The sequence below is a fragment of the Streptomyces aurantiacus genome, from assembly GCF_027107535.1.
Lineage (GTDB): Bacteria > Actinomycetota > Actinomycetes > Streptomycetales > Streptomycetaceae > Streptomyces.
The window spans coordinates 7841243-7956585 of record NZ_CP114283.1 but is presented as its reverse complement, the minus strand read 5'-3'; the positions used below and the strand labels follow the sequence as shown (position 1 = coordinate 7956585).

Below are 115343 nucleotides of genomic sequence, written 5' to 3'. Positions count from 1 at the left end.
GTCTCCGCCCCGGAGGCCGTCTCGTTCCTGCTGCTGCTCGTCTGCTCGGTGCTGAAGCGCACGACGGACTTCAACGCGGTACCGGTGATGGGCATGGTCCACGGTGTCCTCTTCGTCCTGTACGTGATCTTCTGGGCCGACGCCTGGAACCGCGCCAAGTGGGACCTGAAGACCGCGGCCCTCTACTTCGTCCTCTCCGTGCTGCCGGCCGGCGGTTTCTTCGCCGAGCGCAAGCTCAAGCGTGAGGCCGAGAGCGCGGTCATCGCGTCCCGCGCCCGCAACGAGGGGATCGTCAACGCATGATCGTCGCCTTCTCCGTGACGCCCCTCGGTGTCGGTGAGGACGTGGGGGAGTACGTGGCCGACGCCGTGCGTGTCGTGCGGGAGTCCGGGCTGCCGAACCGTACCGACGCCATGTTCACGTCCATCGAGGGCGAGTGGGACGAGGTCATGGACGTCGTCGGGCGGGCCGTGGCCGCGGTGGAGGCGCGGGCCCCCCGGGTCTCCCTCGTCCTGAAGGCCGACATCCGCCCCGGCGTGACCGACGGACTCACGTCCAAGGTGGAGACGGTGGAGCGCCACCTGTCCGCCTGACCGGCGGAGCCGACAGCTCTCCCATCTCCGGTCCCACCCCTCCCGGGGGCCGGGGGCCCAAGGCCGGGCCCCCGGCCCCCGCGGCCGTGTGCATGCTGCGGGCCGGTGGGGGCCGGGTGCGCAGTTCCCCGCGCCCCTGTAGAGGCGCGTCTGACGGAGTGTGGGAGAAGCGGCGCCCCGTCCCTGCCGCGGGCGTGCCTGAGCGCACCCGACCGCCGACCCCCACCCGCCTGGACCCTCTCCGTTCGACACGCCGACCGAAAGCCACTTTTGTGTGGGTATCGGCTCGTTCGATCACTGGAGGGCACTGTGCGGCCGGAGGGCTACGACTACGACACCCACAGCCGACTTGCCGGACCGCTCACGGAGCCGTCCGGCACGGCCTACCGGGTGCAGTACACCAAGCTCCTGTCGCGCGAGCCCCACCGAATACGAGCCGTCCTGCTCATGACGCTCGCCCCGGTGCTCACGGGACTGCTCCTCGTCTACCTGGTGTGGCCCACGCACTGGGTGGCACGCGAGGGCGGCGCCCGCTGGCTGGTCGGCCTCGACATCACGATGCTCGTGGCGATCGGCCTGATCGAGCTGTTCATGGTCGTCAACGTGGCGTCCATCGCCCACGCGACGATGGTCGCCCGGGACCCGGTCCCCGTCACCCCCGAGACCGGCACCCGGGTCGCCTTCCTGACCACGTACGTCCCCGGCAAGGAACCGCTCTCCATGGTCCGCGCCACCCTCGAGGGCGCCGTCCGCGTGACCCACACGGGCCGCCTGGACGTGTGGCTCCTCGACGAAGGGGACGACCCGCAGGCCAGGGCGCTGTGCGAAGAGCTCGGCGTACGCCACTTCACCCGCCACGGCGTCCCGGAGTGGAACAGGGCCAAGGGCGTCCACAAGGCCCGTACCAAACACGGCAACTACAACGCGTGGATCGCCATGCACGGCGGCGAGTACGAGTACTTCGCCTCCGTCGACACGGACCACGTCCCGCTGCCGGAGTACCTGGAACGGATGATGGGCTACTTCCGCGACCCGGACGTCGCCTTCGTCGTCGGCCCGCAGGTGTACGGCAACTACACCGCTCCCGTCACCAAGGCGGCCGAGTCCCAGCAGTTCCTCTTCCACGCCCTGATCCAGCGGGCCGGCAACCGCTATCGCGCGCCCATGTTCGTCGGCACCAACAACGTCGTACGGATCGCGGCCGTGCGCCAGATCGGTGGCCTGTACGACTCCATCACCGAGGACATGGCCACCGGTTTCGAACTGCACCGGCACAAGAACCCGAGGACCGGTCACCACTGGCAGTCCGTCTACACCCCCGACGTACTCGCCGTCGGTGAGGGGCCCGCCTCCTGGACCGACTTCTTCACCCAGCAGATGCGCTGGTCGCGCGGCACCTACGAGACGCTGTTCAAGCAGTACTGGAAGGCGCCCTTCACCATGCCGCCCGGCAGGCTCTTCTCGTACACGCTGATGCTCGTCTACTACCCGATGACGGCCGTCAACTGGCTGCTGGGCATCCTGAGCTGCGTGCTGTTCCTGTGCTTCGGCGCGTCCGGCACCCAGGTCGCCGCCTCCATGTGGCTGATGCTCTACAGCGACGCCGCCGCCCTGCAGATCGGCCTCTACCTGTGGAACCGGCGGCACAACGTCTCCCCGCACGAACCGGAGGGCTCCGGCGGCCTCGCCGGCATGGCGATGTCGGCCCTCTCCGCGCCGATCTACCTCAAGTCCCTGGGCGCGGCCCTGATCCGCCGCCCCAGCCGCTTCGTCGTCACCCCGAAGGGCGGCGACACCAGCCCCGACCGTGTGCTGACCTTCCGCATCCACCTCTTCTGGGCGGCGGTCCTGACAGCCTCACTGACCGCGTCGTTCGTGCTCGGGCACACCCACGCGGCCATGCGCACCTGGGCGGTCCTCGCGCTCGGCATCTCCCTCGCCCCGGTGGCCGTGTGGTCCGCCACGCGGGCCAGGGAACGCAGGGCCGGCCGGCGCGTCGCGCCCGCCGTCCGGATCCCCGAGGGCGAGCCGGCCCCGGCGCTCGCGGGCAGCGCCGGCGCGGTCGCCGGCGGGACGGTCTCCAGCAGTACGACAGGAGGTAACTAGGCCATGGCCTACCGGCCCTCGAAAAAGACCCAGAAGCGGCTGCTCGGCGTCGGCGGCATCGCGCTGCTCGCCGGACTCAACGCCCCCGCCGCCATCGGCTTCGCCTCAAAGCAGTACTACGAATACAAGATCGCCCAGCCCGGCTACCAGGCGAAGTTCGGCTCCTGGAAGCAACTGGACATCCCTGAGGAGTTCCGCACCAACGCCATCCACGCGGCACTCCTGCACACCGGCAAGGTGCTGATCGTCGCGGGCTCCGGCAACGAGCAGAAGAAGTTCGACAAGGGCTCCTTCGACACCGTCCTGTGGGACCCGACGACCGACACCTTCAAGAAGATCCCCACCCCGGACGACTTCTTCTGTGCCGGACACGCCCAACTGCCCAGCGGCCGCATGCTCGTGGCCGGCGGCACGGCCCGCTACGAACTCCTCGACGGCGAGGTCGACCGGGCCGGCGGCGGCATGCGCGTGAAGAACGAGAACCCGGACAGGCCGATCGCCCTCAAGAAGGGCACCCGCTTCCGCTCGCCCTCCGGCGTCGAGTACGTCAGCCGGTTCGACGTCACCGTCCCCAAGGCCAAGCGCACCCAGGAGATCACCTACAACAGGGCCGGTGTCATGCAGCCCTGGAAGACGAAGGTCACCGCGAGCGAGGCCCGGGTCTTCGTCGAGGCCACCGAGGACGGCCCGGCCGCGGTCACGGACAAGCAGGCCCAGTACGAGATCCTCGGCCTCAAGGGCAAGGACGCGGACAACACGTACGGCATCTCCGAGAAGATCACCATGGAGAAGCAGGACTTCCAGGGGATCAGGGCCGCCTACGAGTTCGACCCGACGGCGGAGAAGTACGTCCCCGTCGAACCCATGGACAAGGCCCGCTGGTATCCGACGCTCGTCGGGCTGGAGGACGGGCGGGTGCTCGCGGTCTCCGGGCTCGACGACGTCGGTGTGATCGACCCCGGCGACAACGAGATCTACGACCCGAGGACCAAGAAGTGGACCCCGGGCCCCAAGCGCTACTTCCCCACCTATCCGGCCCTCTTCCTCACCAAGGGCGGCAAGCTCTTCTACCCGGCCTCGAACGCCGGTTACGGTCCCGCCGAGCTCGGCCGCGAACCGGGTCTGTGGGACCTGAAGACCAACACGTTCGAGAAGGTGCCCGGTCTGCGGGACCAGGACGAGACGGAGACGTCGGCCTCGCTGCTGCTGCCCCCCGCCCAGGACCAGAAGGTGATGATCCTCGGCGGCGGAGGCGTCGGCGAGTCCAAGAAGTCGACGTCGCGCACGGCCGTCGTCGACCTCAAGAAGGACAACCCCGTCTTCGAGGACGGCCCCGACCTGCCGCAGGGCACCCGCTACCTGAACAGCGTGATCATGCCGGACGACTCGGTGTTCACGTCGAACGGCGCCGAGGACTACCGCGGGCGCAGCTCCAGCAACATCCACAAGGCGCAGTTCTACGACCCGAAGTCCAACTCCTTCCGCACGGCCGCCTCGCCGAAGGTCGGCCGCAACTACCACTCCGAGGCGCTCCTGCTGCCCGACGGCCGGGTCGCCACCTTCGGCTCCGACCCGCTCTTCGACGACCAGCAGAACACCAAGCTCGGCCACTTCGAGCAGCGCATGGAGATCTACACACCGCCCGCCCTGCACAAGAACGGCAAGAGCCGCCCCGTGCTCGGGGACGGCCCGCAGGAGGTGGACGGGGAGGGCCGCGCCACCTTCGCCACCCGCCACCCGGAGCGGGTCGTGAGCGCGCGTCTGATGCGGCCCAGCGCGGTCACGCACACCACGGACGTCGAACAGCGGTCCATCGCGCTGGAGCTCACCAGGACCAAGGACTCGGTGACGGTGGACGTGCCGAAGGACCGGACCCTGGTGCCGCCCGGCTGGTACATGCTGTTCGTGACGGACGGCGACGGAACGCCGTCCGAGGCGAAGTGGATCCAGGTCAGGTGACGTGCGGAGCGGTGGCGGGCGGTGACGCCGGCTACCGCGCCGTGGAGTTGCGGGCCAGGCCCAGGGCGTAGTCCGCCCACCACTTCCCCGCCGCGGGGCCCCCGCGGCACTGCCCGTCGGACTCCCCGGGCCGCTTGATCCACAGGTACGCGTCGATGAGCGGGTCGCCGGTGTCCGTGGTGGGCGGGGTGCCGAGCGCCCGGCCCGGCGGGTTGCACCAGGCCTGGGAGGGGTCGCCGCCCAGCGGGCCGTTGCCGTTGCGGCTGGTGTCCACGACGAAGTGCTTGCCGCCGAGGGCCTCCGAGAGGCGGCGCCCGTACTGCCGGGTGGTCTCGTCCGTCTGGAAGTTGGAGACGTTGAGGGCGAAGCCGTCGGCGTTCGCGACACCGGCCCGGCCGAGGGGCTCGACGAGCTTCTCCGAGTCCTGGATCCAGGCCGGGTTGCCCGCGTCCAGGTACACCCTCGTGCCCGGCTGCTGCTTCAGTCGCACGATCGCCTCGGAGAGCAGCTGCTCGCGCTCGGCGTGGTACTCGCCGGGGGTGCAGCCGTCGACGATGTGGGCGACCGCGTCGGGCTCCAGCACGACCAGCGCGTCGCTGTCGCCGAGGGCCCCCGCGAACCGGTCGATCCAGTCCCGGTAGGCGTCGGCGTCGTACGCCCCGCCCGCCGAGTGCTGACCGCAGTCGCGGTGCGGGATGTCGTACGCGACGAACACGGCCGTACGTCCCTCCCTGGCCGCCGCCGCGGTCGCCTCCCTGATCCTCGGCTCGGGGCGGTCGGCGGGCGGCCACAGCGCGACGGGCCGGTCCGCGATGCGTCTGAGGAGCCGGGCGTCGTTCCCGCGCCCCTGCCGTTCCCACGCCCTGACCTGCCGGGCGGCCGGGCTCGCCGGGTCGATCCAGAACGGGGAACCGGCGGCGGGGCTCGCCTGGGCGCGGGTCTCACGGACGGCGGAGGTCGTGTCGACCTCGGGCGGGGACGAGCAGCCCGTCGCGAGTCCGAGCGCGGCGAGCGCCACGAGGGTACGGGTACGGGTCGGCCGGAACATCCTGCCCCCTTGGGCGAAGGTGACGGTCAGTGACGGTTTCCGGCCATCGTGACATAGCGGACCTATCGGTCATGGGTGCAACACCGTGCGCCGGCCGTCCCCCTGCCGGACCGTCAGGCTTCGCCGGACGCCAGAGCGATGCCGAGCGGTGTCCGCTCGTACAGCACCTGGTGTCCGTACCGGTGCGCCACGAGCAGGCCCGCGTCGCGCAGCGTCGACAGGTGCGCGGAGACGGACGAGGGCGCGAGGCCGAGCCGGTGCGCGAGGGCCGTGGTGGCCGCCGGTTCGTCGAGCGCGGCCAGCACGGCGGCCCGGCCGCGGCCGAGGAGCCGTACTAGGGCCTCGGGTGTACGGCCGGACGGCTCGGCCCACAGGCCGCCGATGCCACGCGCGGGATAGACCAGGGTCGGCTGCCAGGGCGGGTCGAAGCCGCTCACCACGTCCGGCCAGGAGAACACGCTGGGCATCAGCACCAGCCCGCGGCCGCCGAGTTCGCGTACGTGCTCGCCCCGCGAGTCGACCGTGAGCCGGCCCGCGTCCCAGGCGACCCGCCGGTCCAGTTCGGGCAGCAGTCCGGCGAGACCCACGGTGGCGAGGCGGCGCGAGTGGAAGGCGATGTCGGCCTCCAGGAGGGCGCGGAGCCTCGGCCAGACGGGTTCGACGAGGGTGTGCCAGGCCTTCTCCATCGTGCCCGCCAACTCCCGTACCGCACAGGCCGGTTCGGCGAGCATCGCCCGGCCGAGCGGGGACTCCGTGGCACCCGGGGTGTCCGCCAGCGAGAGCGCCATCTCGGCGCGGGCGAGCTCGGGAGCGGTGCCCCGTACGGCGGCGATCTCCTCCTCGAACGTGGCCGCGGGCCCGATCGGAGGCGGCATCAAGCAGTCCGGACTGTTCCCGCGCTGTGGCATGAGCAGCCACAGGGGCTCCAGGTCCAGCGTGGCCGCCGTGGCGCGGATGCGGCGCAGCCACGCGGAGTGGTAGCCCTGCCGCTCCGGGCGCCGCAGGGTGCGCACCGCCTCGTGGGTCTCCCACAGGGGGGACAGCGCGAAGCGGCAGTTGAGGAGGTCGTCCTCACCGAAGTGGAGGTGGAACGGCATGCACGCCTCCCGGCGGAAGATTCGTCTCCAGCCGAAACTCTATGGCGCCCGCCGCGTACGCGTGACGCTGCGACGCATGCCAGAAGAGACACAGGCCGTGACGACGGCGCCTGAGCGGTCCGCCGACGCGCGCGGCGGCGGGTACCGCGCCGTCTTCGCCGTCAGGGAGTTCCGCGCCGTCTTCGCCGCGCACGCGCTGTCCCTGCTGGGGGTCGTGGTCAGCGAGATCGCGCTCACCGTGCTCGTGTACGAACTGACGGGATCACCGCTGCTCAGCGCACTGGCCTTCGCGCTGGGCTTCCTGCCGTACCTCGTGGGCGGGACGCTGCTGTCCGGAGTGGCCGACCGCTTCCCGGCCCGGCGGGTGCTCGTCGCGTGCGACCTCGTGTGCGCCGGATGCGCGGCGCTGATGGCCCTGCCGGCCACCCCCGTCGCCGCGCTGCTCGGGCTGCGGTGCGTCATCGCGGCCGTGTCGCCGGTCTTCAGCGGCACGCGGATGGCCACGCTCACCGAGATCCTCGGGGACGGCGACCTGTTCGTGCTCGGCCGCTCCCTGCTGCGGATCGTGTCGCAGAGTGCCGTCCTGGTGGGCTTCGGCGCGGGCGGGATCCTGCTGACCTTCATGCCGCCGCGCGGGGCGCTCGGCATCACCCTGGGCACCTTCCTCGCCTCCGCGCTGCTCCTGAGGCTGGGCACCCGGCGCAGGCCCGCCCGGGCCGGGGGCGGACCGCTGATGCGGTACTCGCTCACCGGCACCCGGCAGGTCCTCGGCGACCGCCGGATCCGGGCGCTGCTGCTCCTCCTGTGGGTGCCGCCGATGTTCGTCGTCGCGCCGGAGGCCCTCGCCGCCGCGTACGCGGACGAGATCGGGGCCGGTACGGCCTGGGTGGGGCTGCTGATGTGCGCGATGCTGGTCGGGACGATCGCGGGGGAGCTGTACGCGGGCGCCGCCCTGTCGCCGGCGGCCCGCTCCCGGATCGTGCTGCCCCTCGCGGGATGCGGTCTGCTGCCGCTCCTCGTCTACCCGCTCCACCCCGGCCTCGGCTGGATCCTGCCGGCGCTGGTGCTCGCCGGGTCGGCCGGCGCGTACACCCTGGGGCTCGACCGCTGGTTCGTGGACGCGGTGCCCGAGGAGCTGCGGGGGCGCGCGATGACCGTCCACACGGCTGGCCTGATGACCATCCAGGGTGTGGGCATGGCGCTGGCCGGGGCGGCCGCGGAGTTCTGGGCGGTCAGCACGGTCGTGGGCGGGATTGGCGTGCTCGGGACGGTGTGCTGCCTGCTCCTGGCGGTGGAGGTGCGACGCACCGGAGGGGCCGTGAAAGGGGTGGGAAAGGGGGTCGGAAAGGGGGCGGGTTCCGAAACGCGAGACGGGGCTGACCACGATATGACCGGCCGGTAGGGTCTTTGCCGTGCCGAAGCCGCTCAGTCTTGCCTTCGATCCCATCGCCCGCGCCGACGAGCACTGGAAACAGCGCTGGGGGTCCGTGCCGTCCATGGGCGCGATCACCTCGATCATGCGCGCGCACCAGATCCTCCTCGCCGAGGTCGACGCGGTCGTCAAGCCGTACGGGCTGACGTTCGCCCGGTACGAGGCCCTGGTGCTGCTCACCTTCTCCAAGGCCGGTGAGCTGCCGATGTCCAAGATCGGCGAGCGGCTGATGGTGCACCCGACGTCCGTGACGAACACCGTGGACCGGCTCGTGCTGTCGGGGCTGGTCGACAAGCGGCCCAACCCCAACGACGGACGCGGCACCCTCGCCTCGATCACCGAGAAGGGCCGTGAGGCCTGCGACGCGGCCACCCGCGACCTGATGGCGATGGACTTCGGGCTCGGCGTGTACGACGCCGAGGAGTGCCGGGAGATCTTCGCGATGCTGCGGCCGCTGAGGGTCGCCGCGCACGACTTCGACGAGGAATAGCGCCGGAGGGCGCGCCCGGCCGTGCGCTGCCGCCCAGGCCCCGGGGCGCCCGAAGATCGTGCGAAACCGGTGGTTACGCTCGTAGCCATGAAAAACAGCGTGCTGACCCGCTACCGCGTCATGGCCTACGTCACCGCCGTCTGGCTGCTGGTGTTCACCGTCGCCATCATCGCCAAGTACGTCTTCGAGACGGGTGACACGATGGTGATCTCGCAGATCCACGGCGTCCTGTTCATCATCTACGTCGTCTTCGCCTTCGACCTCGGCTCCAAGGCGAAGTGGCCGTTCGGCAAGCTGCTGTGGGTACTCGCCGCCGGCTGCATCCCGGTGGCCTCCTTCTTCGTCGAGCCGAAGATCACGCGCGAGGCCAAGCCGCTGATCACGGACGGCCCGGCGTCGGCTGTCGCCAAGGCGTAGCGCGGAGGACCCGGCCGCCCGGCCCGAAAACGCCGGGCGGTCTGCCATCGACATTTACTAGGACGTCCTAGTAAATTCGGATGCATGGACGCTGATGCCATCGAGGAGGGCCGCCGACGCTGGCAGGCCCGGTACGACGCCTCACGCAAGCGCGAGGCCGACTTCACCACGCTCTCCGGGGACACCGTGGAGCCGGTGTACGGGCCGCGGCCCGGGGACACGTACGACGGGTTCGAGCGGATCGGCTGGCCCGGGGAGTACCCCTACACGCGAGGGCTCCACGCGACGGGCTACCGGGGGCGGACGTGGACCATCCGGCAGTTCGCCGGGTTCGGGAACGCCGAGCAGACCAACGAGCGCTACAAGATGATCCTCGCCAACGGCGGGGGCGGGCTCTCCGTCGCCTTCGACATGCCCACGCTCATGGGGCGCGACTCGGACGACCCGCGCTCGCTCGGCGAGGTCGGCCACTGCGGGGTCGCGATCGACTCCGCGGCCGACATGGAGGTCCTGTTCAAGGACATCCCGCTCGGTGACGTGACGACGTCGATGACGATCAGCGGGCCCGCGGTGCCGGTCTTCTGCATGTACCTGGTCGCGGCCGAGCGGCAGGGCGTGGACCCTGCCGTGCTGAACGGCACGCTCCAGACCGACATCTTCAAGGAGTACATCGCGCAGAAGGAGTGGCTCTTCCAGCCCGAGCCCCATCTGCGGCTCATCGGGGACCTGATGGAGCACTGCGCGGCGAAGATCCCCGCGTACAAGCCGCTGTCGGTCTCCGGCTACCACATCCGCGAGGCGGGCTCGACGGCCGCGCAGGAGCTGGCGTACACGCTGGCGGACGGCTTCGGGTACGTGGAGCTGGGGCTCTCGCGCGGGCTGGAGGTCGACGCCTTCGCGTCGGGCCTGAGCTTCTTCTTCGACGCGCATCTCGACTTCTTCGAGGAGATCGCCAAGTTCCGGGCGGCGCGGCGGATCTGGGCCCGCTGGATGCGGGACGTGTACGGCGCGCGGTCGGAGAAGGCGCAGTGGCTGCGCTTCCACACGCAGACGGCGGGCGTCTCGCTGACGGCCCAGCAGCCCTACAACAACGTCGTCCGTACGGCCGTCGAGGCGCTCGCCGCGGTGCTGGGCGGCACCAACTCCCTCCACACGAACGCGCTGGACGAGACGCTGGCGCTGCCGTCCGAGCAGGCCGCGGAGATCGCCCTGCGCACGCAGCAGGTGCTGATGGAGGAGACCGGCGTCGCCAACGTGGCGGACCCGCTGGGCGGTTCCTGGTACGTGGAGCAGCTGACCGACCGGATCGAGGCCGACGCCGAGCGGATCTTCGAGCAGATCAGGGAGCGGGGTCTGCGGGCCCACCCCGACGGCCGGCACCCCATCGGGCCGATCACCTCCGGCATCCTGCGCGGTATCGAGGACGGGTGGTTCACCGGCGAGATCGCCGAGTCCGCCTTCCAGTACCAGCGGTCGCTGGAGAAGGGCGACAAGCGGGTCGTGGGGGTGAACGTCCACCACGGTTCGGTCACCGGCGACCTGGAGATCCTGCGGGTCAGCCACGAGGTCGAGCGCGAGCAGGTACGGGAGCTGGGCGGGCGCCGGGCCGCCCGGGACGAGGCCGCCGTGCGGTCCTCGCTGGACGCCATGCTCGCTGCCGCGCGGGACGGGTCGAACATGATCGTGCCGATGCTGGAGGCGGTGCGGGCCGAGGCGACGCTGGGGGAGATCTGCGGCGTACTGCGGGACGAGTGGGGGGTCTACACCGAGCCGCCGGGCTTCTGAGCCGGAAATTGTGCCGCGAACCCCGTACATCGAGCGCCGGACGGGCCGAGTTCTCGGGTCCGTCCGGGGCGGCGGGGTTGTGGGCGGCCAGTTGTCAGGGGCCGGCCGCCGCGCCCGCGAGCCCCAGCAGGAGGACGCGGGTGAAGTCGTGGACCCAGGCCGGGTCCACCGGTTCCGCGCTGACGAGGGTGCGGTGCACCACCGCACCGGCCACCATGTCGAAGACGAGGTCCGCCGTGCGGGCGGCGGCCGAGGGGTCCGGCTCCTGGGGAAGCTCGCCGCGGGCCTGGGCGCGGGACCGGCCCTCCAGGACGAGCCGCTTCTGACGGTCGACGATCGACGCGCGGATCCGCTCGCGCAGGGCGTCGTCGCGGGTCGACTCGGCGACGACCGCCATCAGTCCGTTCCGCGCCTCGGGCATCGCCAGGATGGCCGCGAACTGGAGCACCACCCCTTCGATGTCCGCCGTGAGGCTGCCCCGGTCGGGCAGTTCCAGCTCGTCGAAGAGCTCCGCCACCGCGTCGACCACGAGTTCGTTCTTGCCCGCCCAGCGCCGGTAGAGCGTCGTCTTCGCGACCCCCGCGCGCATCGCCACGTCCCCCAGGGTCAGCTTGGACCAGCCCAGTTCGACGAGGGCCGTCCGGGTCGCCGCCAGGATCGCCGCGTCGGCCTCGACGCTGCGCGGGCGCCCGGTGCGGGGTGGGGGAGTGCTGCTCTGCATGGCGGCGACCATATCCGGACGTTCCGCAAAGGGGGATTGCGTGGAGAGGTGAGGGAGATCACCGGAACGGGGTTCCCCGGGCCACCCCGGCACAGTTACGCTACGACCCGTAGCGAAAGCACGGAGCGGGAGCCGTCGACCCGGCTCGTACGTGAGCGACGACCACGCGGCGCCAGGTGGGGACCCGGCGCCAACCACACGTATCAGGCCTGGCTTTCACAACGCTTTTCACACAGGCGCGCGGAGGGGGGAGGATAGGCGCATGCAGCCACGGAACATGTCCATGAGCGGAGTCGTCGACCTCGCCGCGGTGAAAGCGGCCCAGGAGGCCAAGGCGAAGGCGGAGCAGGCGCGCGCCGAAGCGGCACGGCAGGGCGGCGGGGCCGTCCCCGCGGTGTCCGCGTCGAGTCTCGTCATCGACGTCGACGAGGCGGGTTTTGAGCGGGACGTCCTGCAGCGCTCCACCGAGGTGCCGGTCGTCATCGACTTCTGGGCCGAGTGGTGCGAGCCGTGCAAGCAGCTCAGCCCGCTCCTGGAGCGCCTCGCCGCCGAGTACAGCGGCCGGTTCGTCCTCGCCAAGATCGACGTCGACGCGAATCAGATGCTGATGCAGCAGTTCGGGGTCCAGGGGATCCCGGCGGTCTTCGCGGTGGTGGCGGGCCAGGCCCTGCCGCTCTTCCAGGGCGCCGCCCCCGAGGCGCAGATCCGGGGCACCCTGGACCAGCTGGTGCAGGTGGCCGAGGAGCGCTTCGGGCTCACGGGTGTGACCGTGGACCAGGACGCCCGCCCCGGAGAGGCCGACACGGCCCCCGAGATGCCGGCCGGCCCGTACGACGCGCTGCTCGAAGCCGCCGTACGAGCCCTGGACGCGGGTGACTTGGGCGGCGCGATCCAGGCGTACAGGAACGTGCTGAGCGACGACCCGGGGAACACGGAGGCCGGGCTGGGGCTCGCCCAGGCCGAGTTGCTCCAGCGGGTGCAGGGTCTCGACCCGCAGCAGGTGCGCAAGGACGCCGCGGACCGGCCCGGTGACGTACCGGCGCAGATCGCCGCCGCCGACCTGGATCTGGTGGGCGGTCATGTCGAGGACGCCCTGGGGCGGCTCGTCGACGCCGTGGCGCGTACGGCGGGTGACGACCGGGACGCGGCGAGGGTGCGGCTGCTGGAGCTCTTCGAGGTGGTCGGCACCGACGATCCGCGGGTGACTGCCGCCCGCCGGGCGCTGGCCCGGGCCCTGTTCTGACCAGTCGCTAAACACCGGGAACCCTGGTACCCGAGTGGCGGAATGTGGCGAGAGAGCGACACTGCGGCCGCGCTTTACCAAATCTTGGTAAACGCGGCCGCTGTTACTTGGAGTAAGCCGGAGGCGATGTTCTGTCGGATTCCGTCCAAAGTTCGATCACTTTGTCACCTGCCCCGGGGCCACCCTGAGTTGTCGGCCGATACCGACGGGTCGTTGTTCGGTTATCCGGCCGTTACTAGCCAGTAACGAACCCCCTTGTGCGGGCGGCGAGAATGCACCACGATCGGCGACGCTCGGTCCATTACCCTCCCCCGACAACCACTCGGGTCAGCGGGTTGCCTTGGGTCCCCACCGAGCAGGGGCGGCGGCAGTGGCGCCGGTCCTTGGACAGGGGGGTCTTCGCCGCTCGGCGGAGCCTGTCCGGCAGGTTGTGCGTGAAGTGTTCAGGCGCGACCAGTGGTTGTCGCTCGGGGGTGATCGCCGGTGATTCGGGAGCGTTGCGCCTCCGGGTCGGGCGCTCTCCTTCCCGAGGACGTAGCACTTCTCCCATCCCTGCCCGGCTGAGCCGCCGTCTGGAGGCAGCCAGGGCCGGAGATGTACGTCCGAGAAGGAGGAAATATGGAGTCCCAGGTGCGTGGCGGGACCAGATGGAAGCGGTTCGCCGTCGTCATGGTCCCGAGTGTGGCCGCAACGGCGTGCATAGGCATCGCTCTTGCACAAGGCGCTCTCGCCGCGTCGTTCAGCGTGTCGGGTCAGTCGTTCAAGGTGACGGCTGACCGCCTCGACGGTACGGGCTTCTCGCAGTACGGAGCCATCGACCAGGGGTACACGCTCAAGGGCGAGAAGACGGCGCACCCGGTTGCGGTGTCGGCGTTCAAGAACGCCTCGATCAAGAACATGTGCCAGTCCGTTGTGACCCCGGACGTCCCGCTCATCGGTTCCGTCAGCCTGATGCTGAAGGCCGGCGGCGGTGACACGCCGGTGCAGGCCGAGAACCTGTACATCGACGTCGAAGAGCTGCAGGCCAACGCGACCTTCCGCAACATCGACATCGGTGTTGCGGCCAAGGACGCCAGCAAGGGTCCGGGAATCGCCAAGGGTGACCAGGCGAACCCCTACGGCTTCGCCCAGCAGGCCGACTCGGCCACGCTGACCGACGTGAAGCAGACGGCGTGGGCGACCACCGCCGGCACCTTCAAGCTCAGTGGCCTCAAGATGTCGCTGTCCAAGGGTGTCAAGGAGTGCTACTAAGCGCTCCCTGGGCGGGTGAGGGAGCCTGTGCTGCCTCGCCCGCCCGTCCCTACTCGTAGTACGTGAACCTCTCACAGCAACGCCGTTCCAGGGAGCTGTTTCCATGAGCGCCGAGACTCCTGCCGAGACTCCTGCCGCGCGCGGTCAAATCGTCTACTGGCGGCTGCGGTTCCGTGCCTGGCGGGGTGGCCGGCCGTTCTGGGCCGGTCTGTTCATCCTGCTCGCGGGATTCCCGATCGCGTACTTCCCGTACGCGAACCTTCAGATCGGGCATCTCACGCTGGCCATGGCGACGACCGCGGGCGCCGGTTCGCTCATCATCGGCGTGCTCCTGGGCGTTCTCGGAATCAGCCTCTGGTACCAGAAGCACGTGCGGGTCTTCGCCGGTGTGGCGGCGATCCTGCTCGGGCTTGTCTCCATTCCGGTGTCGAACCTCGGCGGCTTCCTGATCGGCTTCCTGCTGGCCCTGGTGGGCGGCGGCATGGCCGTGTCCTGGGTGCCGGGCGAGCAGTCGGCCGCCGGGCCGGCCGAGACGGACCGTGCGGACAAGGGAGGCGTTCCGGAGGCCGCGACGGCCGACGGGACGAGCGAGCCGAACGATCTGTCAGGAACGATCCCGACCAACGGGGCGAACGGGAGGCACAGTGCCGGCTGACGAGGTCCAATACGCGGACTCCGCGGGCGAGACCCGTGAGAGAACCGGGCCGCGGCACGCTGCCCCCAAGAAGCCCTTGTTCACCAGGCTCAACGTGCCCGCGGGCAAGGCGATAGCCATCGCTTCGATGCCGACCGCGATCCTCATGGGCATGGGGTTCACGCCGACGCTCGCCCAGGCCGACGACAAGCCGTCCTCGAAGAACCTGACGATCGACGAGTACAAGGACTGCGTCGAGGCGCTGGAAGCGAGCGACAAGGCCGACGAGAAGGGCAAGGACGACGAGGGCAAGGACCCCTCGGCGACGCCGTCGCCCTCCGCCTCGACGAGCGCTCCCGCGTCCGGCGACGAGGAGGGTGCCTCGGACGAGGACCCCGCGGACGACGGCTCGACGGACAACGGCTCTTCGCCGGATTCAGGTTCCGACGACAAGCCCGAGCCCAAGCCGTCCCCGTCCACGAGCGCGCCGGCCGAGTCCGCGGAGGACGGTGCGTCCACACCGACGCCCACTCCGTCCGAGACCGGCAACGTCCTGGACGACATCGGCAACGCGCTGGAGGACATCTTCACGCCCGGCGAGAAGGAGTCCGGGACTCCCACCGCGGAGCCGTCCGCCACCCCCACGCCGTCGGCCACGGAGGGCCCCTCCGACGAGGCCGGGGGCGCGAAGGACCCCGTCGAGGACACGGCCGGCAAGGCCGACGACCCGGTCGAGGACGTCACCGACACGGCGTCCGAGGCGGCCGAGGACACCGCGGACAAGGCGGAGGACGCGGCCGGCGAGGCCACCGCCTCCCCGTCGCCCAGCCCGTCCGCGAGCGCCACCACGGACCCGGACGACTGCCCGGCGGCCACGGACGACGAGAGCGGCGTCGAGAAGGGCATCCCCGCCCTGGCCGACGACCCCTGGGTGCTGGAGGCCAGCTCGCTGCTGCTCAAGGGCGCCGACTACCAGGGCATCGTCAAGGTGAAGACCGCCAACGGCACGGTCAAGGAGGTCCTGAAGTACGTGGTCTCCGACGGCACCGACATCGGCGATCTCCACCAGACCGTCGACGACAAGGACGCCGGGGTGAAGTACCACGTCCAGGCCGGCAAGGGCACGACGTCCACGATCACCGACGGCAAGACGGTCATGTACACGGAGAGCATCTCGGGCAACCTGCTCGGTCTGATCCCGGTCACGTTCGACCCGAAGCACCCGCCGCCGCTGAACATCCCGCTGATCTACTTCACCAAGGTGAAGGTCGTGCAGGCCGCCCAGTTCGGCGGAACGCTGACCGTCCCCGGGATGCACCAGTTCAACACGCCGCTCGGATAGGCCCCGAGGGCTGGTTCAGGAGCCGCACAGGGGTGTGCCCCGGCTTCCGCTCGCGCGGGGGCCGGGGCACACCCCTGTGTGGCGGGCCGGGCACGAGGCCCGGCAGCAACTCGCCGGCGACCTCCCGTGGCCGCACCGGAACGCCGAGGGCGCCCCCGCGCGGCGGGGGCGCCCTCAGTGACGCACGAGCGGTCGTACGGGCCGCACACGCCCGTACAGGCGGTTCAGCCGCCCAGGTGGTGCACGCGGACCATGTTCGTGGTGCCGGGGACGCCGGGGGGCGAGCCGGCGGTCATCACGACGATGTCGCCCTCGCTGAGGTGGTTGATCTTGTGCAGTTCGTTGTCGACCAGCTCGACCATCTCGTCCGTGCTCTTCACGAACGGCACGATGTACGACTCGACGCCCCAGCTCAGCGTGAGCTGGTTGCGGGTGCCCTCGTCCGTGGTGAAGGCCAGGATCGGCTGGGCGGCGCGGTAACGGGACAGCCGACGGGCGGTGTCGCCGGACTGGGTGAAGGCCACCAGGCCCTTGCCGCCCAGGAAGTCCGCGATCTCGCACGCGGCGCGGGCCACCGAACCACCCTGCGTACGCGGCTTCTTGCCGGGCACGAGCGGCTGCAGGCCCTTGGAGAGCAGCTCCTCCTCGGCCGCGACGACGATCTTCGACATCGTCTTCACGGTCTCGATCGGGTACGCGCCCACGCTGGACTCGGCGGACAGCATGACCGCGTCCGCGCCGTCCAGGATCGCGTTGGCGACGTCGGACGCCTCGGCGCGCGTGGGGCGGGAGTTGGTGATCATCGACTCCATCATCTGGGTCGCGACGATCACCGGCTTGGCGTTGCGCCTGCACAGCTCCACGAGGCGCTTCTGCACCATCGGGACCCGCTCCAGGGGGTACTCGACGGCCAGGTCGCCGCGGGCGACCATGACGCCGTCGAAGGCCGCCACGACGGCCTCCATGTTCTCCACCGCCTGGGGCTTCTCCACCTTGGCGATGACGGGGACCCGGCGGCCCTCCTCGTCCATGATCTTGTGCACGTCGTTCACGTCGTGGGCGTCGCGCACGAAGGAGAGCGCCACCAGGTCGCAGCCCATCTGCAGGGCGAAGCGCAGGTCGTCGACGTCCTTCTCGGACAGCGCGGGCACGTTCACCGCAGTACCGGGCAGGTTGATGCCCTTGTGGTCCGAGATCACACCGCCCTCGATGACGACCGTCTTGACCCGGGGGCCGTCGACCCCGACGCACCGCAGCTCGACGTTGCCGTCGTTGATCAGGATCTGGTCGCCCTTGGAGACGTCACCCGGCAGACCCTTGTACGTGGTGCCGCAGATCGACTTGTCGCCCGGCACGTCCTCGGTCGTGATGGTGAACTCGTCACCCCGCTCCAGCTCCACGGGGCCCTCGGCGAAGGTCTCCAGGCGGATCTTCGGGCCCTGGAGGTCGGCGAGGACCCCGATGGCGCGGCCCGTCTCCTGGGCGGCGGCCCGGACCCGGTCGTACCGGCCCTGGTGCTCGGCGTGCGAGCCGTGGCTGAAGTTGAAGCGGGCCACGTTCATGCCGGCCTCGATCAGCGAGACGAGCTGCTCGTGCGAGTCGACGGCGGGGCCCAGTGTGCAGACGATTTTGGAACGGCGCATGGGGGCGATCCTATCGGTTTGTTTCGCTTCGGAATATTCCGTCTGGCGGAAGATACAAATGGGCGGGTGTGCGCTCAGGCGTGGCCCTGACCGGCTTTTTTCCTCGGCGTTCTCATACCTGCTGTTTTGCTTCTTTTCACTGCTTCCGGGACCGGACGCGCCCGTTCAGGCGTTGCCGCCTCCGACGAGCGCGTACGTCTGGTCGGCGATCTCCAGTTCCTCGTCGGTCGGTACGACGGCCACCGCGACCCGCGCGCCCTCGGGCGAGATCAGCCGCGGCTCGGCGGACCGTACGGCGTTCAGCCCGTCGTCGACGGCGAGGCCCAGCGCCTCCAGTCCCCGGACGGCGGCCTCGCGCACCGGAGCGGCGTTCTCCCCGACCCCGGCCGTGAAGACGACCGCGTCGACCCGGCCGAGTACCGCGTAGTACGCGCCGATGTACTTCTTCAGTCGGTGTATGTAGATGTCGAAGGCGAGCTGCGCCTGTGCGGCGTCCTCGCCGCCCTCGTCGATGCGGCGGCGGATCTCCCGCATGTCGTTGTCGCCGCACAGGCCGATCAGACCGCTCTTCTTGTTGAGAAGAGTGTCGATCTCGTCCATGGACATCCCGCCAACGCGCGCCAAATGGAAAATGACCGCGGGATCCATGTCTCCGGAGCGTGTACCCATCACGAGCCCTTCCAAGGGAGTCAGTCCCATGGAGGTGTCCACGCACCGGCCCTTCTCGACCGCCGACGCCGAGGCGCCGTTGCCCAGGTGCAGCACGATGACGTTCACGTCCTGCGGGGCGCGGCCGAGAAGGCGGGCCGTCTCGCGGGACACGTACGCGTGCGAGGTGCCGTGGAAGCCGTACCGGCGGATGCGGTGCTCGTCGGCGGTCCGCACGTCGATCGCGTAGCGGGCGGCGGCCTCCGGCATCGTCGTGTGGAACGCCGTGTCGAAGACCGCGACCTGGGGCAGGTCCGGGCGCAGTGCCCGAGCGGTACGGATCCCGGTGAGGTTGGCCGGGTTGTGCAGGGGCGCCACCGGGATCAGGCGCTCGATCTCGGCGAGGACCGCGTCGTCGACGACGGTCGGCTCGGTGAAGGACCGGCCGCCGTGCACGACGCGATGGCCGATCGCGGCCAGCTCGGGGGAGTCCAGGCCGAGCCCGTCCCGGGACAGTTCCTCCGCGACGGCCCGCAGCGCCGCCTCGTGGTCGTCGATCCGGCCGGTCCTCTCGCGGGCCGCGCCCCCCGCGGCCAGCGGGGAGTGCTTCAGCCGGGAGGCTCCCTCGCCGATGCGCTCGACGAGGCCGGCGGCCAGCCGGCTGCCGTCGCTCATGTCGAGCAGCTGGTACTTCAGCGACGAGGAGCCGGAGTTCAGGACGAGGACACGAGTGGCGCTCACTGGACGGAAGCCTTCGGGGTCGGGGACGGTTCCTTGGACGCGGGCACGGCCGAGGGCCGCGCCTGGGCCTGGATCGCGGTGATGGCGACGGTGTTCACGATGTCCCCGACGAGCGCGCCGCGGGACAGGTCGTTGACCGGCTTGCGCAGGCCCTGGAGGACCGGTCCGACGGCGATGGCGCCGGCGGAGCGCTGCACGGCCTTGTACGTGTTGTTGCCGGTGTTGAGGTCCGGGAAGATCAGCACCGACGCCTGCCCGGCGACCTCCGACCCCGGCAGCTTGGTCGCGGCGACGGACGGCTCGACGGCCGCGTCGTACTGGATCGGACCCTCGATCCGCAGATCGTCACGGCGGGCGCGGACCAGCTCGGTGGCCGTGCGCACCTTGTCGACGTCCGCCCCCGAACCGGAGGTGCCGGTCGAGTAGGAGAGCATCGCGATCCGCGGCTCGACCCCGAACTGCGCGGCGGTGGCGGCCGACTGGACGGCGATGTCGGCCAGCTGCTCGGCGTTCGGGTCGGGATTGACCGCGCAGTCGCCGTACACGAGGACCTTGTCGGCGAGGCACATGAAGAACACCGAGGAGACGATGGATGCCTCCGGCTTGGTCTTGATGATCTCGAAGGCCGGGCGGATGGTGGCCGCCGTGGAGTGCACGGATCCCGAGACCATGCCGTCGGCGAGCCCTTCCTGGACCATCAGCGTGCCGAAGTAGTTCACGTCCGCGACGACGTCGTACGCGAGCTCGACGGACACGCCCCGGTGGGCCCGCAGCTCGGCGTACCGCTCCGCGAACCGGTGGCGCAGCTCCGAGGTCTGCGGGTCGATCAGCTGGGCACTGCCGAGGTCGATGCCCAGGTCGGCCGCCTTCTTGCGGATCTGGTCGACGGGGCCGAGCAGGGTCAGGTCGCAGACTCCCCGGCGCAGCAGCACCTCGGCGGCGTGCAGGACGCGCGCCTCGGTGCCCTCGGGCAGCACGACACGGCGCATGTCGGAGCGGGCCTGCTCCAGGAGCTTGTGCTCGAACATCATCGGCGTGACGCGGCCGCTGCTGGGCGCCGAGACGCGCTTGAGCAGGTCGCCGGTGTCCACGTACCGCTCGAAGAGCCCGAGCGCGGTCTCCGCCTTGCGGGGCGTGGCCGCGTTCAACTTGCCTTCCATGGCGAAGAGTTCGGACGCCGTGAGGAAGGAGCCGGTCTCGACCGCGATCACCGGGGTGCCCGGGGCGAGGCGGGCGGCCAGGGTGAGGACGAGGTCGCTGGGGCGTTCGTTCAGGGTGAGTACGACGCCCGCGATGGGCGGGGTGCCGGCGCTGTGCGCGGCCAGGGCGCCCACCACGAGGTCGGCGCGGTCGCCGGGGGTGACGACCATGCAGCCCGGGGTCAGCGCGCCCAGGAAGTTCGGCAGCATGGCGCCGCCGAAGACGAAGTTCAGCGCGTCGCGCGCGAGCCCCGCGTCGTCGCCGAGCAGCACCTTGCCGCCGAGGGCGTGGGTGATCTGGGCGACCGTCGGCGCGGAGAGCGCGGGCTCGTCCGGCAGCACGTAACAGGGCACCGGCAGGCGGTTGTCGAGCAGCTCGTGCAGGCCCGCGCGGTCGGCGGGGGCCACCCGGTTCACCACCATCGCGAGCACGTCGCAGCCGAGTCCGTCGTAGGCGCGGAACGCGTTGCGGGTCTCCGCGAGCACCGACTCCGAGGTCTGCTTGCGGCCGCCCACGACGGGGACCACGGCGGCGCCGAACTCGTTCGCCAGGCGGGCGTTGAGTGCCAGCTCGTCCGGGAACTGCGTGTCCGCGTAGTCCGTACCGAGGACGAGGACGACGTCGTAGTCGCGGGCCACCCGCAGGAAGCGGTCGACGAGCTGCGAGACCAGCTCGTCGGTGCCCTGCTCGGCCTGGAGCGCGGACGCCTCGTGGTAGTCCATGCCGTAGACCGTCGCCGGGTCCTGCGCCAGGCGGTAGCGGGCACGCAGCAACTCGAAGAGACGGTCGGGCCCGTCGTGGACGAGAGGCCGGAACACCCCCACCCGGTCGACCTGGCGGGTCAGGAGCTCCATGACTCCCAGCTCGATGACCTGGCGGCCGTCACCGCGGTCGATCCCGGTCACGTACACGCTGCGCGTCACGCGTGCTCTCCGTTTCCTCCGATATCGGTAAAAAGGCAGCCGTCATCGTCGGCTGAGCCCTCTTGACAATACCTCCGGGCCTGGTTAAGGCGCCCGTCAGTCCGGGGGCGGACGGCCTCTTCGGAGCGGGTGAGCAGGGGCTCCGGGGGGCGTGCGGGCGGTCAAAGGGGGCGCGCGGGGCACGGACAGCGGCCCCCTGCAGCCCGTGAAACAATCGGACTGGCTCTCAGGGACCACAGGAAACACAGCCCAAACAGCGAGCAGGAGACACAGCACGATGCGTATCGGAGTTCTCACCGCAGGCGGCGACTGTCCGGGGCTGAACGCAGTGATCCGGTCGGTCGTGCACCGGGCAGTCACCAACTACGACGACGAGGTCATCGGTTTCGAGGACGGCTACGCGGGACTGCTCGACGGCCGCCACCGCACCCTCGACCTGGACGCCGTCAGCGGCATCCTCGCCCGTGGCGGCACCATTCTCGGCTCCTCCCGTCTCCAGCGCGACCGCCTGCGCGAGGCCTGCGAGAACGCGCAGGACATGGCTCGTGAGTTCGGTATCGACGTACTGATCCCGATCGGCGGCGAGGGCACACTGACGGCGGCACGGATGCTGTCGGACGCGGGCCTGCCGGTGGTCGGGGTCCCCAAGACGATCGACAACGACATCTCGTCGACGGACCGCACGTTCGGTTTCGACACCGCTGTCGGGGTCGCCACGGAGGCGATGGACCGACTCAAGACGACCGCCGAGTCCCACCAGCGGGTGATGGTCGTCGAGGTCATGGGCCGCCACGCCGGCTGGATCGCCCTGGAGTCCGGCATGGCGGCCGGCGCCCACGGCATCTGCCTGCCCGAGCGGGCCTTCGACCCGGCCGACCTGGTCAAGATGGTCGAGGAGCGCTTCGCGCGGGGCAAGAAGTTCGCCGTCATCTGTGTGGCCGAGGGCGCCCACCCCGCCGAGGGCTCCATGGACTACGGCCACGGCGACATCGACCAGTTCGGCCACGAGCGCTTCCAGGGCATCGGAGCGGCGCTGGCGTACGAACTGGAGCGCCGCCTCGGCAAGGAGGCCAAACCGGTCATCCTCGGCCACATCCAGCGAGGCGGCACGCCGACCGCGTACGACCGGGTGCTGGCGACGCGCTTCGGCTGGCACGCGGTCGAGGCCGCACACCGGGGCGAGTTCGGCCGGATGACGGCACTGCGTGGCACGGACGTGGTCATGGTGCCGCTCGCCGAGGCGGTCACCGAGCTGAAGACCGTGCCGAAGGACCGGATGGACGAGGCGGAGTCCGTCTTCTAGCGCCGCGGCACCAGGGACTCCTGCGGGCCCGCGGCGCCGGCCTCAGCGGGCCGGGCCCGGGCCGGCCCGCGCCTCAGCGGCCCGGGCGGGGCTCAGTAGGCGCTGTCGCGCCGGACCGTCCACCAGAAACGGTCGACGATCCGGTCCAGGAAGTCCCGGCCCGCGTCGTCGGCGTCGGCGACCGCCGCACCGGCGCCCCAGGTCAGCGTCGCCACCATCCGACCCTGGTACTCGGCGTGCAGTGCCCGCAGTGTGTGGCCCACGAGCCGGCGCTCCATCGGCAGCAGCTTGCCCACCGGGCGGACGTACGCCTGCCAGCGCGTCGTCACCGCGCTGCGCAGCATCTCCGCCAGCTTCGACTCTCGCCCTGTGACCGTGACGAGGTCCGCCAGCGAGAGGTCGAGCACCTCGGCGAGCGCCGACGCCTGCCGCTCGCTGCCGCGCCACTCGTCGGCCTCCTCCATCCGTACGTACGCGAGGAGTTCGAGTCCCACGGCGCGCGCGACGTCCTCGGCCGCGAGGCCCCGGGCCGCGCGGTGCTCGCGCAACGTCCGGGGCGCGCCGATGAGATCACCCGGAGAACACCACAACACGCCTGCGAGCGCGGTGAGTTCACCGTGGCTGGGAGTGGCCAGGCGCCGCTCCCAGGCGGCGACCAGATCGGGCGTCACATGGGGCAGTCCGAACGAGGTCCGCATCCCGTAGGCGACGTGCTCGGGCCCCATGCCGAGGGCGTCGCGGAGCTTACGGGCGGCCGAGGCGTCGAAGGGCGGGGTGGGCTGATGGTCCGACGGTTGGTGCACGCGCACAACGTACGGGTGGCGGACTGCGGTGACTACGGTCTGTTCGGCCAGGATCACGGATTGTGCGAACCTACGGTTTCGGATGCCTGTCCGGGTCTGTTCGGGGTGGCTGGAGATCATCCGGCGGGCGGCCGGCGCGGGCGATCACGAGGGACGGCGAAGGGCCCGTACGGGCGGGCCGGAAGGTGGGTCCGCAGTTGGCAAGCGCCGTGAGCAGGATCGACGGGCATATTCACGAGCGGCTGCCGGGCGCCGGACTTCCGGCATCCGACGACCTTGGGCGCGCACGGGGCGCCGCGGGTGTCGCCCGTGTGGGCGGACATCGAAGACGAGTACGGCATGGTCGACACGTCGGCCGGCCGTGTGAAGGGGGAAAACCCGCGGCGCAATCCTTGCGCTCCGCTCTCCCGGCACGACGCCCGCGTCGGCCGGTCCGTCGCCCGGTCCGCCTCCACCCCTCGACGGACCGCACGCCCCGGCCGGCCGTGACCGGGGGCTCCTATCCCTTCACGGCCCCGCCCAGGGCGAAGCCCCCGCCCAGCCGCCGGGCCACCAGTACGTACAGCAGGATCACCGGTGTCGAGTAGATGATCGAGAAGGCCGCCAGCTGCCCGTAGACCACCGTCCCGCGGTTTCCGAAGAAGTCGTTGATGCTGACCGACGCCGGCATCTGGTCCGGTGTGAGCAGCAGCATGAACGGGACGAAGAAGTTCCCCCACATCATCACGAACGCGAAGACGGTCACCACCGCGACGCCCGGCCCCATCAGCGGCAGCACGATGCGCAGCAGCGACTGGAACGACGAGGCGCCGTCCGTCCAGGCCGCCTCCTCCAGCTCCTTCGGCACCCCGTCCATGAAGTTCTTCATCAGCCAGATGGCGAACGGCAGTTGGGACGCGGTGAAGAAGAAGATCGTGCCCCGCATCGTGTCGATCAGGTTCACCTGGACGAACAGCGCGTACACCGGAACCATGATCGCCGTGATCGGCAGGCTCGTCGCGAACAGGATCGTCAGAAGGAACGGCCTGTTCAGGCGTGAGCGGAAACGGGAGAGCGGATACGCGGCGAGGGCCGCGCAGACCACCGTCAGCAGCGTCGCGCTGCCGCACAGGATCAGGCTGTTGAGCAGGGGAGTGAAGGTGATCTCCGGCTTCAGGACCGCGTCGAAGTTGTCGAGGGTGACACCGTCGGGCAGCTTCACCTTCAGTCCGGCGCGTGGGTCCAGGGCGGACAGGACCACCCAGGCCAGCGGGAGGACGAAGGCCGCCGCCACGAACAGAAGGCCCGCGTCCGCGGCGTGACGGCGGGTGTCGCGACGGGAGTTGAGGGTCCGGCGCGCGGCCATCTCAGACCTCCGTCCGCAGCAGGCGCATGTAGACGAGCGAGAACAGGGAGCCCACCACCAGCAGCAGCAGGGCGACCGCCGTGCCGTAGCCGATCATGCTCTTCTGGAAGGCCTGTTCGTACATGAAGAGAGGGAGGGTCTGGCTGCGGTTTCCCGGGCCGCCCCGCGTCATGACCCAGATCAGGCCGAAGACCGAGAGGGTCTGGAGGGTGTTGAGCATCAGGTTCGTGCCGATGGAACGGCGGATCATCGGGAGCGTGATGTGCCACATGCGGCGCCAGCCGCCCGCGCCGTCCACCTCCGCGGCCTCCGTGATCTCCTTCGGGATCTCGTTCAGGGCGGCCGAGTAGACCAGCATCGAGAAGGCCGTACCCCGCCAGACGTTCGCGAACGACACCGCCAGGATCGGGAGCGTGAACAGCCAGTTCTGGGACGGCAGATGGAGCCAGTCGAGGACGGCGTTCAGGGTGCCCTCGCGGCGGAAGAACGCGTAGAGGAGGAAGCCGGCCACCACCTCCGGGAGCACCCACGCCGTGATGACGATTCCCCCCACGACCGTACGCACCGGCTTCGACGCCCGCTGCATCAGGGACGCCAGCGCGAGCCCCAGCGTGTTCTGGCCGACCAGCGACGACAGCACCGTGAACACCAGCGTCAGCCACACGGCGTTGAGGAACGCCTCGTCGCGGAAGGCGGTACGGAAGTTGTCGAAGCCCGTGAAGGACGACTCGGCCTGACCGGTGAGCTGGAGGTCGGTGAAGGCGATGTAGGCGCAGTACGCGATGGGACCGGCGAGGAACAGGATCAGCAGGACGAGGGCGGGGGCGACGGGAAGGGCCCGGGAGAGGGCGCGCAGCGGGCTGGAGCGGCTGACCGCTGCGACACCCGCTCCCCGCCCGCCGAGGCCAGGTTCCCGCCGGGTGACGCTCACCCGGCGCTCACTTCTTGATGATCTGGTTGTCCGTCGCCGTCTTCAGTTCCTCGTCGTAGCGGCTCGCCGCCTCCTCGACCGAGCTGTCACCCGTCGTCACACCCTCCATCGCCTCCTGGATGGCCGTGGAGACCCTCGGGTACGCGGGATACGCAGGGCGGTAGTGCGTGTTCGACACCAGCTCCGTGAAGAACTCGATGCCGGGCTGCGCCTGCACGTACGCCGGGTCCTCGGCCACGTCCGTGCGCACCGCGATACCGGAGTTGGCGATGTACCACTTCTGCGCGTTCTCCTTCGTCTGCATCGTCTTGATGAAGTCGAACGCCAGGTCCGGGTTGGCCGCCTTGCTCGGGATCGCCCAGGTCCAGCCGCCCGACATGCTCACCTTCCCGGGCGCCTGGCCGTCCTGCGTCGGCATGTACGCGAGACCCAGCTTCTCGGACCACTCGGGCCACTCGTGGCCGCTGCCCTCCAGCCAGTCCTGCGGGAGCCAGGAGCCGTCCAGGTTGATGCCGAGCCTGCCCTCGGGGAGGAGCTCACCGCGCACCCTGGTCGCGAAGTTGGGGTCGAGGGCGTCCGAGACGTCCGGGCCGAGCTTCTCCTCGAAGACGGTCTCGACGAACTCGAGCGAATCCCTGAAACCCTCGCTCCCGGTGATCCACTTCTCGGACTCCGTGTCGTACAGGGGGCTTTCGGTGGCGCCGGTGGCCGTCCCGTACAGGAGCATCTCGAAGCCCTGCATGGTGGCCGCCTCACCCGCGGGCTTGCCCGTGTAGACGTTCATGGGGATGACGCCGGGGACCTTCTGCTTGATCGTCCGGGCCGCCGTGAGGACGTCGTCCCAGGTCTTCGGCTGCCAGTCCGCCGGCAGACCGGCCCTCTTGAAGATGCCCTTGTCGAACCAGAGGCCCCGGGTGTCCGTGCCGTCCGGCACGCCGTACGTCTTCCCGTCCTGCGCCTTCGCCGCCGACTTCGCCGTGTCGATGAACTGGTTCCAGTCCTCCCACTCGTCGAGGTACGGGTCCAGGGGCTTGAGATACCCGCTCGTGATGTCGGAGTTGATGAGGAAGGTGTCCTCGTAGACCAGGTCGGGGGCCGTCTTCGGGGAGCGGAGCATCTGCTGCAGCTTCGTGTAGTACTCCGAGTCCGGGGCCTTGATCGGCACCAGCTCGACCTTCTTGCCCGGGTTGGCCTTCTCGAACTGCTCCTTGACGTCGGCGAGATACGTGTCCATGACACGGATCGAGTTGTCCGTCGACTGTTTGTAGGAGATCTTCACGGTGTCCGGATCGCTGCCGGACTCGCTGCCGCAGGCGCTGAGCACGGTGGCCGAGAGCACGGTCGCGAGAAGAAGGGGAACGGCGGTGGGGCGCACGGACAGGACCTCCTGCTGGCCGACGCCTTCGGCGTCGGGGTTCGGCTGCCCCGAGAACCTAAGAGGAGTGGTCGGCTCAGGTCAATGACCTTGCGCAGATGGCCGGTTACGGCCAGTGTCGGTGAACACCCGGCGTGCGGCTATCCCTTGACCCAGCGGTACTGCAGCTCCGGCCGTCCCACCTGCCCGTACTGGGGACTGCGGCCGGCCCTCCCGGCGTCCACCAGGTGCTCCAGATACCGCCGGGCCGTGATCCGCGAGATGCCCACCGCCTCGGCCACCCCCGTCGCGGTCAGCCCCTCCTCGGAGTCCCGCAGCGCGTGCGTGACCTTCTCCAGGGTGGGCGAGCTCAGGCCTTTGGGCAGGGCCGCAGGGCCGGGGGCCCGGAGCGTGGCCAGGGCACGGTCGACCTCGTCCTGGCCGCTGGCCTCGCCGGCCGCGGCGTGGAACTCGGCGTAGCGGACGAGCCGGTCCCGGAGGGTCGCGAAGGTGAACGGCTTGAGCACGTACTGCACGACCCCCAGCGACACACCCTCCCGCACGACCGTGAGGTCGCGCGCCGACGTCACCGCGATGACGTCCGCGTGATGGCCGGCCGCCCGCAGCGAGCGGGCCAGCTGCAGGCCGTGGACGTCCGGCAGGTGCAGGTCGAGCAGGAGGAGGTCCACGGGCATGCGGTCCAGCGCGCGTCTGGCCTCCGCGCCGGTGTGCGCCTTGCCGACCGCGGTGAACCCGGGCACCCGCCCCACGTACAGGACATGCGCGTCCGCCGCGACGGGGTCGTCCTCGACGACGAGGACGCGGATGTCCTGGGGCGGGGAAGGCGTGTTCATACGGTGCCTCCGTGTGGCGTCGGCGCGGGCTCGGAGTCGGACCCGGGCACACTGCCGGGCTCGGTCTCGGGACCGGGCTCGCGTGCCGGTCCGTGCCCGCCCGCCGACCGGGGTTCGCGCGCCGGTCCGGAGCCGGGTGCGGGGTCCAGAGCGGAGTCGGGTCCGGCGTGGACCTTAGTCCTTTCCCGCGCCGCGGGCGGCAGCGGCAGCCGTACTTCGAAGGACGCCCCGCCCCCGGGGGCCTGAGCCACGGTCAGCGTGCCGTCGTGACGGGCCACCGCCTGCCGTACGAGGGCCAGGCCGAGCCCCCGTCCACCGGGCCCCGAGGGCTTCGTGGACCACCCGCGCTGGAAGACCATCTCCGAGTGGGCCGGATCCACCCCCGCACCCGTGTCGGTGACCCGCAGGACGAGGCCCCGCGCGTCCGCGAGCGCGGTGACGGTCACCCGGGCGCCGACCGAGCCCTGCGCCGCGTCCACCGCGTTGTCGATCAGATTGCCCAGGACCGTCACCAGGTCACGTGCGGCGAGCGACTCCGGGAGCAGGCCGTCGTCGATGCTGCTGTCCTCGGAGACCACCAGTTCGACGCCCCGCTCGTTCGCCTGGGCGGTCTTGCCCAGGAGCAGCGCGGCGAGGACGGGCTCGCTGACCGCCGCGACCACCTGGTCGGTGAGCGCCTGGGCCAGCTCCAGCTCGGCCGTGGCGAAGTCGACGGCCTCCTGCGCCCGGCCCAGCTCGATCAGGGAGACGACCGTGTGCAGACGGTTCGCGGCCTCGTGCGCCTGCGAACGCAGTGCCGTGGTGAATCCGCGCTCCGAGTCCAGCTCACCCATCAGGGACTGGAGCTCCGTGACATCACGCAGGGTCACGACCGTGCCCCGGCGCTCACCGCCCGACACCGGCGAGGTGTTCACCACCAGGACGCGCGACTCGGTGAGGTGCACCTCGTCCACGCGCGGCTCGCCGGACAGCAGCGCCCCCGTCAGCGGCGTCGGCAGGCCCACCTCCGCCACCGAGCGGCCCACCACGTCGTCGGTCACGTCGAGCAGCTCGCGCCCGCCGTCGTTGATCAGCGCCACCCGGAACTGCCCGTCCAGCATCAGCAGCCCTTCGCGCACCGCGTGCAGGGCGGCCTCGTGGTAGTCGTGCATCCGGCTGAGCTCCGCCGCGTTCATCCCGTGCGTGGAGCGGCGCAGCCGGGCGTTGATGACGTACGTGCCGACAGCGCCCAGGGCCAGAGCGGCGGCCGCGACCCCGAACAGGGCCTTGACCTGGCCCTCGACCCGCTGGCTTATCTCGTCGACCTTGATCCCCGCACTGACCAGGCCGACGATGCGGTCGTCGTCGTATATCGGCGTCACGGCCCGCATGGACGCGCCGAGCGTGCCGGTGTACGTCTCGGTGAAGGGATCGCCGAGGAGCGCGCGCCTGGTGTTGCCGAGGAAGTGCTTGCCGATCAGCTCCTTGTTGGGGTGCGTCCAGCGGATGCCCTCGGGGTTCATGATCGTGACGAAGTCGACCTGGGCGTCGCGCTGCACCGCCTGCGCGTAGGGCTGCAGCGTCTTCGTCGGGTCCGCGGTGCGGATGGCCTCCCGTACGGAGGGGGAGTCCGCGACCGAGCGGGCCACCCCCATGGCCTGGCGGCCCGCCGCGTCCTCGGCCTGGCTGCGGTCGCTGACGTACGTGAAGAGCGCGCACCCCGCGACCACGACCGCGACGAGCACGGCCTGCATGGCGAAGAGCTGACCGGCCAGGCTGCGAGGTCGGGGGGCACGGGGGAGGCGCATGCAAACAGTGTGCCCCTGCAGATAAGTACGAACTAAATGAACGGAAGGGTGACGGCCCTCACAGGGCGGGAGATAGTCACCGACAACCCCCGGACGTGAGCCGCACGCCGGATGATGCCGACGACGTCGTCAAGGAGGGCAGCCGTGACCAGCAAAACCGATACGGCACCTGCCGCTCCCGCTGCCAAGCGGGACCGCACCCACTACCTGTACATCGCGGTGATTGTCGCCGTGGCCGCCGGAATCGCCGTGGGTCTGATCGCCCCCGACTTCGCCGTCGAGCTGAAGCCGATCGGTACCGGCTTCGTGAACCTGATCAAGATGATGATCTCCCCGATCATCTTCTGCACGATCGTGCTGGGCATCGGCTCGGTACGCAAGGCCGCCAAGGTCGGCGCGGTAGGTGGCATCGCGCTCGGCTACTTCGTGGCCATGTCGTTCGTCGCGCTGGCCATCGGCCTCGTCGTCGGCAACATCCTGGAGCCCGGTACGGGTCTCGCCGTGACCGACGCGGTCAAGGACGCGGGTCAGGGCCAGGTCACCGAGGCGAAGAACACCGAGGAGTTCCTGCTCGGGATCATCCCGACCACGATCGTCTCCGCGTTCACCGGCGGAGAGGTGCTGCAGACGCTGCTCATCGCGCTGCTCGCCGGGTTCGCACTGCAGGCCATGGGTTCGTCCGGCACGCCGATCCTGCGGGGCGTCGAGCACATCCAGCGCCTCGTCTTCCGCATCCTCGCGATGGTGATGTGGGCGGCGCCCATCGGAGCGTTCGGCGCCATCGCGGCGGTCACCGGTTCGGCCGGTGTGGACGCTCTGAAGAGCCTCGCCGTGCTGATGCTCGGCTTCTACGTCACCTGTTTCCTCTTCGTCTTCATCGTGCTCGGCGCGATGCTGCGGCTCGTCGCGGGCCTGAACATCTTCACGCTGTTCAAGTACCTGGGCCGTGAGTTCCTGCTGATCCTGTCCACCTCCTCCTCCGAGTCCGCCCTGCCGCGGCTCATCGCGAAGATGGAGCACCTGGGCGTCAGCAAGCCGGTCGTCGGCATCACCGTTCCGACCGGTTACTCCTTCAACCTCGACGGCACCATGATCTACATGACCATGGCCTCGCTGTTCATCGCCGACGCCATGGGTACGCCGATGTCGGTCGGCGAGCAGATTCCGCTGCTGCTCTTCCTGCTGGTCGCCTCGAAGGGCGCGGCCGGCGTGACCGGAGCGGGGCTCGCCACCCTGGCGGGTGGGCTCGCCTCCCACAAGCCCGCGCTGGTGGACGGCATCGGCCTGATCGTCGGCATCGACCGGTTCATGAGCGAGGCGCGCGCCCTGACGAACTTCGCGGGCAACGCCGTGGCGACCGTGCTGATCGGCACGTGGACGAAGGAGATCGACAAGCAGCGGGTCGACGAGGTGCTCGCCGGGCAGTTGCCGTTCGACGAGACGACGCTGCTGGACGACGGACACGGCGGGCACGACGACTCGGACTCCGCGTCGGTGGAGCTGCCGCAGCAGCCCGGCGGCGACAAGGCCCTCGCGAAGGCCTAGCCGCCCCGGTGGGCGGGGCCCGGAAAGTCCCGGGACCCGCCCCTCAGAACCCCGGGCGGCTGGGTGTTCCCCCGTCGCTCAGCCGCCCGGACCACACCCCCTCCCCGGCCACCGGCAGACGCCCAGGTTTTCCCCGACCTGGCCGCCTGCCGGTGGCTTTTCCCCGTTCCGACGGACGGGGCCCACTCTTCAGGGGCGCGGGGAACTGCGCGCCCCACCCCGACCGACCCGAGGTCAAGATCCCGCCGACGTCACCCCGGGTCGGATCGAGGCCACCTGCTCGCTTACCTCCAGCTCAGTATCTGAGTAAAAAGTGGGCTCTTGTGGGGAGTTGGGCCCACCCAGAGCATGGTCCCCATGACAAGTGACCTTGAGAAGACCCCCGTCGCGGTCCTGGGCCTCGGAGCCATGGGACACGCCCTCGCCACCGCCTTCCTGACGGCCGGCCACCCCACCACCGTATGGAACCGCTCCGCGGCCAAGGCGGACGGACTCGTCACCCGGGGCGCGGCCCGGGCCACGAGCGCGGCCGAGGCGGTACGTGCGGCCGAGCTGGTCGTGGTCTGCGTGGTCGACTACGACGCGGCCGAGACGGTCCTCGACGCCGTCGCCGACGAACTGCCCGGCCGCGTCCTGGTCAATCTCACCTCGGACACCCCTCTCCGCTCCCGCGCCACCGCCGCCTGGGCGGCCGAGCGCGGTCTCGACTACCTCGACGGCTCGATCATGGTGCCGGTCCCGATGGTCGGGCATCCCGAGGCGCTGATCTTCTACAGCGGTCCGCGGGCCGCGTACGACAGGTTCGAGCCGGTGCTGAAGGCGCTGGGCGGCAAGCCCGCCCACCTCGGCGAGGACCACGGGCTCGCCGCCGTCTACGACCTGGCCCTGCTCGACTACTTCTACTCCTCGATCTCCGGCCTGCTGCACGCGTTCGCGCTGGCCGGCGCCGACGGGGTGCGCGCGGCCGAGCTGCTGCCGTATCTGGACACCATCACCGGCATCCTGCCGCCCCTCGCCGTCGAGGCCGCCCGGGACGTCGACGCGGGCAGCCACCCCGGCGACGAGGCCAACCTCGGCATGATGGCGACCGGCGTCGGCCACGTCCTGGAGTGGGCCGAGCACCGCGGGCTCGACGTGAGCACCCTCCGCCCGGTCAAGGAGGCCTACGACAAGGCCGTCGCCCACGGCCACGCCGCCGACAGCTGGACGCGCACGATCGAGTTCCTGCGCGGCGACCGGGCGGCGCAGACCGTCTGACCCGTCCGCGGCTTCGGGTCGGCCCCCGGCTGCGGGTCCGGCCCCCGGCGCACGGGGTCAGGCGTGCGTGACGGGAGCGGGGTCCGTCGCCGCGTCCAGGCGCTCCATCTCCTCCCGGGTCAGATCCAGGTCGGCCGCGCCCGCCGAGTCCCGGATCGTGCTGGGGCGGCTGGCACCCGGGATGGGCACGATGACGGGTGAGCGTGCCAACAGCCAGGCCAGGCACAGCTGTTGGGGGCTGATTCCCCGGTCGCGGGCCACCGCGTGGAAGGCGTCCGCGATGCCCGTGCCGGCGCCGTCGGATGGCGTGTGTCTGTCCAGCGCGCTGCGTGAGATCCCGCCCAGCGGACTCCACGGCAGGAAGGCGATGCCCAGTGCGGTGCAGAGCCGCAGTTCGGGGTCGCTGTCGCGCACGGCGGGGGAGTACTGGTTCTGGACGGAGACCAGCCGGTCGCCGAGGAGGGCGTGGGCGCGGCGGATCTGGTCGGTGGTGGTGTTGGAGACGCCCGCGTAGCGGATCTTGCCCTCGTCGAGCAGCTCGCGCAGGGCGCCCACCGATTCCTCGAAGGGGACGGCCGGGTCGGGCTTGTGCAACTGGTACAGGCCGATCGCCTCCGTGCCGAGCCGCCGGAGCGAGGCCTCCGCCGCCGCCTTCAGGTGCCGGGGCGAGGCCGTCACCGTCCAGCTGCCGTCGGCGGGCCGGCCGCGGCCGCCCTTCGTGGCCACGAGGACGTCGGCCGCGCCGGAGCCGCGGGCCGCGAGGGCGCGGGCCACGAGGCGTTCGTTGTGGCCGGGCTCGTCGCCCGGCAGATGGTACGAGTCCGCGGTGTCCAGCAGGGTGACGCCCGCGTCCAGGGCGGCGTGCACCGTGGCCAGCGCCCGCGCCTCGTCGGGCCGGCCCTCGACGGACAGCGGCATGGCGCCGAGTCCGACGGCACTGGTCCGCAGGTCGCCGAGTGTGCGGTGGCGCATGTCAGCCGGCCGCCTTTGCGACGGTCTCGGCCACGGCGCGGGGGAGCCAGTCGCGTGCCCGGCCGAAGGAGAAGCCGAGGTGCGTGGCCCGCGCGTTGTCCATCCCGTACGAGCGGGAGAAGGAGAGGGGCGAGAAGGGCCCGATGTCCACGCCGCGGAACACGGCCTTTCCGTCCGGGAGGTACGCGGTCACCGCCTCGCACAGGTCCTCGGTGGTGAGCGGTCCGTGGGACGCGGCGTTCACGGGCCCGGTGAACTCCGCGGCGACCGTCCACGCGAGGAAGTCGGCGATCTCCTCGACGTGGATGTAGGTGGCCGGGTGGTTCACCGCCGGTACGGAGATCGGCTCGCCGGTGCGGATCCGCTCGGCGTAGTGGCCGAGCCGCCCCGTGAAGTCGTCGTCGCCCCCCAGCACATGGGCCACCCGCACGGCCACGTAGGGGAACGGCGGATCCGCCGCGAGGACGGCCTCGGCCTGTCGCTTGCCCTCGCCGTAGTGGGCGTCGAGGAACTGCGGGTCGTCCCAGGGCAGTTCGGTGTCGACCGGGACCGTACGCGGGTCGACGGCGTCCTCGCGCACCGGCTGGGCCGAGTCCTCGTACTCGTACACCTCGACCGTGGACGTCATGACGTACCGCCGGGTGCGTCCCGCGAAGACCCGGCGGGCGATCCGCGCCTGGACGGGGGTGTAGCAGACCTGGTCGACGACGACGTCGAAGGTGCGTGCACCGAGTGCCCGCTCCAGGGACTTCTCGTCATCGCGGTCGGCGATCAGGTGAATTGCCCCCGGGGGAGGCGCGGACGAGCCGCGATTGACGACCGTGACCCGGTCTCCGGCCATAAGCAGACGGTCGATCAACCGCTTGCCGAAATAGCGGTTACCGCCTATGACACACACCTCGCGCACGGTGTTCCTCCCGTAATCCCATTCATGGTGGCCCGGTCCTGCGGTCATAATTCTCGTGGCGTACGAGTGAGGTCTGAAGGGGGAGACATGGGAGATCCGGTCGCGGCACCGAAAGAACCACGGCATCTGCGGGCCGCCGCCCACGAAACGTCGGCGGGCTTCGATTCGCTGGACCGGCAGATCCTGGAGCTGCTGCAGAGCGACGGCCGGATCAGGCTCAGTGAGCTGGGCCGCCGGGTCCGGCTGTCCCCGGCGGCCGTCGCCGAGCGCGTCCGCCGCCTGGAGCAGGCCGGTGCCGTCACCGGCTACGGCGCCCACGTCTCACCCGCCCGGCTCGGCTACGGCATCCAGGCCTTCATCCGGGTCGATCCGCACGGCGGCTACACCCTGAAGCACCCGAGGACGCTGGAGCTCCTCGCCCGTCCCGAGGTCACCGAGGCCCATCACGTCGTCGGTGAGGACTGCTGGATCCTCAAGGTCGCGGTCGAGGACACCGTCCACCTGGAGGACGTCCTGGAGCAGACCTCGGCGCTCGGCCGCACGACGACCTCGATCGTCCTGTCGTCGCCGGTGGAGCGCAAACCGCTGCTGCCGCCCGTCACGCGCTGACGCGTGGGCCCGCGCTGTTTGCCTTGACGTCGGCGTCAAGGACTACCGTCGCGGCATGCGAATCGGCGAGCTCGCGGAGCGGGCCGGGACCACCACGAGGACGCTCAGGTACTACGAGTCACGGGGGCTGCTGCCCGCGCGGCGCGGGGGCAACGGGTACCGGACGTACGACGAGGACGACCTGAGGCTGCTGCGGCAGATCAGGACGCTGCAGGACTTCGGGTTCGACCTGGAGGAGACGCGGCCCTTCGTGGAGTGTCTGCGGGCCGGACATCCGGAGGGCGACGCCTGCCCGGCCTCGCTCGCCGTGTACCGCCGCAAGCTGGGTGAACTCGACACGCTGATCGACGAGTTGCGGTCGGTGCGCGCGCAGGTCGGCGAGCAGCTGGCGCGGGCCGAGCGGGCGATGGACGAGCTGGCGGCCGAGGCGGCGGTTCCGGGCGGTCCGGAACCCGCGTGTGCGGTGTTTCCCCGGGGGACGGCTCCCGGGGACCCGGCGGAGAAGACAGGAAGGCGGACGCGGTGATCAAGGCGGCAGGTGTGGCCGAGGTGACGGACGCGGACTTCGAGGCGGAGGTGATCGGGGCGGAGCTGCCCGTACTGGTGGAGTTCACCGCGGACTGGTGTCCCCCGTGCCGGCAGATGGCGCCGGTGCTGAGCGCCGTCGCCCGCGAGGAGGGCGACCGGCTCAAGGTGGTGCAGCTGGACGTGGACACGAACCCGCTGACCACGAACGCGTACGGGGTGCTGTCGATGCCCACCCTCATGGTGTTCCGCGACGGGCAGCCGGTGAAGTCGATGGTGGGCGCCCGGGCCAAGCGGCGGCTCCTGGAGGAGCTGGCGGACGTGCTCTGACCTTCCCGGTAACCACGGCACGCAAAGAAATCCCCCGCAGGGAATTGCCTGCGGGGGATTTCTTTGCGTATATTGAATGGTTCGCGACTTCAGGAAATCAAGTCGCGGAGAAGTTCAGTGAGCACAGTATATCCGGGCGGGAGCGGAATTGTCAAACAGGGCCTCAAACACAGACTCAACCACTGGATTTCCGGACGATGAATTGTGCCGTGAGCAGGAATTCATCGACGGCCTGTACGCGCGCGTCGACGCGCTGCGCGGCGGCACCGAGGCCTCGGTGACGGACGCTCTCGCGCAGGGCAGCACCCCCATGCAGGCCCGCCTCGAACGGGACGTCCTCGTCGCCGAACGCTCCGGCCTGCTCGCCGCCCTCAACGCGGTCGACGGCTCGCTCTGCTTCGGCCGGATCGACCTCTCCGCCGAGCCCTCGGACCCGTCCGGGCGGGAAGAGCTCCCCACCGGATCCACCCATCACATCGGCCGCATCGGCATCCGCGCCGACGACGCCGAACACACCCCGGTCCTGATCGACTGGCGGGCCCCGGTCGCCCGGCCCTTCTACCTCGCCACCGGCCACACCCCCATGGGCCTGCGCCGCCGCCGGCACATCACCACCGAGGGCCGTACCGTGACGGCCCTGCACGACGAGATCCTCGACCTGGGCGACCAGCGGCGCACCGGCCACGAGGATCCGACCGGGGACGCCGTGCTGCTCTCCGCCCTCAACTCCGCGCGCACCGGCCGCATGAGCGACATCGTGCAGACCATCCAGGCCGAACAGGACCGCATCATCCGCGCCCCGCACCGCGGGATCCTGGTGGTGGAGGGCGGCCCGGGCACCGGCAAGACGGCGGTGGCGCTGCACCGGGCGGCGTACCTCCTCTACGAGCACCGGGAACTGCTCGCCAAGCGGGCCGTCCTGATCGTCGGCCCGAACCCCGCCTTCCTCGGCTACATCGGCGAGGTCCTGCCCTCGCTCGGCGAGACGGGTGTCCTGCTCGCGACCGTCGGTGAGCTGTACCCCGGCGTACGGGCGAGCGCGTCCGACACCCCCGAGGCCGCCGCGGTGAAGGGCCGCGCCGGCATGGCCGACGTCCTCGCCGCCGTCGTGCGCGACCGCCAGAGCCTGCCCGACCCGGTGATCACCATCGAGCACGACCGGGACGTCCTGATGCTCGACGCCGGTCTCGTGGGCGTCGCCCGTGAGCGCACCCGGGAGCTGGACCTGCCGCACAACGTGGCCCGCGAGCACTTCGAGGGCCATATCCTCAACACCCTCACCGACATGCTCGCCGAGCGGATCGGCACGGACCCCTTCGACGGGACGAACCTGCTCGACCCCAGCGACATCACCCAGATCCGCGACGACCTCGCCGAGAACCGCGAAGTCTGGTCCGCCATCGACCGGCTGTGGCCCCGCGTCACCCCGCGGCGGCTGGTCGCGGACTTCCTCGCCGCACCCGACGCGTACCTCCCCGAGGCCGACGCGGACGCCGTGCGCCGTCCGGTGACACGGGCCTGGACCACCGCCGACGTCCCGCTCCTCGACGAGGCCGCCGAACTCCTCGGCGAGGACGACCGGGTGGCGCGGGCGGCCGCCGAGCACGAGCGGGACCGGCAGGTCGCCTACGCGCAGGGCGTGCTGGACGTCTCCTACGCGTCGAGGACGTACGAGTTCGAGGACATCGACGAGGAGGACGCCGAGGTCCTGTCGGCACACGACATCATCGACGCCGAACGGATGGCCGAGCGCCACGAGGAGGACGACCACCGCAGCGCCGCCGAACGGGCCGCCGCCGACCGCACCTGGGCGTTCGGGCACATCATCGTCGACGAGGCGCAGGAACTGTCGCCGATGGCGTGGCGGCTGCTGATGCGCCGCAGCCCCACGCGGTCGATGACGCTCGTCGGCGATCCGGCCCAGACCGCCGAGGCGGCGGGCGTCGGCTCCTGGTCGGACATCCTCCGCCCCTACGTCGAGGACCGCTGGGAGCACACCCGTCTCGCGGTCAACTACCGCACCCCGTCCGAGATCATGGACGTGGCCGCGGCCGTCCCGCGCGCCGAGCACGCGGACTTCGAACCGCCGAGTTCGGTGCGCTCGACGGGCGTACGCCCCTGGGTGCGCGAGAGCTCCGACCTGCCCGGTGCCGTGGAGAAGGCCGTCGTGGAGCTGACCCCCGCCGAGGGGCGGCTCGCGGTGATCGCGCCGCGCGATCTGCACGGGGCGCTGGCCGCACGGCTCGACGGCATCGTGGCGGGCGAGCAGCCCGATCTGACGCGCGCGGTCGTGCTGCTGGATCCCCGGCAGGCCAAGGGGCTGGAGTTCGACGCGGTGCTGGTCGTCGAGCCGGGCCGCTTCGGGACCAGCGACCTCTATGTGGCCCTGACCCGGGCCACGCAGTCGTTGGGCATCGTGCACGCGGAACCACTGCCGAAGCCGTTGGCGACGGCGCTGACGGAGACCGTCTAGGCCGTCCCTGCCGGGGGCTGCGCCCTCGGACCCCCTGTCGCGCTCGCGCGCTCGTCCTCGAACGCCGGGCGGGCTGACTCATCAGCCCGCCCGGCGTCGAGGGGCGCAAAGCCCTAAGCCGGCCGCAGCCACACCGTCGACAGCGGTGGCAGCGTGACGCGGATGCTCGCGGGGTGTCCGTGCCACGCCGTGTCGTCCGGCTTGAGGGGACCGGCGTTGCCGACGTCACTCCCGCCGTACCGCCCCGCATCCGTGTTCAGCACCTCGTGCCACGCGCTCACGTCGTCCGGCACCCCGAGCCGGTACTCGTGCCGCACCACCGGCGAGAAGTTGGAGACGGCCAGCAGCGGCGACCCGTCGGCCGCGTGCCGGAGGAAGGCGAGGACGTTGTCCTCCGCGGCGTCCCCGGCCACCCAGCCGAACCCGGCGGGATCGGTGTCGAGCTCCCAGAGCGCCGGAGCCTGCCGGTACACGGTGTTGAGGTCCCGGACCAGATCCCGCACACCCCGGTGGTCGGCCTCGGCCCCGTACGACGGGTCGAGAAGCCACCAGTCCGGGCCGTGCGCCTCCGACCACTCCGCGCCCTGCGCGAACTCCTGCCCCATGAAGAGGAGCTGCTTGCCGGGGTGCGCCCACATGAAGCCCAGGTACGCCCGTTGGGTGGCCCGCTGCTGCCACCAGTCGCCCGGCATCTTCGACACCAGCGACCGCTTCCCGTGCACGACCTCGTCGTGCGAGATCGGCAGCACGTAGTTCTCGCTGTACGCGTACACCATCGAGAACGTCATCTCGTGATGGTGGTACCTGCGGTGGACCGGCTCGTGGGAGACGTATCCCAGGGAGTCGTGCATCCAGCCCATGTTCCACTTCAGGCCGAAGCCCAGCCCGCCGAAGCCGCCCGGCCCGATGTGGTGGGTGGCACGGGTGACCCCGTCCCACGCCGTCGACTCCTCGGCGATCGTGACGACACCGGGCTCGCGCCGGTAGAGGGTGGCGTTCATCTCCTGGAGGAAGGCGACCGCGTCGAGGTTCTCCCGGCCGCCGTGGACGTTGGGCGTCCACTGGCCGGCCTCGCGCGAGTAGTCGAGGTACAGCATGGAGGCGACGGCGTCGACCCGCAGCCCGTCGATGTGGAACTCCTCGCACCAGTAGACGGCGTTGGCGACGAGGAAGTTGCGCACCTCCCGGCGCCCGTAGTCGAACTCGAGGGTTCCCCAGTCGGGGTGCGCGGCCCGCAGCGGGTCCTCGTGCTCGTACAGCGGCCGTCCGTCGAACTCGGCCAGTGCCCACTCGTCCCGGGGGAAGTGCGCGGGCACCCAGTCCATGATCACGCCGATGCCGGCCCGGTGCAGTGCGTCGACGAGGTACTTGAAGTCGTCGGGGCTGCCGAGGCGGGCGGTGGGCGCGTAGAAGCCGGTGACCTGGTAGCCCCAGGAGCCGCCGAAGGGGTGCTCGGCGACCGGCATCAGCTCGACGTGCGTGAAGCCCAGGTCGGCGACGTACCGGGGCAGCTGGTCCGCGAGTTGACGGTATGTCAGGCCCGGTCGCCAGGACGCCAGATGGAGTTCGTACACGGAGAACGGCGCCTCGTGCGCGGGCCGGTCGGCCCGTCGCTCCATCCACTCCTCGTCCTGCCACTCGTGACGCGAGGTGTGGATGACGGAGGACGTGGCGGGCGGGACCTCCGTGCGTCGCGCCATCGGGTCGGCGCGCAGCGTCTTCGTCCCGTCGGGCCGGGTGATCTCGAACTTGTAGAGCTCTCCCTCGCCGACACCGGGAGCGAACAGCTCCCACACCCCGGAGGAGCCCAGCGACCGCATCGGGAACGCGGTCGCGTCCCAGAAGTTGAAGGTGCCGGCGACCCGCACACCGCGGGCGTTCGGCGCCCAGACGGAGAAGCGCGTGCCGGTGACGCCCTGGTGCTCCATCGGCTCCGCGCCGAGGACCGTCCACAGCTGCTCGTGCCGTCCCTCGCCGAACAGGTGCAGGTCGAGATCGCCGAGCGTGGGGAGGAACCGGTACGCGTCCTCGGTGTCCTGCACCGCTCCTTCGTACTCCACCGTCAGCCGGTACTCCGGCACCTCCCGCAGCGGCAGCACGGCGGAGAAGAACCCGTCCCCGTCGTCGTGGAGCTCGGCGCGCAGCCCTTCGGCGACGACGGTCACGCAGAGCGCGTACGGCCGCAGCACCCGGAAGACCACTCCGTCGGCCACGGAGTGGGCTCCGAGTACGGAGTGCGGGTCATGGTGCGCGCCCCCGAGCAGCCGCTCCCGGTCCCCCCGGTCCAGCACGGCCAGGGACCGCACATCGCCCACAGGCTCCACCGCCGGAACCGCCTCCGCGGCCGGAACCGCCTCCGCGGCCGGAACCGGCTCCGCGACGAGAGCCGGCTCCGTGTCCCCGACCGGCTCCGGGAGGCCGCCGGGGCCCGCGACCGGAGAGGGGCCCGCGTCCGGCGCGGACTCCCGCGGTGGCGCGGACTTCGGGAGCGGCACCGGGGCCGGCCCCACGAGCGGAGAGTGGCCCTCGTCCGGCGCGGGCCCCGCGGTCGTGGCCCGCGCCTCCTCCGCGGGCTCGGCCTGCGCCTTGTCGGCGGCCTTGCCTGTGGCCTTGGCCTTCGCGCTCTTCGGCTTCTTGGCGGGCGGGTTCGGGCGGGGCGTCACGGGCGGAGCCTCCTCGGCGGGGGTGAGAGGTCGGACGGGGCGGGTCAGGTCGCTTCGGAAAGAGCCAGACGGCGGACCGCCGCCATCGGTACGGGCAGCCAGTCCGGCCGGTGCCGCGCCTCGTACACGACTTCGTAGACCGCCTTGTCGGTCTCGTACGCGCGGAGCAGCACCGGATCCGTACGCGGATCACGGCCGGCGGTCTCGGCATAACCGGAGCAGTACGCGGCCCGGCACATGTCGGCCCAGCCTGCGGCCGGCCCCGCGCCGTCGGAGCCGGCGGCCTGCGAGAGCGAGTGCGCCGCGTAGTCGAAGGAACGGAGCATGCCGGCCACGTCCCGCGCGATCGGCTGGGGCATGCGCCGCTCCGCGAGCGGCTTCGAGGGCTCACCCTCGAAGTCGATCAGCGACCAGTGTCCGGACGGCGACCGCAGACACTGCCCGAGGTGCAGGTCCCCGTGGATCCGCTGGGCCGTCCACGTCTCGCCCCCGCCCGCCAGATCGGCGAGCGCGTCGAACGCGGAACGCAGACCGGGCGCGTACGGCCGCAGCGTGGGCACCGCCTGCACGGCCGCCTCCAGCCGCTCGGTCATACCGTCCACGAGCAGTTCCATCTGCCCGCGTCCCATGGTCACCGTGGGCAGTGCCCGGGCCAGCGCCGTGTGCACCTCGGCCGTGGCCCGCCCGAGAGCCCGCGCCTCACCGCTGAAGTCCTCGCCCTTGGCGAGCCCGCGCAGCGCGAGGTCCCAGCCGTCCGTGGCGCCCTGGACGAAGGGCTGCAGGACCCCCAGTACGTACGGGTCGCCGGCCAGGTCCGCGTGCATCCATCCCACGGGCGCCGGAACCTGGTCACAGCCCTCGCGGGACAGCGCCAGCGGCAGCTCCAGATCGGGGTTGACCCCCGGCACGATCCGCCGCAGGAGCTTCAGGATGAACGTATCTCCGTAGACGATCGAGGAGTTGGACTGCTCGGCCGTGATCAGGCGCGGCACCAGGTCACCGCGGATCTCGTGACGCGTGTCCCGCTCGAAGCGCAGCTCGCCGACGCGGGCCCGCTCCCGCACGGCCTCCAGGAGGACATCGGCGGGCCGTGGATCGTGCAGCGCCTCGTACACGGTCCGCCCGGCCAGCGGACCCTGCGCCGGACGGCCGATCAGCGCGGGCGCCAGCCGTGGTGGCAGCGTCTCGCGCACGCCGAGCAACAGCTGGTAGCAGTCGGCGGGATGCGCGGGGGCACGCTGCGTGGGTACGAGCGGCTGGTGCGCCTGTACGAGCAGATGGAGCACCCCCAGCGTGGAGTCCAGCGGCAGCACTTCCGTCGCCGAGACCAGGGAGAACCCGGTGACGGGCCGGCCCTTTCCCGCGAACCACCGCTGCCGTGGCAACCACTCGCGAAGCAGTGGGTCGAGGGACGCAAGGAGGCCGGGGCTTGTCGAAGCGGAGTGCACGGAGCGGGTGACGGCTTCCGACATGGCGTCGCGTCCTTTCCCCGGAGTCGGGGTGTTACTGATGCGTGCCCAGGGCGGGGCGGCGGAAACCGCCCCGCCGTCCGTTGTACGCGCCGTTCTACACGGCGTCCCTGCGCAGTCGGAACCAGTAGAAGCCGTGGCCTGCGAGGGTGAGGAGGTAGGGGAGGTCGCCGATGGCGGGGAAGCGGACGCCGCCGATGAGTTCGACGGGGTGGCGGCCGTTGAAGGTCTGGAGGTCGAGTTCGGTGGGCTGGGCGAAGCGGGAGAAGTTGTGGACGCACAGGACGAGGTCGTCGCCGTGTTCGCGGAGGAAGGCGATGACGGCGGGGTTGGAGGAGGGGAGTTCGGTGTAGGAGCCGAGGCCGAAGGCGGGGTTCTGTTTGCGGATTTCGATCATGCGTCGGGTCCAGTGGAGCAGTGAGCTGGGGTTGCTCATGGAGGCTTCGACGTTGGTGACCTGGTAGCCGTGGACGGGGTCCATGATCGTGGGGAGGAAGAGGCGTCCGGGGTCGCAGGAGGAGAAGCCTGCGTTGCGGTCGGGGGTCCATTGCATGGGGGTGCGGACGGCGTCGCGGTCGCCGAGCCAGATGTTGTCGCCCATGCCGATTTCGTCGCCGTAGTAGAGGATCGGTGACCCTGGCAGTGACAGCAGCAGTGCGGTGAAGAGTTCGATCTGGTTGCGGTCGTTGTCGAGGAGGGTGGCGAGGCGGCGGCGGATGCCGATGTTGGCGCGCATGCGGGGGTCTTTGGCGTATTCGGCGTACATGTAGTCGCGTTCTTCGTCGGTGACCATTTCGAGGGTGAGTTCGTCGTGGTTGCGGAGGAAGATGCCCCATTGGCAGCCGGAGGGGATGGCGGGGGTTTTCGCGAGGATTTCGGAGACGGGGTAGCGGGATTCGCGGCGGACGGCCATGAAGATGCGTGGCATGACGGGGAAGTGGAAGGCCATGTGGCATTCGTCGCCGCCGGTGGTGTAGTCGCCGAAGTAGTCGACGACGTCTTCGGGCCATTGGTTGGCTTCGGCGAGGAGGACGGTGTCGGGGTAGTGGGCGTCGATTTCGGCGCGGACGCGTTTGAGGACGTGGTGGGTGGCGGGGAGGTTTTCGCAGTCGGTGCCTTCTTCGGCGAAGAGGTAGGGGACGGCGTCGAGGCGGAAGCCGTCGATGCCGAGGTCGAGCCAGAAGCGGAGGGCGGAGACGATTTCTTCCTGGACGGCGGGGTTTTCGAAGTTGAGGTCGGGTTGGTGGGAGAAGAAGCGGTGCCAGTAGTACTGCTTGCGGATGGGGTCGAAGGTCCAGTTGGAGGCTTCGGTGTCGACGAAGATGATGCGGGCGTCGGGGTATTGCTTGTCGTCGTCGGCCCACATGTAGTAGTCGCCGTAGGGGCCTTGGGGGTCGTTGCGTGAGGCTTGGAACCAGGGGTGCTGGTCGCTGGTGTGGTTCATGACGAAGTCGATGATGACGCGCATGCCGCGTTGGTGGGCGGCGTCGACGAATTCGACGAAGTCGGCGAGGTCGCCGAATTCGGGGAGGACGGCGGTGTAGTCGGAGACGTCGTAGCCGCCGTCTTTGAGGGGGGATTTGAAGAAGGGGGGGAGCCAGAGGCAGTCGACGCCGAGCCATTGGAGGTAGTCGAGTTTGGCGGTGAGGCCTTTGAGGTCGCCGATGCCGTCGCCGTTGCTGTCCTGGAAGGAGCGGACGAGGACTTCGTAGAAGACGGCGCGTTTGAACCATTCGGGGTCCCGGTCTTTGGCGGGGGTGTCTTCGAATGTGTCCGGGACGGGCTCGTTGACGATCATGTGGGTGACCCTCCGGTGGGCGGTGAGGACGGTCGCAGGACGGTGGTGACGTGCGCGGGCCGCTGTCCGGGCGTGAGGCGTACGTAGTTGGTCCTGCCCCAGTGGTAGATCTCGCCGGTGAGCTCGTCGCGCACCGGCACCGACTCGTGCCAGTCGAGGCCCAGTCGTGGCATGTCCAACGAGATGGTGGCTTCCTGGGTGTGGTGAGGGTCGAGGTTCACGACCACCAGAACCGTGTTCGATCCACGTGCGTCCGTGACGGACTTCGAATACGCGAGGACCGCCTCCTTGTCCGTCTCGTGGAAATGCAGGTCGCGCAGTTGCCGAAGGGCGGGGCTGCGACGCCTGATCGCGTTGAGTTCGGCGATCAGGGGGGCGATGCTACGACCCTCCTGTTCCGCCGACTCCCAGTCCCGCGGACGTAGTTGGTATTTCTCGGAGTGCAGGTATTCTTCGCTCCCCTCGCGCACCGGAACGTTCTCGCACAGCTCGAATCCGCTGTAGACACCCCAGGTCGGTGAGAGCGTCGCCGCCAGCACCGCGCGCAGCTCGAAGGCCGCCCGGCCGCCGTGCTGGAGGAATTCGTGCAGGATGTCGGGGGTGTTGACGAAGAAGTTGGGCCGCATATAGGCGGCCGCCTCACCGGAGAGTTCGGTGAGGTACTCGGTCAGCTCCTCCCTGGTGTTGCGCCAGGTGAAGTACGTGTACGACTGCTGGAATCCGATCGCACCGAGCGTGTGCATCATCGCCGGGCGGGTGAAGGCCTCGGCCAGGAAGATCACATCGGGATCGGTACGGTTGATGTCCGCGATCACCTGCTCCCAGAAGATGACCGGTTTCGTATGCGGGTTGTCGACGCGGAAGATCCGTACGCCGTGACTCATCCAGAACCGAAGGACGCGAAGCGTCTCCTTGATCAGGCCCGGCATGTCCTTGTCGAAGGCGATCGGATAGATGTCCTGGTACTTCTTCGGCGGGTTCTCCGCGTACGCGATCGTCCCGTCGGGGCGGTGGTGGAACCACTCCGGGTGTTTCTCCACCCACGGGTGGTCCGGTGAGCACTGGAGCGCGAAGTCGAGAGCGATCTCCAGGTCCAGCTCGGCGGCCCGGCGGACGAATTCGTCGAAGTCGTCGATCGTGCCGAGATCGGGATGGACGGCGTCGTGCCCGCCCTCCGGCGAACCGATCGCCCACGGAACCCCGACGTCGTACGGGCCCGGGTTCAGCGTGTTGTCCGGTCCCTTGCGGAAGGTCGTGCCGATGGGGTGGACCGGCGGCAGGTACACCACGTCGAAGCCCATCGCGGCGATGGCCGGCAGCCGTCGCGCCGCGGTCCGGAACGTGCCGCTGACCGGCGGCTTGCCCGGCTCGACCAGCGCGCCCTCCGACCGCGGGAAGAACTCGTACCAGGAGCCGTACAGCGCCCGCTCCCGCTCCACCAGCAGGGGGAGCGGGTCGGACGACGAGACCGGCTCGCGCAGGGGATGGCGCGCGAGGACGTGGTCCACGCCGGGAGTGAGCGCGGCGGCCAGGCGGGCCGCGGCGGGTCGGGCGGTGTCGCGCAGGGCGTCCGCGGCGGCCAGGACCGCGTCCCGGCGCCCCTTGCTCTTCGGCACTCCGGCCGCGGCGCGCTCGTACAGCAACGCGCCCTCCTCCAGGACGAGTTCGGTGTCCATGCCCGCCGGGATCTTGATCTGGGCGTGATGGCGCCAGGTGCTGACCGGGTCGCCCCAGGCCTCCACGGTGTAGGTCCAGTTCCCCGGCTCCGGTACGGAGACGGTGGCGCCCCAGCGGTCCGTGCCGGGGGCGAGTTCGCGCAGGGGTGTCCAGGGGCCGGTGCGGCCCTCGGAGTCGCGCAGGACGACGTTCGCGGCGACCGCGTCGTGCCCCTCGCGGAACACCGTCGCGGAGATCTCGAAGGACTCTCCCACCACGGCCTTCGCGGGACGGCGGCCGCCCGCGACGAGGGGGCGCACGTCCAGGACGGGGATGCGGCCGATCACGGGGGCGCTCGCCGGGACGAAGGAGGCGGGCGCGGCGGGGGTGGCGCGCGCGGCCGGCGGTTTGGCCGACTTCGGAGACTTCGGCGACTTCGCGGGCTTCGGCGGCTTGGCCGGGTCCGCCGCCCCGGACGGGTCCGCCGCCCCGGCCGGGTCCGCCGCCCCGGACGGGTCCGCCGTCCTGGCGGTCCTGGCCTTCGGCGGCTGTGGCCGGTCGGCTTTCTCCCCCGGGGCGGGGGGTGGGGTGGTGCCGGTCGTCGGGGGTTGTGACGGCTGGTGGTGCATGGCGGGCATGACCGCTCCTGTCCGCGTCAACGTGGGTGGGCGGATGAGGGTGTGGGGAGGTGGGTCCTGCAGTGCGTTACCGGTGGAGCCTTCCCACCCTTTTCGGGTAGGCAATCCGGCACTTTGTTAACTACTCGCGCGTATGTCTACACACAAGACCGGCCTCGCCCGATGAGAATCCGTCACTGATCTGTCAAGAATCTGCCAAGGATTCCCGGGACTGGGCCGGTCGGTGAATGCGCAATTACTTAGGGTCTGTTGACCTGCAACAGCTTGTCCGGTGAACCGGGGCCCTCATTGGACATCTTCCCGGTTTCCGCCCGCTTAACGAGAGCCTTGCCCACCTCGGCCGGGGTCGCCGAGGAATGGCCGGCAAGATACAGCGCGGCCGCGCCCGCCGCATGAGGCGACGCCATCGAGGTACCCGAGTAGGTCGACCTCCCGGTGTCGCTCGCGTTCGAGGTGGAAGTGACGTCCACGCCCGGAGCGAAGAGGTCCAGCCGCGCGCCCCAATTGGAGAAGTCCGCCCTGGTGTCCTTCTTGTCGCCCGCTCCGACCGTGATCGCCTCCTTGACACGGGCCGGTGAGTAGCGGCTCGCGGGGAGGCCGTCGTTGCCCGCCGCGAGCGTGTAGGCGACGCCGGACGCGATGGAGTTGCGCACGGCGGCGTCCAGTTGCGGGTCGGCGAGACCGCCGAGGCTCATGTTGGCGACGGCCGGTTTCCTGGCGTGCCGGGTCACCCAGTCGATGCCCGCGATGACCTGCGACAGCGTGCCTGCCCCGTCGTCGTCGAGCACGCGGACGGCGACGATCCGCGCCTGCTTCGCGACGCCGTACCGCGTGCCCGCGATCGTGCCCGCGACATGCGTGCCGTGGCCCTGGCCGTCCTGGGCGGTGGCGTCGTCGTCGACGAAGTCCCAGCCGGAGCGCGCCCGGCCGCCGAAGTCCTTGTGCGTGACGCGTACGCCGGTGTCGATGACGTACGCCGTCACGCCCCGCCCCGCAGGACCGGTCCAGGTGTACCCGCCGTCCAGAGGCAGGTTCCGCTGGTCGATGCGGTCGAGCCCCCACGGCGGATCCGGCTGCCGGCGCTCGACGGCCACCGCGGCGTCCCGCGAGACCGAGACCACCCGTGGATCGGCGGCGAGACGTCTGGCCTGCCGCTCGTCGGCCCGCACCGCGTACCCGTTGAGCGCGGTGCCGTAGGTGTGGCTGATTTCCGCTCCGTACCCGGTGGCGACGGCCCGGCCCGCCTCCGACGGAGCCCTCGTCCCCCCTGCGAGGGTCACGATGTAGCTGCCACTGACCGCGCCGGCTCCGCCACTGCCGGATATCCGCCCCTCGGGGGCGGCGTGGGCGGGCAGGGCGAGAGCCGACAGCACGCCGGCCGTCATGACCGCCGTCAGGCCTCCCGCCCGGCGCGGCCGCCGCGTGCGCGTCACTGCCATGGTGTGGGTTCCCCTCCTCGACTCGGCGTGCCCCGGCCGTTGTCGCCCCCGCCCCGTGAGGGTTCTGGCAGGCCTCGCAGGGCCCCTGGAAGGGCCGTGGAAGCGCCGCGCCGGATCGCCACTCGGCAGCCTCTCGTGCGGTGTGAAGTGCCACAAGGCCGCATGATGGGGTGGAATCGGCCATATCCCCCGTGCGTGCACATGGGGCACGCGGGGGGCGCGGGAACCGCGCGACCGGCCGAGGACCGCCCGCAGTCGTGGTGCCGCACGTCCCGCGGAGCACTTCGCGCCGTAGTTGCGAAGGCACCCTCGCCGCTACCGTCGTGGGTGACGAAGGGCGCACACCGACGTGTGCCCCTCGGGGTCCTGCCGTCGGGCTCCCGTCGTCCGCCCGGCGGGCGGCACGGAATCCCGGTGGTGGAACCAGTCCTGGTACGCCGCCCTGGTCCGTCCATCCGTGAAGGTGGAAGCTCGTGAAGGCCATCCGCAGATTCACCGTGCGTCCCGTACTCCCCGAAGCCCTTCACCCACTCAGCGATCTGGCGCGCAATCTGCGCTGGTCCTGGCATGCCGAGACCCGTGACCTCTTCCAGTCCGTGGACCCCGAGCGCTGGGCCGCCTCCGGCTGCGACCCCGTACGCCTCCTCGGCAGCGTGTCGCACGGACGGCTGGCCGAACTCGCGGAGGACCGGGACTTCCTCCACAGGCTGTCCACGGCCGCCGACGATCTGAACGACTACGTGACGGGAGACCGCTGGTACCAGTCCCAGACGTCCGAACTCCCCGCCGCCGTCGCCTACTTCTCACCCGAGTTCGGCATCACGGCCGCGCTGCCGCAGTACTCAGGAGGCCTCGGCATCCTCGCCGGGGACCATCTCAAGGCGGCCAGCGACCTCGGCGCGCCCCTGATCGGCGTCGGACTCCTCTACCGGCACGGCTACTTCCGCCAGTCCCTGTCCCGGGACGGCTGGCAGCAGGAGCACTATCCGGTCCTGGACCCGAACGAACTGCCCCTCTCCCTGCTCCGCGAACCGGACGGCACCCCCTCCCAGGTGTCCCTGGCGCTCCCCGGCGGCACGGCCCTGCATGCACGCGTCTGGCTGGCCCAGGTCGGCCGCGTCCCGCTGCTGCTGCTCGACTCCGACGTCGAGGAGAACGACCTCGGCGAGCGCGGTGTCACCGACCGGCTGTACGGCGGCGGCAGCGAGCACCGGCTGCTCCAGGAGATGCTCCTCGGCATCGGCGGGGTGCGTGCCGTCCGTACGTACTGCCGTCTGACGGGCCACGCCCGGCCCGAGGTGTTCCACACGAACGAGGGACACGCGGGATTCCTCGGCCTGGAACGCATCCACGAACTGTCGTACGAGGGACTCGACTTCGACGCGGCACTGGAGGCGGTCAGGGCCGGGACCGTCTTCACGACCCACACCCCCGTGCCCGCCGGGATCGACCGCTTCGACCGGGAGCTGGTGGCCCGCCACTTCGGCCCCGACGCGGAACTCCCGCGCATCGACGTCGAACGCGTTCTGCGCCTGGGGATGGAGACGTACCCGGGCGGTGAGCCGAACCTCTTCAACATGGCGGTGATGGGCCTGCGCCTCGGCCAGCGGGCCAACGGGGTCTCCCTGCTGCACGGGCACGTCAGCCGGGAGATGTTCTCCGGACTCTGGCCGGGCTTCGACCCGGACGAGGTGCCGATCACCTCCGTCACGAACGGCGTGCACGCGCCCACCTGGGTGGCGCCCGAGGTGTTCCGGCTCGGTGCCCGCCAGATCGGCGTGCAGCGCACCCAGGACGCCATGACGGTCGGCGGCTCCGACCGCTGGGACGCCGTCGCCGACATTCCCGACCAGGACATCTGGGATCTGCGGCGCGTCCTGCGCGAAAAGCTGGTCACGGAGGTACGGGAGCGGCTGTACGCGTCCTGGCGGCAGCGTGGCGCGGGGACCGCCGAACTGGGCTGGATCGACGGCGTGCTGGACCCGGACGTCCTGACGATCGGCTTCGCGCGCCGCGTCCCCTCGTACAAGCGGCTGACGCTGATGCTGCGGGACAGGGACCGGCTCATGGACCTGTTGCTGCATCCCGAGCGGCCCATCCAGATCGTGGTGGCGGGCAAGGCCCATCCCGCCGACGACGGCGGAAAACGCCTGGTCCAGGAGCTGGTGCGGTTCGCCGACGACCCGCGCGTACGCCACCGCATCGTCTTCCTCCCCGACTACGGCATGGCGATGGCGCAGAAGCTGTACCCGGGCTGCGACATCTGGCTCAACAACCCGCTGCGCCCGCTGGAGGCGTGCGGGACGTCCGGGATGAAGGCGGCACTGAACGGCTGCCTCAACCTCTCGGTCCTGGACGGCTGGTGGGACGAGTGGTTCCAGCCCGACTTCGGCTGGGCGATCCCCACGGCGGACGGCGCGGCGGTCGATGACGACCGCCGCGACGAACTGGAGGCGACCGCCCTCTACGACCTCCTGGAACAGCGTGTGGCCCCGCGCTTCTACGAGCACGGCCAGGAGGGCCTGCCCGACCGCTGGATCGAGATGGTCCGCCAGACCCTGACCCACCTGGGCCCGAAGGTCCTGGCGGGCCGCATGGTCCGCGAGTACGTGGAGCGCCTCTACACGCCGGCGGCCCTCGCCCACCGCGCCATGGACCGGTCCTCCGCCGGGGAGCTGGCGGAGTGGAAGGCGCGGGTGCGGGCGGCCTGGCCGCACGTCACGGTCGACCACGTCGAGACGACGGCCGCGACCACGACGGCCGAACTCGGCTCGACACTCTCCCTGCGGGTCCGCGTGGGCCTGGGCGACCTGGTCCCGGACGACGTCGAGGTCCAGGCGGTCTCGGGCCGCGTCGACCTGGAGGACCGCATCACGGACGGGTCGGCCGTGCCGCTGAAGCCGGTGGGAGGCCCGGACCTGGAGGGCCGCTGGCTGTACGAGGGCCCCCTGTCCCTGGACCGCACCGGCTCCTTCGGCTACACGGTCCGCATCCTGCCGGCCCACCGCCTGCTGGCGTCGGGAGCGGAACTGGGGCTGGTGGCGGTGCCTTCGGAGGAACTGGTGGAGGGGGCGGGGGTTTTGATGCGGTGACGTGCCGTGCCCGGCGGGGCCGCTTCTCTTCCTACGCCTCGTCGTCCCCCGCGCACATCCTCCGCAACACCACCCCGCACCTGCGCGCATAGGCATGCTGCAAGCCCCGCGTCGCGGCCCCGCCCGCCTTCGCGTACCACTTCGCCGGGCGGCTGAAGGCGGTCACGGTCAGCCAGACCGTGCCGTCGCCCGTGCGGTCGACCACGAAGGCCTCCTCGCCGGACTCCGGGTGGCCGGGCAGGGTGCCGTAGGCCCAGCCGGCGCGGCGGGGTTCGTCGAGCGTCCAGACGATGCGGCAGGGGGCCTGCAACGGGCCAAGGCCGACGGTCACGTCCACGCCGGGGGCCGCCTGCGGGGCGTCCGTGGTGATCTTGACGCCCACCGCTCTGTGGAGTTCCCAGGTCAGGACCGCCTGGGAGGCGGACGTGAAGACCTCGTGGCCCTCACCTATGCGGCTGCGGACGTGCAGGGGGTGGAAGCCGGGTGGGCACCGGCCGTCGCGGGTCGCACCCACGTCCTCGTACGTGAAGGGCATGGGACCCAAGAGTAGGGCGGTACCCGGGAATGCCTTCGTCCCGGGTACCGCCCACGCTCAACTGTCCGGTCGTCAGTTCACGTTCACGGCGGCCCAGGCCGCCGCGACCGCCTTGTACTCCGTGCTCGCCGTGCCGCCGTACAGCGCCGACGCCGCGTTCAGCGTCGCCGTGCGGGCGCCCGCGTACTTCGTCGTGGACGTCATGTACTCGGTGAGCGCCTTGTACCAGATCTTGACGGCCTTGTCGCGGCCGATGCCGGTGACCGTCGACCCGTTGGACGTCGGGGAGTTGTAGCTGACCCCGTTGATCGTCTTGGCGCCGCTGCCCTCCGAGAGGAGGTAGAAGAAGTGGTTCGCCGGGCCCGAGGAGTAGTGGACGTCGATGCCGCCCAGACTGGAGGACCAGCTGTCCTTGGACGAGCCGTCCTTGCTCGGCTTGTCCATGTAGCGCAGCGGGGTGCCGTTGCCGTTGATGTTGATCTTCTCGCCGATGAGGTAGTCGCCGACGTCGGACGAGTTGGCCGCGTAGAACTCGACCGCCGCGCCGAAGATGTCGGAGGTGGCCTCGTTCAGGCCGCCCGACTCACCGCTGTAGACCAGGCCCGCCGTGTTCGAGGTGACGCCGTGGGTCATTTCGTGGCCCGCCACGTCGATGGAGGTGAGCGGCTTGGTGTTGCCCGAGCCGTCGCCATACGTCATGCAGAAGCAGCTGTCGCTCCAGAAGGCGTTGACGTACGCGTTCCCGTAGTGGACGCGGGAGTAGGCGGCCTTGCCGTCGTTCCTGATGCCGCTGCGGCCGAGCACGTTCTTGTAGAAGTCCCAGGTGACCTGGGCGCCGTAGTGCGCGTCGACGGCGGCGGTCTGGGTGTTGGACGCGGCGCCCGTGCCCCAGGTGTCGTCGGCGTCGGTGAAGAGGGTGCCGGTGCCGGACGTGCCCCGGTTGAGGTTGTACGTCTTGTGGGCGCCCCGGCCGGTGTCGTTCAGCTGGTACGTCGAGCCCGAGAGCGAGGTGCCGATGGTGACCTTGCCGGCGTACTGGCTGTTGCCGGTGCCGGTCTGGATCGCCTCCCACTCGTACAGCTTCTTGCCCGTCTCGGCGTCGGTGACGACGTGCAGCTGCTGCGGGGTGCCGTCGTGCTGGAAGCCGCCCACGACCGTCTCGTAGGCGAGGGCGGGCTTGCCGCTCGCCGCCCAGACGACCTTGCGGGGTGCCTTGTCGGCGGCCGACTTCTTGCTGCCCTCGGCCTTCGCGGCCTTCACGGCCTGCTTCTCGGCGGTGGACCTGGCGATGTCCGGGGTGACGTCGGAGACCTTGATGGCGGCCTTCGTCGCCCTGGTGACGCTCTCGGTCTCGCCGGCCTTGGTCTCGTGGACGACCAGGTCGCCGCCGAGGACCGGGAGTCCGGCGTAGGTGCGCTCGTAGCGGGTGTGGACCGTGCCGTCGGCGTCCTTGACGACGTCTCTGACGACCAGCTTCTCCTTGGCGCCGAGACCTATCTCGTCGGCGGTCTCCGTGGTCGCGGCGTCGGCCTTCTTGATGAGGCTCGTACGGGCCGCCGCCGACAGCTGGACCGGCGAGGCGGCGAGGGCCGTCCCGCTGGATCTGTCGGCCGGGGACTGGGCGGAGGCGCCGGTGGTCAGTCCGGTGGTGAGGAGGGCTCCGGCCGCGACGGCGGTGGCGATGGCCAGAGTGGTGCGCTTGCGACGCGCGTAGAGGGGGGTCACACATGCTCCTTCGTGGGGGGTGACCGACCGGTATGGGGGACCGGTCGGGCGGTGGTGAAGTTGCGGTGCGGGTGCTGTGCGAGGTGAACAGTGCCAGTTAGGTCGCGTACATGTCAGCGGGGCGAATAAAGGTTGGCCGGAAATCGTCCGGTGCCCGAAGATCCGCGTACGCATTGCGGACTTGATCAGCAGTAAAGGCCCGGTCATGGAACCGGAAGGCGGCGGCAAGGTCACGGCAATGGAGAAGTAAAGAGGGTGCCGCCCAGGGGAGTCGGAGCCCCGGGGCGGCACCCTCTTCGTACGGGATCCGCGGCTACGTCTGCGGGAAGGTGATCTTCCAGCCGTTGATCCTGCCGACGTCCTGCGCCGCCTGGTCCTGCACCTTCAACTGCCACGTGCCGTTGGCGACTTCGGAGGACGCGTTGACCGTGTACGGCTCGTTGACGTCGTCCGCCGAGTCCGAGGAGCTGAAGGGCTTGAGGCGGTAGCTCGAGCCGTCCGGCGCCACCAGGTCGACGACCAGGTCACCACGCCAGGTGTGCGTGATGTCCGGCGTCACGATCAGGTTCGCCGGCGCGTTGCCTGCCTGGCCGGAGACGGTGATCGACGAGGTGACGGCGGCTCCGTTGTCCGGAATCGACACCGCGGTGTTGTTCTCGAACGACGTGCCGCCGCCCCCGCCGCCGCCGGGCCGGGCACCGACGTTGATGCCGGCCCAGGCGCTTTGCACCGCCGTGTACTCGGCGCTCGTGGTGCCGTACAGCTCACCCGTGACCGCGAGCGTGCCGGTGCGGGCCGCCGCGTAGTTGGTCGTGGAGGTGAACTTGGTGGTGAGCGCCTTGAACCAGATCAGCGCGGCCTTCTCGCGGCCGATGCCCGTGACCGGCAGACCGTCGGAGGTCGGCGAGTCGTAGGAGACCCCGTTGATCGTCTTGGCGCCGCTGCCCTCGCTGAGCAGGTAGAAGAAGTGGTTCGCCGGGCCCGACGAGTAGTGGACGTCGATCGAGCCGATGCCCGAGTACCAACTGTCCTTGGAGTCGCCGTCCTTGCTCGGCTTGTCCATGTAGCGCAGCGGGGTGCCGTCGCCGTTGATGTCGATCTTCTCGCCGACCATGTAGTCGCCGACGTCCTGCGCGTTGTCGGCGTGGAACTCCACCGCCGCCGCGAAGATGTCGGAGGTCGCCTCGTTCAGCCCGCCCGACTCGCCGCTGTAGTTGAGGCCCGCGGTGTTGGAGGTGACGCCGTGGGTCATCTCGTGCGCGGCCACGTCGATCGACGTGAGCGGCTTGGCGTTGCCCGAGCCGTCGCCGTACGTCATGCAGAAGCAGGAGTCCTGCCAGAAGGCGTTGACGTAGTTGTTGCCGTAGTGGACGCGGGAGTACGCGCCGACGCCGTCACCGCGGATTCCGTTGCGGCCCTGGACGTTCTTGTAGTAGTCCCAGGTCAGCGCCGCCCCGAAGTGGGCGTCCGCGCCCGCCGTCTCCAGGTTGGACGCCGCGCCGTTGCCCCACACGTCGTCCGCGCCCGAGAAGAGGGTGCCGGTGCCCGACGTGCCGCGGTTCAGGTTGTTCGTGCGGTGGTTGCCGCGCGCCGTGTCCGAGAGGGTGAAGTTCGACCCGGACTGGGCGGTGCCGAGGGTCACCGAGCCGCTGTACTGGGTGTTGCCGGTGCCGGTCTCGACGCCCTGGTACTCGTACAGCTTCTTGCCGGTGGCCGCGTCGGTGATGACGTGCAGTTCGTTCGGGGTGCCGTCGTGCTGCAACCCGCCGACGACCGTCTCGTAGGCGAGGGCGGGCGTGCCGTCGGCCGCCCAGATCACCTTGCGTGCGCGGTCCGCCTCGGTCTTCTTCGAGCCCTCCGCCGCGGCGGCCTTCAGCGCCTGCTTCTCGGCGGTGGCGGGCTTGACCGCGGCGCTGGTGGTGAGGTCCTTGAGCTGGGCCTTCACCGCGCGCGTGACCGCTTCGGTCTTTCCGGACCGGTCCGTGTCGACGACCAGGTCGCCGCCGAGGACCGGGAGTCCGGCGTAGGTGCGCTCGTAGCGGGTGTGGACCGTGCCGTCGGCGTCCTTGATGACGTCACGGACGACGAGCTTCTCCTTGGCGCCCAGGCCGAGCCGCTTCGCCGTGTCCGTCCTCGCGGAGTCGGCGTCGCGGATCAGCGCCGCGCGCTGGGCGGGGGAGAGCTTGACGGCCAGGGCGCCCTTGTCGAGCTTGCCGGGCGCGGGCCGGGTGTCGGCGGTCGCGGCGCCCGACTGGACGGCCGCGGCGAGCAGGGCGGCGACGGCGACGAGCGCGCCGGCCGCGGCCTTGCGCCGGGTGGAGCGGGAGGTGAACGCGGTGGGGGAAGCGCCTGCGCTGGGAGTGGTGCCTGTGGTGTGGGAGGTGCGTCTGTGGGAGGTGCGTCTCAACACGGACTCCTTCTGCGTGGCCACGGAACGCATGGCCAGGGGGGACCGGACGGTCGGGAGCCGCCCGGGCAGAACAAGGCGGAACGCAGAACCACTTGCGGGCAGAGCCACTTGCGTGGGGCACGTGCGGGCGTGCGTGGGGGGTGCGGCCACGCCACAGCGACGCATGTGGGGTTGCTGTGGAGCGGTCGTGGGAAGAGTGGCAGGAGATCGGCCCTCCTGTCAGGTGCGCATCAAGAAGTTGGCCGGAAAGGGTTCGTTGTCCGGGTGGTCATGTTCGGTATACGAACCCGTTGCCGAAGAGGGCCACCGCGACGGCATCCGGAGGGCGGCGCGGGCCGGGGGCGGCCCTTCAGGAAGGGCCCGTCCGCTCGCCGTGCCACGAGTGCCAGAGGGACGCGTACGCACCGCCGGCCGCCACGAGGGCGTCGTGGGTGCCCAGCTCGGTCAGACGGCCGTCCTCCATCACGGCCACCCGGTCCGCGTCGTGCGCGGTGTGCAGGCGGTGCGCGATGGCGATGACGGTGCGTCCTTCGAGCACGGCGGCCAGCGCGCGCTCCGTGTGACGTGCGGTCGCCGGGTCGAGGAGCGCGGTGGCCTCGTCGAGGATCAGGGTGTGCGGGTCGGCCAGTACGACCCGGGCCAGCGCCAGTTGCTGCGCGCGGGAGCCGTCCGTCACCGGCGCCTCTCCCGGCCGGGCGCCGCCCGCCACCGGGTGCGGGCCACCGCGGCCCAGCTCCGTGTCGAGCCCGTCCGGCAGTTCCCGGACCCAGTCGTCGGCGCCGACCGCCACCAGAGCCGCCCACAACTCGGCGTCACCGGCGGTCGGTTCGGCGATCAGCAGATTGTCCCGGACCGTACCCAGGAACACGTGGTGCTCCTGCGTGACGAGGACGACCTGCCGCCGCAGCTGCTCCGGATCCAGGTCGGCGATCGGCACTCCGCCGACCGTCACCGTGCCGGAGCGCGGTGCGTCGATGCCCGCGAGCAGGCGGCTCAGAGTCGTCTTCCCGGCGCCCGAGGGTCCGACGACGGCCAGCCGCTCCCCGGGCCGCACGGTCAGGTCGACCCCGCGCAGCACCTCGCCGCCGCGGTCGTACGCGTAGCGCACCCGCCGCATGTCGATCCGGTCGTCCACCGGGGCGGGAGAACCCGACGGCAGGGCCCGCGGGGCCCGGCCGAGGCCCTCCACCCGCGCGAACGAGGCGCCGCTGCTCTGCAGTTGCTCCACCCGCATCAGGACCGTGTCGAGCGGCGACTCCAGCTGGCGCAGGTACAGGGCCGCCGCGACCACCGCACCCAGACTCATCGCGCCCCGCGCGTGCAGGGCCCCGCCGACCATCAGCACGACGGCCACGGGAAGGACGTACGAGACCTCCACGGTCAGGAAGAACACGGACCGCAGGTACAGCGTGTGCATGCGGGTGCGGCGGGACGTCTCCAGGGCGTCCCGGCTCTCGGCGACGCGCCGGCGCTGCAGACCGAAGGCCTCGACCGTGCGCGCGCCGGAGGCGGTGGCCGAGACGATCTCGGCGACCTCCGAGGTGGCGGCGCCCTCGGCGAGGTAACCGGCGCGGGCCCGGCGCAGATACCACCGCAGGGAGAACCAGATACCGGCCTGGGCGAGCACCGCGCAGCAGCCCAGCAGCGGATCGAGCACGAAGACCGCGCCGACGAGGAACAGCGCCTGCACCGAGGAGACCAGCAGCTCGGGTCCGGCGTCACGCAGGGTCGTACCCACCGCGGCGACGTCGGCGGTGCCACGGGCCGTGAGGTCGCCGGTGCCCGCCCGCTCCACCACGGAGGCGGGCAGCGCCAGCGTCCGGTCCACGAACTCCTCACGCACCCGCGCCAGCGTCCGCTCGCCGAAGCGGTGCCCCACGAGCCGGGCGGCCCGCGCCAGCAGCAGCTGGGCCACCGCGCACACCAGGATGACGAGCGCCAGCCGGTCCACGACGGCGACACCGGCACCGGCCCGGACCTCGTCGACGATGCGGCCGAGCAGCCACGGACCGACCAGACCGGCCGCGGCCGCCAGCGCGTTCAGGACGAGCACGACGGCGAAGGCGCGGCCGTCCGCACGGATCAGCCGGGCGGCGGCCGCGCGCACGCCGGCCGGCTCGGCCACCGGCAACTGCGTGCTCATCGGACGGCCTCCTCGGCGTCGAACTCCTCGCTGTCCGCGTCGCGGGCCACCAGCGCGCGGTACCCCGGCTCCCCGTCGAGGAGTTCGCGATGGCCGCCGACGGCCGCGACCTTGCCGTCGACCAGGTAGTACACCGTGTCCACCTGGTCGAGCACGAGCGGCGACGTGCTGGTGACCAGGGTCGTACGGCCGGAGCGCTCGGCCCGCAGCCGGGCGGCGACCGCGGCCTCGGTGTGCGCGTCGAGCGCCGAGGTGGGCTCGACCGCGAGCAGCACCTCGGGGTCGGCGAGCAGGGCCCGCGCGAGGCGTACGCGCTGCCGCTGCCCGCCGGAGAGGCTGCGGCCCTGCCCGTCGACGGCCGAGTCGAGCCCGTCGGGCAGCCCGAGCACGATGTCCTCCGCGACGGCCGCGTGCACGGCCCGGGCGACGGCGCTCTCGTCGCGGTCCCGGCGGCCGGAGAGCAGGTCGCGCAGGGTGCCCGCGAACAGGTCGGCCTCGTTGTCCGCGACCAGGATGCGCTCCCGCACCTGCGGCAGGGCGATCGCGTCGAGGCGTACGCCGCCCCAGGTCGCCTCCGACGCCGTGTACCGGCCGAGCCGGTCGACCACGGCGGCGGACTCCGCCGGACGGGCGCCGACCAGCGCGGTCAGCGTCCCCGGCGCCAGCCGGACACCGGACCGCGGATCGTGCAGCACCGACGGCTCCGCCGGGGCGTCCAGCGCACGGCCGCCCGTCGTCAGGGGCTCCAGGGCCAGGAAGCGTACGACGCGCCGGGCGGCCACCACGCCCCGGCTGATCTGGTGGCCGCACTCCACGAAGAAGGCCACCGGTCCCACCAGGACCGCGGCATAGCCGTACACGGCCACCAGCTCGCCGACGGTGAGCGAGCCCTCGGCGGCGAGCCGGGCCGCCAGCCAGGTCACGACGGCCAGGAACACCGTCGGCAGCCCGACGCCCAGGGCCTGGATCCAGCTGGTCACCGACCCGACCCGGTATCCCTGCGCCCGCAGCCGCTGCGAGTCCCGGCGGAACGCGTCGGCGAACAGGCCCTTGCCGCCGAGGCCGTTGAGGACGCGCAGACCGCCGGCGAGGTCCCCGATCCGCGCGGTCAGCACGCCCTGCCGCTCGCGGTACTCCGACTCCGTGCCCCGCAGCCGCCCCAGCAGCGGACCGACGAGCACGACGATCACCGGCACTCCGAGCAGGACCACCGCGGCCAGCTGCGGCGAGACCGACAGCAGCAGTCCCGCCACCACCACATAGGCGGCTACCGCACCGACGCCGGGCCCGACGACGGTCAGGGACTGGCTGATCGTCAGCACGTCACCCACGCCGATCGTGACGACCTCGCCGCTCGCGGTCTGCCGGGACAGCCCGGCGCCCAGCCGGGTCGCCTGTCCCACCACGGCCTTCACCGTACGGAAGTTGGCGTCCATCCGGACCTTGGTCATCGTGCGGTGGCGCAGGACCCCCACCACGGAGTTGAACACGCCGAGACCCAGCAGCGCGGCCGACCAGCCGGTCAGCGCGGCCAGGTCGCCCGGCTCGAGACCGTCGTCGATCGCACGGGCCAGCAGATACGGCGTCAGCGCCATGAGCACCAGCCACACCGTGGCCAGCAGCGCGCCCGCCGCCGACCGGCCCGGCTGGCTGGCGACCAGCCACCAGAGGTAGCGGGCGCCGCCACGGCAGTCGGGCGTCCCCGGATCCCCGTACGCGACCTCGTTCTCGCGGCTCGTCCGCTCCCGGCTCACTCGGCGTGTCCTTGGACGAGGCTGTCCCGCCACGCCCGGTGCAGGTCCGCGAACCGGCCCGTGTCCGCGATCAGCCGCTCGGGACTGCCGTCCTCGACGATGCGGCCGTGTTCCATGACGAGGACCCGGTCGGCGATCTCGACCGTCGACAGACGGTGGGCGATGACCACCGCGGTACGCCCGCGCAGGACCGTGAGCATGGCGCGCTGGACGGCCCGTTCGCCCGGCACGTCCAGGGAGCTGGTCGCCTCGTCGAGGATGAGGACCGCCGGGTCGGCGAGCAACGCCCGTGCGAACGCGACGAGTTGCCGCTGCCCGGCGGAGATGCGTCCGCCCCTCTTGCGTACGTCCGTGTCGTAGCCGTCCGGCAGGGCGCCGATGAAGTCATGGGCGCCGATGGCCTTCGCGGCCCGCTCGATGTCCTCGCGGGAGGCGTCGGGGCGGCCGATGGCGATGTTCTCGGCGACCGTGCCGGAGAACAGGAAGGCCTCCTGCGTCACCATGACGACACCGCGGCGCAGTTCGGGCACCGGGAGCTCGCGCAGATCCACGCCGTCCAGGGCGACCCGGCCCTCCGTGGGGTCGTAGAAACGGGCCAGGAGCTTGGCCAGTGTCGACTTGCCCGCGCCCGTCGTGCCGACCACGGCGACGGTCTGGCCCGCCGGGAGCGTCAGCGAGAAGGCCGGGAGGACCTCGCCGCCCGTGCGGTAGGCGAAGCGGACGTCGTCGAAGACGACCTCGCGGCCCGGGTGTTCGGACTTCGGCGCGGGAAGGGTGCGGGGCCGCGCGGGCTCCGGCACCGTGGGCACCTGGGCCAGCAGGCCCGCGATCTTCTCCAGCGAGGCGGCCGCCGACTGGTACGAGTTGAGGAACATGCCGAGCCGGTCGATCGGGTCGTACAGGCGGCGCAGGTACAGCACCGCGGCGGCCAGCACGCCCAGCGCCAGTGAGCCGGAGGCCACCCGGTGGGCGCCCCACAGCACGATCCCCGCGACCGCCGTGTTGGCGACCAGACGGGAGCCGATGACATAGCGGGCCATCTCCAGGATGGCGTCGCCGTTGATGCGTTCGTGACGGCTGTTGAGCGCGCCGAAGTCCGCGTCGTTGACGGCCTCGCGGCGGAAGGCGCGGACCGGCCTGATGCCGTTCATCGTCTCCGCGAACTTCACGATGACGGCGGCGATGGCGGTCGAGCGGAGGCCGAAGATCCGCCCGGCGCGGCGCTGGTAGAGCCGGATGAGCAGGTACAGCGGCACGAACGACGCGACCGCGACCGCGCCCAGGCCGAGGTCCAGCCAGAGCAGCATCGCCGAGATGTAGACGAACGACAGGATGACGGTGATGAGCTCCTGGAGGCCCTCGCTGAGCAGTTCGCGCAGCGACTCGACGTCCGTCGTGGAACGCGAGATGAGCCGGCCCGAGGTGTAGCGCTCGTGGAAGTCGACGCTGAGCGCCTGCGCGTGGCGGAAGATCCTGCCGCGCAGGTCGAGCAGGACGTCCTGGTTGACGCGGGCGGACGCGAGGACGAAGCCGTACTGGAGGGCGCCGGCCGCCACCGAGCACAGCGCGTAGGCGACGGCCACCGCGATCAGCGGGCCGTGGTCGTCGTCGCGCAGGGCCGGTACGGCGCGGTCGATGGCATACGCCACGAGGAGCGGGCCCGCCTGCACCGCCGCCTGCTGGAGCAGGAGGAGGACCGCCGCGAGGACCACGCGGGCCTTCAGCGGCGAGAGCAGGGACCGCAGGAGGGTGGCCGTCGCACGCGGAGGCGCGGGGAGCGCGTCACGGTCGAAGGGGTCGCCGTCCTCGACCGGCGACGGCCGCGCCCCGCCCCGCCCGCCGCTCCGGTCGTTCTCGTCGTGGTCGTCCGTCGGCGCGGTGGTCGTGGGCGCCGTCATCGCGCCTCCCTCTCGGTGGTCTCCGTGCTTCCCGACATCAGCCAGGCGTACTCCGCGCTCGTACGCAGCAGTTCGTGATGGGTGCCGACGGCTGTGACGCGGCCACCGGAGAGCAGGGCCACGCGGTCGGCGAGCAGCACCGTGGACGGGCGGTGGGCCACGACCAGGGCGGTCGTCCCGGCCAGGACGCGGCGCAGGGCCGCTTCGACGAGGGCCTCCGTGTGGACGTCCAGGGCGGAGAGCGGATCGTCCAGGACGAGGAAGCGGGGGTTGCCGACGACAGCTCTCGCCAGGGCGAGCCGCTGGCGCTGGCCGCCGGAGAGGCTGAGGCCCTGCTCGCCGACCTGGGTGTCCGTCCCGTGGGGGAGCGCGTGGGCGAAGTCCGCCTGGGCGACGGCCAGGGCGCGGTGCAGGTCGGCCTCGCCCGCGGTGTCCGGGGCGCCCATCAGAACGTTGTCGCCGACCCCGGCGGAGAAGAGCGTGGGCTCTTCGAAGGCGACGGCCACGAGGGCGCGCAGGGACTGCCTGGGCATCGCGGTGATGTCCATGCCGTCCAGGGTGATCCGGCCCGCCGTGACCTCGTGCAGCCGGGGGACGAGCGCGGTGAGGGTCGTCTTCCCGGAACCCGTCCCGCCCACCAGGGCCATGGTCTCGCCCGGCCGGATGTGCAGGTCGATCCCGTCGAGGACGGGAACGCTGTCCGGGGGCGCGTCGGGGTAACGGAACCGGACCCCGTGAAAGCGGAGCCCGCCGGATCCGGTGGCCCCGTCGCCGTCGCCGTCGCCGTCGCCGTCGCCGTCGCCGACGCCCTCGGCCGTCGGTGAGGCGCCGGTGCGCGAGGCGGAGGCGAGCGGCGCACCGGTGTGCACGGCGGCCCGGGGCACGACGGCCGCCCCGAGGTCGGGCTTCGCGCCGGACGCCGACCCAGCGCCGGACGCCGACTTTGCGCCGGACTCCGGGTTCTTGCTGGGCTGCGGCTTCGCGCCGGACTCCGGGTTCGCGCCGGTCGACGGCTCGGCGTCCGGCTCCCGGTGCATACCGGTCGGCGGCTCGATGTCCGGCTCCCGGCCGGTCTGCGGCTCGGTGTCCCGCTTCTGGTCCGCGCCGGTCGGCGGCTCAGCTCCCGGCGGCCGCAAGCCGCCGGACGACGGCTCCGCGCCGGACCGCGGCGGTGCCTCGGACCGCGGCGGTGCCTCGGACTCCGGCTTCGCGTCCATCACCTCGAAGTAGCGCTCCGTGGCTGTCGCCGCTTCCTGGCTCATCGCCAGCAGGAAACCGATCGACTCGACGGGCCACCGCAGGGCGAGCGCCGTGGACAGGAACGCGACCAGCGTGCCGGCCGACAGGTCACCGTCGGCCACCTGCACCGTCCCGAGCACGAGGGCCGCGCCGACGGCGAGTTCGGGCAGGGTCGTGATGGCGGCGAAGATGCCCGCGAGCAGCCGCGCCTTGGCGAGTTCCGTACCGCGCAGCGTCCGGGAGAGCTCGCGGAAGGCGAGGGCCTGACTGCGATGGCGCCCGAACCCCTTGATGATCCGGATGCCGAGCACGCTCTCCTCGACGAGCGTCGTCAGGTCGCCGACCTGGTCCTGGGCCCGCCGGGCCACCTGCGAGTACCGCTTCTCGAAGAGCCAGCAGACGACCATCACGGGCAGCGCGGGCGCGAGCAGCACGAGTCCCAGCGTCCACTCCTGGGCCAGCATGATGAGGACGCCCACGAGAATCGTCACCGAGTTGACCAGCAGGAACGTCAGCGGGAACGCGAGGAACATCCGCAGCAGCATCAGGTCGGTCGTGCCCCGCGACAGCAACTGCCCGGAGGCCCAGCGGTCGTGGAACGCGATGGGCAGCCGCTGCAGATGCCGGTACAGGTCCGCCCGCATCGCCGCCTCGACCCCGGCCAGCGGCCGGGCCACCAGCCAGCGCCGCAGCCCGAAGAGCAAGGCCTCCACGATCCCGAGCAGCAGCAGGTACAGCGCCCCGAGCCACACGCCGCCGGTGCTCCGGTCGGCCACCGGGCCGTCCACGATCCACTTCAGGACGAGCGGGATGACCAGCCCCGTACAGGAGGCGACGACCGCGACGACGGCCGCCGTGAGCAGCCGTCCGCGCACGGGTCTCACGTACGGCCACAGGCGCAGCAGCGCGCGTACGGTGGAACGGCTCCTGGTGGGCTCGGTCTTGTGGGCTTCCTCGGTGGGCGCGGGTGTAGTCGGCATCAGCAGCGAGCCTACGGATCGGCACCGACATCGCCCACCGAGTTTTGGCCGGGTCCGGATCCGTCGCTGGTCCTACGACCTGCGTGTTCGAGGAGTCGTACAGCCGGGACCGCAAGGTGCACGGGCGCCGTCGGCAGTCGTCGGGGAGCCCGGGATCTTCGGCGTCCTCGACCCGTCCGGCGCGGGCAGGACCACCACAGTTCGACTCCCCGACGCGGTCCGGGCGACGCTCCCGCGCATCGCCCAGGACGCGCCGCCCCGTCACCGCACCCGCAGCAGCAGGACCGCCCGTGCCGGCACCGTGACCGTTCCCCCCGCCCGGTGCACCACCCCGGGCGGAGCGCCCTGCTCCTCCCGCGACGTGTCGACGACGACCTCGTACGCCTCGGCCCACGGCGGGCCCGGCAGGACGAAGTCCGCGGGCCGGTCGCCCGCGTGCAGCACCGCGAGGAAGCTGTCGTCCGTCACGGGCACACCCCGCGCGTCCCGCCCGGGGATGTCCCGGCCGGACAGGTACATCCCCAGCGTCCCCGCGGGCGCGTACCAGTCCCGTTCCGTCATCTCGGTGCCGCGTGCGGTGAACCACGCCAGGTCCCGCAGTCCGTCGGCCGAATGGGACCGGCCGGAGAAGAAGGCGCGCCGCCGGAGCACGGGGTGGGCGTGGCGCAGCGCGATCAGACGGGACGTCAGGTCGAACAGGGCCCGCCAGCCGGGGTCGTCCAGCAGGCTCCAGTCGAGCCAGCTGATCTCGTTGTCCTGGCAGTACGCGTTGTTGTTGCCGCCCTGGGTCCGCCCCAGTTCGTCGCCCGCGACCAGCATCGGGACGCCCGTGGAGAGCAGCAGGGTGGTGAGGAGGTTGCGCAGCTGGCGGCGCCGCAGACCGTGTACCCGGGCGTCCTCGGTCTCGCCCTCCGCCCCGCAGTTCCACGCCCGGTTGTCGTCGGTGCCGTCCCGGTTCCCCTCGCCGTTGGCCTCGTTGTGCTTGCGCTCGTACGACACCAGGTCCCGCAGGGTGAACCCGTCGTGCGCGGTCACGAAGTTCACCGACGCGTACGGCCGCCGCCCGCCCCACGCGTACAGGTCGCTCGACCCGGACAGCCGGTACCCGAGGTCCCGCACGTCCGGCAGCGCGCCCCGCCAGAAGTCCCGTACGGCGTTGCGGTAGCGGTCGTTCCACTCGGTCCACAGGGGAGGGAAGGCCCCCACCTGGTAGCCGCCGGAACCGACGTCCCACGGCTCCGCGATCAGCTTCACGCGGCGCAGCACCGGATCCTGCGCGATGACGGCGAGGAACGGGGACAGCATGTCGACGTCGTGCATGGACCTGGCCAGCGCGGCAGCCAGGTCGAACCGGAAGCCGTCGACGCCCATCTCCGTCACCCAGTAGCGGAGCGAGTCCGTGATCAGGCGCAGCACGTGCGGCTGGACGACGTGCAGGGTGTTCCCGCAGCCCGTGTAGTCCGCGTACCGCCGGGCGTCGTTCTGCAGCCGGTAGTAGCCGCGGTTGTCGATCCCGCGCAGCGACAGCGTCGGGCCCAGCTCGCCCGCCTCCGCCGTGTGGTTGTAGACCACGTCGAGGATGACCTCGATCCCGGCGGCGTGCAGCGCGCGCACCATGCGCTTGAACTCGCCGACCTGCTGGCCGTTGGTCCCGGAGGCCGCGTATCCGGCGTGCGGGGCGAAGTAGCCGATGGAGTTGTAGCCCCAGTAGTTCTTCATGCCCCGGCGCAGCAGATGGTCCTCGTGCGCGAACTGGTGCACCGGCAGCAGCTCGACGGCCGTCACCCCGAGCGCCACGAGGTGCTCGATCGCCGCCGGGTGCGCCAGCCCGGCGTACGTGCCCCGCAGCTCCTCGGGGATCCCCGGGTGCAGCTTCGTGAACCCCCGGACGTGCAGTTCGTAGATGACGGAGTCCGCCCACGGCGTCTTCGGGCGGCGGTCGTCCGTCCACTCGTCGTCGGGTGTGTCGTCGTGCACGACGACACCCTTGGGGACGTACGGCGCCGAGTCCCGGTCGTCGCGCACGGTGTCGGCGACCTGCTGCTGGGGCCAGTCCCGCACATGCCCGTACACCTGCGGCGGCAGGCTGCCGTACTCGTCCTGTCCGGCGCCGTCCACGGCACGGGCGTACGGATCGAGGAGCAGCTTCGCGGGGTTCCAGCGAGCCCCCGTCCACGGATCCCAGCGGCCGTGCACCCGGAAGCCGTACCGCTGTCCGGGCCGTACGCCGGGCACGAAGCCGTGCCAGATCTCGTGGGTCAGTTCGGTCAGCGGGACCCGGATCTCGGTGTCCCCGCCGTCTCCGCGGCCCTCGCCGTCCTCCGTGCCGAAGAGACAGAGCTCGACCGACTCGGCCCCGCCCGCCCAGAGCGCGAAGTTGGTGCCCGAGACGCCGTCGGGCCCGGTCCTGAAGCGCGCCCCGAGCGGGGTCGGCGTGCCCGGCCAGACGGAGACGCCCGGCTCCGTACGCGCCGTGCCGTTCAGCACGGGGCCGGGCTGGACGGGTCCGGGCTGCACAGGCAGCCCACGGCCGGGGACGAGCCCCTCCCGCACTGCCTCCTGATCGGCTGCGCTCGACACCTGACGCCCTCCCGCGGCTCGGTCGGAGCGGCACGAGGAGGGCCGCGGCGTCCCGGCCGCGGCTCCCTGTCGTGTCGTCCTCCCCACTGTTCTGCCCAGAGCCGGGCTCGCACTCACGTCTCCCGAGGCGGGGGCTGACCGGCCCCGGCAGGCGGGCCACACCACCTCACCCGTCACGGCGGGCCGCGGCACCACCCCACTTCCCCGGGGCCGCCTCGGTCGTTGGGCCCCACGTGATGCACGCACAGAGGCGCGCGCGGCGCGCAGGGGCCGCGCTGGCCGCCGTACTGACATGGGCGGGCCTGCTCGCCGGAGCCGCGGGATGCACCTCGCACGGCACGGACGGGATGCTCGGCAAGCCCCGGTCGGCCGAGGACACCATCCGCGTCTCGCCGGACGACGGGAGCCGGGGCGTACGCCCCGAGGAGGGGCTGAGGGTGCGGGTGCCGGCCGGGCGCCTGGAGTCGGTGAAGGTCGTGAAGTCGCAGGACGCGCAGGACTCCCCGGTGCCCGGCCGGATCGTCGGGGACGGCACGACCTGGAAGCCCGACGACCCGAGGCTCGCGCTGGCCGCCAAGTACGCGGTGGACGCGGTCGCGCTCGACGGCCACGGCCGGCGGGTGGCCCGGCACGTGACGTTCACGACGTACGTCCCCGACGAGCGGTTCATCGGCTACGTCGTGCCGGAGAACCGCTCGACCGTCGGCACCGGGATGATCGTGTCGCTGGAGTTCAACCGCCGGATCCGCGACCGGGCGGCGGTCGAGCGCGCGATCCGCGTGACGTCCGTGCCGAAGGCGGAGATCGCCCCGCACTGGTTCGGCCGGAACCGGCTGGACTTCCGCCCCGAGACGTACTGGAAGCCGGGCACGAAGGTCACCGTCGAGCTGCGGCTGCGGGACGTCGAGGCGGCTCCGGGCGTGTACGGGCTGCAGTACCGGACGTTCTCCTTCACGGTCGGCCGCAGTCAGGTCAGCGTCGTCGACGCGGCGGCCCACACCATGGAGGTACGCCGCGACGGAGCGCTCCTGTCCACCGTGCCGATCACCGCGGGCGCCCCCACGAGCACGACGTACAACGGGAAGATGGTCGTCACCGAGATGCTGGAGGTGACCCGGATGAACGGGGCCACCGTCGGTTTCAAACGGGCCGACGGCAAGGGCGAGTACGACATCCCGGACGTGCCGCACGCGATGCGCCTCACCTCCTCCGGGACCTTCCTGCACGGCAACTACTGGGCGCAGGGCGTGTTCGGCACCGCCAACGTCAGCCACGGCTGTGTGGGCCTGCGCGACGTGAAGGGCGGCAGCTCCGCGACCCCGGCGGGCTGGTTCTTCGACCGCAGCCTCGTCGGTGACGTCGTCGAGGTGGTCAACAGCGACGACAAGAAGGTCGCTCCCGACAACGGCCTCGGCGGGTGGAACATGGACTGGAAGGCGTGGAAAGCGGGCTCCGCGGTGAAGTAGACCGACATAGGGGTACGCACAGGGAGGGATCCGGTGGCGCGGCCGGCACCGTGAGTTGGGACGGAACGGTGACATTCCCGGGAGGCCATCACGCCTGGCAGTGTGATTAATTAGCGCGATGCGCGGCGTGGGACGCGCGGTAGTGCGGGCCTGACCAGGCCGTGCGAGGGGAGAACGAACTTGAACGGGCGACCGATATCGGGGGCGTCGGTTGGCGCGCGGACACGAAGCGGCAAGGGGGCCCTGGCACTTCTGCTCGGGGTGCTGCTGCTCTTCGTGGCCGCCTGCGGCGGGGGAGGGGACTCGGACTCCGGGTCCGGCGAGGGGAAGGGCAAGGGCGAGGATTCGAGCCGGACGGACACCAAGGTCTCGCAGGCGGTCGTCACCATAGCCCCGAAGAACGGCACGGACGCCGTGAAGACCAGCGGCGCGCTGAAGGTGACGGCCGCCAAGGGCAAGCTGACCGAGGTCAAGGTCGAGGACACCAAGGGCAACCCGGTCGAGGGGAAGATCACCGACGGGGGCGCGACCTGGACGCCCGCCACGCATCTCGCGGCGTCCACCAAGTACAAGGTCCACGCGGTGGCCAAGGACTCCGACGGCCGGCAGGCCGCTGAGGAGTCCGCCTTCACCACGCTGACCCCGAAGAACACCTTCGTGGGCATCTTCACGCCGGAGGACGGTTCCAAGGTCGGCGTCGGCATGCCCTTCTCGGTCCGCTTCACCCGGGGCATCACGCACCCCGAGGACATCGAGAAGGCGATCGACATCAAGACCGAGCCCGCGGTCGACGTCGAGGGCCACTGGTTCGGCAACGACCGCCTCGACTTCCGCCCGGAGAAGTACTGGAAGCCCGGCACGAAGGTCACCGTCACCCTCAACCTCGACGGGGTCGAGGGGCGGCCGGGTGTCTACGGCGAGCAGGCCAAGACCGTGAAGTTCACGATCGGCCGCAGCCAGGTCTCCACCGTCGACGTCAAGACCAAGAAGATGACGGTCAAGCGCGACGGCAAGGTCATCAAGACCATCCCGGTGACCACGGGCAAGCCCGGCTACGAGACCTGGAACGGCCAGATGGTCATCAGCGAGCGCCTCAGGGTGACCCGCATGAACGGCGAGACGGTCGGCTACGGCGGCGAGTACGACATCAAGGACGTGCCGGACGCGATGCGCCTGACCACGTCGGGCACCTTCCTGCACGGCAACTACTGGGCCGGCGGCGCCTTCGGCAACTACAACGCCAGCCACGGCTGCATCGGCCTGCGCGACCAGCGCGGCGGCGGTGACCGGGGTGCGCCGGCAGCATGGTTCTTCGACCGCTCGATCATCGGTGACGTGGTCGTCGTGAAGAACTCCAACGACCGGATCGTGGAGCCGGACAACGGACTCAACGGCTGGAACATGTCGTGGGAGAAGTGGACGGCGTGATCGCCCGGGGGCGCTGACTCCGCCCCCACGGCCTGCGGGTCCCCGGTTTCCCGGGCCTTCAGGTCCTCAGGACCCGTACGGCCCCGGTGTGCCGCTCTGTGACGGAGCACACCGGGGCCGTTGTCGTTAGTCACCGTTAACCTGCCCTCATGACTGTGCATCTCGAAGTCGCCGAAGGTGTCGGCACGATCCGCCTCGACCGTCCGCCGATGAACGCGCTGGACGTCGCCACCCAGGACCGCCTCAAGGAGCTCGCCGAGGAGGCCACGCGCCGCGAGGACGTGCGCGCGGTGATTCTCTACGGCGGCGAGAAGGTGTTCGCGGCCGGCGCGGACATCAAGGAGATGCAGGCCATGGACCATGCGGCGATGGTCGTACGCTCCAGGGCCCTGCAGGACTCCTTCACCGCCGTGACCCGCATCCCCAAGCCGGTCGTCGCCGCCGTGACCGGTTACGCGCTGGGCGGGGGCTGCGAGCTGGCGCTCTGCGCCGACTTCCGCATCGCCGCGGACAACGCGAAGCTGGGCCAGCCGGAGATCCTCCTCGGCCTGATCCCGGGCGCGGGCGGCACCCAGCGCCTGTCCCGTCTCATCGGCCCTTCCCGGGCGAAGGACCTCATCTTCACCGGCCGCATGGTCAAGGCCGACGAGGCGCTGTCCCTCGGCCTGGTGGACCGCGTCGTACCGGCCGCCGACGTGTACGCCGAGGCGCACGCGTGGGCCGCGAAACTCGCGCAGGGACCGGCGCTCGCGCTGCGCGCGGCCAAGGAGTGCGTCGACGCGGGTCTGGAGACGGACATCGAGACCGGGCTCACCGTCGAACGGAACTGGTTCGCCGGTCTGTTCGCCACGGAGGACCGGGAGCGCGGGATGCGGAGCTTCGTCGAGGAGGGCCCGGGCAAGGCGAAGTTCCTCTGACGAGGGACGGCCCGGTCGGGTGACGGAGGCCTTCCGCCTCCCTCGGAAAGGCCCTGCCGTGCCGCGAAACTCACACATCAAGTTCCGCTGATCCACTTGCAGTTGACGCGATGTCTTACCCGCGTCCCCCGAAGGGGCGGTTTGTCCGAGCCTTAAGTCAGCCTTAAGGGTTCCTTGTCGGGGAACGCGGGCGATTGCCCTCGCAGGGGCTGTCTGTGCAGGTCAGGTGGGCTGTACGGACTGCCGAACTGCCCCTGGCATATGCTTTTCGAATTCAGCGGAATGAATGCCTCCGGGGGGCGTATTCCTCCGGAACGCCCCCGGAACGCCCCCTGGGCGGCCATGATGGGGTCATGGCGGGGCTGGAGGGTATCGAACAGCCGCGGCGGCACGGGAGTGCGACCGCGGCACGCTGGTCGCCTGCTGTCGAGGACGAACACGCGCTGAAGGCGCTGGAGTTGTTCGGCAATCCGACCGAGGCGGAGGTACCCCTGCCGTCGCGGCCGGAGTCGGCCGCGACCGCGCGCCGGCTCGCCCAGGTCGTGGTGCTGCGCCACTGGGGACTCTCACCGAAGATGACCGAGGACGCGGTCCTGCTGGTCTCGGAGCTGGTGGGCAACGCCGTGCGTCACACGGGCGCCCGGGTCTTCGGCCTCCGTATGAGACGCAGGCGGGGCTGGATCCGGGTCGAGGTCCGCGACCCCTCCCGCGGCCTCCCCTGCCTCATGCCGGTCCAGGAGACGGACGTCAGCGGCCGGGGCCTCTTCCTCGTCGACAAGCTCTCCGACCGCTGGGGCGTCGACCTCCTCCCGCGCGGCAAGACGACATGGTTCGAGATGCGCGTCGCGGACCGTTAGGGGCCACCCCGGCATCCTCCGCCGAGGCAACGCCCGTCGGCGGACACGCCGCCGTACGAGTGAGGGTCCACGGCCCGCCTCCGCGGAACCGGGATCGTGCCCCGCATGATCACAACTCCCCTGCGGCGACGGGCCGCTGCCGTCGTCCTGTCCCTCTCGGCCGTCTTCGCGACCTCCGCCGCGACGCTCCCCACCGGGACGGCCGCGAAGGCCCCCGCCTTCGTGGCGAAGGCCGCCGCCCCGGCCTGCCCCCAGTTCGCCGACCGCGTCCACGCCGCCGCGGACCGCCGGGTGGAGGTCGAGCGCATCACACCCGAACCCGCCTGGCGCACGTCCTGCGGCACCCTCTACCGCAGCGACGGCCGCGGCCCCTCGACCGTCTTCGAGCAGGGCTTCCATCCGAAGGACGTCATCGACGGCCAGTACGACATCGAGCAGTACGTTCTGGTCAACCAGCCCTCGCCGTACGTATCCACGAGCTACGACCACGATCTCTACAAGACGTGGTGGAAGAGCGGCTTCAACTACTACATCGACGCGCCGGGCGGCGTGGACGTCAACAAGACCATCGGTGACACCCACAAATGGGCCGACCAGGTCGAGGTCGCCTTCCCCGGCGGTATCGCGCGGCAGTACATCATCGGCGTCTGCCCGGTCGACAAGAAGACCAAAACGGAGATCATGAGCGACTGCGAGAGCAACCCGCACTACGAGCCCTGGCACTGAGCGGGCTCCCCGGGGCCGGTCACCGGGCGCAGAGCAGTGCCTCCGCTCCCACCGCGCGGTAGCCGGCCGCCAGGAACGCCCGCAGACTGCGGGCGTTCCCCGGTGCGAGCTGGGCCCAGACCGGCTCGCCGCCGGACAACCGCCGCGCCGCCCCGGCGAGTTCCCGGCCGAGCCCCCGGTGCCGTGCCCCCTCGTCCACCTCGACCGCGACCTCCAGCCGCCCCGCGACCCCTCGGCCGAGGACGAGCACACCGCCGTCCGCGGCCCACACACGCACGTCGTCGCGGTGCTCACGGGCCCGTACCACCCGGTGGTGGTCCCGGCCGGTGACCTCCACCAGCGCGAGGGACGGTCCGCCCGGGAGCGGGGCGGCGACCGCCAGCAGGTCGATCGTGTCGTTCGTACGGCCCGTACGGTCCATGAAGGCCGTGAGGAACCGGGCGTTCATCGCCGCGGCGAGTGCGTCGCAGCCGGCCTGATCCAGAGTCCCGCGCACCCAGTCGGGGTCCTCGTCCGTGAAGACGACGGAGTGCGCGGTGAAGGCGAGGACACCGGCGTCACGGTGGGAGTGCTGGCGCACCACGGTGAGGGAGCCGTCCGCCGGCGGGAAGACGCCACGGGCCGCCGCGTCGAGAATGGTCCGCAGGCTCTCGGACACGCGACCACTCCTCCGCCTCGAGTTACGCCTTGAGTCTCCACCCGCTGGAAGGCCCAGACTCCCAGAAATGATCGACGACGGCACCGGACTCTTCACCATCGGCGAGCTGGCCCGGGCCACCGGGCTGACCGTACGCACCATCCGTTACTGGTCGGACGTGGACGCCCTGCCGCCCGTGACCCGCTCCGAGGGCGGCTACCGGCTGTACGACGCCGCGTCCGTGGCCCGCCTCGAACTCATCCGTACGCTGCGGGAGCTGGGCCTGGGCCTGGACGACGTACGCCGGGTGCTGGCGGGCGGGACGACGGTCGCGGAGGTGGCGGCGACCCATGTGGCGGCCCTGGACGCCCAGATCAGGTCGCTGAAGGTGACCCGGGCGGTGCTGTCGACCGTGGCGCGACGCGGCTCGACCGCGGAGGAGATGACCCTGATGAACAAACTGGCGCGACTGTCGGCGACCGAGCGCAAGCACATCATCGACCACTTCATGGAGGAGACCTTCCAGGGACTCGACACCGCGGACCCCGACATCCGCACCCGGATGCGGTTCGCCGTCGCCGACCTGCCCGAGGACCCCACCCCCGAGCAGGTGGACGCCTGGGTGGAACTGGCCGAGCTGATGCGGAACCCGGATTTCCGTCGGCGTATGCGCAGGACGGTCGAGTTCAACGCGGCGGACCGCGGGCCGGAGGTGCCCGCCGGGACGTCCCTGTGGTTCATGAGCCGCCTGGTGCAGCTCGCGGGCGAGGCATTGGAACAGGGCGTCGCCCCGGAGTCGCCCCGCGCCGCGGAGGTGCTGGACGGGCTCCTGGGCAACGCCGACCGGGCCGCCGTTCTGGAACGCATGGAGTCCGCGACGCACGTGGAGCTCGCGCGCTTCCGGGAGCTGACGGCGCTCGTCCGCGGAACGGGGCCCCTGCCCGCGCACGCCGAGGAGTTCGCCTGGGTGGTCGCCGCGCTCCGCGCCCGGCCGGAACGTTAATCTGACCTCGTCAGATAGGCACCAAGAAGGGGCGGGTCCGGTGGCGGACATCGAGGAAGCACGCAAGGCGTTCGAGCGCATCGACGTGGACGGGGACGGCTACATCACCGCCGCCGAGTTCAAGAAGGCTCTGGCCCAGGGCGGGGACTGGAACGTCACCGAGTCGGTGGCCGAGGCCGTCATCGCCGCCCGGGACCTCAACGGGGACAAGCTGCTCTCGTTCGACGAGTTCTGGTCCCAGGTCAACAGGTGACGTGAGTGACAGGGGCGCCCGCCGGTCCACGGGGGCGCCCCTTCGTCGTGTCCGCCCTCCGGGCGTGGCCCGGAATAGCCCGATCCGTCCGGAGGTTGTCACTCCGCACAGGAGTCATCCACCCCCGGAAAGGGCGAGTCGGACATGAGGATCGGCATCATCGGAGCAGGCAACATCGGCGGCAACCTCACCCGGCGGCTCACCGCCCTGGGCCACGACGTGTACGTCGCCAACTCCCGGGGCCCGCAGACACTCACCGAGCTGGCGCGGGAGACCGGAGCGACCCCGGTCACCGTGGAGGAGGCCCCGCGGGACGCCGAGATCGTCGTCGTCACGATCCCCCTGAAGGCGGTCCCCGACCTGCCGTCCGGGCTGCTGGACAAGGCGGCCGACGGGGTGACCGTCATCGACACCGGCAACTACTACCCCAAGCAGCGGGACGGCAGGATCGCCGAGATCCTCGACGAGGGCCTGACGGAGAGCCGCTGGACGGCCCGGCAGCTCGGCCACACCGTCGTCAAGGCGTTCAACGGCACGTTCGCCCAGGACATCCTGGACCGTCACCGCCCGGCCGGCGCCGCCGACCGCGTCGCCCTCCCGGTGGCCGGCGACGACGCGACCGCCAAGCAGGCCGTACGCGACCTCATCGACGAACTCGGCTTCGACACCGTGGACGCGGGCGGCCTCGACGACTCCTGGCGCCAGCAGCCCGGCACGCCCGTCTACGGTCTGCGGGAAGGCGTCGAGGGAGTGACGAAGGCGCTGGCCGAGGCGTCACCGGAGCGTACGGCGGACTTCAGGGCGTAGGGCTGCCGCTCAGACGATCTTCAGGGGCAGGTGCGGCCCCGCCGGCAGATCGACCTCGACGGGGTCGCCGGGCCGCACCACCCCGCCCGTGACGACCACGCTCATGATCCCGGCCCTGAACCGGGGCTTGCCGTCCCCGTCCCGGCCCACGACCTGCTTCATGAGCCCCTTCTGGAAGCCGTCGATCTGGGCGCAGGGATTCCGCAGGCCGGTGACCTGCACCACGGCCTCGTCACCGAGCCGCAGCAGGGTCCCGCCGGGCAGCCCCAGCAGGTCGAGGCCCCGGGTGGTGACGTTCTCCCCTAGCTCGCCGGCCGCGACCTCGAAGCCCGCCTCGCGCACCTCGTCGAACAGTTCCTCGTGGATCAGGTGCACCTGCCGCAGATTCGGCTGCGAGGGGTCCTTCGCCATCCGGAACCGGTGCTTCACCGTCGTCCCGGCGTGCACGTCCCCCTCGACCCCGAGTCCGGCGAGGAGCGTGATGCTCCCGCGGTTCGGCTTGGTGAACGCATACGTCCCGTTGCTGCTGACCGCAGCGACACTCCCACCCATGCGGGGCAGTCTACGGGGTCGCCCATTCCCGCAGGTCGGCGATGGTGTCGAAGCGTGCGACGTTCTTGTCCAGCGGGTCGTCGGTGTGCTGGTGGAAGCGCCACGTCGCCTGGATGCGGGGCTTGCCCGCGGTGACGTAGTCGGCGATCCACAGACCGTCACCGGCGTACGAGGTGTCGTCGACGTTCAGCCAGAAGTTCCGGTTGCAATACAGCACCACCCGGTTGTTCGGCCGGAGTTCCTTCACCTTGCGGATGAAGCGGTCCTTCTCGGCGTTGCTCGCGTGGGTGCCGTCGCTCGTCGTCTCCCAGTCGACGGCGAGGATGTCGCCCGCCCTCTCCGGGGCCTTGCCGACGAAGTACTCGGCCTGGGCCGTGAGGTTGCCCGGCCAGAGGAAGTGGTAGAAGCCGACCACGCAGCCGGCGTCGCGGGCCCTCTTCGCCTGCGCGCCCAGCTTCGGGTTGACGTACGTCCGGCCCTCCGTCGCCTTGACGAAGACGAAGGACAGGCCTTCGGTGCTGTACGAGGACGACTGGTAGGAGCTCACGTCGATGCCGCGCAGCATGGTGGTTCCTCCGTGCGGTGGGGGGATGGGGCTGATGGTGCGTGTGGGGTCAACTCCCCCTGCTCCTGCCCCTCTTCGCCCGTCCCACCCTCAGCACTCGATGATGTTCACCGCCAGGCCGCCCCGGGCCGTCTCCTTGTACTTGACGCTCATGTCGGCGCCCGTCTCCTTCATCGTCTTGATGACCTTGTCGAGGGAGACCTTGTGGGAGCCGTCGCCGCGCATGGCCATCCTCGCCGCCGTCACGGCCTTGACCGCGGCCATGCCGTTGCGCTCGATGCAGGGGATCTGGACGAGGCCGCCGACCGGGTCGCAGGTGAGGCCGAGGTTGTGCTCCATGCCGATCTCCGCGGCGTTCTCGACCTGCTCGGGGCTGCCGCCGAGGACCTCGGCGAGGGCGCCGGCGGCCATCGAGCAGGCGGAGCCGACCTCGCCCTGGCAGCCGACCTCGGCGCCCGAGATGGAGGCGTTCTCCTTGAAGAGCATGCCGATGGCGCCGGCCGCGAGCAGGAAGCGGACCACCCCGTCCTCATCCGCGCCGGGCACGAAGTTGATGTAGTAGTGCAGGACCGCCGGGATGATGCCCGCGGCGCCGTTCGTGGGGGCCGTCACGACGCGGCCGCCCGCCGCGTTCTCCTCGTTCACCGCCATCGCGTACAGCGTGATCCACTCCATGGCGTGGGCCAACGGGTCGCCCTCGGCGCGCAGTTGGCGGGCGGACATGGCCGCGCGGCGGCGGACCCGGAGGCCGCCGGGCAGGATGCCCTCGCGGGACATGCCACGGGTGACGCACGCCTGCATCACCCGCCAGATGGCGAGGAGCCCTTCGCGGATCTCCTCCTCGGTGCGCCAGGCCCGCTCGTTCTCCAGCATCAGGGCGGAGATGGACAGGCCCGTCTCCTTCGTCAGCCGAAGCAGCTCGTCGCCCGTACGGAAGGGGTACTTCAGAACCGTGTCGTCCAGCTTGATGCGGTCCGCGCCCACCGCGTCCTCGTCGACGACGAAACCGCCGCCCACCGAGTAGTACGTCTTCGACAGCAGTTCGGCGCCCGAGGCGTCGTACGCCCACAGCGTCATGCCGTTCGCGTGGTACGGCAGGGTCTTGCGGCGGTGCAGCACCAGGTCGTCGTCGAAGGAGAAGCCGACCTCGTGCTCGCCGAGCAGGGCGATGCGGCCCGACGCCTTGATCTTCTCGACCCGGTCGTCGGCCCCCTCGACGTCCACCGTGCGGGGCGAGGCGCCCTCCAGACCGAGCAGCACCGCCTTCGGCGTCCCGTGGCCGTGTCCGGTCGCGCCCAGCGAGCCGTACAGCTCGGCGCGTACCGAGGCCGCCGAGGACAGGACGTCCTCGGTGCGCAGGCGGCGGGCGAACATCCGGGCCGCACGCATCGGGCCGACGGTGTGGGAGCTGGACGGGCCGATGCCGATCGAGAACAGGTCGAAGACCGAGATGGCCACGGTGACTCCTCAAAACGGGGTGAAGCGGGTGGAACAGGGGTGGGGCGGGTGGGCCGGTGAAGGCCCGGGGGCGCGAGGCGCCGTGGCGGGGCGGTGGTGGGTGACGGGCGGCCGGGGTACCGCGCACACCTCCCAGTGTGCGCGGTACCCCCGTGAAGCGGGACTACTTGCCCAGACCGGGGTACAGCGGGTGCTTGTCCGCCAGTGCGGTCACCCGGGCCTTGAGCGCCGCCGCGTCGTAGGACGGCTTGAGGGTCTCGGCGATGACGTCCGCGACCTCGGTGAAGTCCTCGGCCGTGAAGCCGCGGGTCGCCAGGGCCGGGGTGCCGATCCGCAGGCCCGACGTCACCATCGGCGGCCGCGGGTCGTTGGGGACGGCGTTGCGGTTGACCGTGATGCCGACCTCGTGGAGGCGGTCCTCGGCCTGCTGCCCGTCCAGCTCGGACTCGCGCAGGTCCACCAGGATCAGGTGGACGTCCGTACCGCCCGACAGGACGTTGACACCGGCCTCGCGGGCGTCCGGCGCGGTGAGGCGCTCGGCGAGGATGCGGGCACCCTCGACCGTACGGACCTGGCGCTCCTTGAAGTCCTCCGAGGCGGCGACCTTGAAGGAGACCGCCTTGGCCGCGATCACGTGCTCCAGGGGACCGCCCTGGAAGCCCGGGAAGACGGACGAGTTCAGCTTCTTCGCGAAGGCCTTCTTGGCGAGGATGATCCCGCCGCGGGGGCCGCCGAGCGTCTTGTGGGTGGTGGAGGTGACGACGTCCGCGTGCTCCACCGGGTTCGGGTGGAGGCCGGCCGCGACCAGGCCCGCGAAGTGCGCCATGTCGACCCACAGGTAGGCCTCGACCTCGTCCGCGATCCGGCGGAACTCGGCGAAGTCCAGCTGCCGCGGGTACGCCGACCAGCCCGCGATGATCACCTTCGGGCGGTGCTCCTTGGCGAGCCGCTCGACCTCGGCCATGTCGACCAGGCCGGCGTCGTCCACGTGGTACGCGACCACGTTGAACTGCTTGCCGGAGAAGTTCAGCCGCATCCCGTGGGTCAGGTGGCCGCCGTGGGCCAGGTCGAGACCGAGGATGGTGTCGCCGGGCTGGGCCAGCGCGAACAGCGCGGCCTGGTTGGCGGAGGCGCCCGAGTGCGGCTGCACGTTGGCGTACTCGGCGCCGAACAGCTCCTTGACCCGGTCGATCGCGATCTGCTCGGCGACGTCGACGTGCTCGCAGCCGCCGTAGTAGCGGCGGCCCGGGTAGCCCTCGGCGTACTTGTTGGTGAGGACCGAGCCCTGGGCCTCCATGACCGCGACCGGAGCGAAGTTCTCCGAGGCGATCATCTCGAGGGTGGACTGCTGGCGGTCCAGCTCGGCGTCGACGGCGGCGGCGACGTCCGGGTCGAGCTCATGGAGGGACTGGTTCAGAAGCGACATCGGTCAGGAGTCCTTAGCTGCCGGAGAATTCGGTGTACTCGTCCGCGGAGAGCAGGTCCTTCGGCTCCTGCGAGGTGCGCACCTTGAACAGCCAGCCGCCCTCGAACGGGGCGGTGTTCACCAGCGCGGGGTCGTCCACGACGTCCTGGTTGATCTCGGTGATCTCGCCGGTGACGGGCGAGTACAGGTCGCTGACCGACTTGGTCGACTCCAGCTCACCGCAGGTCTCGCCCGCGGTCACCGTGGCACCGACCTCCGGGAGCTGGACGTACACGACATCGCCGAGCGCGTTGGCCGCGTGCTCCGTGATACCGACCGTCGAGACGCCGTCCTCGGCGCCCGACAGCCACTCGTGCTCCTTGCTGTAGCGCAGCTGCTGGGGATTGCTCATGGCCTGAATTCTCCTGTACGCCGGGGAGTGCTGATGCAGGGGGACTGGGGGTGGCCGGGCGGATGTGCCCGGGGTCACTTCTGATGCTGTCGAGCGGCGCTGTCGCGCCGTGTCACCTGGGGAGTGCGCGGGCCGATGCCGTGCGGGGCGCCCGGACCGGGTGCCTCACTTCCGGAGCCCGCGCACCAGTGTCACTTCTGGCGCTTGTAGAACGGCAGCGCCACGACCTCGTACGGTTCGTGGCTGCCCCGGATGTCCACGCCGACACCGGTCGTGCCGGGTGCGGAGTGCTCCGCGTCGACGTACGCCATCGCGACCGGCCTGCCGAGCGTCGGGGACGGCGCACCGGAGGTGACCTCGCCGACGACCCTGCCGTCGGCGACGACCGGGTAGCCGGCGCGGGGGACACGGCGGCCCTCGGCCAGCAGGCCGACGAGGACGCGCGGAGGCTGCGACTCGGCCCGGGCGGCGGCCGCGGACAGTGCCTCGCGCCCGACGAAGTCGCCCTGCTTCTCGAACTTCACGACCCGGCCGAGGCCCGCGTCGAAGGGCGTGAGCGAGGTGCTCAGCTCGTGCCCGTACAGCGGCATGCCCGCCTCCAGGCGCAGGGTGTCCCGGCAGGAGAGCCCGCAGGGGGCGAGCCCGGCCGGGGAGCCCGCGTCGGTCAGCGCCTGCCACAGCTTCTCGGCGTCGGCCGGGGCGACGAACAGCTCGAAGCCGTCCTCGCCGGTGTAGCCGGTGCGCGCGATCAGGGCCGGAACACCGGCGACCGTGCCGGGCAGGCCCGCGTAGTACTTCAGACCGTCCAGGTCGGCGTCGGTCAGGGACTTCAGGATGCCGGGGGACTCCGGGCCCTGGACGGCGAGCAGGGCGTAGGCGTCCCGGTCGTCGCGCACCTCGGCGTCGAAGCCCTCCGCGCGCTCCTGAACGGCGTCCAGGACCACCTGGGCGTTGGAGGCGTTGGCCACGATCATGTACTCGGTGTCGGCGAGACGGTAGACGATCAGGTCGTCGAGGATGCCGCCGTCGGCCCGGCAGATCATCGTGTAGCGGGCGCGGCCCACCTTCACGCCCCCGATGTTGCCGACCAGCGCGAAGTCCAGGAGAGCGGCCGCCTGGGGGCCGGTGACGGTGATCTCGCCCATGTGGGAGAGGTCGAAGAGGCCGGCCCGGGTGCGTACGGCGAGGTGCTCGTCGCGCTCGGAGCCGTACCGCAGGGGCATGTCCCAGCCGGCGAAGTCGGTCATCGTCGCGCCGAGCGAGCGATGCAGGGCATCGAGCGCGGTCCGGCGCGGCTGAACGGGGGCGTTGCTGCTCATCGGTGGGGCTCCCAAGGCATGACGGCGAGGTCGTTCCTCCCCATCTGTCATCGGAACCTGAGAGGTTCGCCGTGAACACCGGTGAACGTGGTGGTCACTGACTTGCACCTTGGGTGGAGCCGACGCCCTGACGGTCAGGGGGCGGCCCGCTTTTCAGATGTGCCTCGCCCGCGCGGTAACGGGGCCTGAGAGATTCAAGGGAGGGACTTGCTCCTTCGGCGCCCGGGCACTCGTACACCTGCGTGTACACGTACCCGGAACTCTCCCGCGCGGATTCAAGCGGCCGGTATGCAGTTGGCGGGCACATCATTGCACGCATCGGACCGGGGCGGCAGGGGCCTCGGCCGGGGGGGGGCGGACGGGCCCGTACCGGGCCGGACAGTGTCCGGACAGGGTCCACGGGCGTTCACAGTGATCTGTGACGGGGCTGTGGCAGGACGAGAACAGAAATGAGGGGACCGGCGCATTACCTTCTCTTTACACTCGACGGGGATGGGTCTCCCGACCCCATGGGGAGGACGATCAGGGTGAACAGGATCACGGCGTACGCGACCAGTACGGGCATCGCGCTGCCCAAGCAGCCCACCGCACCGGCCGGGGAGGCGTGCGACCCGCTTCCGGCGCCCGTCGTCCGTGATCTGCGGGAGCGCGCGGGTCACAGCCCTCACGGTCTGCGGTTCGGAGCGGCCGACCTGGTCGTCGTCACGGGCCTGCCGGGCAGCGGCAAGTCGACCCTGATGCGCCGGGCGGTGACCGGCCGCCGCATCGACTCCCAGGACACCCGCGACCGGTGGGACGGCAGGCTGGCGCGTTTCCTTCCGTACGCGGTCTACCGCCCCCTCGTGCGCGCCGCGCACTACGCGGGCCTGCGCGGGGCTCTGCGCTCCGGCGAGGGCGTCGTGGTGCACGACTGCGGTACGCAGGCCTGGGTGCGCAACTGGCTCGCCCGGGACGCCCGGCGCCGGGGCGGCACCCTGCACCTGCTGCTGCTCGACGTCGATCCCGGCACGGCCCTGGACGGCCAGCGCGAGCGCGGCCGGGGTGTCTCGAGGTACGCGTTCGCGCGGCACCGCGGCGCCGTCGCCAGGCTGCTGCGTTCCGTCGAGAAGGGCGACCTCCCGGAGGGCTGCGGCTCCGCGGTCCTCGTCGACCGTGCCGCGGCGGACGTGCTGCGGCGCATCGACTTCGGCGACTGAGCGCCCCTCCCGGCCGGCGGATTCCGGCTTCCACGGGTCTCGGACGCGGTGAACGGGCCGGCGGGCGCGTAATCTCGTCAACCGCAGAAGGCGGTTCGAGCAGGCGGTAGAGATGGACTTCCCGGCACAGGACATTCCGGCGCAGGATTTTCCCACACAGGACTTTCCGGCACGGGCGCACCCGCATCCCCATGCCGGCTGGCCCGGCAACGAGGTGGAGGAGGTGCTCGCCGCCTCCCTCGGGCTTCCCCCGTCGCCCTCGACGGGCGCCCGGATCGTGGAGGCCGTCGGGCGCGCCTTCCTCTGGGTGCCGCTGCCGGAGGGCGGCGGCCCGCACAGCGGCCCGCTCGACCTGCCCACGATGGAGCTCGGCGGGCAGGCGTACGTGCCGGTCTTCACCTCGGACCAGCAGTTCCGCCAGGTCGTCGGCGACCACATGGCGTACACCGTCGCGCCCGCCGTGGAGTTCGCGCGCGGCCTGCCGCCCCAGGTGGGCATCGTGCTGAACCCGGACGGCACGGTCGGTGTGCCGCTGCCCCCGGCGGCCGTGGCCGAGCTGTGCCGGACCGGGCGGACCCAGCTGGACGGGACCGCGAGCGGCGGCCGGGTCCGGCTGTTCCAGCCCGACTGGCAGGACGATCCGGTGGACTTCCTGGCCGCGGCCTCGGCGGAGTTCGCCGCGACCGGCGTCGTGCTGAGCGCCCGCCGCTGTCTGGCGAGCATCGAGGGCGGCGACCCCGTGATGTTCGTCGGCATCGAGGCGGTCCACTGGGACGAGAGCGCGCGCACGCTTCCGCTGGACGCCCTCGGCCGGGCGCTGGGACGCGTTCCCCTGGCACACCCGGTGAGCCTCGTCTTCCTCGACGTGGCCCAGGACCCGGTGGGCGACTGGCTGCGGGCACAGGTCCGCCCCTTCTACACCCGCACCTTCTGAGTCGCGCTCACAGGGGCGCGGGGAACGGCGCGCTCAACCACACCCGACCCGGGCGGTGAACAACAGAAAGCCCCGAGCTCTCAACACCAAACCCGGCGGAGCGCAACGGTGCTGTCGGGATCGCCACTTAAGCTGGTTTCATGGCTCGGTCGGGGTGGTGTCGTGTTCAAGCGAGCACAGTGCCCCGCCGAACGGACCCGTATGTCAGGGATGTCGCGAAGGGGCGGTAGAAGGTGAGCGCGTCGGGCACGGCCGCGGCCGGGCAGGTCGAGCACATGCTGCGCCAAGTGACGCCCGGGCGTTACGACGCCTACGAGGCGCTCCTTCGCGCGCTCGCGACCCCGTCGTCCGGCCAGGTCTGGATGCTGCTCTGGCACGGCCAGGCGGGCTCGCCCGACGCCCAGTACGGGAACATGCAGGTGGACGGCTTCGGTTACGCCCCCTGTGTGACCTCCGCGCAGGAGCTCTCGGCCAGCGGCTGGAACCGTTCGTACGAGGTGGTCGACGGGCTCGACGTCGCCCGGACCCTCTACCCCGACCACTACGGCCTCTGGCTGAACCCGCATGCGCCGGGCGGCGGCGTCGGTATCCCCTGGCTGGATCTGCGCCGTATCGCCACCGGTCTGGAGCGGCAGCCCGCGGGCCCGCTGAGACTGTCCGAGCCGGGCATCGAGATCCCGCAGTTCTACGCCCTGCTCACGCAGAACGCGCACCGGACCACCGCCGTCCGCTCGCTGCGCCGCGCCTGGGTGCAGCCCTCGCTCGGGGCGCCGTATCTCGCCATCGGGCTCGACGTGTACGACACCAGCCCGCCCGCCGTGGACTCGGTGCGGGCGATGATGCAGCAGTCCATCGGCGCGGTGCCGGACGGCCTGCCGGTGTCGACCGTCGCCATGTCGGACGAGTACGACCCGGTGGCTCTGTGGCTGCGGGCGCACGCCCGGCCGTTCTACGACCGGGAGGCGCACGCGGCGCCGGTCCAGGCTCCGGCGGCCGGCGGGTACGGGTTCCCCGGCGCGTACTGAGATGATCGGGGTGGACCGCGTCCACCTCGTGGAGTTCCTCCTCGCATTCCCACACCGCCTCCGGGCGGAATGTCCCGATCTACGCGGGTAAATGGGATGCAAGGCCCGTTCCGCACCAAATGTCATGCGTCCGACCCCCGTTACCCGGCGTTCGGATAACGGAACCCCCCAGACAGCATCACGTTTGCGCATCCATTCACCGTCAGGTCTGGCTACAGATCGCTGAGGCGTTGAAGACTCCCGGTCCAGGGGGTTTTCGCCCCTGTGTACGACGGACTGATCACGCCGCTACAGCGGCAAGCGTGGGCCGGCTACCGCCGGTTGAGAGGGGTCCCTGCCACGATGACGGCACCATTGCACGAGCCGACGGCCGAAGCCGCCCCGAGTGCGGCCGAGGAGGCGGCGCTCGCCGCGGGCTCCGCCGAGGCGAAGGCGGTACAGGGGCGTTCCCTCGGCCGCATCGCCTGGGAGCGCCTGAAGCGGGACAAGCTCGCCCTGACGGGCGGTGTCGTCGTACTCGTGCTGATCCTGATCGCGCTGTTCGCTCCCGTGATCACGAGTCTGGTCGGCCAGGACCCCGAGACCCACCACGAGGACCTGATCGACCCGCTCTTCTCGACTCCCACCGGGTCCTTCGGCGGCATCAGCGGGGACCACCTCTTCGGTGTCGAACCGGTCAGCGGCCGCGACATCTTCGCCCGGATCGTCTACGGCGCCCGGGTGTCGCTCCTGGTCGGCTTCCTGTCGGCGTTGGTCGCGGTGGTGCTCGGCACCGTCCTCGGCGTACTCGCCGGCTACTTCGGCGGCTGGCTGGACGCCGTCATCAGCCGGGTGATGGACGGCCTGCTGGCCTTCCCGCAGCTGCTCTTCATCATCGCGCTGGTCTCGGTCATGCCGAACGAGATGCTGGGCCTGACCGGCACGGGCGTGCGCCTGTTCGTCATGATCCTGGTGATCGGCTTCTTCGGCTGGCCCTATGTCGGACGTGTGGTGCGCGGCCAGACGCTGTCCATGCGCGAGCGCGAGTACGTCGAGGCCGCGCGCAGCCTCGGGGCGGGCCGCTTCTACATCCTGTTCAAGGAACTGCTGCCCAACCTGGTCGCGCCGATCATCGTCTACACGACGATGATGATCCCGACCAACATCCTGACCGAGGCGGCGCTGAGCTTCCTGGGCGTGGGCGTCAAGCCGCCCTCCGCCTCGTGGGGGCAGATGCTCTCCTCCGCGATCGACTACTACGACTCGGATCCGATGTACATGGTCATCCCGGGTGTAGCGATCTTCATCACCGTGCTCTCCTTCAACCTCTTCGGCGACGGCGTACGCGATGCGCTCGACCCGAAGGGTTCCCGCTGAACTGCCGTACCCCCAGGGCCCCGTCATCTGTCGACGGGCCGCTACACACACGGAGGATCCGAGTGATTACCCAACGCACCACAGGGCGGCGTAAGCAGGCTGCGGCCGCCGCAGCCGTGGTCGCTGCACTGCTGTCCACGGCGGCGTGCGGCGGCGGCGGCAACGACGACGACGGCGGCTCGAAGAACGGCGCGGCCGGCTTCAACGCGGCGAACAACAAGGTCGCGCAGGCCTCCCTCGCCAAGAAGGGCGGCACGCTGAAGTTCGCGGGCGTCCAGGACGCCGACTCGTGGGACACCACGCGTGGCTACTACGGCTTCGCCTGGAACTTCATGCGGTACTACAGCCGCACGCTGGTGACCGGCAACGCCGAGCCCGGTGCCAAGGGCGCCGAGCTCTCCCCGGACCTCGCCACCAGCACGGCGAAGATCAGCGACGACGGCAAGACGTACACCTACACACTGCGTGACGGGGTGACCTGGGAGGACGGCAAGCCGATCACCTCCAAGGACGTCAAGTACGGCATCGAGCGTCAGTGGGCGCAGGACGTGCTGTCCGGCGGTCCGGTCTACCTGAAGGACGTCCTCGACCCCAAGGGCGAGTACAAGGGCCCGTACAAGGACAAGTCCGCGGACAAGCTGGGTCTGAAGGCGATCGAGACGCCGGACGACAAGACCATCGTCTTCAAGCTGCCGCAGGCCAACTCGGACTTCGAGGACATGCTGGCGCTGGCCTCCTCCTCGCCGGTCCGCCAGGACAAGGACACCAAGTCCAAGTACGGCCTGAAGCCGTTCTCGTCCGGCCCGTACAAGTTCGAGTCGTACACGCCGAACAAGTCGCTGACCCTGGTCCGCAACCCGGAGTGGAAGGCGTCCTCGGACAAGATCCGCAAGGCGTACCCGGACAAGATCACGCTGACCCTGTTCACCAACGCCAATGACATGGACCAGCGTCTGATCAACGGCGACTACGACCTGGACATCAACCAGACCGGCATGTCCCCGCAGGGCCGCACCACCGCCCTGAAGCAGCACAAGGGCAACCTGGACAACCCGGTCTCCGGCTACGTCCGCTACGCGGTCTTCCCGCAGAGCGTCAAGCCGTTCGACAACGAGCACTGCCGCAAGGCCGTGATCTACGGCGCCGACCACGAGTCGCTGCAGACCGCGCGCGGTGGCCCGGTGGCCGGTGGTGACATCGGCACCAACATGCTGCCGCCGTCCGTCCCGGGCGCCGAGGGCCAGAAGTACGACCCGTACGAGTCGGCCACGACGAACAAGAAGGGCAACGTCGCCAAGGCCAAGGAAGAGCTGAAGGCCTGCGGCCAGCCGAACGGCTTCAAGACCACCATCGCGGTCCGCAACAACAAGCCGGTCGAGGTCGCCACCGCCGAGTCCCTCCAGGCCTCGCTGAAGAAGGTCGGCATCACCGCCGAGATCGACCAGTACGACGGCGCGCAGACCAGCGGCATCATCGGCAGCCCCGCGAACGTCAAGAAGAAGAACTACGGCATCATCATCATGGGCTGGGGTCCGGACTTCCCGACCGTCCAGGGCTTCGGTCTGCCGCTGTGGAGCGGCAAGTACATCCTTGAGAGCGGCAACAACAACTTCGCCCTGATCAAGGACAAGACGATCGACGGCCTCTTCGACGACTACGTCAAGGAGCTCGACGAGGCGAAGAAGGTCGAGCTCTCCACGGAGATCAACCACAAGGTCATGGAGGGCGGCTACTACCTGCCCTTCGTCTTCGAGAAGTTCGTCAACTGGCGTGGCAGCAACCTCGCGAACGTCTACACGACCGACAACTACAGCGGTCAGTACGACTTCGTGAACCTGGCTCTGAAGAAGTAATCCCGACCGGCGCACCCGCCATACGGCACGAAAGGCAGGTGAAGGCCGGCGCGGCGTGACCCGCGGGCCACCTGGGGGCACCTCCCACGCCTTTAAGGCAGTGGGGGAAAGACCTCCGGTGGCCCGCGGCCCCGCCGTCGGGCCGAGAGCAGTGCTCGCTTACCTCATCAGGCGGCTCTTCGCCGCCGCAGTGATGCTGGTGGTCATCATTCTGGTGGTCTTCTGCATCTTCTTCCTCGTCCCCCGCTGGGCGGGCGTGGACCCGGCCACGATGTTCGTGGGCAAGCAGGCCGACCCCGCGGCGATCGAGGCCGTACGGCAGAAGCTCGGGCTGGGCGAGCCGATCTTCGTCCAGGTCTGGGAGTTCTTCAAGGGCATCTTCGTCGGGCGCACCTACGCGTCGGGCGGCGACGTCACGAACTGCGCGGCCCCGTGCTTCGGTTACTCGTTCCGCAACGAGCAGGCCATCTGGCCCGTACTCACCGACCGCTTCCCAGTGACCCTGGCTCTCGCGCTCGGTGCCGCGGTCCTGTGGCTGATCTTCGGTGTCGCGGCGGGTGTGCTCTCCGCGCTCAAGCGCGGCTCCCTGTGGGACCGCGGTGCGATGATCGTCGCCCTCAGCGGTGTCTCGCTCCCGATCTACTTCACCGGTCTGCTGTCACTGGCGGTCTTCAGTTACGGCCTCGGATGGATCGACGGCCAGTACGTCCCGCTGGAGGAGAGCTTCAGCGGCTGGCTCGGGGGCATGATCCTGCCCTGGGTCACCCTGGCCTTCCTCTACGCGGCCATGTACGCCCGGATCACCCGCGCCACCATGCTGGAGATCCTGGGTGAGGACTACATCCGCACGGCCCGTGCCAAGGGCCTGCGCGAGCCGGTCGTCATCGGCAAGCACGCCATGCGTTCGACCATGACGCCGATCCTGACCATGTTCGGCATGGACCTGGGTGCCCTGATCGGCGGCGCGATCCTCACCGAGACCACCTTCAGCCTGCCGGGCCTCGGCCAGGCCGTGCTGACGGCGATCAACACCAAGGACCTGCCGATCATCCTGGGCGTCACGCTGATCACCTCGCTCGCCGTGATCTTCGCCAACCTGGTCGTCGACCTCCTGTACGCCGTGATCGACCCCCGTGTGAGGCTGTCATGACCGAACTCAGCAAGACCGGAGCGGCCATGACCGAGCCCGTCAAGGACTCGCCCGCCCCCTCCGCCTTCCTGGAAGTCCGCGACCTGAAGGTCCACTTCCCGACCGACGACGGCCTGGTCAAGTCCGTCGACGGGCTCAGCTTCACGCTGGAGAAGGGCAAGACCCTCGGCATCGTGGGCGAGTCGGGCTCGGGCAAGTCGGTGACCTCGCTCGGCATCATGGGTCTGCACACCGCCGGTCAGTACGGCAAGCGCAAGGCGCAGATCTCCGGCGAGATCTGGCTCGACGGCACGGAACTGCTCTCCGCCGACCCGGACTACGTGCGCAAGCTGCGTGGCCGCGAGATGGCGATGATCTTCCAGGACCCGCTGTCGGCGCTGCACCCGTACTACACGATCGGTCAGCAGATCGTGGAGGCCTACCGGATCCACCACAAGGTCGACAAGAAGGTGGCCCGCAGGCGGGCCGTCGAGATGCTCGACCGGGTCGGCATCCCCCAGCCGGACAAGCGGGTCGACAACTACCCGCACGAGTTCTCCGGCGGTATGCGCCAGCGCGCGATGATCGCGATGTCGCTGGTCAACAACCCCGAACTGCTGATCGCGGACGAGCCGACGACCGCCCTGGACGTGACCGTCCAGGCGCAGATCCTCGACCTCATCCGTGACCTGCAGAAGGAGTTCGGCTCCGCGGTCATCATCATCACCCACGACCTGGGCGTCGTCGCCGAACTGTCCGACGACATCCTGGTGATGTACGGCGGCCGCTGCATCGAGCGGGGCCCCGCCGAGAAGGTCTTCTACGAGCCGAGGCACCCGTACACCTGGGGTCTGCTGGGTTCGATGCCGCGCCTCGACCGTGAGCAGACCGAGCGGCTGATCCCGGTCAAGGGTTCACCGCCCTCGCTGATCAACATCCCGTCCGGCTGCGCCTTCAACCCGCGCTGCCCGTACGCGGACGTCCCCAAGGACAACGTCACCCGCACGGTCCGCCCCGAGCTGTCCGAGGTGGGCAGCCAGCACTGGGCCGCGTGTCACATGACGCAGGAGCAGCGGGAACGGATCTGGACCGAAGAGATTGCGCCGAAGCTGTGAGTGACAACGCAGAGGACAAAGCAGTGGCCATCCCTGCACAGAGCGACGGCTCGGCCTCGGGTGCGGTCCTCACCAAGGACGCCGCCCCCGGCGAGACGATCCTCAAGGTGACCGGGCTACAGAAGCACTTCCCGATCCGCAAGGGACTGCTCCAGCGGCAGGCCGGCGCGGTGCGGGCGGTCGACGGCATCGACTTCGAGGTCAGGTCCGGCGAGACCCTGGGCGTCGTGGGCGAGTCCGGCTGCGGCAAGTCGACGATGGGCCGGCTGATCACCCGGCTGCTCGAACCGACCGCGGGCACCGTGGAGTTCGAGGGCAAGGACATCACGCACCTCGGGGTGGGCGCGATGCGCCCGATGCGCCGCGACGTCCAGATGATCTTCCAGGACCCCTACTCGTCGCTGAACCCGCGCCACACCATCGGCACGATCATCAGCGCCCCCTTCAAGCTCCAGGGCGTCACGCCCGAGGGCGGTGTCAAGAAGGAGGTCCAGCGGCTGCTGTCGGTGGTCGGTCTCAACCCCGAGCACTACAACCGCTACCCGCACGAGTTCTCCGGCGGCCAGCGCCAGCGCATCGGCATCGCCCGCGCGCTCGCGCTCAACCCGAAGCTGGTCGTGGCGGACGAGCCGGTCTCCGCGCTCGACGTGTCGATCCAGGCGCAGGTGGTGAACCTGCTGGACGACCTCCAGCAGGAGCTCGGCCTCACGTACGTGATCATCGCGCACGACCTGTCCGTCGTACGCCATGTCTCGGACCGTATCGCCGTGATGTACCTCGGCAAGATCGTGGAGCTGGCGGACCGTGAGTCGCTGTACAAGGCGCCGATGCACCCGTACACCAAGGCGCTGATGTCGGCCGTGCCGATCCCGGACCCCCGGCGCAGGTCGGCCAAGAGCGACCGGATCCTGCTCAAGGGTGACGTTCCCTCGCCGATCTCGCCGCCGAGCGGGTGCCGCTTCCACACGCGGTGCTGGAAGGCCACGCAGATCTGCACGACCACCGAGCCGCCGATGCTCGAGCTGAAGCCCGGTCAGCAGGTGGCCTGCCACCACCCGGAGAACTTCGAGGACCAGGCCCCGCAGGACACGGTGCTGCTGACCGTCGCGAAGGAGGCGGCGGAGCTGGTGGCCGACGAGGTGCTCGCGGAGTCCGCGGAGACGTCGGCGGCCGTCGCGGCGGAGGTCGCGGATTCGGCCACCGTCACGGAGGCTCCCGCCGAGACCGCTCCCGAAGCCGACGCTTCCGAAGGCGACACTCCCGCCAAGGAGAAGTAGGCCACTGAGAAGTGAGCAGCACTGAGCCCCTGCCTTGCAACGCAAGGCGGGGGCTCAGTGCTGGGTGAGAATGTGCAGGTGCTCCAGCAACTCTTCACTCCCTCCGTTCAGCACACGCTCGAACTGATCGGCATCTTCGTCTTCGCGATCTCCGGGGCGCTGCTGGCCGTGCGCAAGAACTTCGACGTCTTCGGCATCGCCGTCCTCGCCGAGGTCACCGCGCTGGGTGGCGGACTGTTCCGGGACCTGGTCATCGGGGCCGTGCCGCCGGCCGCCTTCACGGACCTGGGGTACTTCCTCACACCCCTGCTCGCCACCCTTCTCGTGTTCTTCCTCCATCCGGAGGTGGAGCGGATCCAGCTCGGGGTGAACGTCTTCGACGCGGCCGGGCTCGGCCTTTTCTGCGTCGCGGGCACGACGAAGGCGTACGAGTACGGGCTGGGCCTCACCGCCTCCGCGACCCTCGGACTGGCGACGGCCGTCGGCGGCGGTGTGCTGCGGGACGTCCTCGCCAACGAGGTGCCCTCGCTGCTGCGCTGGGACCGCGACCTGTACGCCGTGCCCGCCATGGTCGGTGCCACGATGGTCGCCCTGTGCATCCGCTACGACGTGCTGACGCCCTACACGTCCGCGCTCGCCGTCGTCACCGCTTTCGCGCTGCGGCTGCTCGCGATGCGCTACCACTGGCGCGCGCCCCGGGCGTGGCACCGGCGCTCGACGGCGGTCGAGGTGCCGGACTGAGGGCCCCCGCTCCCGCGTCCGCTGTCGGCGTTCATGTGACAGAAACAGGGAAAGCTACCGCTTAGTAATTTCCTGTTGTAGCGTTCAGGCATGCCAGAAGCAGCTTCCCTGCACGCGACACGGGCCAGGATCGGCGACAGCGAGTTCGACCGCGACACCGCGGTCACCCGACGCGAACCCGGCGTCTACGACATCGACCTGTCCGCCGGGTGGACCATCATCAGCGCCGTCAACGGCGGCTACCTCCTCGCCGTCCTCGGCCGCGCGCTCGCGGACGCCCTGCCGCACTCCGACCCGTTCACGATCTCGGCGCACTACCTGACGGCGTCCCAGCCGGGCCCGGCGGTCGTCCGCACCGACGTCGTCCGCACCGGCCGCACCCTCTCCACCGGCCAGGCGTCCCTGTTCCAGTACGACGACGAGGGCCGCGAGACCGAGCGGATCCGTGTACTCGCCTCGTACGGAGACCTCGACAGCCTGCCCGACGACGTCCGTACGACCGCGAAGCCGCCCGCCATCGCCCCGATCGACCAGTGCTTCGGGCCCGCGGACAGCCCCGCGCCCGTCCCCGGCAGCTCCGCCATCACCGACCGGCTGATGCTCAAGCTCGACCCCGCCACGCTCGGCTGGGCCCTCGGGGCGCCGTCCGGCAAGGGCGAGATGCGGGCCTGGTTCGGCCTCGCCGACGGCCGCGACGCGGATCCCCTCTCGCTGCTCCTCGCGGTGGACGCGCTGCCGCCGACCGCCTTCGAGATCGGCCTGACCGGCTGGGTGCCCACCGTCGAGCTGACCGTCCACGTGCGCTGCCGCCCGGCGCCGGGCCCCCTCCGGGTCGCCATCACCACCCGCAACCTCGCCGGCGGCTTCCTGGAGGAGGACGCCGAGGTCTGGGACAGCGCGGACCGGCTCGTCGCACAGTCGCGCCAACTGGCCCGGGTGCGCCTCGGCTGACGACGCCTGGGCGGAGCGTCCGCGGTGTGTGGGGAACCGGGCGCGGGTGGCGGCCCTCGTCACGGAGCTGTACCAGCAGGGGAGTTGAACGGAGCCCGTAAAAGCGCAGGTCGGCGGCGGTTTGTAACGCCGCACCGCGCCCTGGCCACAGGTGGCGCACAGTGCGCGCCCATGCGGCACCCAAGGACCGTTGGTTGCATGCGCCTCTCAGAACCGGCTCATACAACGGGAGTTGCCCTCATGAAGCGTGTACGTCACGTCCCGGCCGTCGCCCTGCTGGCCCTCTCGCCGCTCCTGCTGACGGCCTGCGGCTCGGGCGACTCCTCGTCCTCGGGCAGCGGCAGCGGCAGCGGAACTTCGGGACAGCAGAGTTGCCAGGCTCCCTCGGGAATGCCGAGCGGCGCGCCCTCGGGAGCGCCGTCCGGCGGCCCGACGGGGGAGGTCCGGTCTGGCGCGCCTTCCGGAAAGCCGTCGGGTGCGCCCAGCGGCGGCCCCGGCGGGCAGGGGGGCGGCCAGGGCGGCGGCTGCGGCCCAGGCGGCGCCCAGGGCCAGAACCAGAACGGGAACCAGGGGCAGCAGACGCAGGGCTGACCTGCCCGCGCCAGGTCGGGCGCAGGAGAGGGCGAAGGGTGCGTACGGGGCGGTCCCCGTACGCACCCTTCGCGCGTGCCCGCCGACGTGCCCGGTGGATGCGGGCGTGGGGGTGAGTCGTGCGGCCGGAGGGCGTCAGCCCAGCCAGTGGCGGCGGCCGATGCTGATCAGGCGCATCCGGCGCACGGCCACCCGGGCCACCCGGTCCTCCTCCTCGGGAGCCGCCTCCAGGAAGGTGCTGGCGGTCATCAGCATCTGGTCGACGTACAGCCCGGCGAGCATCCGCAGATCGTCGTCGGTCCAGCCGGCCGACTCCGGCTGCCTGGCCAGTTCGGCCGTCACCTCGTCGGTGAAGCGGTCCATCTGCTCCGCGATCGCGGCCCGGACCTTCTGCACACCGCCGTTGCGCTCGCGGGCGATGAACCGGATGTGCGCCGGGTGCTCGCGTACGTGACCGGCGATCAGGGTGACGGCCCGGTCTATGCGTTCGTCGCTGTCGCCGGACGCGGACACCGTGCCGGAGATCATCGGATGCAGGCTGCCCAGCGCCTCCTCGACCAGGGCGACGCCCAGATCCGCGGTCGAGTGGAAATGCCGGTAGAACGCGGTCGGGGCGACGCCGACGGCCCGGGTGACCTCGCGCAGGCCCAGGCTGCTGAGGCTCTGCTCCTCCAGCAGGCCCAACGCGGCGTCCAGGAACGCCTGTCGGGTCTTCTGTTTCTGGGCCTGCCGGACGCCGAGACTGTGACTCATGCCATGCAGTTAACAACTGTTCTCTGTGATTGGAAAGTCGCCTGACAGGCTAGACTCTGGAGTCAGTGAACAACTGTAACCACAAGCGTTCACCGAATCGTCGGCTCCCTGAAACATCCGGGGACACCCGGACCGGGCACGGCGACTCGCCGGACTTCCACGGGAGGCATCTCATGCTGTTCCTCGTCGCAGCGCTGCTGCTGCTGGGCGTCGTGCTGGGCACCGTGGCCCACGCACCTCTGTCCTTCACCCTCGTCGCCGCCGCGGTCATCGGCGTCTGGCTGGCCGTCTTCGCGGTCCGCGAGCGCCACGGCCGACGGCGCCGGACCTCCAGCTGAACCGACCGCAACCTCCACCCGTCCCCGTACGACTGCCTGCTGGGAGCAGACACATGGAACTCACCACCGCCGCGCCGCGGCCCCGGAGCGCCGCCCGTGACGCCGACGGCATGGCCGTCGCGTCCTTCATCCTCGGCCTCGTCGGCCTGCTCGCGCTGAACATCTTCCTCGGCCCCGTCTCCATCGCACTCGCCTCCGTGGCCCTCTACCGGGGCACCACCCGCCGCGGGCGCGCCTTCCTCGGCCTCGGCCTGGGCGTCGCCGACCTCCTGGTCCTGGCCGCCTTCATGTCGGCGGACAGCACCCTGTCCTGGAGCTTCTGACGGCGGCGCCGCCACCGGAGCGGCCCCCTCGCGGCGAAGAAGCCGCCGGCAACCGCCGTGCGGCGGGCTGTCGTTCCGCGGACCGACGAGGCTCCGCCCCGGCGGACCCAGGAGCGGGGAAGGTGTGCGCGGCCATGTCCGGTCCCGGGTGCATGCCCGGCGGACCGGGCAGGGGCGCCGGCGGAGGCCCGAGGCCGTACACCCCCCGCCCGACCGGCCCGGCAGACGGCGGGCCATAGAATCGGGCCACCATGGCATACCTCGACCACGCCGCGACCACCCCCATGCTTCCGGAGGCGGCCCTGGCGATGACCGCCCAGTTCGCCGTCACCGGCAACGCCTCCTCCCTCCACGCCGCCGGCCGCCGCGCCCGCCGGGCGGTCGAGGAGGCCCGCGAGACCCTGGCGGACGCCCTGGGCGCCCGCCCCAGCGAGGTGGTTTTCACCTCCGGCGGCACCGAGGCCGACAACCTCGCGGTGAAGGGCCTGTACTGGTCCCGCCGCGACGCCGACCCCGCCCGCACCCGCGTCCTCGCCAGCCCCGTCGAACACCACGCCGTCCTCGACGCCGTCCACTGGTTGGGCGAGCACGAGGGCGCCACCATCGAGTACCTCCCCGTCGACCGGTACGGCCGCGTCCACCCCGACGCCCTGCGCGAGGCCGTCGCCCGCAACCCCGACGACGTCGCCCTCGCGACCGTCATGTGGGCGAACAACGAGATCGGCACGGTCATGCCGGTTCGTGAACTCGCCGACGTGGCAGGGGAGTTCGACATCCCGCTGCACGCCGACGCGGTCCAGGCCTTCGGTCAGATCCCGGTCGACTTCGGCGCCTCGGGACTCGCCGCGATGACTGTCTCCGGGCACAAGATCGGCGGCCCGTACGGCATCGGGGCGCTGCTGCTCGGCCGGGAGTACAGCCCCGTACCGGTCCTGCACGGCGGTGGCCAGGAGCGCCACGTGCGCTCCGGAACCCTCGACGTGCCCGCCGTCGCCGCGTTCGCCGTGGCGGGCCGGACCGCCGCCGAGCAGCGCGAGTGGTTCGCCCGCGAGATCGGCTCGCTGCGCGACGACCTGGTCGACGCGGTACGCGCGGCCGTGCCCGACGCGATCCTCGGCGGCGACCCGTCGGAAGGGGGCCGACTTCCCGCGAACGCCCACTTCACCTTCCCGGGCTGCGAGGGCGACTCCCTGCTCCTGCTGCTCGACGCCCAGGGCATCGAGTGCTCCACGGGCTCCGCGTGCACGGCGGGCGTGGCCCAGCCCAGCCACGTGCTTCTCGCCACCGGCACCGACCCCGACCTGGCCCGCGGCACCCTCCGCTTCTCCCTCGGCCACACCTCGACGGAGACGGACGTCGAGGCGGTCGCGAAGGCGATCGGCCCGGCGGTGGAACGGGCTCGGTCGGCGGGTCTGAGCTGACGGCTCCGCCGGTTCGCTTCGCTCGGGTGGCGTGCGTGGCTGCTGTCGTGTGTGGCCGCGGGCCGGTGGGGGCCAATCGCGCGGTTCCCCGCGCCCCTCGCAGGGCGTGACCTCGGCCGGCTATGCGCCGGCCGTCGGTGTGGCTGTCGCTGCCTGCTTCGCAGCCTTGCGGACGAGCGGTATGTAGCGGTCCCAGTCCCAGTGCGGTCCGGGATCGGTGTGGTCCGTGCCCGGGACCTCGACGTGGCCGATGATGTGCTGCCGGTCGATCGGGAGGTCGTACCGGGCGCAGATCCGGGCCGTCAGACGGGCGGACGCCTCGTACATCGCGTCCGTGAAGTCCTGGGGCCGGTCCACGAAGCCCTCGTGCTCGATGCCCACGCTGCGTTCGTTGAACTCGCGGTTGCCCGCGTGGAAGGCCACGTCCAGCTCGCGGATCATCTGGGTGATGCGGCCGTCCTGGCGGACGATGTAGTGCGTGGCGGCGCCGTGGGCGGGGTCCTGGAAGACCTTCACCGCGCTGTTGTAACTGCCCTGCGTGACATGGATGATCACGCGGTCTATGCCGAAGTCGTCGGGACGGTCGGCCCTTCGCCAGTTCCCCGAGGACGCCGCCACCCAGCGCGCACCCCGGAAGTCGACCTCGCCCTCCTTGCGCGGCTTCTCCACGCTCGGCAGCCGCCACCACAGGCGCCCCAGCTCGTCCCGGGCCAGCACGGCGGTGCCCACGGCGGCCGCGGCGCCGCCGATGAGCAGGCCGCGGCGCCCGATGCGCCGGTCCGAGTCGTTCGTCGAGTCGCCCATGTGATCGTGAACGGATACTCGCGGGCTCCGGTTCCCGGCGACCCGTACCCTTGAAGGGTTATGACTGAGACCACGCAGCGCCCCCGCCCCCTCCGAGTACTGGCCGCCATGTCCGGCGGTGTGGACTCCGCCGTCGCCGCCGCCCGCGCCGCGGAGGCCGGGCACGACGTGACCGGTGTCCACCTCGCCCTCTCGGCGAACCCGCAGTCGTTCCGCACGGGCGCGCGTGGCTGTTGCACCATCGAGGACTCGCGGGACGCCCGCCGCGCCGCGGACGTCATCGGCATCCCGTTCTACGTGTGGGACCTCGCCGAGCGGTTCCGCGAGGACGTGGTCGAGGACTTCGTCGCCGAGTACGAGGCCGGCCGCACCCCGAACCCCTGCCTGCGCTGCAACGAGAAGATCAAGTTCGCGGCCCTGCTCGACAAGGCCCTCGCCCTCGGCTTCGACGCGGTCTGCACGGGCCACTACGCCAAGGTCCTGGTGAACGAGGACGGCACGCGCGAGCTGCACCGCGCCTCCGACATGGCCAAGGACCAGTCGTACGTCCTCGGCGTCCTGGACGACCGCCAGCTCGCGCACGCGCTGTTCCCCCTCGGCGACACGGTCACCACGAAGGACGAGATCCGCGCGGAGGCCGAGCGGCGGGGCCTGGCCGTCGCCAAGAAGCCCGACTCGCACGACATCTGCTTCATCGCCGACGGCGACACCCAGGGCTTCCTGTCGAAGCGTCTCGGCAAGGCGGAGGGCGACATCGTCGACGAGTCCGGCGCGGTCCTCGGCAGCCACGAGGGCGCGTACGGCTTCACGATCGGCCAGCGCAAGGGCCTGCGCATCGGGACCCCGGCCGCCGACGGCAAGCCGCGGTACGTCCTCGACATCTCGCCGGTGAACAACACCGTGACGGTGGGCCCGGCCGACGCCCTGGACGTGAGCGGGCTGACAGCCGTCAAGCCCCGCTGGTGCGGCGCGGCCCCGACCGCCCCCGGCACGTACACCGCCCAGCTCCGCGCCCACGGCGGCGAGACGACGGTCACCGCCGAGCTCGTCGACGGCGAGCTCCGGGTGCGCTTCGCCGAGTCGGTCCGCGGCGTCGCCCCCGGCCAGGCGATCGTCCTCTACGACGACACCCGCGTGGTGGGCTCGGCGACGATCGCGACGACCACCCGGGCTGCGGCCGCAACGGTCTGAACCCGCCGACGGCCCGGGCGCGGGGCCCGGACCGGCCGACGGTTCAGACGACCTCCACCTCGTAGAAGCACAGGTGGTCCTTGATCTCCGCGACCTCCTGCTTCGGGTCGGGGTACGTCCAGACGAGATCGGGGGCGTCCGGCAGCGACCAGTAGGACGCGTCACCCTTGAACGGACAGTGGGTGTGGGTCTGCGACGGCGTCAGCAGGTCGAGGCGTACGTCCTCCACGGGGAGGTAGTAGCGCACGGGCAGGCCCGTCTCGCGCAGCAGCAGAGGGCGTGTGCTCTCCGCGAGCACCTGCCCTCCGTGGACGACGCGGACGTGCTCGGTGCCCTGCTCGACGGTGATGCGGTGGCCTGCGGTCACGGCTTCTGGGCCTCCTCGGGTAGCGGTCTCGCCCGGTACAGCGCAGGCTGCTGTCGTGTTCTTCCCCGGCTTCGGGGCCCGTTTTCGGGCCCTCACCCCGTCGTACTCCCCACTGGCATCTCTCCGCCGGAGGTCCTCATGGGCGCCACGAGCCTGACCCGCGACCGCGGGAGCCTCACCCACCGAGCGCGCTACGCCCTGCGGAACCCGGGGAAAGTGCCCGCCCACGCGCGCAGGGCCGCGCGGGACGCCTGGCTGCGGCTCCGGTACGGCCACGACCACATCGCCTACTACCGGGCCGTGATGGCCTCCGACGCCGCCCGCTGCACCGAGGCGGCGGTGGGCCACAACCCGTCCCCCGACCGGTGGGCGCAGATCGGCCGGATGCAGTTCGACTACCTGGTGCGGCACGGACTGAGGCCGGAGCACCGGATGCTGGAGATCGGCTGCGGGAACCTGCGCGCCGGACGGCTGTTCATCGACCACCTGGACAGCGGCAACTACTACGGGATCGACATCTCGCCCGACATCCTCATCGCCGCCCAGGACACCCTCGTACGGGAAGGGCTCCAGGCCAAGCTGCCCCATCTGACGCTGACCGACGACCTGACGTTCGCGTTCCTGCCGGACGCCCACTTCGACGTGGTGCACGCGCACAGCGTGTTCTCGCACTCGCCGGCGCACGTCATCGACGAGTGCCTCGCCCACGTCGGCCGGATCCTGGCACCCGGCGGCTTCTTCGACTTCACCTTCGACCGGACCGAGGGCACCGAACACCAGGTCCTGCACGAGGACTTCTACTACCGCACGGAGACCCTCGCCGGACTCGCCGCCCGGCACGGCCTGTCGGCCCGCTTCCTCGACGACTGGGAGGCACTCCCGCACCGGCAGTCCAAGCTGCGCGTCACCGCCGCTCCCGAGCGGGCCCGTGAGGCCGGATCCGTCTCGTGAGGCCCGCGCGGGCCCGTAGCGTGGAGCCATGAGAATCTGTGTCTTCCTCTCCGCCGCCGACCTCGACGAGCGCTACACCCGGCCCGCCCGCGAGTTCGCCGAACTGCTCGGCAAGGGCGGGCACACCCTCGTGTGGGGCGGTTCGGACGTCGGACTCATGAAGGTGGTAGCCGACGGCGTCCAGGAGGCGGGCGGACGGCTGGTGGGCGTCTCCGTCGAGTTCCTCGTCGCCAAGGCGCGGACGGGCGCGGACGAGATGGTGGTCGCCCGGGACCTCGCCGAGCGCAAGGCCCTGCTCCTGGAGCGCGCCGACGCCGTCGTCATCATGGTCGGCGGTACGGGCACCCTCGACGAGGCGACCGAGATCCTCGAGCTGAAGAAGCACGGGCACACGGACAAGCCGGTCGTCCTGCTCAACACGGCGGGGTTCTACGACGGCCTAAAGGAGCAGTTCCGGCGCATGGACGCCGAGGGTTTCCTGCCGAAGCCCCTCACGGACCTGGTCTTCTTCGCCGAGGAGCCGGTGGGGGCGCTGGCCTACCTGGAGGAGAGCCAGGGCACGCAGTGAGCCGGGGGCGGTCGGGCACCGGCCGCAGGGCCCGGCGGGGGCGGGACACGCGCGTGCGAGCATGGCGGGCATGGCTACTCATGTGATCACCGGGGCCGGCTCCGGCATCGGCGCGGCCGTCGCCCGCCGCCTCCACGCGCGCGGGGACGATCTCGTGCTGCACGCGCGCGACGCGGGCCGCGCGAAGGAGCTGGCCGCCGAGTTCCCCGGGGCTCGCACCCTCGTCGGCGACCTCGCGGAACCGGACCGGCTCTCCTGGGCGTTCTCCCACCAGACGCTGCCCGACCGGGTGGACTCGCTCCTGCATGTCGCGGGCGTCATCGACCTCGGCCGGGTCGGCGACCTGACCCCGAAGACCTGGCGCCACCAGCTCGACGTCAACCTGATCTCGCCCGCCGAGCTGACCCGCCACTTCCTGCCCCAACTCCGGGTCGCCCAGGGCCATGTGATCTTCGTCAACTCCGGTTCCGGTCTCAAGGCCGGCCACGAGTGGTCCGCGTACGCCGCGTCCAAGCACGGCCTGAAGGCCCTCGCCGACTCCCTGCGCCACGAGGAGCACGCGAACGGCGTCCGCGTCACCTCCGTCTACCCCGGCCGCACCGCGAGCCCCATGCAGGCCAAGGTCCACCAGCAGGAGGGCAAGGAGTACGACGCCTCGCAGTGGATCGACCCGGAGTCCGTCGCGACGACCATCGTGATGGCCCTGGACCTGCCGAGGGACGCCGAGGTCAACGACCTGACGGTGCGCCCGGGCCGCTGACCGGCCAGGGCGCCGGGCCGTCGGCCGGGCGTGGCACCGGCCCGCCGGTTCCGTAGGCTTCCCGGGTGAGCGAAAAAAGCAAGTTCAGGCCCGGCCCCGCGACCGGGATCGGGTCGATGCCGGGCGGCGACGCCCGGGAGGCCGCGAAGACCGTCGCCGGGACCTTCGACGGCCCGGAGACGGGCATGCCGTTCCTCGCGGAACTGCCCGCCCGCGGACCCGGCGCCGACATGATCGGCCGGACCGCCGGAATGCTGGCCGAGCTGTACGCGCGCGTGGAGCCCAGCGGCTGGCGCCTCGGTGACCGGCCGGGCCGCGACACCAAACGGGCCAGGTCCTGGCTCGGCGAGGACCTCGACGCTCTGGAGGAGTTCACCCAGGGCTACACGGGACCGGTGAAGGTACAGGCGGTGGGCCCCTGGACCCTCGCGGCAGCGCTGGAGCTGCGCAACGGCGAGGTGGCCCTCTCCGACGCCGGAGCCTGCCGGGACCTCGCCGGGTCGCTCGCCGAGGGCCTGCGCGAGCACCTGGCCGACGTACGGCGCCGCATCCCCGGCGCCGAGATCGTCCTGCAGCTCGACGAACCCTCACTCATGGGCGTACTGCGCGGCCAGGTGAGGTCCGCGAGCGGCTACCGCACCCACCGGGCCGTGGACCGGCAGCTCGTCGAGGCCACCCTGCGGGACGTCATCGGAGTGCAGGGCTCCGGCCCCGCCGTCGTCCACTCGTGCGCCCCCGACGTTCCGTTCGCGCTGCTGCGCAGGGCCGGAGCGACCGCCGTCTCCTTCGACTTCGCACTCCTCACCGAGCGTGACGACGACACGATCGGGGAAGCGGTGGAAGGGGGGACCAAGCTCTTCGCCGGTGTCGCCCCGGGCACGGACGGCCCGTTGTCGGACCCTGCCGGTAGCGTCATGGGTGTCAGGACGCTGTGGCGCAGGCTGGGGCTGAGTCCGGGGCTTCTCACGGACGCGCTCACCCTCACCCCGTCGTGCGGACTCGCGGGCGCCTCCCCCGAGTACGCGCGCAAAGCGCTCGCCCACTGCGTCCGGGCGGCGAGATCCCTCGCGGACAACCCAGAGTAACGGGAGGACGACACGGTGGCCGGCGACAAGGACGCACAGATGGCCTCGGCGGCGGGGCCCGTGCCCAGCGAGGCACGGGAGAAGCACGCGCAGCTCGCCGAGCAGATCGAGGAGCACCGCTTCCGGTACTACAAGAATGACGCGCCCATCGTCAGCGACGCGGAATTCGACACACTCCTGCGCGCCCTGGAGGCCCTGGAGGACGAGTATCCCGAGCTGCGGACCCCGGACTCGCCGACCCAGAAGGTGTCGGGGGCGGACGCGGTCGACTTCACGACGTTCTCGGCCGTACAGCACCGCGAGCGCATGCTCTCCCTGGACAACGCCTTCGACGACGAGGAGCTGGCCGCCTGGGCCGACCGCGTCGCCAAGGAGGTCGGCACGTCCGCGTACCACTTCCTGTGCGAGCTGAAGGTCGACGGCCTCGCGGTCAACCTCACCTACGAGCAAGGGCGTCTCACCCGCGCCGCGACCCGCGGCGACGGCCGCACGGGCGAGGACATCACGCCCAACGTCCGGACCATCGCGGAGATCCCCGACCGCCTCCGGGGCGAGCGCGTCCCCGACCTCGTGGAGATCCGCGGCGAGGTCTACTTTCCGATGGAGAAGTTCGAGGAGCTCAACGCCCGTCTGGTGGAGGCGGGCGACAAGCCCTTCGCCAACCCGCGCAACGCGGCGGCGGGTTCGCTGCGTCAGAAGGACTCCCGCGTCACGGCGACCCGCCCGCTGCACATGGTCGTGCACGGCATCGGCGCGCGAGGGGGCTTCGACATCGACTGCCTCTCGCACGCGTACGGCCTGCTGCGCGAGTGGGGCCTGCCGACGACCCGCTACGCGAAGGTCGTCGAAGGCCTCGACGGGGTGAGGGAGTTCATCGCCTTCTACGGCGAGAACCGCCACTCCGTGGAGCACGAGATCGACGGCGTCGTCGTCAAGCTCGACGAGATCCCCCTCCAGGGCCGCCTCGGCTCGACCTCCCGCGCCCCCCGCTGGGCCATCGCGTGGAAGTACGCGCCGGAGGAGGTCAACACCAAGCTGGTCAACATCCGCGTGGGTGTGGGCCGCACGGGCCGCGTCACTCCGTACGCGCAGGTGGAGCCCGTCACGGTGGCGGGCTCCGAGGTCGAGTTCGCGACGCTGCACAACCAGGACGTGGTCAAGGCCAAGGGCGTCCTCATCGGTGACACCGTGGTGCTGCGCAAGGCCGGTGACGTCATCCCGGAGATCCTCGGGCCGGTCGTCGACCTGCGCGACGGCAGCGAGCGGGAGTTCGTGATGCCCGCAGAGTGCCCCGAGTGCGGCACGGCGCTGGCGCCCGCCAAGGAGGGCGACATCGACCTGCGCTGCCCGAACGGGCAGACCTGCCCGGCCCAGTTGCGCGAGCGCCTCTTCTATCTCGGCGGCCGCAAGTCCCTGGACATCGAGAGCTTCGGCTACGTGGCCGCCGCCGCGCTCACCAAGCCGCTGGAACCGGCTGAGCCGCCCCTGAGGGACGAGGGAGACCTCTTCGACCTCACCATCGAGCGGCTGCTGCCCATCAAGGCGTACGTCCTCGACCAGGACAGCGGCCTGCCCAAGCGGGACCCGAAGACGGGCGAGGAGAAGATCGTCACGGTCTTCGCCAACCAGGAGGGTGCGCCGAGGAAGAACGCCCTCGCGATGCTGGAGAACATCGCGGCGGCCAAGGAGCGGCCGCTGGCCCGGATCATCACCGGCCTGTCCATCCGGCACGTGGGTCCGGTCGCGGCCGAGGCACTGGCCCGTGAGTTCCGCTCGATCGACCGGATCGAGCAGGCCACCGAGGAGGAACTCGCCGCCGTCGAGGGCGTCGGACCCACCATCGCCGCCTCTCTGAAGCAGTGGTTCGCGGTGGACTGGCACCAGGAGATCCTCCGCAAGTGGAAGGCCGCGGGCGTCCGCATGGAGGAGGAGGGCTCCGGCGAGGACGAGGGGCCCCGCCCGCTCGAAGGGCTCACCGTCGTCGTCACCGGCACTCTGGAACGTCACACACGCGACGGAGCGAAAGAGGCACTGCAGAGCCGGGGAGCGAAAGTGACCGGTTCGGTTTCGAAGAAGACGGCTTTTGTTGTCGTTGGTGAAAATCCTGGATCGAAGTACGACAAGGCGATGCAACTCAAAGTGCCGGTTCTGAACGAGGACGGCTTCGCCGTTCTTCTCGAACAAGGACCGGAGGCGGCGGCCGAAGTCGCGCTTCCGATCGAGGAGTAGCGGTTGAAGACCACCCGTTCGGCGCATACCAGATGCATACGGGTGGCCGGGTCGCATTCGGGCAACCGTGGACGACCGCTGCCCGTAGAAGCCTTCTGCGGCCTACTGTTGAGGTGTGCGCCTGCCGTGCCCAGCTGCGGTCGGGGCAGCCTCCTGCTCCTCAGGAGCCGGGGGAAGGGTTTTCAGACGCGGTGCCGCTGAGGGATTTGTCGGGCATCGGACCGCGTGGCGTGGGCACCGCCGGCTGTGAGAGGGACGGGAATGGAACCGACCGAGAGCGCCTCCCCGGACTCACGGCTGCGCCCACGCTGGATGACCGGCGTGCGGCGGTGGGGTCACCCCTTGCTCCAGCGAAGCCGGGAGTTCACAGCGGGTCTCGGGGTCGCCGGGCCCCCGGTGCGACCGGGCCCGCCGGGATACGCCGTCGGACAGCGGAGCACGATGCACGGGCAGGGCCCCGGCCGTCCCACCGCCGCCTCCGGATCCCACTCCCGGATGCCGGGCCAGGAGGCCGACCAGCAGTCCTGGCCCGCGCTGCCCGCGGCGGTCGTCACGGCCGCCGCCTTCGTGCTGGGCGCGGGGTTCTACCGGGCCTTCACCGGGCACCACGCCCTCTTCCCGTCGGGGTCCGTCGGCTGGGCGCTGGCCGTCCTGGTCGGCATCATCGTCGGCCACCTCGTCGCGCTCGGCCGTTCCCGCTGGTGGGGCGGCACCGGTTCAGGAGCGGCCCTCACGCTGGCCGTCCTGCTGCTGTACGGCTGGGTGCCGGCCGGAATGGTCAGCCTCACCGTCGTCGTCCTCGTCGGCATAGCCCGCCGCCACCGCTGGCGCCAGGGTGTCCTGCACGGCGCCGTGGACATGCTGGGCATCGGCGCCGGGGCGCTGGTACTGGCCGCGTTCGGCCGGGTGCCGTCCGTCGAGACGCCCTGGAAGCCGGAGACCTGGACCCTCTACACCGCGCCTTCGGTGGTGTTGGTGGCCGGGGCGTATCTCGGGGTCACCCGCGCGCTGCTCTGGTACCTCCATGCGCCGCGTACCGCCGGACTGCCGACCGTGGCCCGTACCGCCCTGGCCAGACAGGGGCTGGTGGCCGTCGCGCTGCTCGGCATCGCCCCGCTGATCTGCGTCGTCGCCATCGCACTCCCCGCGCTCCTGCCGCTCTTCTCCGTCCCCCTCATCGCTCTCGACTCCACGCTCTGGATAGCGCGCGCCCGGGCCGAGGAGCAACTGCGTGACCCCCTCACCGGGCTGCCCAACCGGCAGTGGCTTCTCGAACGGACCTGGCGGGCGCTGGACGATGCCGAGCGAATCGGTGCACGTTCGGCGCTGATGCTGATCGACCTCGACCGCTTCAGGGCCGTGAATGACACGCTCGGGCATCTCGCCGGGGACCGGCTGCTGTTGCAGATAGCGGACCGGCTGCGGGTCGCACTGCCGCGCGGGGCGGAGGCCGCGCGGCTCGGCGGGGACGAGTTCGCCGTGTTACTGCCGATCGTCGACTCGACGACGTCCGCGACGCGGGTCGCCCGCAATCTCGTGACGATGCTGGGATCACCGCTCGACCTGGACGGGCTGACGCTCGTCCTGGAGGCCAGCGCGGGGCTCGCGGTCTTCCCCGACCACGCACTCGACGCGGAGGGGCTGCTGCGGCGGGCGGACGTCGCGATGTACCAGGCGAAGAGGGACCGCACGGGGGTGGAGGTCTACGAGTCCAAGCGGGACTCCAACACCCCTGACCGGCTCGGGCTGCTGGGGGATCTGCGGCGGGCGCTCGACACGGGCGACGTCGAACTGCACTACCAGCCGAAGGTGCGCTTCGACGGGCAGGTGGCCGGGTTGGAGGCGCTCGTGCGGTGGGTGCATCCCGAGCGCGGGAAGGTACCGCCGGACGAGTTCATAGCCATCGCCGAGTCGTCCGGTCTGATGCCGCATCTGACCGAGTACGTGCTGGAGAAGGCGCTCGCGCAGGTGGCGAGCTGGCGGGCCCGTGGACTGCGGGTCCCGGTCGCCGTCAACGTGTCACCGCGGGACGTGCACACGCCCGGGTTCGCCGGATCGGTGGCCGCGCGGCTGGCCCGGCACGGGGTTCCCGCGGGGGCGCTTCAGCTGGAGATAACGGAACACGTGCTGCTGGAGGACCCGCAGCGGGCCGCGGACACCCTGGCCGGGCTGACCGCACACGGCGTGAAGATGTCGCTCGACGACTTCGGGACCGGGTACTCGTCGCTGGTGCATCTGCGGCGGCTGCCCGTGAGCGAGCTGAAGATCGACCGGTCCTTCGTGGCCCGGCTCGCGGTGGACACCGAGGACGCCGAGATCGTCCGGTGCACCATCGATCTCGCCCATTCGCTCGGGCTGGTGGTCGTCGCCGAGGGTGTCGAGGACGACGAGACGTGGGAGCGGCTGCGGGACCTCGGGTGCGACGCGGTTCAGGGGTGGCTCGTGGCCGCGGCGATGCCTCCGGAGGAGGCCACCGCGTGGCTGCTCGCCCGGGGCGCGCGGGGGTGGCAGCGGCCCGCCGCGGCGCTGCCCGCGGCGTTGCCCGCGGCGGCTGACGAGTAGGCGGGTGCGGGTCGGTGGGTCTTGCTTCTTTTCCCACCCGCTCCACTCGTGACCGGCGCCTGACAGGCGAAGGTCTGCCGCGGGGGTTCCCACCGCCGGCGGCTCCCGGTCCGTCGTACGCCTGCGCCCGCTGAGCCCGCGCCGCCCGCGCACGACTCCCGCGGCTCTCCGTTCGTGCTGCGGGCGCCCCCCCGCTGACGGGCGCGGCTGCCCGCGGCTCTCCGCCCGTCCTGCGGCGCCGCCGCCCGATGGCCGGGCTCCGTCGCCCCGGTTGCTCCCTGCGCGGCGTCCGGCCGGCGCCCCGTCGGCCGGGGCGCCGGCCTTCTCCCGTGCCGGTGGTGCGGTCCTCGTGTGTGCCGGGCCGGGTGGTGCGGGGAAACCGGTGTACGGGGATCGGCGTGCGACCCATAGGATTGGGCCAAACCACACTCACTCACCCCTGAGGATCGCTGCATGCCTGGCATCACGCGCGAGGAGGTCGCCCACCTCGCCCGGCTGGCGCGTCTGGAGCTGAAGGGCGAAGAGCTCGACCACTTCGCCGGCCAGCTCGACGACATCATCGGCGCGGTCGCCCGCGTCAGCGAGGTCGCCGACCAAGACGTACCGCCGACCTCCCACCCGCTGCCGCTGACGAACGTCATGCGCGCGGACGAGGTCCGTCCGTCGCTCACCCCCGAGCAGGCGCTCTCCAGCGCCCCGGCCCAGGAGCAGCAGCGTTTCAAGGTGCCGCAGATCCTGGGGGAGGACTAATCACCATGACGGACAGCAACGTCAACATCATCAGGCTCACCGCCGCGGAGATCGCCGCCGGAATCGCCGCCGGTGAGCTCACGGCCGTCGAGGTCACCGAGGCCCACCTCGCGCGCATCGAGGCCGTCGACGAGAAGGTGCACGCCTTCCTGCACGTCGACCGGGAAGGGGCGCTCGCCCAGGCCCGCGCCGTCGACGAGAAGCGGGCGAGGGGCGAGAAGCTCGGCCCGCTCGCCGGTGTACCCCTGGCGCTCAAGGACATCTTCACCACCGAGGGCATTCCGACGACCGTCGGTTCGAAGATCCTCGAAGGCTGGATCCCGCCCTACGACGCGACGCTCACCAAGCGGCTCAAGGCCGCCGACGTCGTGATCCTCGGCAAGACCAACATGGACGAGTTCGCCATGGGGTCCAGCACCGAGAACAGCGCGTACGGGCCCACCGGCAACCCCTGGGACCTGACGAGGATCCCCGGCGGCTCCGGCGGCGGTTCGTCCGCCGCCCTCGCCTCCTTCCAGGCGCCCCTCGCCATCGGCACCGACACCGGCGGGTCCATTCGCCAGCCCGCCGCCGTCACCGGCACGGTCGGCGTGAAGCCGACGTACGGCGCGGTCTCGCGGTACGGCATGGTGGCGTTCTCGTCGTCCCTCGACCAGGGCGGCCCCTGCGCCCGTACGGTCCTGGACGCCGCGCTCCTCCACGAGGTCATCGCCGGCCACGACCCCCTCGACTCCACCTCCATCGACGCGCCCGTACCGGCCGTCGTCGAGGCCGCCCGCAACGGCAGCGTGGCGGGCATGCGCGTCGGCGTCGTGAAGCAGTTCCGCGGCGAGGGCTACCAGGCCGGTGTCGTGCAGCGCTTCGACGAGTCGGTCGAGCTCCTCAGGGAGCTGGGCGCCGAGATCGTCGAACTGGACTGCCCGTCCTTCGACCTGGCCCTGTCGGCGTACTACCTCATCGCCCCGTCCGAGTGCTCGAGCAACCTCGCCCGGTTCGACGGCCTGCGCTACGGCCTGCGCGTCGGCGACGACGGCACCCGCTCCGCCGAGGACGTCACCGCCCTCACCCGTGAGGCGGGCTTCGGCGACGAGGTCAAGCGCCGCATCATGCTCGGCACGTACGCCCTCAGCTCGGGCTACTACGACGCGTACTACGGCAGCGCCCAGAAGGTCCGTACGCTCATCACGCGTGACTTCGAGAAGGCGTTCGAGCAGGTCGACGTGATCGTCTCCCCGACGACGCCGACCACCGCCTTCCCGATCGGCGAGCGCGCCGACGACCCGATGGCGATGTACCTCGCGGACCTGTGCACCATCCCCACGAACCTCGCGGGCAACGCCGCGATGTCACTGCCCTGCGGCCTCGCGCCCGAGGACAACCTGCCCGTCGGCCTGCAGATCATCGCGCCGGCCCTGAAGGACGACCGCCTTTACAAGGTCGGTGCTGCTGTCGAGGCCGCGTTCGTGGAACGCTGGGGCCACCCGCTGATCGAGGAGGCTCCGTCGCTGTGAGTGCCATGGGCAAGAAGGCAAAGAACTTCAAGAAGTCGAAGACCGGGCTGTACGTGTCGCTCGGCAGTACCGCTTTCGGCGTGATCAGTGTCGCCAAGCAGGCCAAGCTGGCCCGCAGCGACGGGGACATGCTGAGGCTCGTCGACGCCGCCGTATCCGCCGCCGCCATCGTCACCGGCCTCGCCATCCTCTACCGGGAGCTCAAGCGCCTGGGCGACGAAGACGTCCTGCTGGGCTGAGAGGGAATGTTTCACCGTGACTGCCACGACTGACCTGGTGTCGTACGAGGACGCGCTGGCGTCCTACGACCCCGTCATGGGCCTCGAGGTCCATGTCGAACTCGGCACCAGGACCAAGATGTTCTGCGGGTGCTCCACCGAGCTGGGTGCCGAGCCCAACTCGCAGACCTGCCCGACCTGCCTCGGCATGCCCGGCGCACTGCCGGCCGTCAACGCGATCGGCGTCGAGTCCGCCATCAAGATCGGTCTCGCGCTGCACTGCGAGATCGCCGAGTGGTGCCGCTTCGCCCGGAAGAACTACTTCTATCCGGACATGCCGAAGAACTTCCAGACCTCCCAGTACGACGAGCCGATCGCCTTCAACGGCTATCTGGACGTCCAGCTGGAGGACGGCGAGGTCTTCCGCGTGGAGATCGAGCGCGCCCACATGGAGGAGGACACCGGGAAGTCGCTGCACGTCGGCGGCGCCACGGGCCGTATCCACGGCGCCTCGCACTCGCTGCTCGACTACAACCGCGCCGGTATCCCGCTCATCGAGATCGTCACCAAGCCGATCGAGGGTGCGGGCGAGCGCGCTCCCGAGGTCGCCAAGGCGTACGTCGCCGAGCTGCGCGAGCTCATCAAGGCGCTCGGTGTGTCCGAGGCCCGCATGGAGATGGGCCAGATGCGCTGCGACGTGAACCTGTCGCTGCGCCCGCACGGCCGGGAGAAGTTCGGCACGCGCAGCGAGACGAAGAACGTCAACTCGCTGCGTTCCGTCGAGCGTGCGGCCCGCTTCGAGATCCAGCGGCACGCGGCCGTCCTCAACGACGGCGGAACGATCATCCAGGAGACCCGTCACTTCCACGAGGACACGGGCTCCACGACCTCGGGCCGGGTGAAGGAGGAGGCGGAGGACTACCGCTACTTCCCCGAGCCGGACCTCGTCCCGGTCGCCCCGTCCCGCGAGTGGGTCGAGGAACTGCGCGCGGGCCTGCCCGAGCAGCCGCTGGCGCGCCGCAACCGGCTGCGCGAGGAGTGGGGCGTCAGCGCCCACGACATGCAGTCGATGCTCAACGCCGGTGCCATCGACCTGATCGTCGCCACCATCGCGGCGGGCGCCGACGCGGCCTCCGCGCGCAAGCGGTGGATGGGTGAACTGTCGCGCACGGCCAACGAGTCGGGGGTCTCCCTGGACGCGCTGGCCATCACGCCCGAGCAGGTCGCGCGGGTGACCGCCCTGGTCGACGAGGGCTCCCTCAACGACAAGCTGGCCCGCCAGGTCATCGAGGGTGTCCTCAAGGGCGAGGGCACACCCGACGAGGTCGTCGAGAAGCGCGGTCTGAAGGTCGTCTCCGACGAGGGCGCCCTGACGGCCGCCGTCGACGAGGCCATCGCGGGCAACCCTGGCGTCGCGGACAAGATCCGCGCCGGCAAGGTGGCCGCCGCGGGCGCTCTCGTGGGCGCCGTCATGAAGGCCACGCGGGGTCAGGCCGACGCGGCCCGCGTCAAGGAACTGATCCTGGAGAAGCTCGGCGCCGAGGGCTAGCCCACGGTTCCCCCTGCTCTCCTGCCTGAAGGGGCGGTGCACCTGTGGTCAGGTGCACCGCCCCTTCGGCGTTCCGCCACAAGCGCGGCCGCATGTCGGCCGCGGGCCGGACGGGGGCGGCCGCGCAGTTCCCCGCGCCCCTGAACCGGTGACGGGGTCACGGGGTGACGGTTGCCCGGCCCACGGCGGCCACCTGGCGCAGGGCCGGCCCGTCCGGCCCCGGGGTCACGGGCGATGCCTCGGCAGGCGTGCCGCCATCGGCAGGGCCGACAGCATCAGGGCCGCCCCGCACAGGAGCGTCGTACGGAAGCCGTCCGTCGCCGTCAGGAGCAGGGCCGCCAGGGCCGTGCCGACCGACGCGGCCATCTGGAGGACGATGCCGAGCGCCGTGCTGCCGGCGGCGACCTCGGCGTCCGCGAGGCCGCGCGTGGCGGAGGCCATCACCGGCATGCTGGTCATGCCGACGCCGGTGCCCATGACGGCGAGGGAGGCGACCAGGCGCCAGTACGGCGTGTCCGGACCGGCCTGTACGGCGAAGGCGAGGAAGCCCGTGACGGCGACCAGGACACCGGGTACGACGATCGCGCGCGTCGCGACCCGGTCCGAGACCCGGCTGGAGATCTGCATCACCGTGCCGCTGAAGAGGAACTGAGGAGCCATCAGCAGCCCGGCCTCCGTGGCGGACAGGCCGCGCTCCTGCTGCCAGTACAGCGGTACGAGGATCATCGAGCCGAAGTACGCGGCCGAGAACGGCATCATCGTCGCCACCGCCCGGCCGACCGGCGCCCCGCGCAGCAGTCGCAGATCGAGCAGGGGGTGGTCCACCCGGAGGGACCGTACGGCGAAGGCCGTCACCAGTGCCGCACCGGCGACGAGCGGGACGACGACCCCCACCGAGTCCAGGCCGCCGCGCTCGCCGCCCAGCGTCAGCCCGTACAGCAGGGCCGCGAGGCCGGGGGAGAGCGTCAGCAGTCCGGCCAGGTCCAGCGGGCGGCGGGTCCGCTCGTCGTCGCCGCGCAGCACGCGTGCCCCGAGCAGCAGGGTGAGGGCGCCGACGGGGACGTTGACGAAGAAGATCCAGCGCCAGGACAGCGAGTCGGTGAGGAAGCCGCCCAGGACCGGACCCGTCATCGGACCGACGAGGACGGGAATCCCGAGGATGCCCATCATCGTGCCCTTGCGCTCGGGCGGGGCGGCGCGCAGGACCACCGTCATCGCGACGGGCACGATCATGCCGCCGCCGAGCCCCTGCACCACCCGGAACGCGATCAGTGAGCCGGCGTCCCAGGCGAGGCCGGTGAGCGCCGAGCCGAGCGTGAAGAGCGCGACGGCGGTGAGGAAGACCCGCTTGGCGCCGTGACGGCCCACCGCCCACGCGGTGACGGGGATGACGGTGGCGAGCGCCAGTGAGTAGCCGGTCACCGTCCACTGGACGACGGACAGGGGTGCGTCGAAGGCGCGCGACAGGCGGTCCAGGGCCACGTTGACGATGGTCAGATCGAGCACCGTCATGAAGGACCCGAGGACCACGACGCCCGCGAGGGCCAGGACGTCCCGGGGGATGGCGGGCAGGGGCGGAGCGCCCTTCTCCCCGCTGCCCCCGGTCCGCGTCGGCAGGGTGGCGCTCATCGTGCCCCGTACGGGGATGAGGTGACTGAGTCGGTCATGACGAGAAAGTACAACGGTGATGGCAATAAATGCAACGGTCGTTGTAATGGCCTTGATCCGGATACCGTGACGGGCGACAGGAAGGGGCAGGCGCGTGAGGCAAGGGCTCGCGGAGAAGCGGCAGGCGATCGTGCGGGGAGCCCGCCGTGTCTTCGGGCGCGACGGCTACACCCGCGCCGCCGTCGACTCCATCGCCGAGGAGGCCGGGGTCTCCTCCCGCACGATCTACAACCACTTCCCGGAGGGAAAGGCGCAGCTCTTCCGGGTCGTCGTCGTGGAGGGGTCGGAGGAGGTCGTACGGGCCCTCCATGACGCCGTCGACCGGCGGCTCCACAAGGTCACGGACCTGGAGGCCGACCTCGTGGCGTTCGCGCACGCCTGGACGTCGCCGATGCACCTGTATCCCGACCACTTCGCCGTCGTACGGCAGCTGCGGGCCGAGGTCGGCCACATCCCCCAGGAGTTCCTGGACGCGTGGCGTGCCTCCGGCCCCGACCGCGCCCTGGAGGAGGTGGCGGTCCGCTTCCGTGAGCTGTCCGAGGAAGGGCTCCTCGACGCCCCCGACCCGCGGCGGGCCGCCACGCACTTCCTCCAGCTGGCCGTCGGTGAGCTCAGTGACCGCACCTATCAGGGGGCCGTACCCGTCACGGACGAGGAGCGCGACGAGCTGATCGCGTCCGGGGTCCGGGCGTTCCTGCGGGGTTATGAACGGCGCTGAGGCCGCTCGCGTACTCCATGTCGGTCGATCGGGGGATGGGCCGACGCCGATGCGCGTCACTCCTGGCGTGCCTGCGGACGCCGGGAGGGGCGACAGAGTTCATCGGATTGTCGTGTGAACCTCCTCGCACTCTTGTGAGTAAACCCACGAATGAGGCCAACGATCATTTTCGGCTGCAAGAGTGACAACGCATCGGTCATGCGTTCTTTGCGGGCAGTTCCCGATAAAGATCCACAAAATACCCAGGGAGCTCGTCCGTGGCAGCCCTCGCACGTTGGTGTGTGCAGCACCGCCTCGTCGCCGTACTGCTCTGGCTCCTCGCCTTCGGAGGGACCACCGCCGCCGCCTCCGTGACCGGCGCCGCGTACTCGAACGACTACCAGGTGCCGGGCACCGAGTCGGGCAGTGCCGCCCGGCTCCTCCAGGACAACTTCCCCGGCCTCGGTGGCGACAGCGACACCGTCGTCTGGCACTCCGGCCCCGGCACGGTCCGCGCCGCCGACGTCGAGCAGACCATGACCCGCACCCTCGACAAGATCGCCGCCCTGCCCGGGGTGGCCGCGGTCGTCAGCCCCTACGGGGACCAGGGAGCCGGCCGGATCAGCGGCGACGGACGCACCGCCTACGCCACGGTCACCTTCGCCGACCCGGCCGAGGACATCGACCAGGGCGAGGCCGGCGCGGTCGTCGACACCGCGAAGGCCGCCGAGGCCGACGGACTGCGCGTCGAGCTGGGCGGCCAGGCGGTCGCCCTCACCGAGTCCTCCGGCGGGCACATCGCCGAGATCGTCGGCGTGGCCGTCGCCGCCGTGGTCCTCTTCCTCGCCTTCGGCTCCCTCGCCGCCTCGCTGCTGCCCATCGCCACCGCCCTGGTGAGCGTCGGCACCGCGTACGCGGGGATCGTGCTGCTCGGCCACGCGATGACCGTCGCCGACTTCGCGCCGATGCTCGGCATGCTGATCGGCCTCGGTGTCGGCATCGACTACGCGCTGTTCATCGTGACCAGGCACCGCCGCGGCCTGAAACGCGGTCTCCCGGTCGAGGAGGCCGCACGGAACGCGGTCGCCACCACCGGCCGCGCGGTCGTCTTCGCGGGCGCCACCGTCTGTATCGCCCTGCTCGGCATGCTCATACTGCGGCTCAGCTTCCTCAACGGCGTCGCGATCGCCGCCTCCCTCACCGTGGTCCTCACCGTCGCGGCCTCCGTGACCCTGCTGCCCGCGCTGCTCTCCCTCATCGGCATGCGCGCCCTGAGCCGCCGCGAACGCCGCCGGCTGGACGAGCACGGGCCCCAGCCGGAGATCCCCACCGGGCTCGCCGCCCGCTGGTCCGCCTTCGTCGAGCGGCACCCCAAACTCCTCGGCGGCGTCGCCCTCGCCGTCATGGCACTGCTCGCCCTGCCGACGTTCTCACTGCACCTGGGCACCTCCGACCAGGGCAACAACCCGGAGACGGCCACCACGCGGCAGGCGTACGACCTGCTCGCGGACGGCTTCGGACCGGGCCTCAACGGGCCGCTGACCCTTGTCACGCCCGTCTCCGGCGGCCAGGACCGGCTCGCCCTGGACAACCTCGACGCCACGCTCCGGAGCACCGAGGGCGTCCGCGCCGCGACCCCGGTGACGTACGACAACGACGGAGACACCGCCTATCTCACCGTCGTACCGGAGTCCTCGCCGCAGTCCCAGCGGACCAGCGAACTCGTCGACCGGCTGCGCACCGAGGTGCTGCCGCGGGCCGAGACCGGGACCACGCTCGACCTGCGGGTCGGCGGCATGACCGCCGGATACGACGACTTCGCCGACGTCATCGTCGGCAAACTGCCCCTCTTCGTGGGCGTGGTGATCGGCCTCGGCTGCATCCTGCTGCTGCTCGCCTTCCGGTCCATCGGCATCCCTCTGAAGGCCGCCGCGATGAACGTCGCGGCCGTCGCCGCCGCCTTCGGAGTCGTCGTCGCGATCTTCCAGTGGGGCTGGGGCAGCGAACTGCTGGGCCTCGGCCGGGCGGGCCCCATCGAGCCCTTCCTGCCCGTGATCATGGTCTCCGTGCTCTTCGGGCTCTCCATGGACTACCAGGTGTTCCTGGTCAGCAGGATGTACGAGGAGTGGCTGGAGACCGGCGACAACCGCAGGGCCGTCCGCGTGGGCCTCGCGGAGACCAGCAGGGTGATCAACTCCGCCGCCGTCATCATGATCTCGGTCTTCCTGGCCTTCGTGCTCAGCGGCGACCGCGTCATCGCGATGTTCGGCATAGCGCTCGCCGCCGCCGTCGCCCTCGACGCGTTCGTGCTGCGTACGCTCCTGGTGCCCGCCCTCATGCACATGCTGGGCGGCGCCAACTGGTGGCTGCCCGGCTGGCTCGACCGGCGCCTGCCGCGCCTGAGCATCGAGCCGCCGGAAATCCGTACCGCCGACGCCGGCCCGCGTGCGAGGATCCCGGGGGCGCGTGGCGACGCGCTCGCGGACGTACTCGTGAAGGAGCGACAACAGGATGTACGCGATATCCCTGGGTGACGACGGCGCCGAACTCAGGCCCCTGGAGCCGTGGCACGCGCAGGAGTTCCTCGCCCATCTGGACCGCGGCCGCGAGTTCGTCCAGCAGTACATCCCCTTCGGGTCACGCGCCACGGACACCGAGTCCGCCCGGGAGCTGCTCCAGGCGTACGCCGACAAGAAGGCCGCCGACACGGGCAGCCTGCACGGGGTGTGGCTGGACGGGAAGCTCGTCGGCGGAGTGCTCTTCCGGGTCTTCGACGCCGAGAACAACACCTGTGAGGTCGGCTGCTGGCTGGAGCCCGCTGCGGCCGGCCGCGGGCTGATCACGCGCGCGGTGGGCGTCCTCATCGACTGGGCGGTCGACGAACGCGGCATCCACCGGGTGGAGTGGCACGCCGCCTCCGGGAACGAGCCCAGCCTGAACGTGGCGCGACGGCTCGGCATGAGCCGTGACGGCGTCCTCAGGGAGAGCTACCCGTACCGGGGCGTACGGCAGGACACCGAGGTGTGGTCGGTGCTGGCGGGGGAGTGGCGGGCCGCACGCGCGCGGGGGAAGTGACGGCGCGGGCGCGTCCCCGGCGGCGGCCGGCGAGGCGATGTGACGACCGCCGCGTGACGATCCCGGGATCTTAAAGAAATTCTCAGACAGCGTCCGTACGGTGCGGAGCATGGGAACCAAGACAGAGACCGAGGCCGGAACCGAGACCGGCACCGAGGCACAGCGCGACGACGAGGCCGTGAAGCTCGGCAAGAGCGACGGAACGGCAGCGATCGGGAAGGTCGAGGAGACCGACGCCGCGCCGGATGACGACCGGGCCGACG

The 115343-nt window shown here is 70.9% G+C and carries 94 protein-coding genes, 1 pseudogene and 2 riboswitches (2 of these 97 running past the window's edge); of the genes and pseudogenes, 57 read left to right on the top strand and 38 right to left on the bottom strand.

Translation table 11 applies throughout. The features are described 5' to 3' along the window. The 4 genes from O1Q96_RS37025 to glxA all read left to right on the top strand — a co-directional run. Window positions 1-303, top strand: partial view of a DUF3817 domain-containing protein gene (locus O1Q96_RS37025; protein WP_269252279.1) — the 3' portion only. 42 nt of this gene lie to the left of the window's left edge; only the last 303 of its 345 coding nucleotides appear in the window; its start codon lies off the left edge, out of view; it ends in the stop codon at window positions 301-303. After that, window positions 300-593 (top strand): MTH1187 family thiamine-binding protein, encoded by a 294-nt coding sequence (locus O1Q96_RS37020; protein ID WP_217456791.1) that lies wholly within the window; start codon window positions 300-302, stop codon window positions 591-593. Before O1Q96_RS37025 ends, O1Q96_RS37020 begins: the two co-directional genes overlap by 4 nt. A 309-nt stretch (window positions 594-902) precedes the next feature. Continuing rightward, window positions 903-2699 (top strand): glycosyltransferase family 2 protein, encoded by a 1797-nt coding sequence (locus tag O1Q96_RS37015; RefSeq protein ID WP_269252278.1) that lies wholly within the window; start codon window positions 903-905, stop codon window positions 2697-2699. Window positions 2700-2702: 3 nt separating this feature from the next. Then, window positions 2703-4658 carry a radical copper oxidase GlxA gene (gene glxA / locus O1Q96_RS37010; RefSeq protein ID WP_269252277.1) on the top strand — a complete coding sequence of 652 codons (1956 nt, stop codon included), beginning with the start codon at window positions 2703-2705 and terminating at the stop codon, window positions 4656-4658. A gap of 31 nt (window positions 4659-4689) precedes the next feature. Here glxA and O1Q96_RS37005 read toward each other — a convergent pair whose 3' ends face one another. Both O1Q96_RS37005 and O1Q96_RS37000 read right to left on the bottom strand, forming a co-directional pair. After that, window positions 4690-5706 carry a glycoside hydrolase family 6 protein gene (locus O1Q96_RS37005; RefSeq protein WP_269252276.1) on the bottom strand — a complete coding sequence of 339 codons (1017 nt, stop codon included), beginning with the start codon at window positions 5704-5706 and terminating at the stop codon, window positions 4690-4692. A 113-nt stretch (window positions 5707-5819) separates the two neighbouring features. Next, window positions 5820-6803: an ArsR/SmtB family transcription factor gene (locus O1Q96_RS37000; protein WP_269252275.1), complete on the bottom strand. Its 984-nt coding sequence runs from the start codon at window positions 6801-6803 to the stop codon at window positions 5820-5822. A gap of 76 nt (window positions 6804-6879) precedes the next feature. Here O1Q96_RS37000 and O1Q96_RS36995 point away from each other — a divergent pair, with 76 nt between their 5' ends. The 4 genes from O1Q96_RS36995 to icmA all read left to right on the top strand — a co-directional run bounded on the left by O1Q96_RS36995 (window position 6880) and on the right by icmA (window position 10927). Further along, window positions 6880-8205 (top strand): MFS transporter, encoded by a 1326-nt coding sequence (locus O1Q96_RS36995; protein WP_269252274.1) that lies wholly within the window; start codon window positions 6880-6882, stop codon window positions 8203-8205. Window positions 8206-8215: 10 nt separating this feature from the next. Then, a complete protein-coding gene (locus O1Q96_RS36990) occupies window positions 8216-8725 on the top strand; it encodes a MarR family winged helix-turn-helix transcriptional regulator (protein ID WP_217456785.1) in 510 nt (169 codons plus the stop codon). 87 nt (window positions 8726-8812) lie between these two features. Then, complete coding sequence (locus tag O1Q96_RS36985) at window positions 8813-9142, top strand: DUF3817 domain-containing protein (protein ID WP_269252273.1); 330 nt, start codon at window positions 8813-8815, stop codon at window positions 9140-9142. A gap of 84 nt (window positions 9143-9226) precedes the next feature. Next, on the top strand, window positions 9227-10927 hold the full coding sequence (gene icmA / locus O1Q96_RS36980) for a coenzyme B12-dependent isobutyryl-CoA mutase large subunit (RefSeq protein WP_269252272.1): 1701 nt from the start codon (window positions 9227-9229) through the stop codon (window positions 10925-10927). 94 nt (window positions 10928-11021) lie between these two features. On the opposite strand, the gene O1Q96_RS36975 is transcribed toward icmA, so the two are convergent. Further along, entirely contained in the window at window positions 11022-11648 is a 627-nt protein-coding gene (locus O1Q96_RS36975) for a TetR/AcrR family transcriptional regulator (RefSeq protein WP_269252271.1), read from the bottom strand. A gap of 262 nt (window positions 11649-11910) precedes the next feature. On the opposite strand from O1Q96_RS36975, the gene O1Q96_RS36970 reads away from it, so the two are divergent. The 4 genes from O1Q96_RS36970 to O1Q96_RS36955 all read left to right on the top strand — a co-directional run bounded on the left by O1Q96_RS36970 (window position 11911) and on the right by O1Q96_RS36955 (window position 16118). Then, on the top strand, window positions 11911-12891 hold the full coding sequence (locus O1Q96_RS36970; protein ID WP_269252270.1) for a tetratricopeptide repeat protein: 981 nt from the start codon (window positions 11911-11913) through the stop codon (window positions 12889-12891). Between the two features lie 618 nt (window positions 12892-13509). Continuing rightward, complete coding sequence (locus tag O1Q96_RS36965; RefSeq protein WP_269252269.1) at window positions 13510-14142, top strand: DUF6230 family protein; 633 nt, start codon at window positions 13510-13512, stop codon at window positions 14140-14142. Window positions 14143-14245: 103 nt separating this feature from the next. After that, a complete protein-coding gene (locus tag O1Q96_RS36960; protein ID WP_269252268.1) occupies window positions 14246-14797 on the top strand; it encodes a DUF6114 domain-containing protein in 552 nt (183 codons plus the stop codon). Then, window positions 14787-16118, top strand: a complete 1332-nt coding sequence (locus O1Q96_RS36955) for a hypothetical protein (protein WP_419587011.1) — start codon at window positions 14787-14789, stop codon at window positions 16116-16118. The genes O1Q96_RS36960 and O1Q96_RS36955 overlap by 11 nt, the downstream gene beginning before the upstream one ends. A 224-nt stretch (window positions 16119-16342) precedes the next feature. Here the strand turns inward: O1Q96_RS36955 and pyk are convergent, their stop codons facing one another. From pyk to pta, 3 genes are all read right to left on the bottom strand, one after another. Then, on the bottom strand, window positions 16343-17761 hold the full coding sequence (gene pyk, locus O1Q96_RS36950; RefSeq protein WP_269252267.1) for a pyruvate kinase: 1419 nt from the start codon (window positions 17759-17761) through the stop codon (window positions 16343-16345). Between the two features lie 165 nt (window positions 17762-17926). Next, window positions 17927-19150, bottom strand: coding sequence for an acetate kinase (locus tag O1Q96_RS36945; RefSeq protein ID WP_269252266.1), 1224 nt, complete (start codon window positions 19148-19150; stop codon window positions 17927-17929). Then, window positions 19147-21273 carry a phosphate acetyltransferase gene (gene pta, locus O1Q96_RS36940; RefSeq protein ID WP_269252265.1) on the bottom strand — a complete coding sequence of 709 codons (2127 nt, stop codon included), beginning with the start codon at window positions 21271-21273 and terminating at the stop codon, window positions 19147-19149. The genes O1Q96_RS36945 and pta overlap by 4 nt, the downstream gene beginning before the upstream one ends. 277 nt (window positions 21274-21550) lie before the next feature. Between pta and O1Q96_RS36935 the strand changes: the two genes are divergently transcribed. After that, window positions 21551-22576, top strand: a complete 1026-nt coding sequence (locus tag O1Q96_RS36935) for an ATP-dependent 6-phosphofructokinase (RefSeq protein ID WP_217456774.1) — start codon at window positions 21551-21553, stop codon at window positions 22574-22576. Window positions 22577-22668: 92 nt separating this feature from the next. Here O1Q96_RS36935 and O1Q96_RS36930 read toward each other — a convergent pair whose 3' ends face one another. The 6 genes from O1Q96_RS36930 to O1Q96_RS36905 form a co-directional block, all read right to left on the bottom strand. Further along, window positions 22669-23385 (bottom strand): helix-turn-helix domain-containing protein, encoded by a 717-nt coding sequence (locus O1Q96_RS36930; protein ID WP_269252264.1) that lies wholly within the window; start codon window positions 23383-23385, stop codon window positions 22669-22671. Between the two features lie 493 nt (window positions 23386-23878). Continuing rightward, a complete protein-coding gene (locus O1Q96_RS36925) occupies window positions 23879-24724 on the bottom strand; it encodes a carbohydrate ABC transporter permease (protein WP_269252263.1) in 846 nt (281 codons plus the stop codon). A gap of 1 nt (window position 24725) precedes the next feature. Then, a complete protein-coding gene (locus O1Q96_RS36920) occupies window positions 24726-25580 on the bottom strand; it encodes a carbohydrate ABC transporter permease (RefSeq protein ID WP_217456844.1) in 855 nt (284 codons plus the stop codon). 82 nt (window positions 25581-25662) lie between these two features. Beyond that, the gene (locus O1Q96_RS36915; protein ID WP_419587088.1) at window positions 25663-27036 is read right to left on the bottom strand and encodes an ABC transporter substrate-binding protein; all 1374 of its coding nucleotides are present in this window, start codon (window positions 27034-27036) and stop codon (window positions 25663-25665) included. Between the two features lie 134 nt (window positions 27037-27170). Further along, on the bottom strand, window positions 27171-27863 hold the full coding sequence (locus O1Q96_RS36910) for a response regulator (RefSeq protein WP_269252261.1): 693 nt from the start codon (window positions 27861-27863) through the stop codon (window positions 27171-27173). Continuing rightward, the gene (locus tag O1Q96_RS36905; RefSeq protein WP_269252260.1) at window positions 27860-29650 is read right to left on the bottom strand and encodes a sensor histidine kinase; all 1791 of its coding nucleotides are present in this window, start codon (window positions 29648-29650) and stop codon (window positions 27860-27862) included. Before O1Q96_RS36905 ends, O1Q96_RS36910 begins: the two co-directional genes overlap by 4 nt. Before the next feature lie 144 nt (window positions 29651-29794). On the opposite strand from O1Q96_RS36905, the gene O1Q96_RS36900 reads away from it, so the two are divergent. Both O1Q96_RS36900 and O1Q96_RS36895 read left to right on the top strand, forming a co-directional pair. Next, complete coding sequence (locus O1Q96_RS36900; RefSeq protein WP_269252259.1) at window positions 29795-31195, top strand: cation:dicarboxylate symporter family transporter; 1401 nt, start codon at window positions 29795-29797, stop codon at window positions 31193-31195. A gap of 357 nt (window positions 31196-31552) precedes the next feature. Continuing rightward, window positions 31553-32452 (top strand): NAD(P)-dependent oxidoreductase, encoded by a 900-nt coding sequence (locus O1Q96_RS36895; RefSeq protein ID WP_331276085.1) that lies wholly within the window; start codon window positions 31553-31555, stop codon window positions 32450-32452. Window positions 32453-32509: 57 nt separating this feature from the next. On the opposite strand, the gene O1Q96_RS36890 is transcribed toward O1Q96_RS36895, so the two are convergent. Then, window positions 32510-33424, bottom strand: a complete 915-nt coding sequence (locus O1Q96_RS36890; RefSeq protein WP_269252257.1) for an aldo/keto reductase — start codon at window positions 33422-33424, stop codon at window positions 32510-32512. 1 nt (window position 33425) lies between these two features. Beyond that, a complete protein-coding gene (locus O1Q96_RS36885) occupies window positions 33426-34331 on the bottom strand; it encodes an NAD-dependent epimerase/dehydratase family protein (protein ID WP_269252256.1) in 906 nt (301 codons plus the stop codon). Window positions 34332-34418: 87 nt separating this feature from the next. Between O1Q96_RS36885 and O1Q96_RS36880 the strand changes: the two genes are divergently transcribed. The 4 genes from O1Q96_RS36880 to O1Q96_RS36865 all read left to right on the top strand — a co-directional run bounded on the left by O1Q96_RS36880 (window position 34419) and on the right by O1Q96_RS36865 (window position 38268). Beyond that, on the top strand, window positions 34419-34940 hold the full coding sequence (locus tag O1Q96_RS36880; RefSeq protein WP_269252255.1) for an Lrp/AsnC family transcriptional regulator: 522 nt from the start codon (window positions 34419-34421) through the stop codon (window positions 34938-34940). Window positions 34941-34995: 55 nt separating this feature from the next. After that, window positions 34996-35466: a MerR family transcriptional regulator gene (locus tag O1Q96_RS36875; RefSeq protein WP_269252254.1), complete on the top strand. Its 471-nt coding sequence runs from the start codon at window positions 34996-34998 to the stop codon at window positions 35464-35466. Next, the gene (locus tag O1Q96_RS36870; RefSeq protein ID WP_269252253.1) at window positions 35463-35795 is read left to right on the top strand and encodes a thioredoxin family protein; all 333 of its coding nucleotides are present in this window, start codon (window positions 35463-35465) and stop codon (window positions 35793-35795) included. Before O1Q96_RS36875 ends, O1Q96_RS36870 begins: the two co-directional genes overlap by 4 nt. A 130-nt stretch (window positions 35796-35925) precedes the next feature. Beyond that, window positions 35926-38268, top strand: a complete 2343-nt coding sequence (locus O1Q96_RS36865) for a HelD family protein (RefSeq protein ID WP_419587087.1) — start codon at window positions 35926-35928, stop codon at window positions 38266-38268. A gap of 113 nt (window positions 38269-38381) precedes the next feature. On the opposite strand, the gene glgB is transcribed toward O1Q96_RS36865, so the two are convergent. The 5 genes from glgB to O1Q96_RS36840 all read right to left on the bottom strand — a co-directional run bounded on the left by glgB (window position 38382) and on the right by O1Q96_RS36840 (window position 47931). Further along, window positions 38382-40931: a 1,4-alpha-glucan branching enzyme gene (gene glgB, locus O1Q96_RS36860; protein WP_269252251.1), complete on the bottom strand. Its 2550-nt coding sequence runs from the start codon at window positions 40929-40931 to the stop codon at window positions 38382-38384. A gap of 44 nt (window positions 40932-40975) precedes the next feature. Beyond that, complete coding sequence (locus O1Q96_RS36855) at window positions 40976-42403, bottom strand: maltokinase N-terminal cap-like domain-containing protein (RefSeq protein ID WP_269252250.1); 1428 nt, start codon at window positions 42401-42403, stop codon at window positions 40976-40978. Between the two features lie 94 nt (window positions 42404-42497). Further along, window positions 42498-44198, bottom strand: a complete 1701-nt coding sequence (gene treS / locus O1Q96_RS36850; protein ID WP_269252249.1) for a maltose alpha-D-glucosyltransferase — start codon at window positions 44196-44198, stop codon at window positions 42498-42500. Continuing rightward, on the bottom strand, window positions 44195-46492 hold the full coding sequence (locus tag O1Q96_RS36845) for an alpha-1,4-glucan--maltose-1-phosphate maltosyltransferase (protein WP_269252248.1): 2298 nt from the start codon (window positions 46490-46492) through the stop codon (window positions 44195-44197). Before O1Q96_RS36845 ends, treS begins: the two co-directional genes overlap by 4 nt. Before the next feature lie 239 nt (window positions 46493-46731). Continuing rightward, window positions 46732-47931: a S8 family peptidase gene (locus O1Q96_RS36840; protein WP_269252247.1), complete on the bottom strand. Its 1200-nt coding sequence runs from the start codon at window positions 47929-47931 to the stop codon at window positions 46732-46734. A 473-nt stretch (window positions 47932-48404) separates the two neighbouring features. Between O1Q96_RS36840 and O1Q96_RS36835 the strand changes: the two genes are divergently transcribed. Then, window positions 48405-51023, top strand: a complete 2619-nt coding sequence (locus O1Q96_RS36835) for a glycosyltransferase family 1 protein (protein ID WP_269252246.1) — start codon at window positions 48405-48407, stop codon at window positions 51021-51023. 31 nt (window positions 51024-51054) lie between these two features. Here O1Q96_RS36835 and O1Q96_RS36830 read toward each other — a convergent pair whose 3' ends face one another. The 8 genes from O1Q96_RS36830 to glgX all read right to left on the bottom strand — a co-directional run bounded on the left by O1Q96_RS36830 (window position 51055) and on the right by glgX (window position 66287). After that, the gene (locus O1Q96_RS36830; RefSeq protein WP_269252245.1) at window positions 51055-51558 is read right to left on the bottom strand and encodes a DUF1990 domain-containing protein; all 504 of its coding nucleotides are present in this window, start codon (window positions 51556-51558) and stop codon (window positions 51055-51057) included. A gap of 72 nt (window positions 51559-51630) precedes the next feature. After that, a complete protein-coding gene (locus tag O1Q96_RS36825) occupies window positions 51631-53283 on the bottom strand; it encodes a M4 family metallopeptidase (RefSeq protein ID WP_269252244.1) in 1653 nt (550 codons plus the stop codon). A 313-nt stretch (window positions 53284-53596) separates the two neighbouring features. Continuing rightward, complete coding sequence (locus O1Q96_RS36820) at window positions 53597-55693, bottom strand: M4 family metallopeptidase (RefSeq protein WP_269252243.1); 2097 nt, start codon at window positions 55691-55693, stop codon at window positions 53597-53599. Window positions 55694-56042: 349 nt separating this feature from the next. Beyond that, window positions 56043-57836, bottom strand: a complete 1794-nt coding sequence (locus tag O1Q96_RS36815) for an ABC transporter ATP-binding protein (protein ID WP_269252242.1) — start codon at window positions 57834-57836, stop codon at window positions 56043-56045. Further along, window positions 57833-59590, bottom strand: a complete 1758-nt coding sequence (locus O1Q96_RS36810) for an ABC transporter ATP-binding protein (RefSeq protein WP_269252241.1) — start codon at window positions 59588-59590, stop codon at window positions 57833-57835. The genes O1Q96_RS36815 and O1Q96_RS36810 overlap by 4 nt, the downstream gene beginning before the upstream one ends. Then, the gene (locus O1Q96_RS36805) at window positions 59587-61488 is read right to left on the bottom strand and encodes an ABC transporter ATP-binding protein (protein ID WP_269252240.1); all 1902 of its coding nucleotides are present in this window, start codon (window positions 61486-61488) and stop codon (window positions 59587-59589) included. Before O1Q96_RS36805 ends, O1Q96_RS36810 begins: the two co-directional genes overlap by 4 nt. Continuing rightward, window positions 61485-63707: an ABC transporter ATP-binding protein gene (locus tag O1Q96_RS36800; RefSeq protein ID WP_269252239.1), complete on the bottom strand. Its 2223-nt coding sequence runs from the start codon at window positions 63705-63707 to the stop codon at window positions 61485-61487. The genes O1Q96_RS36805 and O1Q96_RS36800 overlap by 4 nt, the downstream gene beginning before the upstream one ends. 261 nt (window positions 63708-63968) lie before the next feature. Then, window positions 63969-66287 carry a glycogen debranching protein GlgX gene (gene glgX, locus O1Q96_RS36795; RefSeq protein ID WP_269252238.1) on the bottom strand — a complete coding sequence of 773 codons (2319 nt, stop codon included), beginning with the start codon at window positions 66285-66287 and terminating at the stop codon, window positions 63969-63971. Between the two features lie 233 nt (window positions 66288-66520). On the opposite strand from glgX, the gene O1Q96_RS36790 reads away from it, so the two are divergent. The 5 genes from O1Q96_RS36790 (at window position 66521) to O1Q96_RS36770 (ending at window position 71681) form a co-directional block, all read left to right on the top strand. Beyond that, window positions 66521-67753 (top strand): L,D-transpeptidase, encoded by a 1233-nt coding sequence (locus O1Q96_RS36790; protein ID WP_269252237.1) that lies wholly within the window; start codon window positions 66521-66523, stop codon window positions 67751-67753. A 180-nt stretch (window positions 67754-67933) separates the two neighbouring features. Next, on the top strand, window positions 67934-69181 hold the full coding sequence (locus O1Q96_RS36785) for a L,D-transpeptidase (protein WP_269252236.1): 1248 nt from the start codon (window positions 67934-67936) through the stop codon (window positions 69179-69181). 149 nt (window positions 69182-69330) lie between these two features. After that, the gene (locus O1Q96_RS36780) at window positions 69331-70098 is read left to right on the top strand and encodes an enoyl-CoA hydratase/isomerase family protein (protein WP_217454138.1); all 768 of its coding nucleotides are present in this window, start codon (window positions 69331-69333) and stop codon (window positions 70096-70098) included. Window positions 70099-70346: 248 nt separating this feature from the next. Continuing rightward, complete coding sequence (locus O1Q96_RS36775; protein WP_419587086.1) at window positions 70347-70955, top strand: ATP-binding protein; 609 nt, start codon at window positions 70347-70349, stop codon at window positions 70953-70955. Between the two features lie 105 nt (window positions 70956-71060). Next, on the top strand, window positions 71061-71681 hold the full coding sequence (locus O1Q96_RS36770; protein ID WP_269252235.1) for an ADP-ribosyltransferase: 621 nt from the start codon (window positions 71061-71063) through the stop codon (window positions 71679-71681). A gap of 19 nt (window positions 71682-71700) precedes the next feature. On the opposite strand, the gene O1Q96_RS36765 is transcribed toward O1Q96_RS36770, so the two are convergent. Then, window positions 71701-72339 carry a GNAT family N-acetyltransferase gene (locus O1Q96_RS36765; RefSeq protein WP_269252234.1) on the bottom strand — a complete coding sequence of 213 codons (639 nt, stop codon included), beginning with the start codon at window positions 72337-72339 and terminating at the stop codon, window positions 71701-71703. A 67-nt stretch (window positions 72340-72406) separates the two neighbouring features. On the opposite strand from O1Q96_RS36765, the gene O1Q96_RS36760 reads away from it, so the two are divergent. The 3 genes and pseudogenes from O1Q96_RS36760 to O1Q96_RS36750 all read left to right on the top strand — a co-directional run. Next, window positions 72407-73321, top strand: coding sequence for a helix-turn-helix domain-containing protein (locus O1Q96_RS36760; protein ID WP_269252233.1), 915 nt, complete (start codon window positions 72407-72409; stop codon window positions 73319-73321). A 40-nt stretch (window positions 73322-73361) separates the two neighbouring features. Continuing rightward, a complete protein-coding gene (locus O1Q96_RS36755) occupies window positions 73362-73574 on the top strand; it encodes an EF-hand domain-containing protein (protein WP_269252232.1) in 213 nt (70 codons plus the stop codon). A gap of 123 nt (window positions 73575-73697) precedes the next feature. After that, window positions 73698-74381 (top strand): annotated as a pseudogene (locus O1Q96_RS36750) (NADPH-dependent F420 reductase); the annotation flags it as partial. 9 nt (window positions 74382-74390) lie between these two features. Here O1Q96_RS36750 and O1Q96_RS36745 read toward each other — a convergent pair. The 6 genes from O1Q96_RS36745 to gcvT form a co-directional block, all read right to left on the bottom strand. After that, entirely contained in the window at window positions 74391-74933 is a 543-nt protein-coding gene (locus O1Q96_RS36745) for an MOSC domain-containing protein (protein WP_269252231.1), read from the bottom strand. 10 nt (window positions 74934-74943) lie between these two features. Then, window positions 74944-75498 (bottom strand): glycoside hydrolase family 25 protein, encoded by a 555-nt coding sequence (locus O1Q96_RS36740; protein WP_269252230.1) that lies wholly within the window; start codon window positions 75496-75498, stop codon window positions 74944-74946. Window positions 75499-75588: 90 nt separating this feature from the next. Further along, window positions 75589-76956, bottom strand: coding sequence for an L-serine ammonia-lyase (locus tag O1Q96_RS36735; protein ID WP_269252229.1), 1368 nt, complete (start codon window positions 76954-76956; stop codon window positions 75589-75591). A gap of 163 nt (window positions 76957-77119) precedes the next feature. After that, complete coding sequence (gene glyA / locus O1Q96_RS36730) at window positions 77120-78382, bottom strand: serine hydroxymethyltransferase (protein ID WP_269252228.1); 1263 nt, start codon at window positions 78380-78382, stop codon at window positions 77120-77122. Window positions 78383-78395: 13 nt separating this feature from the next. Next, window positions 78396-78773, bottom strand: coding sequence for a glycine cleavage system protein GcvH (gene gcvH / locus O1Q96_RS36725; protein ID WP_269252227.1), 378 nt, complete (start codon window positions 78771-78773; stop codon window positions 78396-78398). 191 nt (window positions 78774-78964) lie between these two features. Beyond that, a complete protein-coding gene (gene gcvT / locus O1Q96_RS36720; RefSeq protein ID WP_269252226.1) occupies window positions 78965-80092 on the bottom strand; it encodes a glycine cleavage system aminomethyltransferase GcvT in 1128 nt (375 codons plus the stop codon). Window positions 80093-80126: 34 nt separating this feature from the next. After that, window positions 80127-80255: riboswitch (glycine riboswitch) on the bottom strand. Continuing rightward, window positions 80256-80370, bottom strand: a riboswitch (glycine riboswitch). 231 nt (window positions 80371-80601) lie between these two features. Here gcvT and O1Q96_RS36715 point away from each other — a divergent pair. From O1Q96_RS36715 to O1Q96_RS36665, 11 genes are all read left to right on the top strand, one after another. Beyond that, window positions 80602-81288 (top strand): AAA family ATPase, encoded by a 687-nt coding sequence (locus tag O1Q96_RS36715; RefSeq protein WP_419587010.1) that lies wholly within the window; start codon window positions 80602-80604, stop codon window positions 81286-81288. A 112-nt stretch (window positions 81289-81400) separates the two neighbouring features. Next, the gene (locus O1Q96_RS36710; RefSeq protein WP_269252225.1) at window positions 81401-82222 is read left to right on the top strand and encodes an enhanced serine sensitivity protein SseB; all 822 of its coding nucleotides are present in this window, start codon (window positions 81401-81403) and stop codon (window positions 82220-82222) included. A gap of 233 nt (window positions 82223-82455) precedes the next feature. After that, window positions 82456-83247: an enhanced serine sensitivity protein SseB C-terminal domain-containing protein gene (locus O1Q96_RS36705; RefSeq protein WP_217454150.1), complete on the top strand. Its 792-nt coding sequence runs from the start codon at window positions 82456-82458 to the stop codon at window positions 83245-83247. A 342-nt stretch (window positions 83248-83589) separates the two neighbouring features. Beyond that, complete coding sequence (locus O1Q96_RS36700; RefSeq protein ID WP_269252224.1) at window positions 83590-84603, top strand: ABC transporter permease; 1014 nt, start codon at window positions 83590-83592, stop codon at window positions 84601-84603. 62 nt (window positions 84604-84665) lie between these two features. Beyond that, window positions 84666-86456: an ABC transporter substrate-binding protein gene (locus tag O1Q96_RS36695; protein WP_269252223.1), complete on the top strand. Its 1791-nt coding sequence runs from the start codon at window positions 84666-84668 to the stop codon at window positions 86454-86456. Between the two features lie 151 nt (window positions 86457-86607). Continuing rightward, window positions 86608-87606, top strand: a complete 999-nt coding sequence (locus tag O1Q96_RS36690) for an ABC transporter permease (protein ID WP_217454153.1) — start codon at window positions 86608-86610, stop codon at window positions 87604-87606. Then, a complete protein-coding gene (locus tag O1Q96_RS36685; RefSeq protein ID WP_269252222.1) occupies window positions 87603-88700 on the top strand; it encodes an ABC transporter ATP-binding protein in 1098 nt (365 codons plus the stop codon). Before O1Q96_RS36690 ends, O1Q96_RS36685 begins: the two co-directional genes overlap by 4 nt. 23 nt (window positions 88701-88723) lie before the next feature. Next, window positions 88724-89977 (top strand): dipeptide ABC transporter ATP-binding protein, encoded by a 1254-nt coding sequence (locus O1Q96_RS36680; protein WP_269252221.1) that lies wholly within the window; start codon window positions 88724-88726, stop codon window positions 89975-89977. A gap of 78 nt (window positions 89978-90055) precedes the next feature. Beyond that, a complete protein-coding gene (locus O1Q96_RS36675) occupies window positions 90056-90718 on the top strand; it encodes a trimeric intracellular cation channel family protein (RefSeq protein ID WP_269253876.1) in 663 nt (220 codons plus the stop codon). A 90-nt stretch (window positions 90719-90808) separates the two neighbouring features. Beyond that, window positions 90809-91669, top strand: coding sequence for a thioesterase family protein (locus O1Q96_RS36670; protein WP_269252220.1), 861 nt, complete (start codon window positions 90809-90811; stop codon window positions 91667-91669). A 240-nt stretch (window positions 91670-91909) separates the two neighbouring features. Then, window positions 91910-92260: a hypothetical protein gene (locus O1Q96_RS36665; RefSeq protein ID WP_269252219.1), complete on the top strand. Its 351-nt coding sequence runs from the start codon at window positions 91910-91912 to the stop codon at window positions 92258-92260. Between the two features lie 135 nt (window positions 92261-92395). Here O1Q96_RS36665 and O1Q96_RS36660 read toward each other — a convergent pair whose 3' ends face one another. After that, window positions 92396-93013, bottom strand: a complete 618-nt coding sequence (locus tag O1Q96_RS36660; RefSeq protein WP_269252218.1) for a TetR family transcriptional regulator — start codon at window positions 93011-93013, stop codon at window positions 92396-92398. 173 nt (window positions 93014-93186) lie between these two features. Here O1Q96_RS36660 and O1Q96_RS36655 point away from each other — a divergent pair, with 173 nt between their 5' ends. From O1Q96_RS36655 to O1Q96_RS36645, 3 genes are all read left to right on the top strand, one after another. Then, a complete protein-coding gene (locus O1Q96_RS36655; RefSeq protein WP_269252217.1) occupies window positions 93187-93351 on the top strand; it encodes a hypothetical protein in 165 nt (54 codons plus the stop codon). Between the two features lie 53 nt (window positions 93352-93404). After that, entirely contained in the window at window positions 93405-93674 is a 270-nt protein-coding gene (locus O1Q96_RS36650; RefSeq protein WP_217454161.1) for a DUF4190 domain-containing protein, read from the top strand. Window positions 93675-93925: 251 nt separating this feature from the next. Further along, the gene (locus O1Q96_RS36645) at window positions 93926-95095 is read left to right on the top strand and encodes a cysteine desulfurase family protein (RefSeq protein WP_269252216.1); all 1170 of its coding nucleotides are present in this window, start codon (window positions 93926-93928) and stop codon (window positions 95093-95095) included. A 120-nt stretch (window positions 95096-95215) separates the two neighbouring features. On the opposite strand, the gene O1Q96_RS36640 is transcribed toward O1Q96_RS36645, so the two are convergent. After that, on the bottom strand, window positions 95216-95899 hold the full coding sequence (locus O1Q96_RS36640; protein WP_269252215.1) for an N-acetylmuramoyl-L-alanine amidase: 684 nt from the start codon (window positions 95897-95899) through the stop codon (window positions 95216-95218). Window positions 95900-95959: 60 nt separating this feature from the next. On the opposite strand from O1Q96_RS36640, the gene mnmA reads away from it, so the two are divergent. Beyond that, window positions 95960-97090 carry a tRNA 2-thiouridine(34) synthase MnmA gene (gene mnmA, locus O1Q96_RS36635; RefSeq protein WP_269252214.1) on the top strand — a complete coding sequence of 377 codons (1131 nt, stop codon included), beginning with the start codon at window positions 95960-95962 and terminating at the stop codon, window positions 97088-97090. A gap of 43 nt (window positions 97091-97133) precedes the next feature. On the opposite strand, the gene O1Q96_RS36630 is transcribed toward mnmA, so the two are convergent. After that, window positions 97134-97457 (bottom strand): DUF427 domain-containing protein, encoded by a 324-nt coding sequence (locus tag O1Q96_RS36630; RefSeq protein WP_269252213.1) that lies wholly within the window; start codon window positions 97455-97457, stop codon window positions 97134-97136. A 138-nt stretch (window positions 97458-97595) separates the two neighbouring features. Here O1Q96_RS36630 and O1Q96_RS36625 point away from each other — a divergent pair, with 138 nt between their 5' ends. The 10 genes from O1Q96_RS36625 to gatB all read left to right on the top strand — a co-directional run bounded on the left by O1Q96_RS36625 (window position 97596) and on the right by gatB (window position 109640). After that, entirely contained in the window at window positions 97596-98408 is an 813-nt protein-coding gene (locus O1Q96_RS36625; RefSeq protein WP_269252212.1) for a class I SAM-dependent methyltransferase, read from the top strand. A 28-nt stretch (window positions 98409-98436) separates the two neighbouring features. Next, window positions 98437-98976 (top strand): LOG family protein, encoded by a 540-nt coding sequence (locus tag O1Q96_RS36620; RefSeq protein ID WP_269252211.1) that lies wholly within the window; start codon window positions 98437-98439, stop codon window positions 98974-98976. A gap of 61 nt (window positions 98977-99037) precedes the next feature. Beyond that, a complete protein-coding gene (locus tag O1Q96_RS36615; protein WP_269252210.1) occupies window positions 99038-99736 on the top strand; it encodes an SDR family oxidoreductase in 699 nt (232 codons plus the stop codon). A gap of 65 nt (window positions 99737-99801) precedes the next feature. Then, window positions 99802-100821 carry a methionine synthase gene (locus O1Q96_RS36610; protein WP_269252209.1) on the top strand — a complete coding sequence of 340 codons (1020 nt, stop codon included), beginning with the start codon at window positions 99802-99804 and terminating at the stop codon, window positions 100819-100821. Between the two features lie 15 nt (window positions 100822-100836). Then, window positions 100837-103050, top strand: coding sequence for an NAD-dependent DNA ligase LigA (gene ligA, locus O1Q96_RS36605; protein WP_419587009.1), 2214 nt, complete (start codon window positions 100837-100839; stop codon window positions 103048-103050). 261 nt (window positions 103051-103311) lie between these two features. Continuing rightward, window positions 103312-105612 carry a putative bifunctional diguanylate cyclase/phosphodiesterase gene (locus tag O1Q96_RS36600; protein WP_269252208.1) on the top strand — a complete coding sequence of 767 codons (2301 nt, stop codon included), beginning with the start codon at window positions 103312-103314 and terminating at the stop codon, window positions 105610-105612. A 453-nt stretch (window positions 105613-106065) separates the two neighbouring features. Further along, window positions 106066-106362 (top strand): Asp-tRNA(Asn)/Glu-tRNA(Gln) amidotransferase subunit GatC, encoded by a 297-nt coding sequence (gene gatC / locus O1Q96_RS36595; protein ID WP_217454171.1) that lies wholly within the window; start codon window positions 106066-106068, stop codon window positions 106360-106362. 5 nt (window positions 106363-106367) lie between these two features. Next, entirely contained in the window at window positions 106368-107873 is a 1506-nt protein-coding gene (gene gatA, locus O1Q96_RS36590) for an Asp-tRNA(Asn)/Glu-tRNA(Gln) amidotransferase subunit GatA (RefSeq protein WP_269252207.1), read from the top strand. 5 nt (window positions 107874-107878) lie between these two features. After that, window positions 107879-108112: a hypothetical protein gene (locus O1Q96_RS36585; protein ID WP_269253874.1), complete on the top strand. Its 234-nt coding sequence runs from the start codon at window positions 107879-107881 to the stop codon at window positions 108110-108112. 16 nt (window positions 108113-108128) lie between these two features. After that, a complete protein-coding gene (gene gatB, locus O1Q96_RS36580; RefSeq protein WP_217454173.1) occupies window positions 108129-109640 on the top strand; it encodes an Asp-tRNA(Asn)/Glu-tRNA(Gln) amidotransferase subunit GatB in 1512 nt (503 codons plus the stop codon). Between the two features lie 225 nt (window positions 109641-109865). On the opposite strand, the gene O1Q96_RS36575 is transcribed toward gatB, so the two are convergent. After that, window positions 109866-111269 carry a DHA2 family efflux MFS transporter permease subunit gene (locus O1Q96_RS36575; protein ID WP_269252206.1) on the bottom strand — a complete coding sequence of 468 codons (1404 nt, stop codon included), beginning with the start codon at window positions 111267-111269 and terminating at the stop codon, window positions 109866-109868. Between the two features lie 133 nt (window positions 111270-111402). Here O1Q96_RS36575 and O1Q96_RS36570 point away from each other — a divergent pair, with 133 nt between their 5' ends. The 4 genes from O1Q96_RS36570 to O1Q96_RS36555 all read left to right on the top strand — a co-directional run. Further along, window positions 111403-112026: a TetR/AcrR family transcriptional regulator gene (locus tag O1Q96_RS36570; RefSeq protein WP_269252205.1), complete on the top strand. Its 624-nt coding sequence runs from the start codon at window positions 111403-111405 to the stop codon at window positions 112024-112026. A gap of 257 nt (window positions 112027-112283) precedes the next feature. Continuing rightward, window positions 112284-114539 carry an MMPL family transporter gene (locus O1Q96_RS36565; RefSeq protein WP_269252204.1) on the top strand — a complete coding sequence of 752 codons (2256 nt, stop codon included), beginning with the start codon at window positions 112284-112286 and terminating at the stop codon, window positions 114537-114539. After that, entirely contained in the window at window positions 114517-115080 is a 564-nt protein-coding gene (locus O1Q96_RS36560) for a GNAT family N-acetyltransferase (RefSeq protein ID WP_217454177.1), read from the top strand. The genes O1Q96_RS36565 and O1Q96_RS36560 overlap by 23 nt, the downstream gene beginning before the upstream one ends. A 109-nt stretch (window positions 115081-115189) precedes the next feature. Beyond that, on the top strand, window positions 115190-115343 hold the beginning of the coding sequence (locus O1Q96_RS36555; protein WP_269252203.1) for a hypothetical protein. Its footprint extends 455 nt past the window's final position; only the first 154 of its 609 coding nucleotides appear in the window; it begins with the start codon at window positions 115190-115192; its stop codon lies beyond the right edge, outside the window.

Coding starts and splice junctions, on each gene's coding strand:
- O1Q96_RS37020 (WP_217456791.1), top strand. CDS start 300: ATGATCGTCGCCTTCTCCGTGACGCCCCTCGGTGTCGGTGAGGACGTG.
- glxA (WP_269252277.1), top strand. CDS start 2,703: ATGGCCTACCGGCCCTCGAAAAAGACCCAGAAGCGGCTGCTCGGCGTC.
- O1Q96_RS37005 (WP_269252276.1), bottom strand. CDS start 5,706: ATGTTCCGGCCGACCCGTACCCGTACCCTCGTGGCGCTCGCCGCGCTC.
- O1Q96_RS37000 (WP_269252275.1), bottom strand. CDS start 6,803: ATGCCGTTCCACCTCCACTTCGGTGAGGACGACCTCCTCAACTGCCGC.
- O1Q96_RS36995 (WP_269252274.1), top strand. CDS start 6,880: ATGCCAGAAGAGACACAGGCCGTGACGACGGCGCCTGAGCGGTCCGCC.
- O1Q96_RS36985 (WP_269252273.1), top strand. CDS start 8,813: ATGAAAAACAGCGTGCTGACCCGCTACCGCGTCATGGCCTACGTCACC.
- icmA (WP_269252272.1), top strand. CDS start 9,227: ATGGACGCTGATGCCATCGAGGAGGGCCGCCGACGCTGGCAGGCCCGG.
- O1Q96_RS36975 (WP_269252271.1), bottom strand. CDS start 11,648: ATGCAGAGCAGCACTCCCCCACCCCGCACCGGGCGCCCGCGCAGCGTC.
- O1Q96_RS36970 (WP_269252270.1), top strand. CDS start 11,911: ATGCAGCCACGGAACATGTCCATGAGCGGAGTCGTCGACCTCGCCGCG.
- O1Q96_RS36965 (WP_269252269.1), top strand. CDS start 13,510: ATGGAGTCCCAGGTGCGTGGCGGGACCAGATGGAAGCGGTTCGCCGTC.
- O1Q96_RS36960 (WP_269252268.1), top strand. CDS start 14,246: ATGAGCGCCGAGACTCCTGCCGAGACTCCTGCCGCGCGCGGTCAAATC.
- pyk (WP_269252267.1), bottom strand. CDS start 17,761: ATGCGCCGTTCCAAAATCGTCTGCACACTGGGCCCCGCCGTCGACTCG.
- O1Q96_RS36935 (WP_217456774.1), top strand. CDS start 21,551: ATGCGTATCGGAGTTCTCACCGCAGGCGGCGACTGTCCGGGGCTGAAC.
- O1Q96_RS36925 (WP_269252263.1), bottom strand. CDS start 24,724: ATGGCCGCGCGCCGGACCCTCAACTCCCGTCGCGACACCCGCCGTCAC.
- O1Q96_RS36910 (WP_269252261.1), bottom strand. CDS start 27,863: ATGAACACGCCTTCCCCGCCCCAGGACATCCGCGTCCTCGTCGTCGAG.
- O1Q96_RS36905 (WP_269252260.1), bottom strand. CDS start 29,650: ATGCGCCTCCCCCGTGCCCCCCGACCTCGCAGCCTGGCCGGTCAGCTC.
- O1Q96_RS36895 (WP_331276085.1), top strand. CDS start 31,553: ATGACAAGTGACCTTGAGAAGACCCCCGTCGCGGTCCTGGGCCTCGGA.
- O1Q96_RS36890 (WP_269252257.1), bottom strand. CDS start 33,424: ATGCGCCACCGCACACTCGGCGACCTGCGGACCAGTGCCGTCGGACTC.
- O1Q96_RS36880 (WP_269252255.1), top strand. CDS start 34,419: ATGGGAGATCCGGTCGCGGCACCGAAAGAACCACGGCATCTGCGGGCC.
- O1Q96_RS36875 (WP_269252254.1), top strand. CDS start 34,996: ATGCGAATCGGCGAGCTCGCGGAGCGGGCCGGGACCACCACGAGGACG.
- O1Q96_RS36855 (WP_269252250.1), bottom strand. CDS start 42,403: ATGTCGGAAGCCGTCACCCGCTCCGTGCACTCCGCTTCGACAAGCCCC.
- treS (WP_269252249.1), bottom strand. CDS start 44,198: ATGATCGTCAACGAGCCCGTCCCGGACACATTCGAAGACACCCCCGCC.
- O1Q96_RS36845 (WP_269252248.1), bottom strand. CDS start 46,492: ATGCCCGCCATGCACCACCAGCCGTCACAACCCCCGACGACCGGCACC.
- O1Q96_RS36840 (WP_269252247.1), bottom strand. CDS start 47,931: ATGGCAGTGACGCGCACGCGGCGGCCGCGCCGGGCGGGAGGCCTGACG.
- O1Q96_RS36830 (WP_269252245.1), bottom strand. CDS start 51,558: ATGCCCTTCACGTACGAGGACGTGGGTGCGACCCGCGACGGCCGGTGC.
- O1Q96_RS36815 (WP_269252242.1), bottom strand. CDS start 57,836: ATGAGCACGCAGTTGCCGGTGGCCGAGCCGGCCGGCGTGCGCGCGGCC.
- O1Q96_RS36805 (WP_269252240.1), bottom strand. CDS start 61,488: ATGACGGCGCCCACGACCACCGCGCCGACGGACGACCACGACGAGAAC.
- O1Q96_RS36800 (WP_269252239.1), bottom strand. CDS start 63,707: ATGCCGACTACACCCGCGCCCACCGAGGAAGCCCACAAGACCGAGCCC.
- O1Q96_RS36780 (WP_217454138.1), top strand. CDS start 69,331: ATGACTGTGCATCTCGAAGTCGCCGAAGGTGTCGGCACGATCCGCCTC.
- O1Q96_RS36770 (WP_269252235.1), top strand. CDS start 71,061: ATGATCACAACTCCCCTGCGGCGACGGGCCGCTGCCGTCGTCCTGTCC.
- O1Q96_RS36760 (WP_269252233.1), top strand. CDS start 72,407: ATGATCGACGACGGCACCGGACTCTTCACCATCGGCGAGCTGGCCCGG.
- O1Q96_RS36745 (WP_269252231.1), bottom strand. CDS start 74,933: ATGGGTGGGAGTGTCGCTGCGGTCAGCAGCAACGGGACGTATGCGTTC.
- O1Q96_RS36740 (WP_269252230.1), bottom strand. CDS start 75,498: ATGCTGCGCGGCATCGACGTGAGCTCCTACCAGTCGTCCTCGTACAGC.
- glyA (WP_269252228.1), bottom strand. CDS start 78,382: ATGTCGCTTCTGAACCAGTCCCTCCATGAGCTCGACCCGGACGTCGCC.
- gcvH (WP_269252227.1), bottom strand. CDS start 78,773: ATGAGCAATCCCCAGCAGCTGCGCTACAGCAAGGAGCACGAGTGGCTG.
- gcvT (WP_269252226.1), bottom strand. CDS start 80,092: ATGAGCAGCAACGCCCCCGTTCAGCCGCGCCGGACCGCGCTCGATGCC.
- O1Q96_RS36715 (WP_419587010.1), top strand. CDS start 80,602: ATGGGGAGGACGATCAGGGTGAACAGGATCACGGCGTACGCGACCAGT.
- O1Q96_RS36710 (WP_269252225.1), top strand. CDS start 81,401: ATGGACTTCCCGGCACAGGACATTCCGGCGCAGGATTTTCCCACACAG.
- O1Q96_RS36700 (WP_269252224.1), top strand. CDS start 83,590: ATGACGGCACCATTGCACGAGCCGACGGCCGAAGCCGCCCCGAGTGCG.
- O1Q96_RS36685 (WP_269252222.1), top strand. CDS start 87,603: ATGACCGAACTCAGCAAGACCGGAGCGGCCATGACCGAGCCCGTCAAG.
- O1Q96_RS36670 (WP_269252220.1), top strand. CDS start 90,809: ATGCCAGAAGCAGCTTCCCTGCACGCGACACGGGCCAGGATCGGCGAC.
- O1Q96_RS36665 (WP_269252219.1), top strand. CDS start 91,910: ATGAAGCGTGTACGTCACGTCCCGGCCGTCGCCCTGCTGGCCCTCTCG.
- O1Q96_RS36660 (WP_269252218.1), bottom strand. CDS start 93,013: ATGAGTCACAGTCTCGGCGTCCGGCAGGCCCAGAAACAGAAGACCCGA.
- O1Q96_RS36655 (WP_269252217.1), top strand. CDS start 93,187: ATGCTGTTCCTCGTCGCAGCGCTGCTGCTGCTGGGCGTCGTGCTGGGC.
- O1Q96_RS36650 (WP_217454161.1), top strand. CDS start 93,405: ATGGAACTCACCACCGCCGCGCCGCGGCCCCGGAGCGCCGCCCGTGAC.
- O1Q96_RS36645 (WP_269252216.1), top strand. CDS start 93,926: ATGGCATACCTCGACCACGCCGCGACCACCCCCATGCTTCCGGAGGCG.
- O1Q96_RS36640 (WP_269252215.1), bottom strand. CDS start 95,899: ATGGGCGACTCGACGAACGACTCGGACCGGCGCATCGGGCGCCGCGGC.
- mnmA (WP_269252214.1), top strand. CDS start 95,960: ATGACTGAGACCACGCAGCGCCCCCGCCCCCTCCGAGTACTGGCCGCC.
- O1Q96_RS36625 (WP_269252212.1), top strand. CDS start 97,596: ATGGGCGCCACGAGCCTGACCCGCGACCGCGGGAGCCTCACCCACCGA.
- O1Q96_RS36620 (WP_269252211.1), top strand. CDS start 98,437: ATGAGAATCTGTGTCTTCCTCTCCGCCGCCGACCTCGACGAGCGCTAC.
- O1Q96_RS36615 (WP_269252210.1), top strand. CDS start 99,038: ATGGCGGGCATGGCTACTCATGTGATCACCGGGGCCGGCTCCGGCATC.
- O1Q96_RS36600 (WP_269252208.1), top strand. CDS start 103,312: ATGGAACCGACCGAGAGCGCCTCCCCGGACTCACGGCTGCGCCCACGC.
- gatC (WP_217454171.1), top strand. CDS start 106,066: ATGCCTGGCATCACGCGCGAGGAGGTCGCCCACCTCGCCCGGCTGGCG.
- gatA (WP_269252207.1), top strand. CDS start 106,368: ATGACGGACAGCAACGTCAACATCATCAGGCTCACCGCCGCGGAGATC.
- O1Q96_RS36585 (WP_269253874.1), top strand. CDS start 107,879: ATGGGCAAGAAGGCAAAGAACTTCAAGAAGTCGAAGACCGGGCTGTAC.
- O1Q96_RS36575 (WP_269252206.1), bottom strand. CDS start 111,269: ATGAGCGCCACCCTGCCGACGCGGACCGGGGGCAGCGGGGAGAAGGGC.
- O1Q96_RS36560 (WP_217454177.1), top strand. CDS start 114,517: ATGTACGCGATATCCCTGGGTGACGACGGCGCCGAACTCAGGCCCCTG.